Annotated in this window: 105 protein-coding genes and 1 pseudogene (2 of these 106 cut by a window edge); 59 read left to right on the forward strand and 47 right to left on the reverse strand. The window is 71.3% G+C overall.

The window, feature by feature from the left end:
• Window positions 1–640 carry the 3' portion of a glycerophosphodiester phosphodiesterase gene (locus ACZ5CR_RS24650; RefSeq protein WP_389905678.1) on the forward strand. The gene continues 44 nt to the left of window position 1, outside the view, so 640 of the gene's 684 nt are visible here — the last part of the coding sequence; its start codon lies off the left edge, out of view; it ends in the stop codon at window positions 638–640.
• Window positions 641–699: 59 nt separating this feature from the next.
• Here the strand turns inward: ACZ5CR_RS24650 and ACZ5CR_RS24655 are convergent, their stop codons facing one another.
• On the reverse strand, window positions 700–1,251 hold the full coding sequence (locus ACZ5CR_RS24655) for a GNAT family N-acetyltransferase (RefSeq protein WP_468860893.1): 552 nt from the start codon (window positions 1,249–1,251) through the stop codon (window positions 700–702).
• 93 nt (window positions 1,252–1,344) lie between these two features.
• Between ACZ5CR_RS24655 and ACZ5CR_RS24660 the strand changes: the two genes are divergently transcribed.
• The 3 genes from ACZ5CR_RS24660 to ACZ5CR_RS24670 all read left to right on the forward strand — a co-directional run bounded on the left by ACZ5CR_RS24660 (window position 1,345) and on the right by ACZ5CR_RS24670 (window position 4,003).
• Window positions 1,345–1,737, forward strand: a complete 393-nt coding sequence (locus tag ACZ5CR_RS24660) for a VOC family protein (protein WP_468860895.1) — start codon at window positions 1,345–1,347, stop codon at window positions 1,735–1,737.
• 128 nt (window positions 1,738–1,865) lie between these two features.
• Window positions 1,866–2,480, forward strand: a complete 615-nt coding sequence (locus ACZ5CR_RS24665; protein ID WP_468860897.1) for an LmrA/YxaF family transcription factor — start codon at window positions 1,866–1,868, stop codon at window positions 2,478–2,480.
• Window positions 2,481–2,614: 134 nt separating this feature from the next.
• On the forward strand, window positions 2,615–4,003 hold the full coding sequence (locus ACZ5CR_RS24670) for an NAD(P)/FAD-dependent oxidoreductase (protein WP_468860900.1): 1,389 nt from the start codon (window positions 2,615–2,617) through the stop codon (window positions 4,001–4,003).
• Window positions 4,004–4,255: 252 nt separating this feature from the next.
• Here the strand turns inward: ACZ5CR_RS24670 and ACZ5CR_RS24675 are convergent, their stop codons facing one another.
• From ACZ5CR_RS24675 to ACZ5CR_RS24700, 6 genes are all read right to left on the reverse strand, one after another.
• A complete protein-coding gene (locus ACZ5CR_RS24675) occupies window positions 4,256–6,610 on the reverse strand; it encodes a penicillin acylase family protein (protein WP_468860902.1) in 2,355 nt (784 codons plus the stop codon).
• A complete protein-coding gene (locus tag ACZ5CR_RS24680) occupies window positions 6,610–8,151 on the reverse strand; it encodes a sodium:solute symporter family protein (protein ID WP_468860905.1) in 1,542 nt (513 codons plus the stop codon). The genes ACZ5CR_RS24675 and ACZ5CR_RS24680 overlap by 1 nt, the downstream gene beginning before the upstream one ends.
• On the reverse strand, window positions 8,148–8,570 hold the full coding sequence (locus tag ACZ5CR_RS24685) for a DUF3311 domain-containing protein (RefSeq protein ID WP_468860908.1): 423 nt from the start codon (window positions 8,568–8,570) through the stop codon (window positions 8,148–8,150). Before ACZ5CR_RS24685 ends, ACZ5CR_RS24680 begins: the two co-directional genes overlap by 4 nt.
• 95 nt (window positions 8,571–8,665) lie before the next feature.
• Window positions 8,666–9,478, reverse strand: a complete 813-nt coding sequence (locus ACZ5CR_RS24690) for an SDR family NAD(P)-dependent oxidoreductase (RefSeq protein ID WP_468860911.1) — start codon at window positions 9,476–9,478, stop codon at window positions 8,666–8,668.
• Between the two features lie 130 nt (window positions 9,479–9,608).
• Entirely contained in the window at window positions 9,609–11,054 is a 1,446-nt protein-coding gene (locus tag ACZ5CR_RS24695) for an aldehyde dehydrogenase family protein (RefSeq protein ID WP_468860913.1), read from the reverse strand.
• A complete protein-coding gene (locus ACZ5CR_RS24700; RefSeq protein ID WP_468860915.1) occupies window positions 11,051–12,283 on the reverse strand; it encodes a M20 family metallopeptidase in 1,233 nt (410 codons plus the stop codon). The genes ACZ5CR_RS24695 and ACZ5CR_RS24700 overlap by 4 nt, the downstream gene beginning before the upstream one ends.
• 182 nt (window positions 12,284–12,465) lie before the next feature.
• Between ACZ5CR_RS24700 and ACZ5CR_RS24705 the strand changes: the two genes are divergently transcribed.
• The gene (locus tag ACZ5CR_RS24705; RefSeq protein ID WP_468860917.1) at window positions 12,466–13,254 is read left to right on the forward strand and encodes a FadR/GntR family transcriptional regulator; all 789 of its coding nucleotides are present in this window, start codon (window positions 12,466–12,468) and stop codon (window positions 13,252–13,254) included.
• 26 nt (window positions 13,255–13,280) lie between these two features.
• Here ACZ5CR_RS24705 and ACZ5CR_RS24710 read toward each other — a convergent pair whose 3' ends face one another.
• Both ACZ5CR_RS24710 and ACZ5CR_RS24715 read right to left on the reverse strand, forming a co-directional pair.
• Window positions 13,281–13,919 (reverse strand): MarR family winged helix-turn-helix transcriptional regulator, encoded by a 639-nt coding sequence (locus tag ACZ5CR_RS24710; RefSeq protein ID WP_468860919.1) that lies wholly within the window; start codon window positions 13,917–13,919, stop codon window positions 13,281–13,283.
• 37 nt (window positions 13,920–13,956) lie between these two features.
• A pseudogene (locus tag ACZ5CR_RS24715) lies at window positions 13,957–15,691 on the reverse strand (FUSC family protein).
• A 191-nt stretch (window positions 15,692–15,882) separates the two neighbouring features.
• On the opposite strand from ACZ5CR_RS24715, the gene ACZ5CR_RS24720 reads away from it, so the two are divergent.
• The 4 genes from ACZ5CR_RS24720 to ACZ5CR_RS24735 all read left to right on the forward strand — a co-directional run bounded on the left by ACZ5CR_RS24720 (window position 15,883) and on the right by ACZ5CR_RS24735 (window position 19,153).
• Window positions 15,883–16,458: a DUF5134 domain-containing protein gene (locus ACZ5CR_RS24720; RefSeq protein WP_468860922.1), complete on the forward strand. Its 576-nt coding sequence runs from the start codon at window positions 15,883–15,885 to the stop codon at window positions 16,456–16,458.
• Window positions 16,459–16,623: 165 nt separating this feature from the next.
• Window positions 16,624–17,559: a M56 family metallopeptidase gene (locus ACZ5CR_RS24725; RefSeq protein WP_468860925.1), complete on the forward strand. Its 936-nt coding sequence runs from the start codon at window positions 16,624–16,626 to the stop codon at window positions 17,557–17,559.
• A 135-nt stretch (window positions 17,560–17,694) separates the two neighbouring features.
• On the forward strand, window positions 17,695–18,393 hold the full coding sequence (locus ACZ5CR_RS24730; RefSeq protein WP_468860927.1) for a phosphatase PAP2 family protein: 699 nt from the start codon (window positions 17,695–17,697) through the stop codon (window positions 18,391–18,393).
• 58 nt (window positions 18,394–18,451) lie between these two features.
• The gene (locus ACZ5CR_RS24735; RefSeq protein WP_468860930.1) at window positions 18,452–19,153 is read left to right on the forward strand and encodes an HAD family hydrolase; all 702 of its coding nucleotides are present in this window, start codon (window positions 18,452–18,454) and stop codon (window positions 19,151–19,153) included.
• A 30-nt stretch (window positions 19,154–19,183) separates the two neighbouring features.
• Here the strand turns inward: ACZ5CR_RS24735 and ACZ5CR_RS24740 are convergent, their stop codons facing one another.
• Entirely contained in the window at window positions 19,184–19,429 is a 246-nt protein-coding gene (locus ACZ5CR_RS24740; RefSeq protein WP_453541419.1) for a DUF2630 family protein, read from the reverse strand.
• Between the two features lie 191 nt (window positions 19,430–19,620).
• Here ACZ5CR_RS24740 and ACZ5CR_RS24745 point away from each other — a divergent pair, with 191 nt between their 5' ends.
• On the forward strand, window positions 19,621–20,301 hold the full coding sequence (locus ACZ5CR_RS24745; protein ID WP_468860932.1) for a TetR/AcrR family transcriptional regulator: 681 nt from the start codon (window positions 19,621–19,623) through the stop codon (window positions 20,299–20,301).
• A 23-nt stretch (window positions 20,302–20,324) separates the two neighbouring features.
• Here ACZ5CR_RS24745 and ACZ5CR_RS24750 read toward each other — a convergent pair whose 3' ends face one another.
• A complete protein-coding gene (locus ACZ5CR_RS24750) occupies window positions 20,325–21,827 on the reverse strand; it encodes an LVIVD repeat-containing protein (RefSeq protein ID WP_468860935.1) in 1,503 nt (500 codons plus the stop codon).
• 185 nt (window positions 21,828–22,012) lie between these two features.
• Here ACZ5CR_RS24750 and ACZ5CR_RS24755 point away from each other — a divergent pair, with 185 nt between their 5' ends.
• Window positions 22,013–22,675 (forward strand): DUF305 domain-containing protein, encoded by a 663-nt coding sequence (locus ACZ5CR_RS24755; RefSeq protein WP_468860937.1) that lies wholly within the window; start codon window positions 22,013–22,015, stop codon window positions 22,673–22,675.
• Window positions 22,676–22,706: 31 nt separating this feature from the next.
• On the opposite strand, the gene ACZ5CR_RS24760 is transcribed toward ACZ5CR_RS24755, so the two are convergent.
• Window positions 22,707–23,939 (reverse strand): MFS transporter, encoded by a 1,233-nt coding sequence (locus ACZ5CR_RS24760; protein WP_468860939.1) that lies wholly within the window; start codon window positions 23,937–23,939, stop codon window positions 22,707–22,709.
• Window positions 23,940–24,201: 262 nt separating this feature from the next.
• On the opposite strand from ACZ5CR_RS24760, the gene ACZ5CR_RS24765 reads away from it, so the two are divergent.
• The 3 genes from ACZ5CR_RS24765 (at window position 24,202) to ACZ5CR_RS24775 (ending at window position 26,080) form a co-directional block, all read left to right on the forward strand.
• The gene (locus ACZ5CR_RS24765) at window positions 24,202–24,633 is read left to right on the forward strand and encodes an Rrf2 family transcriptional regulator (RefSeq protein WP_468860941.1); all 432 of its coding nucleotides are present in this window, start codon (window positions 24,202–24,204) and stop codon (window positions 24,631–24,633) included.
• A 105-nt stretch (window positions 24,634–24,738) separates the two neighbouring features.
• Window positions 24,739–25,518, forward strand: a complete 780-nt coding sequence (locus ACZ5CR_RS24770; protein WP_468860943.1) for an SDR family NAD(P)-dependent oxidoreductase — start codon at window positions 24,739–24,741, stop codon at window positions 25,516–25,518.
• Between the two features lie 133 nt (window positions 25,519–25,651).
• Window positions 25,652–26,080, forward strand: a complete 429-nt coding sequence (locus ACZ5CR_RS24775) for a nuclear transport factor 2 family protein (protein ID WP_468860946.1) — start codon at window positions 25,652–25,654, stop codon at window positions 26,078–26,080.
• Between the two features lie 72 nt (window positions 26,081–26,152).
• On the opposite strand, the gene ACZ5CR_RS24780 is transcribed toward ACZ5CR_RS24775, so the two are convergent.
• Window positions 26,153–26,692 carry a DUF6214 family protein gene (locus ACZ5CR_RS24780; protein WP_468860948.1) on the reverse strand — a complete coding sequence of 180 codons (540 nt, stop codon included), beginning with the start codon at window positions 26,690–26,692 and terminating at the stop codon, window positions 26,153–26,155.
• A 201-nt stretch (window positions 26,693–26,893) separates the two neighbouring features.
• Between ACZ5CR_RS24780 and ACZ5CR_RS24785 the strand changes: the two genes are divergently transcribed.
• A complete protein-coding gene (locus ACZ5CR_RS24785) occupies window positions 26,894–28,240 on the forward strand; it encodes an FAD-dependent oxidoreductase (protein WP_468860951.1) in 1,347 nt (448 codons plus the stop codon).
• Between the two features lie 514 nt (window positions 28,241–28,754).
• Here ACZ5CR_RS24785 and ACZ5CR_RS24790 read toward each other — a convergent pair.
• On the reverse strand, window positions 28,755–29,120 hold the full coding sequence (locus tag ACZ5CR_RS24790; RefSeq protein ID WP_468860954.1) for an ArsR/SmtB family transcription factor: 366 nt from the start codon (window positions 29,118–29,120) through the stop codon (window positions 28,755–28,757).
• A gap of 147 nt (window positions 29,121–29,267) precedes the next feature.
• Between ACZ5CR_RS24790 and ACZ5CR_RS24795 the strand changes: the two genes are divergently transcribed.
• Window positions 29,268–30,365, forward strand: a complete 1,098-nt coding sequence (locus tag ACZ5CR_RS24795; RefSeq protein WP_468860956.1) for an NADH:flavin oxidoreductase/NADH oxidase — start codon at window positions 29,268–29,270, stop codon at window positions 30,363–30,365.
• A gap of 55 nt (window positions 30,366–30,420) precedes the next feature.
• Here the strand turns inward: ACZ5CR_RS24795 and ACZ5CR_RS24800 are convergent, their stop codons facing one another.
• On the reverse strand, window positions 30,421–31,413 hold the full coding sequence (locus tag ACZ5CR_RS24800) for a transporter substrate-binding domain-containing protein (protein WP_468860959.1): 993 nt from the start codon (window positions 31,411–31,413) through the stop codon (window positions 30,421–30,423).
• 21 nt (window positions 31,414–31,434) lie between these two features.
• Entirely contained in the window at window positions 31,435–32,124 is a 690-nt protein-coding gene (locus ACZ5CR_RS24805; RefSeq protein WP_468860961.1) for a hypothetical protein, read from the reverse strand.
• 244 nt (window positions 32,125–32,368) lie between these two features.
• On the opposite strand from ACZ5CR_RS24805, the gene ACZ5CR_RS24810 reads away from it, so the two are divergent.
• From ACZ5CR_RS24810 to ACZ5CR_RS24820, 3 genes are all read left to right on the forward strand, one after another.
• On the forward strand, window positions 32,369–32,578 hold the full coding sequence (locus ACZ5CR_RS24810) for a hypothetical protein (RefSeq protein ID WP_468860963.1): 210 nt from the start codon (window positions 32,369–32,371) through the stop codon (window positions 32,576–32,578).
• A 155-nt stretch (window positions 32,579–32,733) separates the two neighbouring features.
• Window positions 32,734–35,565 (forward strand): helix-turn-helix transcriptional regulator, encoded by a 2,832-nt coding sequence (locus ACZ5CR_RS24815; RefSeq protein WP_468860965.1) that lies wholly within the window; start codon window positions 32,734–32,736, stop codon window positions 35,563–35,565.
• A 127-nt stretch (window positions 35,566–35,692) separates the two neighbouring features.
• Window positions 35,693–36,439, forward strand: coding sequence for an AfsR/SARP family transcriptional regulator (locus ACZ5CR_RS24820; RefSeq protein WP_468860967.1), 747 nt, complete (start codon window positions 35,693–35,695; stop codon window positions 36,437–36,439).
• Window positions 36,440–36,725: 286 nt separating this feature from the next.
• Here ACZ5CR_RS24820 and ACZ5CR_RS24825 read toward each other — a convergent pair whose 3' ends face one another.
• From ACZ5CR_RS24825 to ACZ5CR_RS24850, 6 genes are all read right to left on the reverse strand, one after another.
• Window positions 36,726–38,102: a hypothetical protein gene (locus ACZ5CR_RS24825; protein ID WP_468860970.1), complete on the reverse strand. Its 1,377-nt coding sequence runs from the start codon at window positions 38,100–38,102 to the stop codon at window positions 36,726–36,728.
• Window positions 38,086–39,156 carry a hypothetical protein gene (locus tag ACZ5CR_RS24830; RefSeq protein WP_468860972.1) on the reverse strand — a complete coding sequence of 357 codons (1,071 nt, stop codon included), beginning with the start codon at window positions 39,154–39,156 and terminating at the stop codon, window positions 38,086–38,088. The genes ACZ5CR_RS24825 and ACZ5CR_RS24830 overlap by 17 nt, the downstream gene beginning before the upstream one ends.
• A gap of 40 nt (window positions 39,157–39,196) precedes the next feature.
• Window positions 39,197–40,702, reverse strand: coding sequence for a hypothetical protein (locus tag ACZ5CR_RS24835; RefSeq protein WP_468860974.1), 1,506 nt, complete (start codon window positions 40,700–40,702; stop codon window positions 39,197–39,199).
• A gap of 75 nt (window positions 40,703–40,777) precedes the next feature.
• Window positions 40,778–41,608 carry a transporter substrate-binding domain-containing protein gene (locus ACZ5CR_RS24840; protein ID WP_468860977.1) on the reverse strand — a complete coding sequence of 277 codons (831 nt, stop codon included), beginning with the start codon at window positions 41,606–41,608 and terminating at the stop codon, window positions 40,778–40,780.
• A 78-nt stretch (window positions 41,609–41,686) separates the two neighbouring features.
• A complete protein-coding gene (locus ACZ5CR_RS24845; protein WP_468860979.1) occupies window positions 41,687–43,252 on the reverse strand; it encodes a M81 family metallopeptidase in 1,566 nt (521 codons plus the stop codon).
• Window positions 43,249–44,466: an ROK family protein gene (locus ACZ5CR_RS24850; protein ID WP_468860981.1), complete on the reverse strand. Its 1,218-nt coding sequence runs from the start codon at window positions 44,464–44,466 to the stop codon at window positions 43,249–43,251. Before ACZ5CR_RS24850 ends, ACZ5CR_RS24845 begins: the two co-directional genes overlap by 4 nt.
• Before the next feature lie 169 nt (window positions 44,467–44,635).
• Here ACZ5CR_RS24850 and ACZ5CR_RS24855 point away from each other — a divergent pair, with 169 nt between their 5' ends.
• The 9 genes from ACZ5CR_RS24855 to ACZ5CR_RS24895 all read left to right on the forward strand — a co-directional run bounded on the left by ACZ5CR_RS24855 (window position 44,636) and on the right by ACZ5CR_RS24895 (window position 55,367).
• Complete coding sequence (locus ACZ5CR_RS24855) at window positions 44,636–46,507, forward strand: peptide ABC transporter substrate-binding protein (protein WP_468860983.1); 1,872 nt, start codon at window positions 44,636–44,638, stop codon at window positions 46,505–46,507.
• The gene (locus tag ACZ5CR_RS24860; protein ID WP_468860985.1) at window positions 46,504–47,454 is read left to right on the forward strand and encodes an ABC transporter permease; all 951 of its coding nucleotides are present in this window, start codon (window positions 46,504–46,506) and stop codon (window positions 47,452–47,454) included. Before ACZ5CR_RS24855 ends, ACZ5CR_RS24860 begins: the two co-directional genes overlap by 4 nt.
• Entirely contained in the window at window positions 47,451–48,365 is a 915-nt protein-coding gene (locus tag ACZ5CR_RS24865; RefSeq protein WP_453541348.1) for an ABC transporter permease, read from the forward strand. The genes ACZ5CR_RS24860 and ACZ5CR_RS24865 overlap by 4 nt, the downstream gene beginning before the upstream one ends.
• A gap of 15 nt (window positions 48,366–48,380) precedes the next feature.
• A complete protein-coding gene (locus tag ACZ5CR_RS24870; RefSeq protein ID WP_468860987.1) occupies window positions 48,381–50,444 on the forward strand; it encodes an ABC transporter ATP-binding protein in 2,064 nt (687 codons plus the stop codon).
• A 29-nt stretch (window positions 50,445–50,473) separates the two neighbouring features.
• On the forward strand, window positions 50,474–51,361 hold the full coding sequence (mmuM, locus tag ACZ5CR_RS24875) for a homocysteine S-methyltransferase (RefSeq protein WP_468861268.1): 888 nt from the start codon (window positions 50,474–50,476) through the stop codon (window positions 51,359–51,361).
• A 132-nt stretch (window positions 51,362–51,493) separates the two neighbouring features.
• A complete protein-coding gene (locus ACZ5CR_RS24880) occupies window positions 51,494–52,585 on the forward strand; it encodes a WD40/YVTN/BNR-like repeat-containing protein (RefSeq protein ID WP_468860989.1) in 1,092 nt (363 codons plus the stop codon).
• Between the two features lie 33 nt (window positions 52,586–52,618).
• A complete protein-coding gene (locus ACZ5CR_RS24885; RefSeq protein ID WP_468860991.1) occupies window positions 52,619–53,296 on the forward strand; it encodes a uracil-DNA glycosylase in 678 nt (225 codons plus the stop codon).
• Entirely contained in the window at window positions 53,293–54,291 is a 999-nt protein-coding gene (locus ACZ5CR_RS24890) for an N-acetylglucosamine kinase (protein ID WP_468860993.1), read from the forward strand. Before ACZ5CR_RS24885 ends, ACZ5CR_RS24890 begins: the two co-directional genes overlap by 4 nt.
• A 131-nt stretch (window positions 54,292–54,422) precedes the next feature.
• Window positions 54,423–55,367, forward strand: coding sequence for a sirohydrochlorin chelatase (locus ACZ5CR_RS24895; protein ID WP_468860996.1), 945 nt, complete (start codon window positions 54,423–54,425; stop codon window positions 55,365–55,367).
• 103 nt (window positions 55,368–55,470) lie between these two features.
• On the opposite strand, the gene ACZ5CR_RS24900 is transcribed toward ACZ5CR_RS24895, so the two are convergent.
• From ACZ5CR_RS24900 to ACZ5CR_RS24915, 4 genes are all read right to left on the reverse strand, one after another.
• Window positions 55,471–56,526, reverse strand: coding sequence for a lactonase family protein (locus ACZ5CR_RS24900; RefSeq protein ID WP_468860999.1), 1,056 nt, complete (start codon window positions 56,524–56,526; stop codon window positions 55,471–55,473).
• Between the two features lie 73 nt (window positions 56,527–56,599).
• Window positions 56,600–57,952, reverse strand: coding sequence for a nitric oxide synthase oxygenase (locus ACZ5CR_RS24905; RefSeq protein ID WP_468861001.1), 1,353 nt, complete (start codon window positions 57,950–57,952; stop codon window positions 56,600–56,602).
• A gap of 219 nt (window positions 57,953–58,171) precedes the next feature.
• Complete coding sequence (locus ACZ5CR_RS24910; RefSeq protein WP_389905589.1) at window positions 58,172–58,405, reverse strand: XRE family transcriptional regulator; 234 nt, start codon at window positions 58,403–58,405, stop codon at window positions 58,172–58,174.
• Between the two features lie 114 nt (window positions 58,406–58,519).
• On the reverse strand, window positions 58,520–58,981 hold the full coding sequence (locus ACZ5CR_RS24915; RefSeq protein ID WP_468861004.1) for an ATP-binding protein: 462 nt from the start codon (window positions 58,979–58,981) through the stop codon (window positions 58,520–58,522).
• 212 nt (window positions 58,982–59,193) lie between these two features.
• On the opposite strand from ACZ5CR_RS24915, the gene ACZ5CR_RS24920 reads away from it, so the two are divergent.
• Both ACZ5CR_RS24920 and ACZ5CR_RS24925 read left to right on the forward strand, forming a co-directional pair.
• On the forward strand, window positions 59,194–60,042 hold the full coding sequence (locus tag ACZ5CR_RS24920; RefSeq protein ID WP_468861007.1) for an RNA polymerase sigma factor SigF: 849 nt from the start codon (window positions 59,194–59,196) through the stop codon (window positions 60,040–60,042).
• Between the two features lie 115 nt (window positions 60,043–60,157).
• Entirely contained in the window at window positions 60,158–60,580 is a 423-nt protein-coding gene (locus tag ACZ5CR_RS24925) for a DUF6003 family protein (protein WP_468861009.1), read from the forward strand.
• Window positions 60,581–60,605: 25 nt separating this feature from the next.
• Here the strand turns inward: ACZ5CR_RS24925 and ACZ5CR_RS24930 are convergent, their stop codons facing one another.
• From ACZ5CR_RS24930 to ACZ5CR_RS24945, 4 genes are all read right to left on the reverse strand, one after another.
• The gene (locus tag ACZ5CR_RS24930; protein ID WP_468861012.1) at window positions 60,606–61,166 is read right to left on the reverse strand and encodes a VanZ family protein; all 561 of its coding nucleotides are present in this window, start codon (window positions 61,164–61,166) and stop codon (window positions 60,606–60,608) included.
• Window positions 61,167–61,248: 82 nt separating this feature from the next.
• Window positions 61,249–61,587 (reverse strand): DUF2267 domain-containing protein, encoded by a 339-nt coding sequence (locus tag ACZ5CR_RS24935; RefSeq protein WP_468861014.1) that lies wholly within the window; start codon window positions 61,585–61,587, stop codon window positions 61,249–61,251.
• A 25-nt stretch (window positions 61,588–61,612) separates the two neighbouring features.
• Entirely contained in the window at window positions 61,613–62,365 is a 753-nt protein-coding gene (locus ACZ5CR_RS24940) for a GAF domain-containing protein (RefSeq protein WP_468861017.1), read from the reverse strand.
• A 168-nt stretch (window positions 62,366–62,533) separates the two neighbouring features.
• Window positions 62,534–64,042 carry an FUSC family protein gene (locus tag ACZ5CR_RS24945; RefSeq protein WP_468861019.1) on the reverse strand — a complete coding sequence of 503 codons (1,509 nt, stop codon included), beginning with the start codon at window positions 64,040–64,042 and terminating at the stop codon, window positions 62,534–62,536.
• 311 nt (window positions 64,043–64,353) lie between these two features.
• On the opposite strand from ACZ5CR_RS24945, the gene ACZ5CR_RS24950 reads away from it, so the two are divergent.
• On the forward strand, window positions 64,354–64,500 hold the full coding sequence (locus ACZ5CR_RS24950) for a hypothetical protein (protein ID WP_389905577.1): 147 nt from the start codon (window positions 64,354–64,356) through the stop codon (window positions 64,498–64,500).
• 59 nt (window positions 64,501–64,559) lie between these two features.
• On the opposite strand, the gene ACZ5CR_RS24955 is transcribed toward ACZ5CR_RS24950, so the two are convergent.
• Both ACZ5CR_RS24955 and ACZ5CR_RS24960 read right to left on the reverse strand, forming a co-directional pair.
• Window positions 64,560–64,955 carry an STAS domain-containing protein gene (locus ACZ5CR_RS24955; RefSeq protein WP_389905576.1) on the reverse strand — a complete coding sequence of 132 codons (396 nt, stop codon included), beginning with the start codon at window positions 64,953–64,955 and terminating at the stop codon, window positions 64,560–64,562.
• A 101-nt stretch (window positions 64,956–65,056) separates the two neighbouring features.
• Window positions 65,057–65,914: an RNA polymerase sigma factor SigF gene (locus ACZ5CR_RS24960; protein ID WP_468861270.1), complete on the reverse strand. Its 858-nt coding sequence runs from the start codon at window positions 65,912–65,914 to the stop codon at window positions 65,057–65,059.
• A 224-nt stretch (window positions 65,915–66,138) separates the two neighbouring features.
• On the opposite strand from ACZ5CR_RS24960, the gene ACZ5CR_RS24965 reads away from it, so the two are divergent.
• From ACZ5CR_RS24965 to ACZ5CR_RS24985, 5 genes are all read left to right on the forward strand, one after another.
• The gene (locus ACZ5CR_RS24965) at window positions 66,139–66,627 is read left to right on the forward strand and encodes a DUF3662 domain-containing protein (RefSeq protein WP_468861022.1); all 489 of its coding nucleotides are present in this window, start codon (window positions 66,139–66,141) and stop codon (window positions 66,625–66,627) included.
• A 236-nt stretch (window positions 66,628–66,863) separates the two neighbouring features.
• Window positions 66,864–67,067 carry a cold-shock protein gene (locus tag ACZ5CR_RS24970; protein WP_190084283.1) on the forward strand — a complete coding sequence of 68 codons (204 nt, stop codon included), beginning with the start codon at window positions 66,864–66,866 and terminating at the stop codon, window positions 67,065–67,067.
• Window positions 67,068–67,331: 264 nt separating this feature from the next.
• Window positions 67,332–68,849, forward strand: a complete 1,518-nt coding sequence (locus tag ACZ5CR_RS24975) for a DEAD/DEAH box helicase (protein ID WP_468861024.1) — start codon at window positions 67,332–67,334, stop codon at window positions 68,847–68,849.
• A gap of 64 nt (window positions 68,850–68,913) precedes the next feature.
• The gene (locus ACZ5CR_RS24980; protein ID WP_468861026.1) at window positions 68,914–69,222 is read left to right on the forward strand and encodes an SCO5918 family protein; all 309 of its coding nucleotides are present in this window, start codon (window positions 68,914–68,916) and stop codon (window positions 69,220–69,222) included.
• Window positions 69,223–69,695: 473 nt separating this feature from the next.
• On the forward strand, window positions 69,696–70,034 hold the full coding sequence (locus ACZ5CR_RS24985; RefSeq protein WP_468861029.1) for a helix-turn-helix domain-containing protein: 339 nt from the start codon (window positions 69,696–69,698) through the stop codon (window positions 70,032–70,034).
• 57 nt (window positions 70,035–70,091) lie between these two features.
• On the opposite strand, the gene ACZ5CR_RS24990 is transcribed toward ACZ5CR_RS24985, so the two are convergent.
• Window positions 70,092–70,673 (reverse strand): PAS domain-containing protein, encoded by a 582-nt coding sequence (locus ACZ5CR_RS24990; protein WP_468861273.1) that lies wholly within the window; start codon window positions 70,671–70,673, stop codon window positions 70,092–70,094.
• A 220-nt stretch (window positions 70,674–70,893) separates the two neighbouring features.
• Between ACZ5CR_RS24990 and ACZ5CR_RS24995 the strand changes: the two genes are divergently transcribed.
• The gene (locus ACZ5CR_RS24995) at window positions 70,894–74,124 is read left to right on the forward strand and encodes a cytochrome P450 (protein ID WP_468861032.1); all 3,231 of its coding nucleotides are present in this window, start codon (window positions 70,894–70,896) and stop codon (window positions 74,122–74,124) included.
• A 107-nt stretch (window positions 74,125–74,231) separates the two neighbouring features.
• Here the strand turns inward: ACZ5CR_RS24995 and ACZ5CR_RS25000 are convergent, their stop codons facing one another.
• Window positions 74,232–74,807, reverse strand: a complete 576-nt coding sequence (locus tag ACZ5CR_RS25000) for a PadR family transcriptional regulator (RefSeq protein ID WP_468861034.1) — start codon at window positions 74,805–74,807, stop codon at window positions 74,232–74,234.
• Between the two features lie 86 nt (window positions 74,808–74,893).
• On the opposite strand from ACZ5CR_RS25000, the gene ACZ5CR_RS25005 reads away from it, so the two are divergent.
• Window positions 74,894–75,286 carry a nuclear transport factor 2 family protein gene (locus tag ACZ5CR_RS25005; protein WP_468861037.1) on the forward strand — a complete coding sequence of 131 codons (393 nt, stop codon included), beginning with the start codon at window positions 74,894–74,896 and terminating at the stop codon, window positions 75,284–75,286.
• Window positions 75,287–75,313: 27 nt separating this feature from the next.
• Here ACZ5CR_RS25005 and ACZ5CR_RS25010 read toward each other — a convergent pair whose 3' ends face one another.
• Window positions 75,314–76,267 (reverse strand): LysR family transcriptional regulator, encoded by a 954-nt coding sequence (locus tag ACZ5CR_RS25010; protein ID WP_468861040.1) that lies wholly within the window; start codon window positions 76,265–76,267, stop codon window positions 75,314–75,316.
• Between the two features lie 130 nt (window positions 76,268–76,397).
• On the opposite strand from ACZ5CR_RS25010, the gene ACZ5CR_RS25015 reads away from it, so the two are divergent.
• The 3 genes from ACZ5CR_RS25015 to ACZ5CR_RS25025 are packed head-to-tail and all read left to right on the forward strand — an operon-like array spanning window position 76,398 to window position 79,066.
• Entirely contained in the window at window positions 76,398–77,093 is a 696-nt protein-coding gene (locus tag ACZ5CR_RS25015) for a type 1 glutamine amidotransferase domain-containing protein (RefSeq protein WP_468861042.1), read from the forward strand.
• Between the two features lie 5 nt (window positions 77,094–77,098).
• Window positions 77,099–77,668 (forward strand): TetR/AcrR family transcriptional regulator, encoded by a 570-nt coding sequence (locus tag ACZ5CR_RS25020; protein WP_468861045.1) that lies wholly within the window; start codon window positions 77,099–77,101, stop codon window positions 77,666–77,668.
• A gap of 54 nt (window positions 77,669–77,722) precedes the next feature.
• Window positions 77,723–79,066: an aldehyde dehydrogenase family protein gene (locus ACZ5CR_RS25025; protein ID WP_468861047.1), complete on the forward strand. Its 1,344-nt coding sequence runs from the start codon at window positions 77,723–77,725 to the stop codon at window positions 79,064–79,066.
• 111 nt (window positions 79,067–79,177) lie between these two features.
• Here ACZ5CR_RS25025 and ACZ5CR_RS25030 read toward each other — a convergent pair whose 3' ends face one another.
• The gene (locus ACZ5CR_RS25030) at window positions 79,178–79,768 is read right to left on the reverse strand and encodes a TetR/AcrR family transcriptional regulator (protein WP_468861050.1); all 591 of its coding nucleotides are present in this window, start codon (window positions 79,766–79,768) and stop codon (window positions 79,178–79,180) included.
• 89 nt (window positions 79,769–79,857) lie between these two features.
• Between ACZ5CR_RS25030 and ACZ5CR_RS25035 the strand changes: the two genes are divergently transcribed.
• Complete coding sequence (locus tag ACZ5CR_RS25035; RefSeq protein WP_468861052.1) at window positions 79,858–80,811, forward strand: alpha/beta fold hydrolase; 954 nt, start codon at window positions 79,858–79,860, stop codon at window positions 80,809–80,811.
• On the opposite strand, the gene ACZ5CR_RS25040 is transcribed toward ACZ5CR_RS25035, so the two are convergent.
• Window positions 80,786–81,487, reverse strand: a complete 702-nt coding sequence (locus tag ACZ5CR_RS25040; protein ID WP_468861054.1) for a response regulator — start codon at window positions 81,485–81,487, stop codon at window positions 80,786–80,788. The two genes, ACZ5CR_RS25035 and ACZ5CR_RS25040, sit on opposite strands and share 26 nt — an antisense overlap.
• Window positions 81,484–82,974, reverse strand: a complete 1,491-nt coding sequence (locus ACZ5CR_RS25045) for a sensor histidine kinase (RefSeq protein ID WP_468861057.1) — start codon at window positions 82,972–82,974, stop codon at window positions 81,484–81,486. Before ACZ5CR_RS25045 ends, ACZ5CR_RS25040 begins: the two co-directional genes overlap by 4 nt.
• A 111-nt stretch (window positions 82,975–83,085) precedes the next feature.
• Here ACZ5CR_RS25045 and ACZ5CR_RS25050 point away from each other — a divergent pair, with 111 nt between their 5' ends.
• The 7 genes from ACZ5CR_RS25050 to ACZ5CR_RS25080 all read left to right on the forward strand — a co-directional run bounded on the left by ACZ5CR_RS25050 (window position 83,086) and on the right by ACZ5CR_RS25080 (window position 90,789).
• Window positions 83,086–84,069, forward strand: a complete 984-nt coding sequence (locus tag ACZ5CR_RS25050; RefSeq protein ID WP_468861059.1) for an ABC transporter ATP-binding protein — start codon at window positions 83,086–83,088, stop codon at window positions 84,067–84,069.
• On the forward strand, window positions 84,066–85,583 hold the full coding sequence (locus ACZ5CR_RS25055; protein ID WP_468861061.1) for a DUF1349 domain-containing protein: 1,518 nt from the start codon (window positions 84,066–84,068) through the stop codon (window positions 85,581–85,583). The genes ACZ5CR_RS25050 and ACZ5CR_RS25055 overlap by 4 nt, the downstream gene beginning before the upstream one ends.
• Window positions 85,580–86,452: an ABC transporter permease gene (locus tag ACZ5CR_RS25060; protein WP_468861063.1), complete on the forward strand. Its 873-nt coding sequence runs from the start codon at window positions 85,580–85,582 to the stop codon at window positions 86,450–86,452. The genes ACZ5CR_RS25055 and ACZ5CR_RS25060 overlap by 4 nt, the downstream gene beginning before the upstream one ends.
• 245 nt (window positions 86,453–86,697) lie before the next feature.
• A complete protein-coding gene (malX, locus tag ACZ5CR_RS25065) occupies window positions 86,698–88,323 on the forward strand; it encodes a maltose/glucose-specific PTS transporter subunit IIBC (RefSeq protein ID WP_468861065.1) in 1,626 nt (541 codons plus the stop codon).
• Between the two features lie 3 nt (window positions 88,324–88,326).
• A complete protein-coding gene (locus ACZ5CR_RS25070) occupies window positions 88,327–89,523 on the forward strand; it encodes a MalY/PatB family protein (RefSeq protein ID WP_468861067.1) in 1,197 nt (398 codons plus the stop codon).
• 67 nt (window positions 89,524–89,590) lie between these two features.
• Window positions 89,591–90,073 carry an Lrp/AsnC family transcriptional regulator gene (locus tag ACZ5CR_RS25075; protein WP_468861070.1) on the forward strand — a complete coding sequence of 161 codons (483 nt, stop codon included), beginning with the start codon at window positions 89,591–89,593 and terminating at the stop codon, window positions 90,071–90,073.
• Between the two features lie 26 nt (window positions 90,074–90,099).
• Window positions 90,100–90,789 (forward strand): HAD family hydrolase, encoded by a 690-nt coding sequence (locus ACZ5CR_RS25080; RefSeq protein ID WP_468861073.1) that lies wholly within the window; start codon window positions 90,100–90,102, stop codon window positions 90,787–90,789.
• A 33-nt stretch (window positions 90,790–90,822) separates the two neighbouring features.
• On the opposite strand, the gene ACZ5CR_RS25085 is transcribed toward ACZ5CR_RS25080, so the two are convergent.
• Complete coding sequence (locus tag ACZ5CR_RS25085) at window positions 90,823–91,449, reverse strand: TetR/AcrR family transcriptional regulator (protein WP_468861075.1); 627 nt, start codon at window positions 91,447–91,449, stop codon at window positions 90,823–90,825.
• Window positions 91,450–91,519: 70 nt separating this feature from the next.
• Here ACZ5CR_RS25085 and ACZ5CR_RS25090 point away from each other — a divergent pair, with 70 nt between their 5' ends.
• Window positions 91,520–94,702: a carboxyl transferase domain-containing protein gene (locus ACZ5CR_RS25090; RefSeq protein ID WP_468861078.1), complete on the forward strand. Its 3,183-nt coding sequence runs from the start codon at window positions 91,520–91,522 to the stop codon at window positions 94,700–94,702.
• Window positions 94,703–94,720: 18 nt separating this feature from the next.
• Here the strand turns inward: ACZ5CR_RS25090 and ACZ5CR_RS25095 are convergent, their stop codons facing one another.
• A complete protein-coding gene (locus tag ACZ5CR_RS25095; RefSeq protein ID WP_468861080.1) occupies window positions 94,721–95,356 on the reverse strand; it encodes a hypothetical protein in 636 nt (211 codons plus the stop codon).
• Between the two features lie 204 nt (window positions 95,357–95,560).
• Window positions 95,561–96,574: a GlxA family transcriptional regulator gene (locus tag ACZ5CR_RS25100; RefSeq protein ID WP_468861083.1), complete on the reverse strand. Its 1,014-nt coding sequence runs from the start codon at window positions 96,572–96,574 to the stop codon at window positions 95,561–95,563.
• Between the two features lie 71 nt (window positions 96,575–96,645).
• Here ACZ5CR_RS25100 and ACZ5CR_RS25105 point away from each other — a divergent pair, with 71 nt between their 5' ends.
• Window positions 96,646–97,587 (forward strand): alpha/beta fold hydrolase, encoded by a 942-nt coding sequence (locus tag ACZ5CR_RS25105; RefSeq protein ID WP_468861085.1) that lies wholly within the window; start codon window positions 96,646–96,648, stop codon window positions 97,585–97,587.
• Here ACZ5CR_RS25105 and ACZ5CR_RS25110 read toward each other — a convergent pair.
• The gene (locus tag ACZ5CR_RS25110; RefSeq protein ID WP_468861087.1) at window positions 97,547–97,714 is read right to left on the reverse strand and encodes a hypothetical protein; all 168 of its coding nucleotides are present in this window, start codon (window positions 97,712–97,714) and stop codon (window positions 97,547–97,549) included. The two genes, ACZ5CR_RS25105 and ACZ5CR_RS25110, sit on opposite strands and share 41 nt — an antisense overlap.
• A gap of 72 nt (window positions 97,715–97,786) precedes the next feature.
• On the opposite strand from ACZ5CR_RS25110, the gene ACZ5CR_RS25115 reads away from it, so the two are divergent.
• On the forward strand, window positions 97,787–98,569 hold the full coding sequence (locus tag ACZ5CR_RS25115) for an SGNH/GDSL hydrolase family protein (RefSeq protein WP_468861090.1): 783 nt from the start codon (window positions 97,787–97,789) through the stop codon (window positions 98,567–98,569).
• Window positions 98,570–98,653: 84 nt separating this feature from the next.
• Here ACZ5CR_RS25115 and ACZ5CR_RS25120 read toward each other — a convergent pair whose 3' ends face one another.
• Complete coding sequence (locus ACZ5CR_RS25120) at window positions 98,654–99,004, reverse strand: hypothetical protein (protein ID WP_389905531.1); 351 nt, start codon at window positions 99,002–99,004, stop codon at window positions 98,654–98,656.
• Window positions 99,005–99,194: 190 nt separating this feature from the next.
• Between ACZ5CR_RS25120 and purB the strand changes: the two genes are divergently transcribed.
• Complete coding sequence (gene purB, locus ACZ5CR_RS25125) at window positions 99,195–100,637, forward strand: adenylosuccinate lyase (protein WP_468861093.1); 1,443 nt, start codon at window positions 99,195–99,197, stop codon at window positions 100,635–100,637.
• Window positions 100,638–100,689: 52 nt separating this feature from the next.
• Here the strand turns inward: purB and lysA are convergent, their stop codons facing one another.
• On the reverse strand, window positions 100,690–102,030 hold the full coding sequence (lysA, locus tag ACZ5CR_RS25130; protein WP_468861096.1) for a diaminopimelate decarboxylase: 1,341 nt from the start codon (window positions 102,028–102,030) through the stop codon (window positions 100,690–100,692).
• A 63-nt stretch (window positions 102,031–102,093) separates the two neighbouring features.
• Window positions 102,094–102,498, reverse strand: a complete 405-nt coding sequence (locus ACZ5CR_RS25135) for an SAV_915 family protein (RefSeq protein ID WP_468861098.1) — start codon at window positions 102,496–102,498, stop codon at window positions 102,094–102,096.
• A gap of 300 nt (window positions 102,499–102,798) precedes the next feature.
• On the opposite strand from ACZ5CR_RS25135, the gene ACZ5CR_RS25140 reads away from it, so the two are divergent.
• The 6 genes from ACZ5CR_RS25140 to ACZ5CR_RS25165 all read left to right on the forward strand — a co-directional run bounded on the left by ACZ5CR_RS25140 (window position 102,799) and on the right by ACZ5CR_RS25165 (window position 110,352).
• Window positions 102,799–103,371: a hypothetical protein gene (locus ACZ5CR_RS25140; protein WP_468861100.1), complete on the forward strand. Its 573-nt coding sequence runs from the start codon at window positions 102,799–102,801 to the stop codon at window positions 103,369–103,371.
• Window positions 103,372–103,512: 141 nt separating this feature from the next.
• A complete protein-coding gene (locus ACZ5CR_RS25145) occupies window positions 103,513–105,363 on the forward strand; it encodes a methylmalonyl-CoA mutase family protein (protein WP_468861102.1) in 1,851 nt (616 codons plus the stop codon).
• Window positions 105,363–107,582, forward strand: coding sequence for a methylmalonyl-CoA mutase (scpA, locus tag ACZ5CR_RS25150; protein WP_468861105.1), 2,220 nt, complete (start codon window positions 105,363–105,365; stop codon window positions 107,580–107,582). Before ACZ5CR_RS25145 ends, scpA begins: the two co-directional genes overlap by 1 nt.
• A 2-nt stretch (window positions 107,583–107,584) precedes the next feature.
• On the forward strand, window positions 107,585–108,616 hold the full coding sequence (gene meaB / locus ACZ5CR_RS25155) for a methylmalonyl Co-A mutase-associated GTPase MeaB (protein WP_468861107.1): 1,032 nt from the start codon (window positions 107,585–107,587) through the stop codon (window positions 108,614–108,616).
• Between the two features lie 84 nt (window positions 108,617–108,700).
• A complete protein-coding gene (locus ACZ5CR_RS25160) occupies window positions 108,701–109,798 on the forward strand; it encodes an enoyl-CoA hydratase/isomerase family protein (protein ID WP_468861108.1) in 1,098 nt (365 codons plus the stop codon).
• Window positions 109,789–110,352 carry a GNAT family N-acetyltransferase gene (locus tag ACZ5CR_RS25165; RefSeq protein WP_468861111.1) on the forward strand — a complete coding sequence of 188 codons (564 nt, stop codon included), beginning with the start codon at window positions 109,789–109,791 and terminating at the stop codon, window positions 110,350–110,352. The genes ACZ5CR_RS25160 and ACZ5CR_RS25165 overlap by 10 nt, the downstream gene beginning before the upstream one ends.
• Here the strand turns inward: ACZ5CR_RS25165 and ACZ5CR_RS25170 are convergent.
• On the reverse strand, window positions 110,330–110,818 hold the full coding sequence (locus ACZ5CR_RS25170; RefSeq protein ID WP_468861113.1) for a hypothetical protein: 489 nt from the start codon (window positions 110,816–110,818) through the stop codon (window positions 110,330–110,332). The two genes, ACZ5CR_RS25165 and ACZ5CR_RS25170, sit on opposite strands and share 23 nt — an antisense overlap.
• Before the next feature lie 75 nt (window positions 110,819–110,893).
• Window positions 110,894–110,936, reverse strand: partial view of an ABC transporter permease gene (locus tag ACZ5CR_RS25175; protein ID WP_468861115.1) — the final stretch only. 695 nt of this gene lie beyond the right edge of the window; 43 of the gene's 738 nt are visible here — the last part of the coding sequence; its start codon lies off the right edge, out of view; the stop codon is at window positions 110,894–110,896.

The raw sequence follows: 110,936 nt of genomic DNA on the forward strand, positions 1-110,936 counted from the left end.
ACCCGAGAACACCCTCCGGTCCTTCATCGCCGCGCAAGCCGCGGGCCTCGATCTCATCGAGCTCGATCTGCATCTGAGCAAGGACGGCGCCCTCGTCGTCATGCACGACGCCGACGTGGCCCGTACGACCGACGGGAAGGGACCGATCGCCGAGAAGACCCTGGCCGAGCTGCGGGAGCTCGACGCGGGGCGCGGTGAGCGCGTCCCCGTGTTCGAAGAGGTCCTGGACGCCGTGCAGGCGCCGTTGCAGGCCGAGATCAAGGATGTGGCCGCCGCCCGCGCCCTCGCCGAGGTGATGCACCGGCGCGACCTGGTCGGCCGCGTCGAGGTGATCTCCTTCCACGACGAGGCGATCGCCGAGATCGCACGCCTGGTCCCGGGCGTCCGCACCGCGCTCGTCGCGAGCCGCTACGGCACCGACGTGGTGGAGCGCGCGACGGCGGTCGGCGCCACCACCCTCGTGCTGAACATCAGGCGCCTGACCCTGGAGATCGCCGAGCGCGCGAGGAAGGCCGACCTGCGGATCATCGGCTGGGTCGTGAACACACAGGACGATCTGCGGCTCGTGCGCGCGTTGCAGTTGGACGGAGCGACCACGGACTATCCGGACATCAAGCGGACGGGCCGCTTCACGGCCTGACCTCTCCTCCCGGCCGCGCCCGGGTTCTCCGGGTCGCGCCCGGGCTCACCCGGCCGAGCTCAGGTGAGGGGCTTGACCAGCAGCTCGAACTGCAGGTCGTCCCGCTGCGGAATGCCGAACCGCTCGTCGCCGTACGGGAAGGGGGTCATCTTTCCCGTACGGCGGTAACCGCGCCGCTCGTACCAGGCGATGAGGTCGTCACGTACGGAGATCACGGTCATGTGCATCTCCTTCGCGTCCCACGCCTCGCGTACGGTCCGCTCGGCCTCCGCCATGATCACCTTGCCGAGACCCGCGCCCTGGAGCGCCGGACTCACCGCGAACATCCCGAAGTAGGCGTGCTCGCCGCGGTGTTCCAGCTGGCAGCAGGCGACGACCTCGCCGTCGCGCTCGACCGTGAGCAGCTTGCCTGCGGGCGACTTGATGACGTCGACGACTCCCTGGGAGTCGGTCCGCTGCCCCTGGAGGATGTCCGCCTCGGTGGTCCAGCCGGCCCGGCTGGAGTCGCCTCGGTACGCCGACTCGATGAGCGAGACGAGGACGTCGACGTCCTCGTCGGTGGCGTCCCGGAAGGTGAGGTCGCTCGTGCTGGGGCGCGGTGCGGTGTCCATGGGGCGGGTTCTCCGATCTCTCTGGCCCACCGCTGTCCGGCGCGGCGTGGGCGAGGCACCGCCGAGGGTATCCCCCCACTAAGGTGCGGCTGCATGGTGCATGTACTGAGCAGCAGGATCCTTCTCCGTCCCACCGACCCCGAGCGCTCACGCGCGTTCTACGGCGACGCGCTGGGCCTGGCCGTCTACCGCGAGTTCGGTACGGGCCCCGAGCGCGGCACGGTCTACTTCCTCGGCGGCGGCTTCCTCGAAGTCTCCGGCCGCTCACAGACTCCGCCCGCACCCGGCCTTCAGCTGTGGCTCCAGGTGGCGGACGCGCGGGCGGCGCACGCGGACTTCGTGGCACGGGGTGTGGAGGTCGCGCGGGAGCCGGTGAAGGAGCCCTGGGGGCTCGTGGAGATGTGGATCACAGATCCGGACGGCGTCAAGATCGTCATCGTCGAGGTGCCGGAGGACCACCCCATGCGCTACCGGCCCGGCATCTGATGTCGGCCAGGCAGCTGAGTCGCGCCGACCTCTCCCGCTCGCCCCTCTGCCCACCCCTGCTCACCCCTGCTCACCCCCGCTCGCCCTCCGCTTGTTCTCTCTAGACTGGTCGGTCTAATGTCTCCTTCGTGACCAAGACACGCGGCGAAACCCGCGCCCGCATCCTGCGTACGGCCGCCGAGCTGTTCCAGCGCCAGGGCTACGGCGCGACGGGCCTCAATCAGGTCCTCGCGGAGAGCGGCGCCCCCAAGGGGTCGCTGTACTTCCACTTTCCGCAGGGCAAGGAGCAGCTGGCCGCCGAGGCCGTGGCGCTCGCCGGGGGTGAGCTGGGAGAGCGCATGGCCTCGGTCGTGGGCTCTGCCGCCGGGCCGCGGGACGCCGTCGTCGGGGTCGGTGAACTGCTCGCCGACGAGTTGCGGGAGTCCGGTTTCCGGGACGGGTGTCCCGTCGCCACGGTCGCGCTGGAGCAGGCGGGCGGTGACGGGCCCATCAGCGATGTCTGCCAACTCACCTACGGCACTTGGCTGCTTGGGCTCTCCGAGTCGTTGCGGGGGTGGGGCGCCGCCGATGACGAGGCCGCCGAGCTCGCCGAGCTCGTGCTGTCCTCGTTGCAGGGTGCGCTCCTGCTCGCGCAGGTGCGGCGCGACACCGCGGTCATTTCGACGGTCGCCCGGCGCGTCGCCTCGGTCGTCGTGCAGAGCCTGGGGAAGCAGGGCTCAAAGACGCGGGACTCGGAGAAGTAGCGCTTGGGGAAGAGCGCGTGAAGGTCACGGTTGCGGGGTACTCGCATTACTCGCCCGGCGCACCCGACGTGCGCCGGGCAGCCCCTCGTCGGAGGATTGACCGGACCCCTCGCCCAACCCTGGAGCGATCTCTTATGCAACGTCCCCGGATTCTGATCATCGGCGGTGGCTTCGCCGGTATGGAGTGCGCGCACAAGCTGGAGCGGACGCTCAAGGCGCAGGACGCCGAACTGCGGCTGATCAGCCCGCAGGACCATCAGCTGTATCTCCCCCTTCTCCCCCATGTCGCGTCCGGCGTGCTCACCCCGCAGTCGGTCGCGGTGCCGCTGCGCCGCATGCTGCGCCGTACGGCGATCGTGCCGGGCGGGGCCATTGGGGTGGATCCGCACGCGAAGGCCGTGATCGTACGGAAGATCAACGGTGACGAGGTCACCGAGCGCTACGACTACCTCGTCCTGACCCCGGGCAGCGTGACCCGGCAGTTCGACATCCCCGGTGTCGACCTGCATGCCGTGGGCGTGAAGACGCTGGCCGAGGCCGCCTGGATCCGCGACCACGTGATCTCCCAGCTCGACCTGGCGGCCGCGAGCTCGGACCGGGCCGAGCGGGAGGCCCGGCTGCAGTTCGTGGTCGTCGGTGGCGGGTACGCCGGTACGGAGACGGCGGCGTATCTGCACCGCCTGACGAGTGCCGCCGTCAAGCGCTACCCCGGGCTCGATCCGTCGCAGATCAAGTGGCATCTGGTCGATGTGGCACCGAAGTTGATGCCCGAGCTGGGCGACCGGCTCGGCGAGAAGGCCCTCGCCATAGTGCAGCGGCGCGGGATTCATGTGTCACTCGGGGTGACGGTGGAGAAGGCGACCGAGGACACCGTCACGCTGACCGACGGGCGCACGCTGCCCTGCCACACGCTGATCTGGACCGCCGGTGTGGCGCCGAGCCCGCTCATCGCCACGCTGGGCGCCGAGACCAACCGGGGCCGCCTGGCCGTCGAGCCGAATCTGACGGTGCCAGGGCTTGACGGCGTGTTCGCGCTCGGCGACGCGGCGGCCGTGCCCGACCTCGTCAAGGGCGGCGACGCGATCTGCCCGCCGACCGCGCAGCACGCGATGCGGCAGGGATGGGCCGCAGCGAAGAACGTCACCGCGGCCCTGAAGGGGCAGCCGCTGACCGCCTACCGGCACAAGGACATGGGTCTGGTCGTCGACCTGGGCGGCATCCAGGCCGTATCGAAGCCGATGGGCGTGGAGTTGACGGGGCTGCCCGCTCAAGTCGTCGCGCGCGGCTATCACTTGGGAGCGCTGCGCACCTTCACCGCACGCTTCCGCACGGCCGCCAACTGGGGGCTCAACGCGTTCGCGGGCGACGACTTCGTGCGGACCGGGTTCCAGAGGCAACGTCCGGCCACGCTCAACGACTTCGAGATGACGGATGTCTATCTCTCGCCGGAGGAGATTCACGCGCGGGTGGCGTCAGAGGTGGCGGGGCGCTCGATGGCTCCGGAGAAGCCGCGGTTCCCGTAGCGGCGGCCTGAGAGGGCGAACCAGGTGATGACCGGGGTGGCTTCGGCCACCCCGGGACGGGGTCGATAGGCGCCACGGGGGATGCGCGCGCCCCGGAGGGACCGCTTCCGCCCTGTCGTGGGGCTCGGGGCGGCTGACAGTGGTGGAGTGGTCGCCGCTTCCATCTCCCGGAGTCCTCGCTGCGACCCCCCGCTGGATCACTCCGGGCGGGCTCCCGCTCACCGGTCCCCGCTGCTTCGGGTACGAGGTGGACTATCTGCCCTTCGGGTCGACCACCCCCTGAGCTTTCGCGGCGGCGGACGGTCGCAGTGTGATCGTCCGCCGCGTGTGCTTCTCCACCGCGTCGCGGGAGTAGAGGAGCGGGAAAGAACCGTCGGCGGCCCAGCTCGCGAACAGGTCGTCGTAGTGCGGGCTGCCCGGAACGCCGGACTGGCCCGGCGAGTTCATCGCCACGGAGTCGTCCCAGGAGCCGACGTCCACGACGATCCGGAAGGTGGCCCCCGCGGTCTGCCGGAATCCGGGCCCGTAGGCGGCGGCTCCCACAGTGTCGCCGCTGCCGCCGCGCGGTACGGGGCCCACGGAGGCCCAGTCCGGGGCGGGGCCGTCGAGCAGGGCGGCGATGGGGTGGTGTGGGTGGGCGTGGTGGAGGGCGCCCCAGGACCAGGCGGCCGGGTCGGCGCCCAGGAGCCCGCTGAGTTCGTCCATCGCCTCGGAGAGCGTACCGAGCAGCAACCCGGGATCCGGGTCGCCCTCCAGGAGCTCCAGATCGACGCGGGCGTCCGCCGCCGCGTCCTCGACGGGCAGGACCCGCGCCAGGGCCCGCTCACGCTGCTCCTCGCCCACGACCTCGTCGAGGGCACGCGCCAGCAGGGCGGGCCGCAGGTGCCGCCGGTACCAGACCTCGAAGAGGGCGGCGGCCGGGGAGCCGACGGTGAGACGGGCGTCCCAGTCGCCCAGGAGGACGAGGGCGGTGGTGAGGGGGTCGCCGGACGCGGCGGCCTCGGATGCCGGGCCCCCGCCGCGCAACCCCGCGAGCAGCGCCCGCACCCGCCGCCCCGGCAGGCTCACATGGTCCGTCTGCAGTCTTACGCAGTCCTCGACCGTCCAGGCCGCGTGCGCGCTCAGTCTCTCCGTGATGCGGTCGTGGCGCGTCGGTGCGTACCAGTCGTACGTCACCGTCTTCTCCGCGTTCGGATACGTGGGCGGCAGGTTCAGTTGGTTGGCCGTGGCGAACCAGCCCTGGGCCGGGTCGCGGACCGAGGGGAGTTCCTCCACGTCCAGGAAGCCGTCCCATTCGTAGCGGCCGTCGCCCGGCACGGGCAGGGTGCCGTCCCAGCCGGGGCGGATGGGGACACGGCCCGCGGGGCGCCAGCCGATCGTGCCGTCGGGGGACGCGTAGACCTGGTTCTCGCCGGGTGCTCCCCAGCGGCGCATCGCCGTGACGAACGCGTCGGGGTCGGCCGCCCGCATGTAGTCCATGCTGCCCAGGTAGGGGGCCATCCCGGGGCCGAGCCAGGCCGCGCGGACCGCGAACGCGGCGTTCTTCTCGGGGAGTTCACGGATGACCGGGCCGTGCCGGGTGAACCACAGGTCGGCCGGCACCGCGTCGCCGCCGCGCACCGGGATCGACTCCGTGACGCGCTTCATCGGCTCCCAGCGGCCTTGGTACCAGTACTCGTGCGGGTTCGCCGGGTTCGTGCGGTAGACGTACAGGTCCTCCTGGTCGATCGGGAAGATCGTCAGACCGAAGGCGACCTGGCCGTTGTGGCCGATGGAGATGCCGGGCAGGGCCGGTTCGCCCGCCCCGATGGCGTCGATGCCGGGCGCCGAGAGGTGCGCGAGGTAACGCAGGGCGGGCAGGGCGATCCCGCGGTGCGGGTCGTTGGCGAGGAGGGGGCGGCCGGTCGCGGTCCGGGACGGGGCGATGACCCAGTTGTTGGAGCCGTCCAGGCCCTGGCGGGGCGCCGCGCCCGCTGCCCACGGGGGCGTGGTGGCCATCTCGTACACGCGCAGGACGTCGGACGGGATGACGGACAGGTCGAGTCCTTCGGGGACCCGCAGCCGGTGCGGGGCGGGCTCGCGGCGGCGGCGCAGCTCCTCCGCTTCGGGGCCGTGGTCGCGCAGGGTGAGGGCGCGGGCGACCTCGTCGCGGAGGTTGTACTGCAGACCGTGGCTGCGGACGCGGGCCACGTCGGAGGGGTGCCAGTACGCCGGTTCGTACTTCAACAGGGCGAATTCGGGCGGGAGTTGGTTCGCATCCGCGCGGCACAGCGCCACGTACGCGTTGATGCCGTCGACGAACGCCGCCGTCACCCGTCGCGCGTCGTCCCCGTACGCACGCCACTCCTCGGCCATGTCACCGCGGTAGAGGAACAGCCGCGCCGCACGGTCGTGTTCGGCGTACCGCTCCCCCAACACCTCGGCGAGAAGACCGAGCCCGCGGCGCCGCCAGAGGTCCAGCTGGAAGAGGCGGTCGCGGGCGGCGTTGAAGCCCTGGGCCAGGAAGAGGTCGTCCTGCGACGCGGCGTACAGATGCGGGACGCCCCACTGGTCGATCCGGATCTCCACAGGCTCCTGGAGTCCGGGCACCTCGAAGACATCGCTCATCAGGTCTCCTTCAAGGCGGCTTTCGCCGCGCTCTCGTCCGGGACGGCCGGGGTCGCGGAGGAGACCGCGGCCGGTCCTGGCCCCGGCGCGAGCCAGACGACCGCGAGCAGCACGACGAGGTTGGCGGCGAGGGCGATGATGCCGCCGTTCACACCGTGGTACGGGTCGTTGTCGGTGGCCCACAGCAAGGTCATCACCGCGAGCCCGGTGAGCATCCCGGATACGGCGGCACGCGCGGTCAACCGCCGCCAGAACAAGGCGAGCAGCACGACGGGAACGAGCTGCGCCAGACCCTCGTACGACAGGACGGAGAGCTCCACGAGGGTGTTCGGATAGAAGAGGCTTCCCGCCAGGGCGATCAACCCGGCGATGACACACACCAGTTGGGAGAGCCGCTTGGCCCGCATGTCGTGGGCGTCGCCGGACGTGCCGAGCGCACGGCGGCGCGCCCGCGGATCGGCGCCGTTGCCGCCGCCGAGAATCGTGCGGCCCCACAGCGTGCCGATGGAGAGCATGAAGACGCTCATCGGCACGATCGCCGAGAGGGCGCCCGCGACGCCGATGAGCGCGACGACGGGTGAGGGCAGGGAGTCGGTGACGAGGCTGAAGAGGGCCAGGTCGGGGTTGCCCAGGGTCGGCATCACGAACAGCGCCGTGGCGCCGACCACCATCGGGACGAAGAGCAGCAGCTGGTACCAGGGCAGGAGCAGCGCGTTGCGACGCAGCGCGTTGGGGCTCTTGGCGCTGAGGTATCCGGCGACGGTGGTCGGGAAGATGGTGATCGTCACCGCGTTCAGGACGACGGTGCTCAGGAACCACATGGCGTTGCGCCCGCCGGACTCGTGCCCGGGGAAGGTCAGCCACTCGGGCTTCTCGGTCACCATGCGCTGCATGAAGTCGCTGAACCCGCCGAGGTAGTGCATCGGGATGTACACGGCGAGGAACACGACGGCGACGATCACCAGCATGTCCTTGAGCGCGCTCACCCACGCCGAGCCGCGCAGCCCTGACACGAGGATGAACACCTCGGCCACGACGAAGGAGATGACGGCCGCGACCTTGAGATCGACGCTGCCGTACGTCATCGCGTTCACGACCACGCCCATGCCCTGAATCTGGACCTGGATGTAGGGGACGATGAAGACCGTCGCGACGACGGCGACGAGAATCCCCACCGGGCGTGAGCGGAACCGGAATTCGGCGATGTCCGCGATGGAGATGAGGCCGTGCCGGGACGCGTACGTCCACAGGGCGGGGCCGACGACGTACGCGACGGCGAAGCCGACGGTCAGGTAGGCGACCAGGTAGAGGATCGGCGCGCCGAAGGAGTACGACCAGCCCGCGGTGCCGAGGAACGAGAAGCTCGTGTACGTCTCGCCGGCCATGAGCAGCCAGATGAACAGGACGCCGAGTCCGCGGCTGGAGACGGACCACTCGGCGAGGCCCTTGGACCGGCCGCGGGCGCTCCATACGCCGATCCCGATGGTGGCGACCATGGCGAGGCCGAAGATGGTGGTCGCGACGGCTGCGGAGCCGTTCATCGGCGGCCTCCTTCGGTGTCGGCGCCTGGGAGGTCGTCGGCGTGGTCGTCGGCGTGGCCGTCATCGTGGTCGTCGGCCGGGATGGGCTCGACGGCGTTCACGCGGTACGCCGGGTCGAGCCGGGCGGCGAGCCAGATGACCAGGGGACTGATCACCGTGGCGGCGATGACCCAGGCCAGGAGGAAGGGGACGCCCAGGACGCGCGGCTCGATGCGGTTGGCCACGAACGGGGCGGCGCCGTAGAGCAGGACGGGGACGAGGAGCAGCCAGAGGGAGGGCCGGGCCACGCCGCGGAGGGTGGGGAGGCCGTCCAGCGGCGAGGCCACGGGGTCCGGTGGGTCCGGTGGGGCCGGTGGGGCCGGTGGGGCCGGTGGGGCCGGTGGACGCTGCGAGCCGCTGTCTTCGGCTGTCGGGGGCATGAGGGGGCTCCTTGGGGGGGGCGGGGAGGCCGGGGAGGATCGATCGGGGCCGCAGGGGATCACACGCGATCACGATCACACGGGATCACGCGGGATCACACGGAGGGGTCGTACCGCCCGTCGACCGCCGTCCAGCCGCCGTCCACGCTCAGCACGGTGCCGGTGACGAAGGTGGACGCGTCCGACACGAGATAGGCGACGGCTCCGGCGAGCTCGTCGGCACGGGCCCACCGCTTGAGCGCGGAGGCTTGGGCGTAGGCATCGAACCATGCGGGGTCGGCGGCGATCTGATCGGTGAGCGGAGTACGGACGACGCCGGGCGCGACCGCGTTGAACCGCACGCCCTGCGGCCCCCATTCTGCGGCGGCGGTCCGCAACAACTGGACGAGGCCCGCCTTGGACGCTGCGTAGGGACCCTGACCCGGCTCCACCTGGAAGGCCCGCATCGAGGCGAACCCGACCACGCTCCCCCGGCCGCGCTCGGCCATGCCGGGGGCCACGGCCTGGATGAGCGTGAGGTAGGAACGCAGGTTCAGCGCGATGACGCGGTCGAACTCGTCGAGGCCGTAGTCGGCGATGCGCTTGCGCACGTTGGCCCCGACGGTGACGACGAGCCCGTCGAGCGCTCCCCATGCGGCGACGGCGGCTCGGACGGCGTCGGGGTCGAGGACGTCAAGGGGGTGCGTGACGGCGGTACCGGCGCTCCGGCCCGACGCCGTACCGCCCGCCCCGCTCTCCCCCACCGCGAGCGCCGCCGTCTCCGCCGCTCCCTCCGTGTCCCGGTCGGCGACGATGACCTGCGCGCCCTGGGCGACCAGCGCGCGGGCGGCCTCGCGGCCGATGCCGCTCGCGCCGCCCACGACCGCGACGCGGCGGCCGTCGAGCCGGAACAGATTGCCGTAATCCATGGTGGTGATGCCTCTCTTGCCGGGGACGTCGGCTGACCGACCGTTGTCTGCTGAAGGCCGAGGGTGAGGGCCGTGGGTGAAGGTCGAGAGTGGGAGCCGTGGGTGAAGGCCTGAGCTGAAGGCCTACGGCCTAGGGCCTGATGACCGCCATCCGCGTCACCGTCAGTTCCTCGATCGCGAACCTGGGGCCCTCGCGGCCGATGCCCGAGTCCTTGACGCCGCCGTACGGGGCGATGTCGCTGCGGTAGCCGGGGACTTCGTTCACCACCACGCCGCCGACCTCCAGGCGGTCCACGGCATCGAGGGCGGCTTTCAGGCCGCTGGTGTAGACGGCCGCGTGCAGGCCGTAGCGGCTGGCGTTGACCACGTCGTACGCGGTGTCCAGATCCGGCACCGCGCGCAGGCAGACGACCGGGCCGAAGATCTCCTCGTCCCAGGCGGGTTCGCCGTCGGGTACCTCGGCGAGCAGGGTCGGGGCGATGCACCTGCCGCCCGCATCGCGGACTCCCCCGGCCACGAGGCGTGCGCCGGCCGCCCGTGCCCGTTCGACCCGGTCGAGCACCCGCTCCGTCGCCGCCTGGTCGATGAGCGCCGACACGCGGGTCTCAGGGGCTCGGGGATCGCCGACCACCACGTCCGGCAGCCGCTCCACGAGCCGCTTCTCGAACTCGTCCGCCACCGCGTCCACCACAATGACCCGCTGTACGGAGATGCAGGCCTGGCCCGATGCGTAGAACCCGCCCCGCACCACCGCGTCCGCCGCCGCGTCGAGATCGGCGTCCGCCGCCACGACGAGCGCCGCGTTGGAGCCGAGTTCGAGGACCACCTTGCGGGGTGCCGCGTCCCGCGCGATGTGGTGCCCGACGGCGGCGGACCCGGTGAAGGAGACCGCCGCGACCTGCGGATGCGTGGTGAGCGTACGGCCGACCTCCGCGTCCCCCGTGACGAGTTGCACCGCTCCGGCGGGCGCGCCGGCCGCCACGAGCTGCTCCCGTACGAGATGGACGAGCCGCAGGGTGGCCAGCGGTGTCGCCGGGGCGGGCTTGACGATCACCGGGCAGCCCGCGGCGAGCGCCGGTGCGATCTTGTGGGAGGCGAGAAGGACCGGGTAGTTGAAGCCCGCGATGCCGACCACGACGCCCACGGGCCGTCGCGTCCAGAAGCCGAAGAGGCCCTCCCCGGACGTCTCGAGGTCCAGCGGCACGGTCTCGCCGTGCAGATGGGCCACCTCGTCCGCGGCGGCCTGCCACGTGGCCACGGTCCGCCGCATCTCGACCCCGCAGTCGACCCGCGGCTTCCCGGTCTCCAGGACGAGCAGGTCCACCAGCTCGGCCGCCGCGTCGGCAAGCGCCACCGCGACCCCGGTGAGCACCTTCCGCCGCACGCCCGCGGTCAGCCTGCCGACCCGCACACGGATCGCCGCGGCATGCTCGACGGCCCGCCCCGCGAGGTCCTCGTCGCCGACCGGCGCCGCGGCGATCTCCGTGCCGTCGTACGGGAAGAGGACGGTCCTGCTCTCCGGCGCGGACACCCAGCCGTCCCCGATGGGCAGCCCTTCGGGACAGGTCGTCGTCATCGTGCACCTCCGGTGGTGCCGGTCAGGAACGAGCGCGCCGCGGCGGCGTACACCCGGGTGTACTCGCCGATCTCGCGCACCTCGACGAACTCGTCCTTCTGGTGCGCGATCCACTTCCCGCCGGGTCCGTAGACGACGGTCGGCAGACCGGCATCGCGGGTGAGGATGGTGCCGTCCGTGGTGCCGGGCACGGCACCGAACGGCGGTGCGGCGCCGTGCACTTGGCGGTGCCCGTCGACGAGGGCGGTGACCACCGGATGGTCCTCGGCGATCTCGATGGCGGGCCGGTCGTCGACGACGGTGAGCCCGACGCCCACCCCCACACTTCCTGCCGCGTCGAGCGCGCACTGCCGGACGCGCTCGATGAGTTCCGTGTGATCGGTCCCGGGAATCGTACGGACGTCGATGCCGACGACCCCGTGTGCGGGGATGACGTTGAGCTGGTCCGGGTCGCCGCCGTGCAGCACGGTCGGCGTGACCGTCACACTCCCGGCGTGCGGATGGGTGCCGTACCGCTTCTGGGCCCAGGTCTGCACGTCACCGAGGGCTTCCACGATGCGCGCCCCGGCGACGATCGGGCTCTTGGCCTCCTGGGGCATGGCACCGTGGGCCATCACCCCGTCGAGATCGAGCCGGAGCCGGATGCCGCCACGGGCGGAGGTGCAGACCTCGTACCCCTCCGGCTCGCAGACGATGACCCCGTCCACCTCACGCGCGAGCGGCGTCGCGGCGAACGCCTTCGCGCCGAGCATCAGCCCCTCCTCGTCGCACAGCACTCCGAGGACGACGCGGCCCGGGAAGGGCCCGGCGAGTTGCAGGGCCCGCACCCCGTAGATCATCGCCGCGACACCGGACTTCATGTCGGCGGAGCCGCGCCCCCACAGTCTGCCGTCCCGGATCTCGGCGCCGTAGGGATCGACGCTCCAGTCGTCCGGGTCCCCCTCCGTGACGACGTCGATGTGCCCCTCGAACATCAGGGTCGGCCCTTCGCCTCCCCCGCCCTCGATGACGGCGACGGTGTTGGGCCGCCCCGGCGCGACCTCGACCACGTCGTACGTCCAGCCGAACTCGGTGAAGAGCCGGGCGACGAGTTCGGCCGCGGGCCGCTCGACCTCGGTGGACCCGGCCGCGTTGACGGTACGCAGCCGGACCAGATCCTGGGTGAAGGCGACGACGGCCGAATCCGTCACGGGCGCGCTCGAGCTGCTGTGACGTGAGCTGGTGTGCATGGAACCTCCAAGTCGGTCGGCCACGAGGCCAGTCGACTGGTCAGACCAGTTGAGTTCCCGTACTCTGCCTCCACGTTCATGGCCGGGTCAACCATCAGATCTTGGTTTTCGCGCGCCGATGTCCGCATCGACGTTCGCGCCGATATCGCGTGTCAGCTACGTACCGTGGAGGGGGCGGGCCGATGGCCGCCGACGACACCGACCTGTTCCGGCCGGTCACACCGGTCCGGGCCTATCAGCGGGTGGCGGAGCAGATCGAGGAGCGCATCCTCAGCGGTGATCTGCCCCCCGGCGCACGGCTGCCCGCCGAGCGTGAGCTGGTCAACCGCTTCGGCGTGGGCCGCTCCACGGTCCGCGAGGCGCTGCGCGTCCTGCAGTCGGCGGGCCTGATCCGCTCCCGCCCCGGCGACCCGCTGGGCGCCGAGGTGCTCGGCGTCTCCCCCGACAATCTCAGCCAGGCCCTGGGCCGCCTCACCCGCTCCAGCGTGGCGACGCTCGGCGAACTGGTGCAGTTCCGCATGGTGTTGGACGCCGAGAGCAACCGTCTGGCGGCGCGCCTGCACGGCGATGACGACCTCGCCCGGATGCGCGAGCAGATCACCCGCATGGAATCGCTCAGCGACAAAAGCGGCGGCAGCGGCCCGGCGGCCCTGCACGCGTTCAGCGAGGCGGACGCGCTCTTCCACCGCGCGATCGCCGAGGCGAGCGGCAATTCCCTCCTCGGCCTGTGCGCACGCGCCGTGCACGAGGCGGTGGTCGATGTCATCGAGAAGAAGATCGCGGGCGTCGCGGACACCACGGCCTGGATGGAGCGCTCCATAGCCCACCACCGCGAGGTCCTTGCGGCGATCACCGCGGGCGACGGGCCGTCGGCCGCCCGTCTTGGCCGTTCAGCGCTGCACGAGTACTACGCGGATCATGTGGAGCCCGAGACGAGGGAGTTGCTGGCGGCCTCCGTCGAGGACCACTGACACCCCCGCGCCCCTCCGCGGGCCCCTCAGCCCCGGAACCCTGGCGAGAGCCCGAGCCGCCCCTCCAGCTGGCCCAGCAACTCACCCAACAGGGCGCTCAGTTGACCCTGACCCTCCCCGTCGAGACCGGCCAGGACAACCGTCTCGTAGGCGAGCTGGTCGGGCAGGATCGAGTCGACCAGGTCGCGGCCCGTTTCGGTCAGACCGACGTGCGACACGCGGCGGTCACGGGTGTCGGCGCGCCGGTCGACGAGATCGCGCTCCTGGAGCTGCTTGAGGCGCTTGGTGACGGCGGCGCCCGAGGAGAAGGTCTCGCGGGCCAGTTCGCCGGGGGTCAGTTCGTGGCCGGTGCGGCGCAGCGCGCCGAGGAGGTCGAACTCGGGGCGGGTCAGGCCGACGCGGCGCAGCGGCGCGTCCTCGGCCTGCTGCAGGAGGGCCGCGCAACGGTTGATGCGGCCGATGACCTCCATCGGGCCCGTGTCGATGTCCGGCCGCACCGTCTGCCACTGCCGCACGACGGCGGCCACGGTGTCGCGGGGCACGCCGACGCCGGGGGCACTGCCCGCCGCGCCCGCGGCGCCGACCGCGGCACCGCTCGCGCCGCCGTCTCCCGCACGGGTGCCCACGGCTTCCGCCGCCGCGTCCCGTTCGCTCCCGTTCCTCATGCGCCCCTGTCCTCGCCCTTCCGCCCAGCCCGGCCCGTCATGCCCGTACGCGCTGTACCCGTACCCGCTCGCCCTGCTCCATGCCTCGTACCGTCGCCGCGAGCGTACGGTGTCCTGCCTGCTCGGCGAGCATCACCCGCTGGTCCGGCAGGGCGCGCTGCCACCATTCGCCCGCCGCCGCGTCGTGGGCGGTGCGCAGGTCGACGAGGGCGGCGGTCAGGCCGCGGCGCGCCGGGCGCAGGGCGCAGGGCGCCGGGGGTGGGGAGCGGTCCCGCCAGGGCCTGTTCGGCGCGGGCGCGGGCGCGGTCGGTGGCGTCGATGGCCAGCTCGATGTGGTCGGCGGCGCGCCGGTTGGTGACGGCGATCGCCGCGAGGATGCCGAGCAACGCGCCCACGAGCGTGTCCACGATCCGGTCGAGGATGAGGCCTCCCGGCTGCTGGAACCGTGCGAACTCGGTGACGAGGAGGGCCATCGGCGTGACGCACACACTGCCGAGCCAGTAGTTGCGGCCCATCAGCGCCTCCGCTCCGAAGGCGAGGGCCAGGCAGCAGATGATGAGCGTGGCCTGACTGAGGTGGGCCAACGGGGCGATCGCGGCGAAGGCGAGCACTCCGACGAGGTTGCCGACCACGCGCTGCACTCCCCTGTTCCAGGTGAGCGTGACGTTGGCCTGGTAGAGCGAGGCCGCCGTGACAAGGGCCCAGTAGGGGCGGCCGACGCCGAGCGCCAGTGACGCGTACCCCGCGAGCGCGCAGCCGACGGCCGTGCGCAGCGCGATGGGCAGCAGCGGGGATCCGGGGCCCAGGCGCCGCCACAGGGCGCCCTTCGCGGCTGGGGCCGCCAACTCGGCTTCCACTCCGATGAGTTCGTCATCAGCTTCGGGGCGTACGACGCCGGGGCGCGGCACCGCACCCGTGCCGCGCAGCCCCGCCGCCCAGGAGCGCAGCTGGGCGGGGTCCGCCGCCGACGGCGCCGCCAGTGCCTCCTCGGCGCGGATCACCAGGCGCTCCAGGGCGCGGCGCGCCGCCGTGCGGGCGCCGGTGGCGAGCAGCGACTGCCAGGCGGCGTGCACGGCCGCCGCCGCGCCCGGCCGGGCCCGCTCGCGGCCCGGGCCCGACGCCTCGGCGTACGCGGCTGCCGCGTGCAGGGCCCGCGCGGTGGCCCGGCGCTCGGGGCCGTGCGGCCGCACCAGGGCGGGGGCCATGCCGACGAGCCAGGCCACGGCGCCCGCGCCGAGCGTCAGGGCGAGGTGTCCTGGGACCTGTCCGATGGCCTGCGGCGCGAACAGGGTGGCGGAGCTGATGAACGTGAAGATGAGGTGGCCGGGCGGGCCGATGCGCGTCGCGTCGCAGAGCGTCTTCTGCGCCGCGGCGAGCAGCGCGCCGACGGCCACGAGCACCGCCGCCGACGTGGTGAGCGAGGCGGCGACCATGGCGACGCCGACGCTTGCCAGCATCCCCAGAACGACCCCGGCGAGGGCGCGGGCCCGCGCCGCGTAGGGGAGGTTGTGGGCGTAGAGGGCACAGAACGATCCGGCCATCGTGTACATGACGAGGTCGAGGCGGCCGATCGCGAGGAGCGTCAGATTCGGTATCGCGGTGGCGACGACGACGCTCGACGCGGGCTTGAACCAGATGTCGGACGGCTTGCCAGGACGCAGCACACCGGCGAGCGGCAGTCGGCGGACACGGAGACGGGCACGGAAGCGGTCACGGAGGCGGACACGGGAGGGGCCGGACGGGCGGGGTGAGGGTGGCGGTGTACTGCTCATACCTAGAACATTAGCAAGTGTTTTACTCGGAAACGATTCACTCCGGGAGTCACCTCCGTCACGACCCGTCCGCCCCCTCCGCCACGGCCCGTCCGCTCCCTCCGCGCTCCCCGCGTACACCCGTGCGCTCGCATACGACGCCCCGTGCGAGGGCATCGACCCGACGACACCGTCGATCGGGGAGGTGTGCGGTGCACGGACCGGCGCAGGCCGGCTGGCTGCTCGTCGCGCTGTGCGCAGCGACCGGGTCCTACTGTCTGCTGCGGATGCGCAGCAGGATCGAGGAACAGCGCCGAGCGGCCGGCGGCGAGGCGCTCATGGGGTTCGGGATGGCTCTGATGGCCCTGCCCGCGGCCGTGCTGACCCCGCCGCGGTGGGCCTGGCTCGGGTACGCGGCCGTGTTCGGCGTGGCGGCGCTCCGGGCCCTGTGGGCGGCGCGACGCGCTCGGCACCACCTGCATCACCTGGTCGGCGCCTGCGCCATGGTCTACATGGCGGTGGCCATGACCACGACCCCCACCGCGCACACGGGCCACGGCGGCGGGGGCGCACCGGCGCTCACGGGCGTCATGCTGCTGTACTTCTCCGGATACGTGCTCTGGTCGGGGGTCCGCCTCCTGCCCGTACCGACACCCGTACCGACGCTCGCGGCGGCGGAGGGAGGTGGCGGAGGCACGGCCATCGGGTGGGGCGACCGTACGGAACTGGCGATGGCGTGCCGGCTGTCCATGGGCATCGCCATGATCGCGATGCTGCTGACCCTGTAGCCGCCGCAGCCATGGAAGCCGTGGAAGCCTTGGAAGCCACAGAGGGCCCCGCCCTGCGGAATCCGCGGGGCCGTATGGGGTGATATCCCGCGATCTGCCGTGGCGTGCGTCACCTTCGGCGACAGGTCGTACCCTCCGACAGCGCCACCCTCATAGTCTTGACGCATGTTGCTCCCCGTTGCGCTGTTGCTGCTGGGCGCCCTCACCGCCGTCGTCGCCCCGCGCCTCCTCGCACGCGCCGACTGGCCGGAGCGCGAACCGGTGGTCGCGCTGTGGGCGTGGCAGTGCGTCGTGGCGGGTGTGCTCATGTGCTGCGCCCTGTCGATGACCCTGAGCGCCGCCGCCGCATGGCAGGCCGTACGCGGCCATGTCTTCGCGCCCGCGCCGCACGACGTGGTCGAGGCGTACGCGCTGGGGGCCGGCGGCTCCTGGGCGCCCGCGACCGCCGTGGCGCTGGCCCTGGGCGCCGTGTGGACCGCCGCGATGCTGACCCGGGAGATCGCCCGGGCGCGCACCAGGCGCCGCAAGCGACGCAGTGAACTCCTCCTGCGCGCACCGCTGTTGCCCGGCGAGGAGCCCGGCGCCGACCGTCTCGTCGTCCTGGAGGGCGAGCGCCCTGACGCCTGGTGGCTGCCGGGCGCCGCACCCCAACTGGTCATCACCACCGCCGCGTTGCGCCGCCTGAAGGGCCGTCAGCTGGATGCGGTGCTCGCCCATGAGCAGGGGCACGCCCAGGCACGGCACGACTGGCTCCTGCACTGTTCGGGCGCGCTTGCCACAGGGTTCCCGCAGGTGCCGGTGTTCGCCGCGTTCCGGGGCGAGATGCACCGCCTGGTCGAGCTGGCCGCCGACGACGTGGCCTCACGGCGCTTCGGACGCCTGACGATCGCTCTCGCACTGGTCGAGCTCAACGAGGACCGGGGCGTGTTCGGCCCCTGCCCGACCCCGCACGCGCACGTGCCGCAGCGGGTGCACCGGCTGCTGTCCGCACGGCCGCGGCTCACCGCTGGGCGGCGGCTGCGGCTGACGGCGGCCGCGGCGCTGGTGCCGGTGATTCCGCTCCTTGTGACGTTCGTGCCGGGGCTGCGCGCGCTGGGATAGCGGCCTGCCGCCCAGCCGAGCCCCCCTGGAGCCCAAGCCCGAGTACCCCCTGGAGCCCAAGCCGAGGCCGCCTGGACGCACCGGGACCGCGCCCCGGGATGGCCCTCGCCGCCGCCCGTCGGCGAGGATCTATTCATGCACCCCGCCGCACCGCTCGACTCGCCGCCCGGTCCGACCCGCCCGCGAACATCCCGCGCCACGCTCACCGCCGCACTCCTGTGCGTGCCATCGGCCCTGCTGATCCTCCTGGTCGAGCTGGAGTGGGGCCCGCTGCGCACCCTCGACGGCGACATCGCGCGCACCACGCACCGCTGGGCCGTCGCGCACGACGGCCTCACCCACGCGAGCCGCGTCCTGACCGACTGGGTGTGGGACCCGTGGACGATGCGCGCGCTGATCACCGTGGCCGTGCTGTGGCTCGCCTTCCGCGGCGCGTACTGGCTCGCGCTGTGGCTCGCGGTCACCTGCGCGGTGGGCACCGTGGTGCAGCAGGGGCTCAAGGCGGCGGTCGACAAACCGCGCCCGGTATGGCCGGACCCGGTGGACTCCGCGCACTTCGCGGCCTTCCCTTCGGGGCACGCCCTGACGGCGACGGTCGTCTGCGGGCTGCTCCTGTGGCTGCTCCGTATGTACGGCGCGGGGCCCGCCCTGTGGCGCACGGGTGTGACGATCGCCGTGGTCTCCGTCGTCGGGGTCGGCGTGACCCGGATCTGGAACGGCGTGCACTGGCCGTCGGACGTCGTCGGCGGCTGGCTGCTCGGCGCCCTCATGGTGGCGCTCGCGATCGCCACGTACGCGTACCGGCCGGGAGCCCGCGCCGCAGGGCCCGCGTAACGGGCTTGCCTCCGGGCCCACTTGACCGCCCGCCGACCGGTCACGGAGGATCCTTGCCATGGTGATCAAGGGTGCGCTCTTCGACTTCTCCGGGACCCTGTTCCGCATCGAGTCCACCGGTGCCTGGCTGCGCGCGGTACTCCAGGAGGCCCGGCTTCCGCTCCCCGAAGCGGAGATCCAGCGCCTGACGGCCGACCTGGATCGGGCGGGCGCGCTGCCCGGCGGGCCACGTCCCACGGAGGTGCCCGACCATCTCGCCGAGCTGTGGGCCCAGCGCGACCGCAGCGCCGCAGAGCACCGTGCCGCGTTCACGGGCCTGTCGCGCGAGGTCCCGCTGCCCGCACCGCATCTGCACGACGCCCTGTACGACCGCCATATGACGCCGGAGGCCTGGCGTCCCTACGCGGACGCCGCCGAGGTGCTCGCCGGGCTCCGGGAGCGGGGCGTCCCTGTCGCGGTGGTCAGCAACATCGGCTGGGATCTGCGCCCCGTCTTCCGCGCCCACGGTCTCGACCCGTACGTCGACGCGTACGCCCTGTCGTACGAGCACGAGGTCCAGAAGCCGGACCCGCGCCTGTTCGCGCGCGCCTGTGAGGCCATCGGTGTGGATCCGGCGGACGCTCTGATGGTCGGCGACGACCGGCACGCGGACGCGGGCGCCGCCGCGCTCGGCTGCGCCGTGCACTTCGTGGACCATCTGCCCGTGGACCGGCGGCCGGACGGACTGCGTCCCGTCATCGGCCTCGTCGACAAGGGCTGAGGCGTCGCCAGTCGTCCCCGGACAGCGGGCCTACGACCAGTAGCCCTCGACCTCGGCGACGGGCCGCACCCGCGCCTCCTCCGGGTTCCCGCCGAACTCGGCCTTCGCGCGCCGCTGGCGCAGCAGGTCCCAGCAGCGGTCGAGTTCCCGTTCGATGGCGCCGAGTCTCGCGCGCTCCGTCGACTCGTCGATCGCGCCCGACGCAAGGGAGTCCCGCAGCGTCCGCTCGTCGTCGACCATCGACGAGATCCGGGACAGAATCTGCTCTTGATCCATCTCAGTACGCCTCCTCGGCCCCCCGGCCCACTGTAGGGAGGGTTCGGCCGATCGGCACCCGTGAGCAGGCAACACTCCCCCGCGGTGTTGCCTGCCCCAGGTCGCACCGGACCGTGAAAGACCCGCCTTGGCGTCTTGGTCCGAGACGCTGAGTATACTGGCTGAGAGCCAGTCAACGCAGGAGTTACAGGATGTCCCCGCGTAGCGCATCGGTCAATGAAGAGTTGCGAAGGCGTTCCAGGGAACGGCTCCTCCAAGCCACGGTCGAGCTGGTGAGCGAGCGTGGCTATGAGGCGACGACGCTCGGCGACATCGCCGACCGCGCGGGCTCGGCCCGCGGCCTCGTGTCGTACTACTTCCCCGGCAAGCGGCAGCTCCTTCAGTCGGCGGTGCACCGCCTGATGCACCGCACCCTTGAGGCCGCGCTCGAACGCGAGCCCCGGGCCACGGACGGGGACGAGCTCCTGGCCCGCGCCATCGACGCGATCCTGGGCCTGGCCAGGGACCAGCCCGTCCTCATGCGCACCCACATGGCGGGGATTTTGCAGGCCGACGGGTTCGTGCGCTGCCCGGAGCAGCAGCAACTCGCCGAACTGCTCCGCGACACCGTCGTACGCAATGGGTCGCTCGATGTGGACGCCGACTATCCGCTGCTGCGCGCGCTGCTGATGGGCGCGGTCTTCGCGGTGCTGCTTCCGGGGGCGCCGATGCCGGCGGGCGCGCTGCGCTCGGAGCTGTTCCAGCGGTACGGGCTCGCGTGGGACATGGGCGTCCCGCCGGGCGATGAACCGCCCGGCGGGACGCATGCACGAGTCGACGATCAGTCCGCGCAGGAGACGCGGTCCGCTCGGCGTCCCGCTCAGTCGAAGTAGCCGACCGAGGAGAATCGGTCCGGTCAGTCGAAGTAATCCGGCTGGGTCTGGACGTTGAGCTCACGGACGCGGACCCGCTCGGCGGGATCCGTCCGCTTGTCGTCGATCTTCAGGACGTCGAAGCCCTTGGCGATGTCGTTCGAGTAGATGTAGCCGTTGTAGTAGTACGCCGACCACGAGCCGCCCAGCTGGATCGCGTCGGTGGAGAGGGGACCGCGCTCGAAGTAGCCGATCTCCTTCGGCTTCGAGGAGTTCGTGAAGTCCCAGACGGAGACGCCGCCCTGGTACCACGCCTGGACCATCAGGTCCTTGCCCTTGACCGGGATCAGCGAGCCGTTGTGGGCGACGCAGTTCTCGGTCGCGGCCTGGTGGCGCGGGATCTTGTAGTAGCTCTTGAAGACGAGCTTGCGGTGATCGCCCTTGCCCTTGATGTCGTAGATGCCGTTGGCACCACGCTCCGGACCCGTCGCCTCGTCGCAGGTGGCGCCGCCACCGCCGCCGAGCTCATCGGTGAAGACGACCTTGTTCGCCTTCTGGTTGAAGGTCGCCGAGTGCCAGAACGCGAAGTTCTTGTTGTCCTGGACCTGGTCGATGACCTTCGGCTTCTCGGGGTTCTTGATGGAGAAGAGGATTCCGTCGCCCATGCAGGCACCGGCGGCGAGGTCCTCGGAGGGCAGCACGGTGATGTCGTGGCAGCCGGTGGTCTTGGAGACGCCCGGGTTGGTGGGCCCGCCGGGGTTGCCACCGCCGTCGGGGCCTTCACCCGGGAAGAGCACGGGGAAGTCGACGACCGCCGCCTTCTGCGGGGCCTTGCGGGGCACCTTGATGATGGAAATGCCGTCGTGCGGCGGCTGGCAGTCCGGGAACGTCGCGCTCGGGGAGTACGAAGAGACGTACACGTAGACGTTCTTCTTCTCCGGCACCAGGGTGTGCGTGTGCGAGCCGCAGGCGGTCTCGACGGCCGAGACGTACTTCGGGTTCGACTTGTCGCTGATGTCGAAGACCTTCATGCCCTCCCACGAGGACTTCTCGGTCGCGGGCTGCGTGGTGCTGTTGCAGGAGTTGTCGCTGCGCGAGGAGTCGGTGGAGAGGAAGAGCAGGTTGCCCGAGACCGAGATGTCGTTCTGCGAGCCGGGGCACAGGACCTGGGACACGGTCCGCGGCTTCTTCGGGTTGCTGATGTCGTAGATGCGGAAGCCGTCGTAATTGCCCGCGAAGGCGTACTTCCCCTGGAAGGCGAGGTCGGTGTTGTACCCCGGCAGCGCGTCCTTGGGGATGTTCGCGAGATGTTTGATGTTGTCCGAATGCACGATCTCGTCGGGCGCGGGTATCTCACCGCCCTTGATGGCCGCCTTCGCGTCGGCGGCGTCACTCTTCGACACGCTCTTGGGCGCGGCGGGCGAGTCACCCGGGTCGGGCGTCGCTCCGGCGGGCGCCGCGCTGAAGAGCGCGGCCATCAGACCGAGCGCGGCCGCACCGACGCCCAAGCGTCTGCGCCGTGTTCGGGAATTGTTCAACAGGGTCACTGCGTCCTCCCTAGTCGCCCTGGTCGCCGTTCGCAGTCGAACGGTTCACGGACACCCGCAGTATCGTGCTCATCATGCACAGATCAACAGATGGCAACGCACCTGTAATGAAAGTTTTTGATCACTCACGCGCGTAAGCGTGCTAGGACGGTCCTCAACTCCCCAGCGCGCCACAGGAGGCAGCCGTGCCCAACCGTCGTACGCCCGCCGCAGCCGTGTTCCTCACGGCCGCCCTTCTGACGCTCGGCGCCTGCGATTCAGGAGGTTCCGAGGGTTCCGGCGCCGGTTCGACGCCGAGCGGGAAAGCCGCACCAGGCCCCTCGGTCATCGCTCCGGGCAAGCCGGGCGAGACGGCCGCGACCATGTCCGCGGAGGACGCGGCCAAGAAGAGAACCGACGACGACACCCCCAACTCGGCGGACTTCACCTACGTACAGATGATGATCACGCACCACGGCCAGGCCCTGACGATGACCGAACTCGCCCCGAAGCGCGCCGATTCCACGAAGGTCGAGCGCCTCGCCGACCGCATCGCGGCCGCGCAACGTCCGGAGATCGGCGCCATGAAGGGCTGGCTGAAGAGTCACGGCGGCGCGAAGAAGCACGCGGGACACGACCACGGGACGATGCCGGGCATGGCCACGGAGGGGCAGCTGAAGCAGTTGCGTGCCGCGAAGGGCAAGGCGTTCGACGAGCTCTTCCTGAAGCTCATGATCACTCACCACAATGGCGCGGTCACGATGGCTACGGATCTTCTCTCCGACGGAAACAACATCCAGGCCGAGGAGATGGCGAACGACGTGATCGCGCAGCAGACGGCGGAGATCGGCCGGATGCGCAAGATGTGATGCCGCGGGCGCGGCACGGGTGCCGCGCCTCTCATGTGCGACTCTCCTCGGTCAACTCCCGCTCGTGCGGCGGCACGTGGTCGCGTCGCGGGAGGAGCAGCGGAGTGGCCAGGATGAGGATCCCGGCGATCCCGATCGCGGTGCGCGGTCCTGTGGCGCCCGCGAGGAGGCCCCACAGCCCGGTCAGGGCCGCGATGCTGAGCTTGCTGGTGACCGACCAGGCGGACAGGGTGCGGGCGACGCGGTCCGGCGGTGTGTGGTCGAGCCGGTAGGTGGCGAACACCGGGTTGAACAGGCCCGAGCACGTGATCAGGCCGAGCTCGACGACGATGACGATGACGAGTCCTGCGACACCGGGGCCGATGAAAGCAAGGCCGAGCAGCCAGCACGCCCGCAGTGTCCCCGCGGTGAGCAGGACCCGGTGCCGCCCGAACCGTTGGACGAGCGGCTGGGCGAGCCGCGAGCCGATCAGACCGCCGACGCAGGGCACGGCGAAGGCCAGGCCGTACTGCCAGGGCGCGAAGCCGAGTTCGCCGACCATGAGGACGACGAGAAGGGGCGACGTCGCCATGATCAGGCCGTTGTTGAGGATCATGTTGAAGAACAGCGGGCGCAGCATCGGGCCCGCGAGGATGTACCGCCATCCGTCGAGCAGATCGCCCGCCCGGAACCGGGACGGCTGCCCGCTGCGATCAGGGTGCGGCTCCTTGCCGCCGATCGCGCGGATCCCCAGGGCCGAGAGCAGAAAGCTGACCGCGTCGGCCACCACGGTCATCACCGGCCCGAAGAGCCCGATCGCGGCTCCGCCCAGCGGCGGCCCGAGCATCAGGGCGGTCCAACTCGTGGACTCCAGACGGCCGTTCGCGACGAGCAGGTCCTGCGGCCGCACGAGCGCCTTGAGGCTCGCACCGCTCGCCGCGCTGAAGGCGATGTCGGCCGCGCCGACGACGACCGCCACGAACAGGAGCTGACCGAAGCCGAGCAGACCGAGCGCGAACGCGGCGGGGACGCTGAGCAGGGCCGCGCACCGGACCAGGTCCATCGCGATCATCACCGCCCGCTTGCGGCGGAACTCCACCCACGGTCCGAGCGGCACCGCGACCACCGCGCCCACCGCGAAGCCCGCCGCCGCGAGGACCGACACCTGCGTCGGACCGGCGTCCAGGGCGAGGATCGCGATCAAGGGGAAGGCGTCGAACGCGAGCCGCGTGCCGAACGCACTGACCGCGTAGGCCGCCCACAGCCATCCGAACTGCCGCCCCAAGGACCGTCTGGACTGCCTCGTCCCCCTCGTCCGCCTGGGCCGCCTGGGCCGTTCGCCTTCCCCGCTCGCTGCCGCCCCTGCCATTCCCGCCATCCCTGCCCCTTGGACAACCGCTGCTTGACCTGCGGTATCCAATCCGGCGGCGTACCCACAGGGCAAACAACCGCATCGGCGGTCATCCACAACCATGGGTTGTGTGAGGACGTCGCGGCTTGCCCGCGGTTGTCGTAACGTTTACTGTTACGACAAGTGAGGGGGTGCCGTGAGCGCCAACAGCAGGTTGACCGTCGCCGTCCACGCTCTGGCGTGGGTGGGTCTCTATCAGAGCCGAGGCTTCGAGGTAGCCACCTCGGAGCAGATCGCGGGCAGCGCGAACACCAATCCCGTGGTGATCCGGCGCTTGCTCGGCGAGCTCCGGACAGCGGGCCTGGTGCACGCCCAGCGCGGCTCCGGAGCGGGATGGATGCTCAGCCGCGAACTCGCCACGATCACCTTGCTGGACGTGTACGAGGCCATCGGGTCGGGCCCGCTGTTCGGCATGCACCGCGCGGAGCCCAACAAGGAGTGCGTCGTGGGCGCGGGCATCCAGCCCGCACTGGGCGGCGTCTACGACCGGCTCGACCAGACCGTTCGGGCGGAGTTGGCCCGGACGACGGTGGCCGACGTCCTGAACGACACACTTTCCCCTCACTGACCTTTACGCACCACGCGTCACGCACCACGCGTTACGCATTACGCATTACGCGGCCGACATGGCCGCTTCTTTCAGATCCTCAATGTAACTGCAATGGTTACGTCAATGAGTCAGGTGGAATCCATGGAGAACAAGGGACAGATGACCGGCAAGACCGCCTTGGTGACCGGAGCCTCCAGCGGCATCGGGCGGGCCGTGGCCCGACGCTTCGCCGCCGACGGAGCCACTGTGTATCTGGCCGGACGGCGGGCCGCGGAGCTTGAGGCCGCCGCGGCGGAAGCCGGGCCCACCGCGGTGGCCGTGCAGTGCGACGTGGCGCAGGCCGACGACCTCGACCGGCTCTTCGCCGCCATCCAGCGGGACGGCCGCCGCCTTGACGTCGTGGTGGCCAACGCCGGAATCGGGGAGTACGCCCGCCTGGAGGACGCCACCGAGGATCATTTCGCCCGGACCTTCGACGTCAACGTCAAGGGGACCCTGCTGACCGTGCAGAAGTCACTGCCTCTGCTGGCGCCGGGGGCATCCGTCATTCTGCTGTCGTCCACCAACGCGGGACAGGGCGGCGAGGGGCTCGGGGTCTACGCGGCGTCCAAGGCCGCCATCCGGAGCCTGGCCCGCACATGGGCCTCCGAGCTGGCACCAAGGGGGGTGCGGGTGAACGTGATGACGCCCGGCCCCATCGCCACGCCGGGCATCGACGGCCTCGCGGCAGGGGTGGGGCAGGGCGCCGAACAGTTCCACGCGGCACTTGCCGCCCAACTCCCCATGGGCCGCATGGGACGGCCCGAGGAAGCGGCCGCTCTGGCGGCCTTCCTGGCGAGCGAGCAGAGCTCTTTCAGCACCGGAGCCGAGTTCTTCGTCGACGGAGGACTGGCCCAGGTCTGACCTGCCCGGCCCAGCTGCCCGACAGGCGGCACGGCCCAGCCGACCATCAGGCGGCACGCCACCGCCACCAAGTCGGCCCGCCCCGGAGCGCGGCCGTCTCACCACCACGTACGTCACTGCGCGAGGAGTCACCATGCCCGCACCCCAGCAGCCCGTCAGCGTTCAGGACACGATCAGCCGCTTCCTCCACCTGCTGGCGGCGGCGGACGCGGACGGTCTGGCCGATCTGTTCGCCGACGACATCGACTGGTTCGTCCCCGGCGACAGCAGCCTGCCGTGGACCGGCCGACGCACCCGCCGCGAGCAGGTGTCCGCGTACTTCCGCACGATGTGGCCCGTCTTCGTCGAAGGCGAGAGCGAGTCACAGATCGACCAGGTCCTGGTGGACGGCGACGAGGCGGCCCTGTTCGGCCGGTTCACACACACCGTCAAGTCCACCGGCCGCCGATTCACCACCCCCGTGGCCTTCCGTCTCACGGTCCGCGGCGGGCGCATCGAACGCCTCCACCTGTTCGAGGACACCCTGGCCGTCGCCCGGGCCATGCCCCGGACGGACAGCTGACCGGGGCGGACGCGGAACCGATCAGCGGCTGCTCACGGAGGCGGGGGCGCACCGCTCGTGTGCTCGCGTGCGTCAACGGCGGTTGTGGCGCGGGGGCAGGGCGCCCGCGTCCCGCGCCGAGGCGATGAGCTTGAGGGACCTGCGGCGGCTGCGGCCCGTCGCGTGCATCACCGCGAGCACGGGGTCACGCCCCTCGGCCTGCGCCGTGCGGTACTCCTGAGCAACCATCAGCCGCCCCTCGCGCCCGCGCGGCCACGACGGGCGGGCGCGGTGTGCGGCGGGCGGCTCCGGATACAGGTGCGGGAGCGGATGCGGATGCGGGTGCGGATGCGGGTGCGGGTGCGGGTGCGACGGGTCGTCGGCCGGATGCGGTGGCTGAGCGTGCAGGCCCTCCAGAGTGATCCGCCCTTCCGAGACCACGGCCCGTGCGTCGATGGCGACTCCGTCACCGAAGGTCAGCCGTACGTGGAACGAGGGCTGGGACGGGTGCTGGGACGAGGGCTGGGCTGAGGGCGGGTATGAGGGCGAGCCAGCAGCATTCGGCCGATAGTGATCAGAAACGCCAAGAAAGGGGCTCTCAAGCACAATCAAAAGGTAGCCGTGCGATCGCATTAGGTCACGAACGGCACGCCCTGGAGCGAGCGCCCGGCTCGGATCCCGAGCGGTGCCCGGACCGGGTCCCGGAGCGATGCCCGGATCGGATCCCGGATCGGTGCCCGGATCAACGCGCCCCTCACCACATCTCCCCCTCGACGCACCGGGGTGCGATGCTGAGTTCACCCCCCGAGGCCACCTCGCGGAAGGAGCACCGCCGTGCTGCAGGTCGCCGTCGTCGGATCAGGCCCGAGCGGGGTCTACACCGCACAGTCCCTTGTCCAGCAGGACCGCGTGCCGGGGGTGCGCGTCGACGTCATCGACCGGCTCCCCTGCCCCTATGGGCTCGTCCGTTACGGCGTCGCGCCGGACCACGAGAAGATCAAGTCCCTCCAGGGCAACCTGCGTACGGTCCTCGAACACGACCGTGTCCGCTTCCTCGGCGGCATCGAGATCGGCCCCGGCGGATTCCCGACCGCGCGGCTGCTCGACCACTACCACGCGGTCGTCTACTGCGTGGGTGCGGCGGCGGACCGCAGACTGGGGGTGCCGGGCGAGGATCTGCCGGGGAGCCACTCGGCCACGGAGTTCGTGTCCTGGTACAGCGCGCACCCGGACGCGGCGGCCGACGGCTTCGTACGAGGTGTGGAGTCCGCCGTGGTCATCGGCGTCGGGAACGTCGCGGTGGACGTCGCGCGGATGCTGGCGCGTGACGCGGCCGAGCTGCGGCCCACCGACATTCCGCAGGCGGCGCTCGGGGTCCTTGCCGAGAGCCGGGTGCGCGAGGTCCACATGGTGGGGCGGCGCGGCCCTTCGCAGGCGCGCTTCACCACCAAGGAACTGCGCGAGCTCGGCTCGCTCCCGGACACCGACGTGATCGTGGATCCCGCGGAGTTGGCGCTCGATCCCGCGTACGCCGACCCCTCCGGCCTGACCGCGGCGGGCCGCCGCAACGTCGAGGTGATGCGCGGCTGGGCCGAGCGCCCGACGCGGCACCTGCCCCGCCGCATCCGGCTCCGGTTCTTCCTGCGCCCCGTGGCCGTGACGGAGGCGGCGGGGCGGGTCGGCGGGGTGCGGTTCGAGCGGACGCTGCCCGACGGGCTCGGCGGGGTGAGGGGTTCCGGGCGGTACGAGGACATCGCGGGGCAGTTGGTCCTGCGCTCGGTCGGCTACCGCGGGGTGCCCATCGACGGGCTGCCGTTCGATGACGGGCTCGGCACTGTGCCGCATACGGCGGGGCGGGTGCTGCGGGGTGGCGTCACGTCCCCCGGGGAGTATGTGGCGGGCTGGATCAAGAGGGGGCCGACGGGCGTCATCGGGACCAACCGCCCGTGCGCCAAGGAGACGGTGCTCTCCCTGCTCGACGACGCCCCCGCACTCGTACAGAGGGGGATACCGGAGGACCCTCTGCCCGCTCTCCGTGACGCGGGCCTTCACCTCGTCGAGTGGCAGGGCTGGCTGGCGATCGAGCGCGCGGAGGCGGCACTTGGCGTCTCGCTGGGGCGCGGGCCCGTGAAGATCCCCGACTGGCCCGGGCTGCTGGGAGCGGCTGGCGCTGAGCGCTGAGCTGGGACCGTGCGGATCTGCGGGCCAGTGGGGGCTGATCGCGCAGTTCCCCGCGCCCCCTACGGGCGCCCGTGCACCGCGCTTGAACTGCCCCGACCATCCCTGCGGCGCACAACGCTGAACGCTGAGCCGGGACCGTGCGCATCTGCGGGCCAGCGGGGGCTGATCGCGCAGTTCCCCGCGCCCCCTACGGGCGCCCCTGCGCGGCGCTTGAACTGCCCCGACCATCCCTGCGGCGCACAACGCTGAACGCTGAGCCGGGACCGTGCGCATCTGCGGGCCAGCGGGGGCTGATCGCGCAGTTCCCCGCGCCCCCTACGGGCGCCCCTGCGCGGCGCTTGAACTGCCCCGACCACCCCTACGGCGCACAACGCTGAGCCCTGAACTGGGACCGTGCGCATCTGCGGGCCAGTGGGGGCTGATCGCGCAGTTCCCCGCGCCCCTGCGGGGCGCCCCTGCACGGCGCTTGGCCTGCGGGCCTGTGGGGGCCGGGCGCGCGGTTCCTCGCGCCCCCCTACGGGGCGCCCGTGCGTTCTGCCTGTGTTCTCGCCGCCTCTAGGACGCTGTCCAGGAGTCCGGGGAAGAGTGCGTCCAGGTCGTCGCGGCGCAAGCCGTTGAGCTTGGCCGTGCCTCGGTAGATCTGTTGGATCACGCCGCTCTCGCGCAGCACCCTGAAGTGGTGGGTGCTCGTGGACTTCGTGACGGGGAGGTCGATCTGCGAACAGGAGAGCCCGTCGAGTCCCGCCTCGTCCCTGGCCAGCTGCCGTACGACTCGCAGGCGCATGGGGTCCGACAGTGCGTGGAGCACGCCCTCGAGCCGGATCTCCGCGCGCGCCGGATGGTCGAGCGCACGGCTGCTGATCGGTGCGGCGGTCGTCATGACGGCTCCACTTCGTCGGGGCTTCACGTCCGGGCTTCGCGTCTTCTCAAGGCTCCATAGTACGAGACTCATCGTAGTTTGACATCTGCCGTACTACGAGGTCTATCGTACGACGAGTACCGACGTCCGTGACGAATGGAGTCCGCCGTGAGCGCGCTGTTCGAGCCCTACACCCTGCGATCGCTGACCATCCCCAACCGCGTGTGGATGGCACCGATGTGCCAGTACTCGACCGAGGTGTTCGGGCCGAACGCGGGCGTCGCCAACGACTGGCACTTCGCCCACTACGCGGCGCGTGCCGCCGGCGGCACCGGCCTGATCCTCGTCGAGGCGTCGGCCGTGAGCCCCGAGGGCCGCATCAGCCCCGCCGACCTCGGGATATGGAACGACACGCAGGTCGAGGCGTTCCGCCGCATCACCGGCTTCCTGAAGACCCACGGCACCACTCCGGGCATCCAGATCGCCCACGCGGGCCGCAAGGCATCGACCGACCGCCCCTGGAAGGGCGGCGGCCCCCTCGGCCAGGAGGAGCAAGGCTGGCAGCCGGTGGCGCCAAGCCCGCTCCCCTTCGACGAGGGCCACCTCCTGCCGCACGAACTCACCGCGCAGGAGATCCGCGACGTCGTCGGGCAGTTCGCGGACGCGGCCCGGCGCGCGCTCGACGCGGGCTTCGAGGTCGTCGAGATCCACGGCGCCCACGGCTACCTCATCGGCGAATTCCTCTCGCCGTTCAGCAATCACCGTACGGACGAGTACGGCGGCTCCTTCGAGAACCGCTCCCGGCTCGCCCTCGAAGTCGTCGACGCCGTCCGCGCGGTCTGGCCCGAGGAGTTGCCCCTCTTCTTCCGGATCTCCGCGACCGACTGGCTGACGGAGAACCCCGAGGACGGGCGCGAGGGCTGGACGGCCGACGACACGGTCCGCCTCGCGAAGGAACTGCACGCCCACGGCGTGGACCTCCTGGACGTCTCCAGCGGAGGCAACGCCCCGAAGGCCCGCATCAAGACGGGCCCCGGCTATCAGGTGCCCTTCGCGGCACGGGTGAAGGCGGAGACGTCGCTCCCCGTGGCGGCCGTCGGCCTGATCACCGACGCCGAGCAGGCGGAGAAGATCCTCGCCAACGGCGAGGCGGACGCCGTGCTCCTGGGCCGCGAGCTCCTGCGCAACCCCTCGTGGGCCCGGCACGCCGCGCACGAGCTCGGCGGCGAGGTCGCCACCCCCCAGCAGTACCACCGGATGGTGTGAGCCCCGCCGCACACAGCCGCTTGCCGCCGCGCAGGGCACTTGCCGCCGCGCAGGGCTACTTGCCGCCGCACGACGTCTTCCTGAGTTTCCTGAACTCGACGTCGGTGGGCTTGTAGTCCTGCTCGAAGGCGCTCGCCCGCGCGGTGACCTTCGGGAAGTACGTCTGGAAGGCCAGGGACCAGTTGGTCTGGAGGAAGTCCTCCAGGACGTCGTTCAGCCGGTGGCAGTCCTCGGTCTGGCCCTCACGCAGGCCGATCCCGTAGAACTGCCGGTTCTTGACCGTGATGTTCCGCGCCACCTCGACCTTGTCGGCGTACCGCGGGTCCTGGGCGAAGCCCTCAAGGATGATCTTGTCCGTCCAGACGGCCTCGAAGTTGCCGTTGATGAGCTCCTTGACACAAGTCTTGTAGCTGTTGCGGAGCTCGGCCACCACCTCCTGGCCCAGGGCGGCGCGGATGGCCTTCTTCGCCTTGAGGTCCTGTTCGCTGTCCGGGTCGCCGGTGGATCCGCGCACGCTGCACACCCGCTTGCCGTCGACGTCCGCCAGCCTCGCGATGCCGGTGTAGTCCTTGCGGACAAGCACCCCTTGGTAGGTCTTGAAGTACGGAGCCGTGAAGTCGACCGCCTTGTCCCGCTGATCGGTGATGGAGTAGGTGGCCACCACCATGTCCATGCTCTTGTCGCTCAGCACGTTCTCGCGGTCGCGTGACTGGACGTCCCAGTCCGCGGCCTTGAAGTGGAGCTTCGAGCTGAGGAACTCCACCAACTGCGCCTCGAATCCGGCGAAGTCGTCCTCCTCCTCGCTGCGGGTACTGAAGCCGGGCTGCCCCTTCTTCACCGCGATGTTCACCGTCCCGGTGAATATCGAGGGCGGCGCATCGCTCTTCTTGGTGGTGCCGCCCGGAGGCCGGGACTCGTCGGAGCCCTTGCCCGACCCGCCGTCGCTGCACGCCGCGGTCAGACTGAGGGCGAGAAGGCATACGGCGGTGGCGAGCCGCGGGCGTCGCGCTCTGAAGGACACCGAGGACACCGAGGACACGGAGGACATGGACTCTCCCTTGGGCTTGGGCTAGCGGCGGTACTCCGCCTTCTCGAGCGTGAGGCTGACCCGGCAGTCGTTGCTTTCGGCACTGTCGGCCAGTTGTATGTCGACCGAGACCTCCGGCCCCGTGTCGTCCACCAGGTCGAGCGTGGTGGTGAGGGTGCGTTCCAGGTCGACGGGGCCCTTCGCGTCGATGTCCGCACCCTGGAACCGCAGGCTGCTCAGGGCCAGGCAGGGAGAGCCCCCCGCCACCCCGTCCCGCGCCGCGAGGGCCACCCTCAGTTCGGAACTGCCGCCCGGATCGGTCTTCACGGTGAGCCTCGCCGTTCCGTCCGTGTCGAGAGTGGCGTCCGTCAGCTCTGCCTGGGGCGTCACGTCGACCGGCTTCGCGGCGAGCACCCACGAGCGGATGCCCCAGACGACGGCCCCGACGAGCAGCGCGACCAGCATCGCGCCGAGGAAGGCCCGCAGGTGCTGCGCCGCCTCGGGCCGTTCGCTCCTCGCCGCACGCCCCGTCATGGTCGAGGCGTACGCGATGAAGAGGGTGGCCGAGGTCACCGCGCCGGCCGTGCCACCCCAGACCGCGACGGCCACGAGGACGAGCATCGCCACGAGATGAAGGGAGAACTGCTGCCCGAGGAAGCGATCGTCCCCGGGGTCCGGTGCCGGTGTACGTGTTTCGCCGCCCTCCGGGGCGCGCTCCGTCGGCGCAGTCATGTGACACCCCCGCGTGCAACTGATGCGTGTGGAGGGCAAGGATGGCACAGAGAGTTACCTGAAACACCCACAACCAGCGTTATTTCAGGAGGCGTTCGGGGTGTCACATCCTTGGCCAAGGGTCGGTGACTGGGGACATCCCTAGGTGACTCCCTGACGCGACGGGCGAACCGGGATTCGTACCGTGGATCTCCGTCGCGATGTGTCACGGTTCGGGGCCTTCACCGGCCCTCGGGAGGGCGTTGTGCGTTACGTCATCGAGGTGTTCCGCTCGCCTGGGGGCGTGCACGGGAACGTGGTGGACGAGGGAGACCAGCAAGGAGACACGGGCCACCGCACTCAGTTCCACGGCTGGCTCGAACTGCTCTCGCTGCTCGAACCACCCCCGGACGCCGCCTCCAACGAGAACGGAGAACCGGCCTCCGCGGCGGATGGTGACTCCTGTGACGCCTGATCCCACGGCACGGCAATCAGCTCTCCGGGAGCCGGTAATCTGCTTGTACCGACACCGGTTTCGGCATCATCGTGGACGTTCAGGGCCATGCGCCCGGCACGGGTCGCCGTCACATTCCCGGCGTCCGTACCGGGTGCCGACATGTGGGGGCGGTGATGACGTCCGGCAACATTCTGAACGGCTTTGTCCACGCACCGGCGCCGCATGAGGCGTTCTCCGGGCGCAGGCGCGAACTGGCCGCGCTCCAGGAGGAGTTCCGCAGCGCGTGCGAAGGTGTGCCGCGCCTCGTCCTGGTCGACGGGCCCGGCGGCATCGGCAAGACCGCACTGGTGCGCAGGTTCCTGGACACGGTGGGCGAGGCGTGCGTACTGCAGGCCAGCGGCGAGGAGAACGAGAGCGCGCTGCCCTGTGGGGTGCTCGCCCAGTTCGTCGGGCAGAGCCCGATCCCACTGCCGGACTGCCTGGGCTCGCTGGTCCGCACGCCCCGCTCGGCACCCGGTACCCTGCCGCCGCTCTCGGCCGGCTTCGGGCTGCTCGACCTGCTGAGCGAGTTGCAGGACAAGGGCCCTGTCATCCTGGTGCTCGACGACGCCCACTGGGCCGACTCCGCGTCCCTGAACGCGCTGACCTTCGCGCTGCGGCGGCTGCGCGTCGACAAGGTCCTGGCGATCGTGACGGCGCGGGACCCACAGGCACCCCAGCTGCCGGACGGCATTCGCAGGCTGCTCGCCGACGTCCGCACCCGGCGGATCCCGCTGCACGGACTCAGCCCGGACGAACTGGGCTCCCTCAGCGCACAGTTGTGGGCGGACCGGCTGCCGCACTCCGCCTCCGTACGTCTCCACGACCACACGCACGGCAATCCGCTGCACGCCCGCGCGCTCCTCGACCAGGTGCCCTCGCACGTCCTGCGGGACGTCACCACACCACTGCCCGCGCCCCGTTCGTACGCCATGCTGGTGCTCGCCAACCTCGCGGAGTGCGGGTCCCAGGCGCTGCGGCTCGTCCAGGCGGTCAGCGTGCTCGGGCTCTCCTGCCCGCTGAGCGTGGCCGCTTCGCTCGCCCGCGTCACCGCACCCCTGCCCGCGCTGGAACGGGCGGTCAAAGCAGGGCTGTTGAAGGAGACGCAACCGGGGGTCACGCCCGAGATCTCCTTCCCGCATCCACTCGTGCACGCCGCCGTCTACCAGGACATCGGCCCCGCGCACCGGGCCGACCTGCACACGCGGGCCGCGGCCCTGGTCGGCGACGACTACGCGAGTCTGCGGCACCGCGTGCTCGCCTCCACGGGACCCGATGAGCATCTCGCCGCCGCGCTCGCCGCCTGCGCGCGGCGCGAGGCGGCCACCGGGCAGTGGGCGGTCGCGGGCACCCACCTGCGCCACGCGTCACGCGTGGCGACGACCGACCCGGAACGCGACCGGCTCGCCGTCGAGGCGGTCGAGGCGCTGCTGCTCGACGGCCGGGTGCACGAGTCGGCCGAGCTCGCGGCCGGTCTTTCGGCAAGCGCGGATCCGGCGCTGCGCGGCTACGTACGCGGATATGTGGCGCGCGTCCAAGGGCGTATGGAGCAGGCGCAGACACTGCTCGTCGACGCCTGGAACCAGTGCGACCAGGAGAGCGACCCCTCGCTGGCCGCGCGGGCGGCCGAGCAGCTCAGCTACGCCGCCGTGATGCGGGGGCGCTCCGCCGACGCCGCCCAGTGGGCGGAGCGCGCACAGCGGCTCTCCACCCTTCAGGGGCCGAGCCGGATGCTGCGCTTCAACCACCTTCTCGCGCTGGGTCTCAGCGGGTTCGCCAAGAAGGGCATCGAACTCGCCGGCGACCTTCCCGATCCCCTCCTCGTCCCGCCCGCGAAGATCGACCTGCTGCTCGCCCGGGGCCAGTTGAGGCTCTGGTCGGACGATCTGCCGGGCGCACGAGCGGACTTGCTCGGTGCGGTGGCCAACTGCCGCAAAGGCTCGGTGCCGTTGCGGCTGCTCTCGGCCTCGGCGCTCGCACAGACCCTGCACCGGCTCGGCGACTGGGACGAGGCGCTGATCCACGCCGAGGCCTCCGCGTCGATCGCCGACGACACCGAGCAGTCGTGGCTCAAGCCCGTCACGCACGCCATCGCCAGCTGGATCCTCTCGGCACGCGGCAGCTGGGACCGCGCGTCGGTGCACCTGCGGCTCGCCCTGGACGCGCCGGGCTGCGACGAGAGCGCCCTGGCGTACGCCTACGCGGCCTCGGCGCACGGGGCCTTCGCCGAGGCGCGCGCGGAGCCCGAGCGGGTCGTCGAGGCCCTTCGGCCGCTGCTCGACTTCGCCACGCACGACGGGGTGAACGAACCGGGCGTGGTGTCCTGGCGTGAACTGCTGATCGACGCGCACATCCAGCTCGGCGAGTTCGACGAGGCGGAGGCGGTGCTTCTCCCCTACGAGGAGCGGGCGTCGGCGCGCGGGCAGCACGCGGCGCTCTCCGCGGCGGCACGGGTGCGCGGCAATCTGCACGCGGCACGCCGGGAGACGGACCGCGCCCAGGCGTCGTTCCTGCGCGCGCACGACCAGGCGGCGCAGGTCCCCTCGCCCTTCGGCCGCGCCCGCGTCGAGCTCGACCACGGGGCGTTCCTGCGCAGGATCGGCCGCCGCTCGGTCGCCGTGACCCAGCTGCAGGCGGCGTACACGACGATGAGCGAACTGGGCGCCGCGCCCTACCTGGCGCGGTGCGAGCGGGAGCTCGACGCCTGTGGGCGTGCGGCGCCCCCGCGGCCCGCGCACGACCCGGGGGACGTCGACTCCGCCGCCGAAGGGCTCACCCCGCAGGAGCTGGCCGTCGCGCGTCTCGCCTCGCAGGGCTTCACCAACCGGCAGATCGCCACCGCCCTCGCACTGAGCGTCAAGACCATCGAGTACCACTTGGGCCACACCTATACGAAGCTCGGGATCGCCTCGCGTATCGGGCTCGTGCACCACTTCGCCCCCCAGGGCCGGCGCAAGACCTCCTAGCCGATCCCCTGGCCGGAGCCCCGGCCCACCGGGGTTATCCCTGGGCGATTCCCTGAGGCACCCTGCCGCCGCCCGGCGTAGGTTCTTGGCTGATCAGGGGACGGGACGCACAATCGGGGGTGCACAGATGACTGTCACGGAATGTCCGGCGGTACGCGAAGACGCGCCACCGGCCCTGCGTCTGCGGCTGCTCGGGGGATTCCACCTCAGCCACGGCGAGGGCGACGGCGACGGGCAGGTCGACGTGTCCTCCAGCGGGCAGCAGTTGCTCGCCCTGCTCGGTCTTCACGGTCCCGCGACGCGTTCGGTGCTCGCGGGGACACTGTGGCCCGATGTCACCGAGGAGCGTGCGCGTGCCTGCCTCCGCACCGCCATCTGGCGTCTCAACGCGGTGAGTTCGGCCGTCATCGATCCCCGGCCCGGGGTGCTCGCGCTCAGTCGGCGCGTGCGGATGGACGTCCAGGACTTCACCGTCACGGCCCACCACATGCTCGCGGCCTCGGCAGAGGGGACCGGGGCCGCGTGCGCCTCGCTGATGGGCATGGGCGAACTGCTGCCCGGCTGGTACCAGGACTGGGTGGTGTTCGAGCGCGAGCGGCTGCACCAGCTGCGGCTGCACGCGCTCGAGGCCCTTTCGGCACGGCTCGTGGCGCGGGAGCAGTACGCCCCCGCGCTTGAGGCCGCGTTGGAGTGCACCCGGATCGATCCCCTGCGCGAGAGCGCGCACCGGGCGGTCGTGACGGTGCACCTCGCCGAGAACAACCTCGCGGAGGCGGTACGCCACTTCAAGGCGTTCCGCGGGCTGCTCCGTACGGAGCTCGGCATCGAACCCTCGGAGCAGTTCCGCACGATGGTGCGCCACGCACTGACCTGACGGAGGCAGCCATGGTGGCCGTGAACGCGGCGGGGGTTCCCCAAGAACGGGTGACGCGCCACCACGTCACCGCAGGCCTGTCTGTCCGTGCGCGCTCGGGGGTGCACGGGCCGCAGGTCGACCCACCTACCCCTGCCGGCCGTGTCGAGGGACGCGGCCGGCAGGCCACCGACGCTCCGCCACGCACGGACACGGGGGTGCCGCGCGCGGCAAAGGAGGCGTCGGGAGCGGCGACGGCCGGGGGCACAGGCTCCCGGCCGTCGCGGCCGCACTGCCGCTACGGGCCTCACTGAGGCCCTCGCGGGCGCCTGAGCTCCTCGATGGCCGAGTCGACCGTCCTGTGGGGCAGGCCGGTCCTGCGGCACAGTTCCTCCCGGTCCAGGCTGCTGAGGACTTCGTCGACGGTCTTGCCCTCGACACTCACGATCTCCCGTACGTAGCGCTGGACACGGTCGACCGGATCAGCCGCCGGGGGGCACGTCGTGCCTCCGGTGTCACGCGGCGCGACAGCACGCGCACCGGCGGCCGGTCGTTGCTCCTGCTCCAGCCAGGTGGTCCAGACGCCGCGCCCCACGAGATGCTCCGCCACGCTCTCCACCACCGAGCCGTCCGGGAGGATCCCCGGGGCGGTCGCGTCCGCACGGACGAGCAGACGGCAGGACGCGGCGAGCATCGGCGGCGACACGACGGGCTCCACCGGCTCACCGAGCAGGGTGCACAGGGCGGCGATGTCCGGCTGGACGGGCGCGTAGTGGACGAGCCTCTCCACGACCGTGCCGATCTGCCCCAGGTCGGGACGGGGGTGCAACAGCAGGGCGTGGGCGCCGACGATGCCCAGGAAGGGGTTGACGTCCTCGGACCTGGCCAGCTGCATGAGCTGCCGGTTCGACACGAGGTCGATGCCCTGCCGCAGTCCGGAGAGCGCGGCTTCCAGGGCGAGCCCGAGGGTGCGGTCCGCGGGCTGCCAGCCGGCGCCCCGGCGCACCATCTGGATCGAGGCGAACTGCGGCTGCGGGCCCCGCGGTCCGTTGCTCACGAACACCAGGGTGGTCCATCCGTCGAGCACGTGCAGCGCCTGCGCGAGGGGCGGGCCGTCGGCGGGCACCCTGCGGGGGCGCAACCGGTAGCCGCCCGGCGGCAGTTCGCCGCTCCAGGCCGACCATTCCTCGCCGCCCGAAGGCTCCCATCCGCGGGCTCCGCCGTCGACGGGGCGGCCGTCAAGGCCTGCGACCTCCAGTGCGAAGGGGTCCAGTTGCCAGCCCCGGCGCAGATTGCGGATCAGCACCATCAGGGTCGGCGAGCCTTCGCCGTACGTCGTGCGTGTGCTCCAGCGTGCCGCCGCCGCCCGGTGGTCCTCACGGGTCGTGGGGGTGCCCTCGACGGGTGTGGGCGTGGGCATGTCGGGCAGTGCGAGCCGCTCGGTGAACGGCTCGGGGCCGACCTCGACGAATCGGCTCTCGACCGCACCGCCGAACCGCTGCTCGATGCGGTAGATACCGGGCCGCAGCGTGGTGTCGACGGTGCCCATCGCGTGCGCCACCTCACGGAACGCGGAGTCCGTGACGGTGACGAGCACCGATGGGGTGTCCGGTATGACGACGAACGGCACCCGGTCCTTCGCGTCCCCTCCTGAACGCCGCCGGTCCTCAGAGCTGGACACCATTGCCACCACCTGTCAGTACCTCGAAGAATCCACCGTTGCGGAAGTCGGGCGCGGTCCAGCTCTCCGGAGTGGCGCGGTAGTAACCGGGGGCGAGCTTCTCGACGCTCTCCTCCGCTTCGACGTGCAGCCGCAGCGGCGACTCGTCGAGGTCGCCTCCGCGCAGCTGCACCCAGCCGCGGAATCCCGCGGGGAACCGCAGTGTCACCGGGTCCGGAGAGCGCTCGAGCCCCTCCGCGAAGATCATCGGCGTGTTGGTGCCCTTGATGAACTTGGCCTTCTGCGGGATCAGAGCCTCTTTCGTACGGGCCCGCACACACGGTCCGACGAAGTCGGCGAGACTGTCCGAGGTGACCGTGCCCTCGGGCGTGGGCTTCGCGCCGCGCAGCCCTTCGAGGACCGCGGTCGTGAAGTGCCCACGGGCCCGGTCCCGGTCGGGATTCTGCTCCTCGTAGGCGGGGTCTCCGAGCGAGGTCGCGAACCCGACGAAGTAGTCGACATCCTCCGGCGCCTCGGTGCTCCCGGTGAAGGGCGGGGCGAAGACCTCGACGCCGCCGAAGCGGGTGCGGCAGCAGTCGGCAAGGAAGACCACCTCGTGGAACGGCGACGCCGACTCGTACCAGTTCAGGTACTGCCGTACCGCGACATGGCTGCCCATGTAGTCCCTGGCTGCGTTGGCCATGAGCAGCGCCGCGTCGCTGTTGTTGGACGGCGAGAACCCGTGCCCCGCCAGGAAGACGTAGAGCCGTGTCGCCCGCCAGGCGTCGGACCGCTCCTCCTCGGGCCTCGCTCTGACGGCCTCCCCCGCCGCCGTGTGCGCCCGGTAGAGCGCCCGGTCGACGTACTCCTTGGTCGGCACGGCGTTCAGGAAGTCGTCGGTGAGCTCGTCCTCCTTGGTGGCGGTGACCAGGTGGACGTTGGCCTCGGGCAGGGCCCCTCCCCCGGGTTCGACGAGCCAGTCGCGGAACCGGCACGCGTCACCCCGCGCCCCCTGTAGGTCACCGATGGCCGGGTATCGGTTGATGCCGACGACCACGGCGTAGTGCAGGTCGTTCATCGGTCTCTCTCCCCCCGTCGCTCGCGATCGGTCGGTCGCGTCAGTCGGCGAGCATGGTGACCACGCTCGCGAGCACGTCCGGGTCGTGGTCGAAGGCCACGTGGCTGCGCGCCCCCGAGCGCAGGCCCGGGCCGCCGTCACCGGGCGACCACACGGTGCGTGCGGAATCGGCGCGCAGGAAACCGCGCAGGTCGTCCGAGTCGGGCCCCACGGCGGCGGCGTCCAGGTACCAGTGCTGCATCCCCGCGATCGGCATGACGGCGGACTGCTGGGAAGGCCCCCGCTCAAGGACTCCGGAGATGAAGTACAGCAGCGACCTCGGGTACAGGAACGGCACGAGGTGGTCGGCCCGCTCCGCCGGGTCGGTCATGGTGAACATCCGGAACCGGTCGAAGAGTTCGGCCTGGCGGCGGATCACGGGCGCGATCTGCGCCACCGTACAGGCGGGCGCGAGGAGCACCACGTCCCGCAGCCGGAAGTCGGCGGGCACGGGGTCGTCGACCGCGGCGCGCCTGCGCGCGAGGTCGTCGAGCAGGTTGCCGATGAACACGGCGCCCGCGCTGTGGCCGACCACGGTCACCTGGGGTCGGGTGCCGGTGGCGAGCAGCTCGGCGAACCGGTCGAGGAAGTACCGGCCCGCGCGGACCTCGTCGCCCACGACGGCGAAGGTGTCCACGGTCTGCCGCTTCATCGCGTCCCAGATCGCGGCGCCCACACTGGCGAGGTAGAACTCGCGGAGGATCTCCTCGACGACCGTCGGATAGAGTCCGTGGTCGTTGCGCTGCCGGAAGCGGCCGATGACGGCGGCCACGACCCGCACGGTCTTGCGCACCATCAACGCGGTGCTCACCAGGGCACGTTCCCCCGTGCCCGCCCTGGCCACAAGGTCGGCCACGACATCCGGTGACATCAGGGTGACCGCCGCGGCACGCCCCCCGATGACTTCTCGCGCCGCGGCGGCCGGCTCGTTGGCCTGCGCGGTGTCCGGGGACATCACCGATTTCACGATCTCCCGGGTGCGCTCGGCCAGTTCGGTGTCCGCCGAGAGCTCGGCGGCGATCTGCGTCTGCTCGGACTCGCTCAGCGGCGGCACGTCCTGCGGCGCGGTCATCCGCGCATAGGGCTCCTGCCCCGTCCGCACCTGGGCGAGCTCGGCCGCTACCGACCTCGAGGTGGAGGCGGCCACGAGACCTCGCTGTCCCGGATCCTTGAACACGGTGCCGGTGGCGTACCGGGTGACCCTGTTGAGCAGCGTACGGAAGACGCTCTCGTTCAGGATCTGCGGCAGGTTGCCCCGCAGGGTCTCGAGCAGCCCGCTGCTCCACACGAAGAAGACGGGATCGACGCCCGCCGCCTCGTACACGGGCGTGAGCCGCTCGGCGGTGGCGAACCCCAGCGTGTCGTCGATGAGCCCACCGTGGAAGTGCAGCACGACGCGCGGCCGGTCCTTGAGCCCGGCGACGAGCCCGTCGATGTCGGCGGTGGTGGTCGAGGCGAGCCGACCACCCTGCCTGCTGTGGATGCACCGATCACGGAAGGAAGCCATGCCCAGGAAGGTAGGGCGGCCCGGGCGTCCCGACATCGGGGACCAGCTCAGGGATGACCCCTGGCCGGGAAGGCCCTAGGAACCCGAGGGGGCGCCCATCCACTCGGCCTCGTATCCCGCGTACGTCCCGTCGTGCGTGGCCAGATGCGTGAACTGGTCGACGTACTCCTTGAACTCCTCGTCCCCGCGCGGCAGGGCGTACGCCTTCTCGGAGAAGGTGAAGGGCTTGTCGGGGTGCAGCGAGCAGAGTTCGGGGTGGATCTTGGCCTGGTAGCGGGTCTCGCTCGCGTCCGTCATCATCACGTCCGCGCGGCCCTCGACGATCTCCTGGAAGATCGTGGTGTTCTCCGGGTGCAGCTTGATCGTGGCCTGCTTGATGCTCGCGCGCGCGAACTGCTCGTTCGTGCCACCGGGGTTCACGATGACGGTGGTGCCCGCCTTGTCGATGTCCTTGAGCGTGCCCTCGCCGAACTTCTCCTTGTCGGCGCAGCGCACGATCGGCGTCTTGCCGTCCTCGCGGGTCGGCTCGCTGAAGGCGACCTGGCGGGCGCGCGGCAGGGTGATGGAGACGCCGCCGACCGCGATGTCGCAGCGGCCCGCCGCGACGTCCTTGGTCAGGTTCGCCCAGGTCGTGGCCACGTACGAGGGCTTGGCATCGAGGCTTTCGGCCAGGTCGTCGGCCATCTTGATGTCCACGCCGCTGTACGTTCCCTCGGCGGGGTCGAGGTGGGTGAAGGGGCGGTAGTCGCCCGTCGTGCACACCTTCAGGACGCCCGACTTCGGCACGGAGTCAAGGAGGCTGCCGTGGTGGCGGTCCTTGCCGCGCCCGGCGTCGGGCGACGCGGGCGCGGCAGCCGTGAGGGCGAGCAGACAGACCAGGGCGGACAGGGTGGCGGCGCGCTTCACGGGGGCTCCTGAGGACGGGTTCGCGGCTCGAAGGGATCACCTTCGCAGAACCGTTCCGGCCGGTGAAGCCCCTTCTCATCAGGCGAGCGGCACCAGCTGCGTCGCGGTCAGATCGGGGCCCGCACCGGCGTCGTACGCGTCCTCGTCGAACGGGTACAGCGGGCGCTCCACGCGGTGGTGGCCGAGCCGCCGCAGGTCCTGGTCGACGCCGCCGGGGGTGAGGGCGAGGAGCCAGTCGGCGGCCATGTCGTAGAGCTCGGGCTCCAGGTAGCCGATCTTGACGACCACCAGGTCGAAGGTGCGCGGGTCGATGCCGAGGCCGCCGACCGCCGGGCCCATGAAGTCCGCGAGGGTGTGGAAGGGCTTGCGGCGCTCGACCAGGATCACGGTCACACCGCCGGTCCGCACCGCCGCCATGTCGACACCACGGTCGTACGCGCCGCCCTCCGCCCGGTCCTTCTGCTCGGCCGCGCGCTGCAACGCCACGACGGTGCCGGTGAGTTCGCAGGGGCCGCCGTGGTTCGCGTCGACCTTGCCGCCGACGCTCAGGGCGACATCGGCGCCCACTCCGGCCTCGAAGCAGCGAGCGACGGCGACCGGGTCGGTGATGCCGGGGTGGACCGCGGTGACCTGCCCGGAGCGGATCGCGTCGTTCTCCAGGAGCTTGCCGAGCATGTACGCCAGGTCGCCGGCGCCGCCCGCCGTGGGGTTGTCCCCGGAGTCGCTGATCAGGAAGGGCCGCGCGTCCGATGCGACCGCCTTCTCGATGCACTCCCGCGCGCCGCCCGTGGGGCCCACGAAGACGAAGTCGCGGCGCGCGTCCCAGTAGCGGCGCGCCAGCTTCTGCGCCTCGGCGGCGGCCAGTTCGGCATCGTCGCCGGTGACGACGATCGCGGCCTTGCAGCGCGGCTCGTCCGCCCACGCGTAGCCGACCCACATCGCGGCGTCCAGGATGCCGGGCAGCTTCTCGATGTCGGCGAGCGAGGCGTAGAGCGACTTGGCGGGCTCCAGGCGGGTGCTGGTCTTCTCGCCGGGCAGGAGCACCGGCACCTGCACCCAGGCGCGGTGCGGCCGGACGCCGTCGCGCAGGCAGCGTACGAGATTGCGCGCGGCGCGCTCGCGGGTCTCCCAGGCGTCCTCGTGCGGGGCGAGGCGGTGGGCGGTGAGCAGGTCGATGGGCTCGGCGAACCGGCGCGAGACGTTGCCGTGCAGGTCCATGGCGGTCGACATCATCGGTCGGCCGCCGTCGGGTGTGCCGACGGCGTCGAGGGCGGCCCGGACCGCTTCGGTCAGGTCGGCTTCGGCGTCGGTCAGGCCGATGACGCTCATCGCGCCGTGGATGTCGTAGACGAGGCCGTCCAGGGGGCCCGCCTCCCGTATGCGCGTGACCAGTTCGTCCTTGAGGACCAGATACGACTCCGCCTCCACCGGGCCGCCGGGCAGCGAGGTCGCGTGCAGGAGCGGCACCCACTCGACCGTGTACGCGAGGTCCGATTCCGGGCGGGTCCAGGTGTAGCGGTCCAGGAGGTCCTGGCCCCGGGTCTGGCGGAAGTCGTCCGTGGTGGAGCGGTGCGGGCAGAAGGTGGAGGACTCGATGCCGATGCCGCCGATGCCGATGCGGAGGCGACGCTGGTTCGTGGTCATGCGGGGGCGCTCTCTTCCTGGGGAGCCGGTGTGGTCGGGAGGTTCTGGCGCAGGGCGGTGAGCCCGGCGCCGAGGAGGCCCGCGTCGCGGCCTGTCACGGTGGTGGTGATCTCCAGGTCCGCGGTGGCCAGGGGCAGGCAGCGCTCGTAGAGGACGCCGCGCACGGCGGCGACGAGTGGTTCGGCGGTGGCGAGGACGCCGCCGAGGGCGACGGCCTGGGGGTTGAAGAAGTTCACGACGACGGACAGGACCGTGCCGATGTGCCGCCCCGCGGTGCGGACCAGGGTGGTGGCCTGCGGGTCGCCGTCGGAGACGAGCCGCAGGAGTGCGGTGGTGTCCGCCACCTCCATGCCCTGCGCGGCGAGTTCACGGATGAGGGCGGCGCCGCTGGCCACGGTCTCCAGGCAGCCGATGTTGCCGCAGCTGCACGGGCGGTCGCCCGCCGCCTCGATGCGTACGTGACTGATGTCGCCCGCGGAGCCGTTGGCGCCGTCGTGCGGTCGGCCCGCCACGATGACGCCGCTGCCGATGCCTCGGCCCGCCTTGACGACGACCATGTGGTCGAGTCCGGGGCGCGCGGTGCGGTGCTCGCCGACGGCCATCATCGTGGCGTCGTTGTCGACGGTGACGGGGATGCCGAGGCGCTCCGCGAGGACGTCCCGCAGCGGGTAGCGGTGCCAGCCGGGCATGCGGGACGGGCTCAGGACGCGGCCCTGGGCGGGCTGCACGGGGCCGGGGAAGGCGACGCCGAGGGCGCGGACGGTGCGGCCCGCCTCGCGCTGGCGGGCGCCGAGTTCGGCGACCTGGCCGCAGAGCCAGTCGACGGCGGACTCGGGCCCCGCGGTGATGTCGTGCGGCAGGTCGACGGCGTCCAGGACCGTGCCGCCGAGGTCGACGACGCCGATGCGGGCGTGGTGGCTGCCGAGGTCGGCGGCGAGGGCGACGCCCCCCTGCGCGCGGACCCGGAGCAGCCGGGGGCGGCGGCCACCGCGGGATGCTCCCTCGCCGGATTCGGTGAGTACGCCGGCGGTGACGAGTTCCTGCACGCGCAGGGAGACGGTGGAGGGGGCGAGCCCCAGTTCCCGTACGAGATCGGCACGGGAGGAGGCGGCGCCCGAGGAGACCAGCTGCAGTATGTGCTGCGCCGATCCCGGTTCGCCGTGCGGTGTTCCTGCCATGCCGCCCCCAGTTGCTTCGATCAGTTCGTTCGACATCAGGAGGAACACTAAGTCTCATCAAAGGAAGTTGGCCAGACCCTCCCGATTTTAAGACTTCTTGCCGAACGAAGCTCTTGACTTGATTTTGTCGCCAGCTCTAGCGTTCAGGCGCCGCCCGTCGATCTCCGGCACGGTCCGGCTCTCGCATCCTTGGAGGCCCTTCGCCATGCGCTCAAGGCGATCACGTCCCCGCGCGCGGCGCCGCGCTCTCATAGCCGCGGCGGCATCCGTCGCCGCGCTCGCCCTCACGGCAGTCACCGGCTGCACGCAGGAGGGCGGCCGCGTCGACATGGGACCCACCGGCGGCACTCCGGTCGAGGGCGGCACCGCCACGATGGCGCTGCCGCCCGCCGCGACACCGAACTGGATCTTCCCGATCGGCGCCCCCGGCTACGGCGCCTCGTACAACTACGGGATCCAGTCGCTGCTCTTCATGCCGGTGTACGACGCCGTGCAGGAGAAGGGCGAGCTGACCACGCACGGCCCGAGCACGCTCGGCCGGGAGCCGAGGTTCAGCGACGGCAACAAGACCGTGACGGTGCCGCTGCGCGAGGGCGTGAAGTGGTCCGACGGAAAGCCGGTCACCGCACGCGACATCGAGTTCTGGTTCAACCTCGTCAAGGCCAACAAGGCGAGCTGGGGCAACTACTCGGTCGGCACGATGCCCGACAACGTCAAGCGCTTCGAGACCGTCGACGACCACACCGTGCGCCTGCACCTGAGCCGCGCGTACAACCCCGACTGGTTCACCGCCAACCAGCTCACCCTGATGCGGGCCCTTCCCCAGCACGCCTGGGACGCCAGGACCGAGGGTGGCGAGGTCGGCGACTGGGACCGTACGAAGGAAGGCGCCAAGACCGTCTTCGCCCGGCTCACCCGGCATGCCAAGAGCCTGGGCTCGTACGGCTCCGATCCGCTCTGGAAGACGGTCAACGGCCCGTGGAAGCTGGCGGGCTGGCGTGACAGCGGCCAGGTGACCATCGTGCCCAACGAGAAGTACACCGGCCCGAAGTCGCAGCGCCCGCACCTGGACAAGGTCGTCTTCAAGCCCTTCACCACGGCTGACTCCGAGTACAACGTGCTGCGTTCGGGAGGCGTCGACTACGGCTACATCCCGCCGTCGGTGATGGCGCAGAAGGAGAAGTTCCAGGAGAAGGGCTACCGCGTCGATCCGTGGGAGGGCTGGGCGGCGACGTACATCGTCTACAACTTCAACTCCACGCACGCGGGCCCGATGATGGACCAGCTCTACATCCGCCAGGCGATGCAGCACCTCGTCGACCAGAAGGCGATGAGCGACGTCATCTGGCAGGGCAGCGCGACATCGACGCTCGGCCCGGTGCCGGTGACGCCGAAGAGCCAGTACCTGTCCGACGCGATGGAGAAGAACCGGTACCCCTTCGACGTGAAGAAGGCTCAGCGCCTCCTGACCGCGCACGGCTGGAAGACGGTGGACGGCACGGCACGCTGCGTGCGCCCGGGGACGGGCGCCGACGCGTGCGGCAAGGGGATCGCGAAGAACACCCCGCTCGAACTCACCCTGCTCTCCCAGTCAGGATCCACCGAGACGACGAACATGATGCAGGAGCTCAAGTCCTCGCTCTCCAAGGCCGGGATCGACCTCACCGTGCGCCAGCAGCCGCTGAACTCGGTGCTCGGCAACTCCGTTCCGTGCAAGGCGAAGGACCCCGGCTGCGACTGGGACATGTCGTTCTTCGGGACGGCGGGCAGCTGGTACTACCCGCTCAACCCCAGCGGTGAGCAGCTCTTCTCCACCGGCGCCTCCGCCAACTTCGGCAATTACAGCGACAAGAAGGCCGACCGGATCATTCGCGCCGTGCAGTACTCGCCCGACATGAAGGCGATGCACGCCTACGGCGAGTACCTCGCCGAGCAGCTGCCGGTGATGTGGATGCCCAACCCGGCCTACCAGGTCTCGGTGATCCGCAACGACTTGCGGGGCGTCGGCCAGAACCCGACCGTCACCTTCGCACCGCAGGACTGGTACTACGTCAAGAAGAAGGGAGCCGACAAGTGACCGGCTTTCTGGTCAAGCGCTTCCTTCAGGCGCTCGTCGTGCTGTTCCTGGTCTCGATCATCGTCTTCACGCTGCTCCACCTGCTGCCCGGCGGCCCCGCGCGCGCCATCCTCGGCCCCAAGGGCACACCTCAGCAGATCGAGCACTTCAACCACGAGCAGGGATACGACCGTTCACTGCCCGCGCAGTACGTGATGTATCTGAAGCGGCTCCTCACCGGCGACCTCGGCGAGTCCTTCAAGCTCAACTCGCCGGTCTTCGATCTGCTCAAGCAGCGGCTGCCGAAGACGCTGCTCCTGACGGTGCTCTCCACCGCGCTCGCGGTCGTCATCGCCGTACCGCTCGGCCTGCTGCAGGCCGTGCGGCGCGGCAAGGCATCGGACTACGCGCTGACGGGCCTCGCCTTCCTGCTCTACGCGACGCCGGTGTTCTTCCTAGGCCTCATCATGATCATCCTGTTCGCGCAGGTGATGCCGATCCTCCCGGCGGAGGCACCGCAGGGTGAGAGCGTCCGTGAACTCCTCGGCGACTTCACGGGGTTGGTGCTTCCGGTGGTCACCATGGCCTTCGGTATCGTGGCGATGTTCAGCCGCTACATGCGCTCGGCGGTCCTTGACAACCTCACCGAGGAATACGTCCGAACGGCGATGGCCAAGGGCCAGTCGAGCCGCCGGATCATGGTCCGGCACGTCCTGCGCAACGCGCTGATCCCCTTGGCGACCTTGCTCGGCCTGTATCTGCCGACGCTCTTCAGCGGCGCGCTCGTCGTCGAGTCGATGTTCAACTACCCCGGTATGGGGCTGCTGTTCTGGAACGCGGCGCAGGGCTCCGACTTCCCGGTCCTTCTCGGCGTGACGCTCGTCGTCGGCGTCGCCACCGTCATCGGCTCGCTGCTGACCGACATCCTGTACGCCGTCCTCGACCCCCGGATCCGGAGCGTGGCATGAGTACCGCGACCGCAGACGTCACCCCTGAGGCCGCTCCGGGGAACGAGGCGGCCGCGCAGGCCACGCCCTCGCTCGCCCGGCGCACGCTCCAGGTCTTCACCGGCAACAAGCTCGCCCTGACGGGCGTGGTGGTCCTGGTCCTGCTCCTCGCCTTCAGCTATCTCGGGCCGCTGCTCCACTCGACCGAACAGGAGCACACCGACCTGTCGCAGGCCAACCTGGCCCCTGGCAGCTCCGGCCACCTGCTCGGCACCACCGACCTCGGCTACGACATGGTCGGCCGGCTGATGGTCGCCGGGCAGACGTCGCTGGAGATCGGCCTGGCCGCGGGGCTCCTCGCCACGCTCTTCGGGACCGTGTACGGCGCGGTGGCGGGGTACTTCGGCGGCTGGGTGGACGCGGCCATGATGCGGATCACGGACGCGGCGCTCGCGATCCCGGCGATGTTCCTGCTCGTCGTGGTCGCCGCGATCATCACGCCGAGCAAGGGCGTCCTCATCGTCATCATCGCGTCGGTCGCCTGGCTCTCCCCCGCCCGCCTGGTGCGCGGCGAGGCACTCTCGCTGCGCGACCGCGAGTACGTACAGGCGATGCGGATGATGGGCGGCGGTGGCGCACGGGCCGTGTTCAAGCACATCGTGCCGAACGCGATCGGCACGGTCATCGTCAACTGCACCTTCCAGATCGCCGACGCCATCCTCTACGTCAGCTATCTGGCCTTCCTTGGCCTGAGCATCCCGCCCCCGTCGGCCGACTGGGGTTCGATGCTCTCGGCCGGCATCACCTACACCCAGAACGGCTACTGGTGGCTGATCTTCCCGCCGGGCATCGCGATCGTCCTTGTCGTCGCCGCGTTCAACTTCATCGGTGACGGGCTGCGGGACGCGTTCGAAGTACGGCTGCGGAAGTAAGGGAGAACCGACGAGATGACCGAGCCACTGCCCAAGACCACTGAGCCACTGCTCAAGATCGAAGACCTGCGCGTCGACATCGCCTCGCGCGAGCGCACCGTCCACGCCCTCGACGGCGTCTGTCTCGAACTCGCCCCGGGTGAGGCCCTGGGCATCGTGGGCGAGTCGGGCTGCGGCAAGACGATGACCGCGCTCAGCATCCTCGGCCTGCTTCCGCCGGGCGGTGACATCACCGGCGGACGCGTCCTGTTCGACGGCCGCGATCTGGCCGCGGCGCCCGCGCCGGTCCTTCAGGACGTACGGGGCAACACCATCGGCATGGTCTTCCAGGACCCGCTGACCTCCCTGAACCCGACGATGACGATCGGGGCGCAGGTCGCCGAACCGCTCGTCCTGCACCGCCCCGAGCTGAGCAGGAAAGAGGCGTGGGCGCGGGCCGAGGAAATGCTGCGCCTGGTCGGCATGCCGCAGCCCGCGGAGCGCATGAAGGCCTACCCGCACCAGCTGTCGGGCGGCATGCGCCAGCGCGTGGCGATCGCCATGGCCCTGGTCTGCGAACCGAAGCTGCTCATCGCCGACGAGCCGACCACCGCCCTCGACGTGACGACGCAGCACCAGATCCTGGAGCTGATCGACGGCCTGCGCGAGCGCCTGGGCATGGCGATGATCCTGGTCACGCACGACCTGGGCGTCATCGCCAACCGGGTCGACCGGGTCGCGGTGATGTACGCGGGCAGAGTCGCCGAACAGTCGGACGTACGCGGCCTGTTCGCGAGGCCCCGGCACCGCTACACCGAGGCGCTGTTCGCCTCACTTCCCGAGCGGGCCGTGGACAGCGGCTCCGCGCTCCACACCATCCCGGGCCTTCCGCCGAACCTGGCGGTGCGCCCGACGGGGTGCCGGTTCGCACCGCGCTGCACCTTCGCGACGGACGAGTGCCGTGCGCGGGAGCCGCAGCTCGCGGACGACGAACTGAGGGGCAGTGAGCACCGGTTCGCCTGTTTCCATCCGGTTCCGGACAACGCCACGGAGGCGGAGGTCGTGACTCCGGCGACCGTGCCCGCGCCGCGCGCACCCGGCGACGTACTCGTCGAACTCGACACCCTGGTGAAGGACTTCCCCCTCAAGGGCGGGGCCTTCTCGCGCAGCCGGGGCACGGTGAGCGCGGTCGGCGGCGTCTCCCTGGAGATCCGCAAGGGCGAGACGTTCGGCATGGTCGGCGAGTCCGGGTGCGGCAAGACGACGCTGGGCCGGATCGTCGCGGGCCTGGAGGAGCCGACGGCCGGTCATGTGCGCTTCGACGGGCACGACCCGGCACGGATGTCGCGGGCCGAACGGCGGGCGCACCGGCGGCGCGTGCAGCTGATGTTCCAGGACTCCACGGCCGCCATGGACCCCCGGATGCGGGTCGGCGAGATCCTGCGTGAGCCGCTGGTCATCCAGGGCGTGGGCAGCCGCGCCGACCAGGAGAAGCTGATCGCCGAACTCCTGGACGCGGTCGGCCTGCCGCGCGGGGCCGTGCACCGCTATCCGCACGAGTTCTCCGGTGGCCAGCGCCAACGCCTGGGCCTGGCGAGGGCATTGGCGCTCTCCCCCGATCTGGTGGTCGCGGACGAGCCGGTCTCCGCGCTCGACGTCTCCGTCCAGGCGCAGATCCTCAACCTGATGCGGGAGCTCCAGCGGGAGCGCGGTCTGACGTATCTGTTCATCTCGCACGACCTGGCCGTGGTGCGTCATCTCGCGGACACGGTCGGCGTGATGTACCTGGGCAAGCTGGTCGAGTCGGGCCCCGCCGAGCAGGTGTACGCGCATCCGCTGCACCCCTACACGCGGGGGCTCCTCGACACGGTCAACCTGCCGGACCCGGAGGCCGCGGTCGGATTGGACCGCACTCCCCTGGAGGGCGAGACCCCGTCGGCCGCGAAGCCCCCGTCGGGCTGCCGCTTCCGCACGCGGTGCCCCATGGCCCAGGAGGTGTGCGCCACCACGGAGCCGCCGGTGTCCACACCGAACGGCGCGGGACACCAGGTCGCGTGCCACTTCCCCCTGTCCGCGCCTCGGCTGGCGTCGGCCGTGTGAAAGTCGACAGTGTGAAACTCACGGATGCCATGACCCACCGCCCGCTCGTGCTCGACGGCGGCCTCTCCAACCAGCTGGAGGCCGCCGGGCACGACCTGAGCGACGCCCTGTGGTCGGCGAGGCTGCTCGCCGACGAACCGGGCGCCATCACGACGGCGCACCGCGCGTACTACGAAGCGGGCGCGGACATCGCCATCACGGCGAGCTATCAGGCGACGTTCGAGGGCCTCGCCCAGCACGGCATCGACGCGCTGAGCACCGCCGAACTGCTGCGCCTGAGCGTCGAGCTGGCGCGCGAGGCGGGAGCGGACGCGGGCCGCGACGTATGGGTGGCCGCGTCCGCGGGCCCGTACGGGGCGATGCTCGCGGACGGCTCCGAGTACCGGGGACGGTACGGCCTGACGGTGGCCGAGCTCGAACGCTTCCACCGCCCGCGCCTGGAGGTACTCGCCGACGCGGAACCGGACGTCTTCGCCCTGGAGACGGTCCCGGACACGGACGAGGCGCGGGCCCTGCTGCGGGCGGTGCGGGGCCTCGGGGTCCCCGCCTGGCTCTCGTACACCGTCTCCGGCGGCTATACGCGGGCGGGCCAGCCCCTGGCGGAGGCCTTCGCCCTGGCGGCCGACGCCGAGGAGGTCATCGCGGTCGGCGTCAACTGCTGCGACCCCAAGGACGCGGACGCGGCGGTGCGTCTCGCCGCGCGGATCACGGGGAAGCCGGTGGTGGTCTACCCCAACAGCGGCGAGACGTGGGACGCGGCCGCCAGGGGGTGGCGGGGTCCGGCCCACTTCAGCGCGGGCCGGGTCGTGGGGTGGCGTGACGCGGGGGCACGGCTGATCGGCGGGTGCTGCCGGGTGGGGCCGGAAACGATCACACGGGTGGCCGCGGAGCTGTCCGGGAGCGACCGGCCCGAGTGAGGCCATGAGGACCCGCACCATCTCCGCCACACCCGTTCCGACCTGCGGATACGTCCTGCCCAGGGGTGACTGTCAGTGCCGAGGTGCAGACTGAGCCATACCTGAGACAACGACGTCCCGAAGGTGGCCACGATGGCTGAGATCATTCTGACCGTAGGCACGCGCAAGGGCCTGTTCATCGGCCGCAGGCGCGGCGACGCGAGCACCTGGCGGTTCGACGAAAGTCCGTATTTCAACGCCCAGGCCATCTACTCCGTGGCCATCGACACCCGCGGCAGTACGCCCCGGCTCCTGGTGGGCGGTGACAGCTCGCACTACGGCCCGTCCGTCTTCCACTCCGACGACCTCGGCAGGACCTGGACGGAACCCGCCAAGGCGGCCGTCAAGTTCCCCAAGGACACCGGCGCGTCCCTGGAGCGGGTCTGGCAGCTGCATCCATCGGCCGCCGAGCCCGATGTCGTCTACGCGGGCACGGAGCCCGCCGCGCTCTACCGCTCACAGGACCGCGGCGAGACCTTCGACCTCGTGCGCCCCCTCTGGGAGCACCCCACACGCGACAAGTGGGTGCCGGGCGGCGGCGGCGAGGGACTGCACACCGTCCTGACCGACCCGCGCGACCCGGACGCGGTGACCGTCGCCGTCTCCACCGCCGGAGTCTTCCGCACCCTGGACGGCGGCAAGAACTGGGCCCCGTCGAACAGCGGCGTCTCGGCGGTCTTCCTTCCGGACCCGGACCCGGAGTTCGGCCAGTGCGTCCACAAGGTCGCCAGGGACGCCGTCGACCCGGACCGGCTGTATCTGCAGAACCACTGGGGCGTGTTCCGCAGCGACGACGCGGGCGCGCACTGGACGGACATCGGCGAGGGACTCCCCTCCGACTTCGGCTTCTCCGTCGTCGCCCACCCGCACCGCGCGGACACGGCCTACGTCTTCCCGATCAACGCCGACATGGACCGCGTCCCCGCCGACCACCGATGTCGCGTCTACCGCACGAGCGACGCGGGCAAGAGCTGGGAGCCGCTCAGCGCGGGCCTGCCGACCGGCGACCACTACGGCACGGTGCTGCGCGACGCGATGTGCAGCGACGACCAGGACCCGGCGGGCATCTACTTCGGCAATCGCAACGGCGAGGTGTACGCGTCGGCGGACGACGGGGACAGCTGGCGGGAGTTGGCGTCGCACCTGCCCGACGTACTGTGCGTCAGGGCGGCGGCCGTCGGTTGATCGGCGCCCCCGTTACGGCAGTAGGGTGACGCCGTGGCATCACGACCCTTGCATGAAATCGTCGAAGCGGGCTGGGCGAAGGCCCTCGAACCCGTCGCCGGGAAGATCACCGAGATGGGCGACTTCCTGCGCGCGGAGATCGCCGCGGGACGCACCTACCTCCCGTCCGGACCGAACGTCCTGCGGGCGTTCCAGCAGCCGTTCGACGAGGTGCGGGTGCTGATCGTCGGTCAGGATCCCTATCCGACCCCCGGGCACGCGGTGGGGCTGTCGTTCTCGGTCGCGCCCGAGGTGCGCCCGCTGCCCGGCAGCCTCATCAACATCTACCGCGAGATGGGCTCCGACCTGGGCTTCCCGCAGCCGTCGAACGGCGACCTCACGCCGTGGACCCAGCAGGGCGTCCTGCTGCTCAACAAAGCGCTCACCACGGCTCCGGGGCGTCCCGCCGCGCACCGGGGCAAGGGCTGGGAGGAGGTCACCGAGCAGGCCATCAAGGCGCTCGCCGCACGCGGGCGGCCCCTCGTGTCCATCCTGTGGGGGCGCGACGCCCGCAACCTGCGTCCGCTGCTCGGCCCGCTGCCGTCGGTCGAGTCGTCGCACCCCTCGCCCATGTCGGCGGACCGCGGCTTCTTCGGCTCGCGCCCGTTCAGTCGGGCCAACGACCTCCTTGTCCAGCAGGGCGGTCAGCCGGTGGACTGGCGGCTTCCGTGACGGACACCGCGTGTGTCCTCGGGGTCGACTCCGGCGGCTCCGGGATGCGGGTCGCCCTGGACCGTCTTGACGGCCTCGCCCGCCCCGCCCCGGTGAGCTCGAAGGAGCCGGTGCGGACCGGCGCGTTCGGCATCGACGCCGAGCACTTCATGGAGCAACTGGTTCCGCTGGCAAGGGAGTTGCTCGAACAGGCGGGCGGCGGCCGGGTCACCGCCGTCGCCGTCGGGGCCTCGGGCATGGCGACCCTCGGCGACGACCTGCGCACGGAGCTGCCGTCCGCACTCCAACAGGCGCTGGGGGTAAGGCGCTTGGTGCTCGCCGCGGACGCCGTCACCGCGTACGCGGGCGCGCTCGGCGACCGCCCCGGCGCGGTCGTCGCCGCCGGTACGGGCATGATCGCGATCGGCACGGATCTCACCGCCTGGCACCGCGCCGACGGCTGGGGGCATCTGCTCGGCGACTGCGGCGGCGGCTCCTGGATCGGCCGCGCGGGCCTGGAGGCGGCGATGCGGGCTTTCGACGGCCGGCGCCACGGTTCGAAGGCACTGCTCGCGAGGGCCGAGGACCTCTTCGGCCCCGTGCCGGGACTGCCGGGCCTGCTCTATCCCCGTACGGACCGGCCCGCGATGCTCGCCTCGTTCGCACCCGAAGTGGCGCGCTGCGCCCCTGACGACCCCGTGGCCGGTGCGATCCTGCGGGACGCCGCCCGGCACATCGCCGATGCCGCGGCCGCCGTCTGCCCGGCGTCCGACGCGGTGAGCCCGGGCGAGCGGCCCGAGATCGCCCTGACCGGAGGTCTGTTCAAGATGGGCGACGCGCTGCTCCACCCGGTGCGGGCGGAGCTGGAGGACCGCCTGCGGCACGTACGGCTGGTCCCGGCCGCGGGTGACCCACTGGACGGCGCCGTGCGCATAGCCGCCGATGTCGCCATGAACCGGCTGCGCCTGCCGCTCGACCCGCGCATGCTCACGGTGCACACCGATGAGGACAATTGACCACCCCGGATGACCACTCCGTCATGTGACAGGTGACCTCCACGTAACTCATAAGACAAAAGTGGACTTATACCGCCCACCTGTACCCTCCCCGAACAGTGAAGCCCCGGAGACCAGTAGCATGCGGGGCCATGAGCTCCCCCACCGGGCCCGCATCAGGCCTGCCCGTACGAATGCCGCGACCCCGCCAGCCCGGTCGGCACCGCCGCCCGGAGCCCGTGGCGGCTCCCGAGAACGCGCCCGCGCTCGTTCTCGCCGTACCGGGCGTACCCAGCACCGCCACGCGCAGTCTCGCCGAAGAGGTCGTGAGCATCGCCCGCTCCGAGCTGCCCGGCCTCGACGCCCGTATCGGATACCTCGACGGGACCGAGGACGCGACGGTCACCTCGTTCCCGGAGTTCCCCTCGCTGCAGTCCGTGCTCGCGCACGCCGCCACCGAGCGCACCGCGCGCTATGAGCAGGCGCGTGCGGCGGGATCGGACGTCACCGAGCCCGACGGCCCCGTCGCCGTCGTGGTGCCCCTCCTCGCGGGCCCCGACAGCGCGCTGATGCGGCGCCTGCGTCAGGCCGTGATGGACAGCCGCGCCCCGGCCGAGCTGACGGACGTCCTCGGCCCGCACCCGCTGCTCGCCGAGGGGCTGCACGTACGCCTGTCGGAGGCCGGGCTCGCCCGCGCGGACCGCGCCCGCCTGTTCACGGTGGCCACCGCGGCGGACGGCATCGTCCTGGCCACGGTCGGTGGCGAGGAGGCCGTGCAGGCCGCCGGGATCACCGGCATGCTGCTCGCGGCCCGCCTCGCGGTGCCGGTGATGGCCGCCGCGCTCGACCAGGAAGGTGCCATCGCGGACATGGCCGAGCAGCTGCGCGGCTCCGGCTCCACGCAGCTGGCGCTCGCCCCGTACCTGATCGGTCCCGAGATCGACGACAGCCTTCTCGAGGCCGCCGCCAAGGAGGCAGGCTGCTCGGTCGCCGAGTCGCTCGGCGCCTACCCGGCGATCGGCAAGCTCGCCCTTGCCAAGTACACGACGGCGCTCGGGATCGCCCCGCAGCAGCCGTCGGGCGCGCCGGTCCACTGACCGCACCGCGCCAGGCAGACCTGATGCCGTTACGCCGATGGGCCCGCCCCCTGATGCAGGGAGCGGGCCCATCGGCGTACGCGGGTGCGATGGCCAGGGCGCCTCAGCCGAAGATCACGCAGGAGGCGGCCGGAGCCTCGATCGAGCCCTCGCGGCGCGGGATGCCCGTCGCCGGGTCGACGGAGAACCAGGTCACGTCGCCGGAGCGCTCATTGGCCGCGTACAGGAACCGGCCCGACGGGTCGATGGCCAGGTCACGCGGCCAGTGGCCGCCACAGGGGACGGTGGCGGTGAGCCTGGGACGCGCGCCCGCCTCCTCGAGGGCGAGCACCGAGATGACGTCCTGGCCCCGGGTCGCGGTCCACAGGAAGCGGCCGTCGGGCGCGACGACGACCTCGGAGGGGTAGGCCTCGCCGTCGCCGCCCGTGGGCCCCGGCAGGACGGCCGCCTCGCCGAGCGGCTTGAGAGCCCCTTCGGCGGCGTCCCAGGCGCAGATCGTGATGGTGGGCGCCAGCTCGTTCAGGACGTACGCGAGATCGCCGCGCGGGTGGAACGCGAGGTGCCTGGGCCCCGAGCCCGGCCGCAGCGCGACCTCGCGGTGCAGCGTCGGCTCGCCCGCCGCCGTGAGCTCGCAGACGCGTACGGAGTCGGTGCCGAGGTCGACGCTCACCACCCAGCGGCCGCTCGGGTCGGGCAGGACCTGGTGGGCGTGCGGACCCTGCTGGCGCTGCGGGTGGGGACCCGCGCCGGTGTGCGCCAGAACGCCGGAGGGGGTGGTGGCGAGGCTGCCGTCGGGGCGCACGGGCACGGCGCTGACGCTGCCGGAGCCGTAGTTGGCCGTGAGGACGTGCCCGGCGTGCAGGGCGAGATGGGTGGGAGCGGCCCCGCCGACCGCCACCGGCTTCCCTGCCCGCTCGGGCCTGTCGCCGACGAGGCGGTACGCCGCGACGGTGCCGTCCGAGGTCTCGCTGACGGCGTAGAGCGTGTCACCGGCGGCCGAGAGCGCGAGGTACGAGGGGTCGGCGATCGTGTCCGTGGCGCTGAGGACGGTCAGCGCGCCGCTGTCCGCGTCGACGGCGGCGGTGAGGATCCCGGCCCCGCCCGCCGCGGTGAAGGACCCGATGTACGCCCGTTGACTGATCCCGTACCTGCCGACCACTGCGTTCCCCTCTCGACTCTCGACCGAGCGCCGTGTCCAGGGGGCACTCGTGCGCCAGACGCTAGCAGCCGGTCTAGACCAAGGGGCTCCGGGCCGGGGCGTCCGGGACCAGCGCGGCGCCGCTCTCGCCGCGCGTCCTGGCGAGGGCCTCGGGGTGGTGGACGTAGGCGGGGTGGCGCTCCACGGTGTCGTACGTGCGGTGGAAGACGGGCGTCGCGCTGCCGGAGAGCGGGGGCACGATCCAGGACCAGTCGGCGCCCACGGTGCGGCCCCTGCTCTCCTCGCGGCCCAGGTGGGTCAGGAAGCGCCGGGACTCGGTGTGGTGGTCGGTCATGGTGACACCGGCCCGGTCGAAGGAGTGGAGCACCGCCCGGTTGAGCTCGACGAGGGCGCGGTCCTTCCAGAGCGAACGGTCGCTCGCCGTATCGAGCCCGAGCCGTTCGGCTACGCGCGGCAGCAGGTCGTAGCGGTCGCTGTCGGCGAGGTTGCGGGCACCGATCTCGGTGCCCATGTACCAGCCGTTGAAGGGCGCCGCCGGGTAGCAGACGCCTCCGATCTCCAGGCACATGCAGGCCAGCGCGGGTACCGCGTGCCACCGCAGCTCAAGCCCCGCCCACCAGGGGTGATCGGGGTGTTCGATCGGGACTTCGATGACGGCGTCGGGCGGCAGCCGGAACCAGCGGGGCCTTTCGCCCGGGCCCTGGACCACCAGGGGCAGTACGTCGAAGGGGGTGCCGGGGCCGCCCGGCCAGCCGAGACGGCGCGCGAACTCGGTGATCCCGACGTTGCGCGGGTCGCCGACGACTCGTCCGCCGGGGCGCCGGTACCCGGCGTACCGGATGAGCTGCTCGTTCCAGATGCGGGGCCCCGGGCGGCCGGGCGCGTCGGGCGCGAAGACGGTGATGAGGGGCCTGATCCGCCGCCCGCCGCTGACGGCGGCGCGCAGATGATCCGCCGACGCGGCGGCGATGTCCCCGGCGGCGGTCAGCTCCCTGCGGTCCAGGACGTGCAGGGAACGCCAGTAGAGACGTCCGATGCAGCGGGCGGCGTTGCGCCAGGCGAGCCGGGCGCCGAAGACGAGCTCGTCGTGGGTGTGGCGGTACGTCCCCGTCCCCGCGATCTCGGCGAACACCTGGGCGATCCGTGGCGCGGGGTCGCCGCGGTGGGTCTCGTCGTGGTGCAGGCGGACGAACTCGGCGGCGGCCCTGCGCAGGGCGGGCCCTGTCGGCGCACCGTCCGCGGGGCGCGGCACCGGCGGGGTGACGTCGTCCTGGTGGCCCGCGGCGCGCTCCGGGCAGGCCGTGTCGGTGGCATGCCGGTGCGCTGCCGCCGGGCCTGCGACCGGACAGTGGACCGGTCCGCCTCCCCGCGCATCGCTGTCCGCAGGAGCTCCGTACCCGGCCCTGCGCAGGAAATAGTTCCGCATGGTGCACCCCCAGGAGGCGGCTCCGGGGCACGAACCGCTCGACCGCTCCCGCACGGTCCGCACGTCTGTTAGCCGCGGGGTTACCCCTCCGACGGGGTGATCCACCCTGTATGTGCCCGGTGAACATGGATCAGACGCGGGCGAATTGTCCACACCGCGACCGGAGACGGCAGTTCGGCGTGGGGTTCGCGGTCAGGAAGGTCGTCGCGGTCAAGGAGGTCAGGGAGAGGTCGCCGCGGCCGTGGGCCGTGCGGCGTCCTTGATGGCGGGCAGTGCGAGGGCACCTGCCAGTTCCCTCAGTTCCTCGTCGGTCGGGCGGACGGGCCCCTCGGCGCCGTCCTCGGCGAAGGCCCGGATGCGTGGGGTGCGGATCCCGGTCTTGTCGGCGATCGCCTGCGGCGTCAGATGCCGGCGGCGCATGGTCTTCTGGAGTAGCTGAGACAGGTCATCCATTGACCTCTCCTGCCCCACTCGCGTGCGCTCATGCCGTACGTCTCGACGAACGGTGTCCGGCGCACGGCGCCGCGGACCCGCCACCCGGGCATGACGACTACCCGGGCGCGACGGCTACCTGGGCATGACGGCCCGGATGGTCTTGCCCGTGGGGCCACTGGTCACGGTGACCGCCTTGGCCATGTGCCGCACCATGGGCCAGCCGAACCCGCCGGTGCCACCGGCCAGATCGGGCGCCCGCTCCCGCGGCGGTCGCGGATCGGCGTCGCCGACCACCACCGCTATGGCGTCCGGCTGCGCCTCCAGGCGCAGGGAGCACGACGCCCCGCGTGCGTGCCGTACGACATTGGTGACGAGTTCGGAGACCGCGAGCTCGACGCTCGCGGCGTCCTGGGAATCCACGGCCGGGTGGAGCCCGCCCAGGAAGGAGCGGGCGAAGTCCCGCGCGTGGGCGACCGCTTCCGGCCTCTTGTCGAAGACCGCCTTGACCGACGGTCCGGCGTCCAGCTGCTCCGGCGGTCCGGTGTTCAGCTTGTCAGACGGTCCGGTTGCCAGTCGCGTCCCTTGCGTCCTCATGAGCCCTCCTCGTATGGGGGTGGCCTCTGTCCGAATATGGGGTGGCCGCTGTCCGAGATGCACACTTGCCCGGCAATACGGAACCTGTAACCCGTCGACGCATAACGGATCTTGTTGCCTCATGGGGCGCATGAAGCACGCGCGCGGGGGTACGTGCGCCTCATCGGCCGGTCGGGGGACGACGGAGGGCCGGGTGACAGGGGAGGGAATTCATGACAGCGGCAACTGGGACATCCACGGACACCGGCATCGCGGAACTGCCGGACATCGCTTCCCCCCAGGGGGTCGGGCCGAAGGACGCCCGCGACCTGTCGAAGCTGTTCTTCAGCAGGCTCGCCGTACTCGAAGAGGGCACGCCGGAGCACCAGTACGCCCGCAACACCCTCGTCGAGATGAACATGTCGCTCGTGCGGTACGCCGCCGGACGGTTCCGTCACCGCAGCGACGACATGGAGGACATCGTCCAGGTCGGCACGATCGGCCTGATCAAGGCAATCGACCGCTTCGAGCTCTCCCGCGAGGTCCAGTTCGCGACGTTCGCCGTGCCGTACATCGTCGGTGAGATCAAGCGGTTCTTCCGCGACACATCCTGGGCCGTCCACGTTCCGCGCCGTCTCCAGGAGGCCCGCGTCGAACTGGCCAAGGCCACCGACGAGCTCAGCTCCCGCCTCGGCCGCGCCCCCAAGGTCGGCGAACTCGCCGAACTGATGGACCTCACCGAGGAAGAGGTCATCGAGGCCCGGCAGGCCGCCAACGGCTACAACTCCACCTCCCTCGACGCCACCCTGCACGGCGACCGTGATGACGACAGCGAGGCCGCTCTCGCCGACTTCATCGGCGCGGAGGACCCGGCCATGGAGCTGGTGGAGGACTTCCACGCCCTCGCTCCGCTGCTCGCCCAACTCGACGAGCGTGACCGGCAGATCCTGCGGCTGCGGTTCGTGGACGAACTCACCCAGTCGCAGATCGGCGAACGCCTCGGCGTCTCCCAGATGCACGTCTCACGCCTGCTGACCCGCACCCTGGCCCGTCTGCGCGCCGGAATGCTCACCACCCGCTGACCCACCCGGCCGGGGGACGGCGGGGAAAACGGGGAACGGCGCGGGATTTCGGCCGCTCGCGGAGCGCTAGCATCAGTGCGCCGCTGATGTCCGATCGAGAAGGCGATTCCCCGCGATGGCCGATGACGCTTACCTCTTCCTCCTTCCCGACCGGCACCCCCGGCTGGGGACGGCGCTGGCCGCGGTCGGCAGCCTGGAATGCGCGGAGACCCCCGCCGTCCACGGCTGGCTGCAGGCGCATGACGCGTCGGCCTCTTCGGAACTGGTCCGGATCCTGCCCTCCGAAGCGGAGGCGTTGATCCCCCAGGACGCCGAGCGTCTGCTCGTTCCGTTGAGCGAGGAAGAGGCGCTGCGGGTCCAGCAGGAGTGTGCGCCCCAGTCCGTCACGGACGTGGAGGGCGAACTGCTGGAGTTCCGGGAGACGACCCAGGACTGGGAGGCTCTGGTGCACAGAGCGCTCGCCGCGGGCGTCCCCGCGCAGCGCATCGCCCAGTTGACCGGCCTCGACCCGCGGGCGGTCGGTCGTCTGACCGTGTGACGGCCGGCCGCGCGGGCCCCGGCCGCTAGTCGGCGGCGGTAGGCCGCTTGGTGAAGCGGTGCCACCAGTGCCGGCGGCGAGGGTGCACGGCGCGGCCGAGCCTGCGGCCTATCAGCAGGTAACCGAGGACGGCGCCCGTCGTGTTGAGCATGACGTCGTCGATGTCGAAGGCCCGCCCGGTGACCAGGAAGCCCTGCGCCAGCTCGACAAGGAGCATCACCAGTGCCGTGACGGCTATGACGCGTACGAGGCCCCGGGCGCGAGGCACGAGCACCGGCAGCAGCATGCCGAACGGCAGTCCCAGGACGATGTTGCCACCGAGCTGTTTGACGGTGTCGCGGAACGCGGGCTGTGCCAGATAGTCGCGGATGGAGTCGCCGGGGCGCAGGTTGCTGTGCGTCAAGGGCACGGAGGCGGCCGAGGGTTCGAGCGTCAGGCGGGCCAGCACGACGGCGAAGGCCACGGTCCCGGCGAACGCGAGGAGCATGGCTGCCGCACGCGCCCACCTGGAGAGCGGGGGTGCGCCGGGGGTGCTCCGGGCCTCTGGATCCTTCATGGCCTTGCCGTGCGGGACCGTCCGTGCCATCACGAGCCTCCCCTTGTCAGGTTGTGTTCTGCTTGCGCCTTCCGTTACCCGCTCGATGGCTCCGTACGCGGTCCAGGACAGTTCACAACGGATCCGTGCGGCCGAACAGACCGGCGTGGCCCGGCGGGAGCTGCGTGAGTATGCGGCGCAGCAGCGCGTCGTCGGCGACCTCGGCGACCGTGGCGAGCACCGCCGTGACGGCGCGGCGGGCCTGCCCCGCGTCGACGCCGACGCGTGCGCCCACCGCCGCGACGAAAGCCTCGGGCGTCAGGGGTTCGCTGGCCGGTGAGCCTTCGGTGAGCAGCGGGCCGCACTGCTGCGGCAGCAGACGGGCGAGGTCCGTGCGGTCGTCGCCGACCAGGTGTTCTCCCAGGACCTCCAGCACGCTCTGCACCGCCCCGGCAGCCTCCTGCCGGATCACGTAGGATCCGCGTTCTTGGACCCGGTCAAGCAAAGACTCCACCGACTCGTTCACGATTCATCTCCTCGCTCTCGTCGAAGTGACAGGCGTGGGACGGCTGCAGGACGGTGTCCGCCACATCGAGCAGCGAGAGGCCGTCACGCGAGCTCACCCGTTGCAGCCACGCGAGACCATCGGCGACGGCGCAGTCGTCGCGGGCCGCGACGTAGTCGGCCGCCTGGTGGATGCGCTCCCAGCGTGCCGCGCGCGTGCTGGTGGTCCACACCGGGCGCCGACAGCCGATGCCCGTGTGCACGGGCCGCCAGCGCATCAGTGCCTCGAGGGCGAGAGCGGCGGCGCGCTGCGCGTAGCTGATGTGGGTCGAGGTCACCTCGGTGTGCTCGGTGTAGTAGAGACACAGGACAGCGACCGGGGTGCGACGGGCGTGCAGCGGGAGCGCGAGCACGCGCCGGGTGTCGGGCAGTTCCGCCGACAGGGGCGGTCCGGTGCGGCACGGGTAGTCGCGCAGGTCCGGTACGAATACGGGCTGCATTCCCAGTGCGGCGCTGACCGAGGGGCCGTCGGCGCGGGTGAATTGTGCGGCCTCGGCCTGCAGCGCGGGTTCGTCGGTGGCGTGCAGGAGTTGCCAGTGCTCGAGCCGGGGCAGCCAGGACAGCGCTGCCCGCTGTGCGCCGAGCGATTCCATGAACGCGGTGCAGAGGCGGTTCGGCAGCGCGCTGCGGCCTACAGCTGCCGCGATCGACACGTCATGCACGATCGTCGGTGATTCCTCCGGCATGGTGATGTCCCTTCCAGTCGCATGCCTCACGGTTCGACTGCACCCTCCGGGCGCCGGACGGGTCAGGCGCCCGGAGGGGCGGAAGTTCACCTACCACTCGACGGCCACGTCATGTGTCATCGACCGGGTGACATCGATCGCCTCGGCCAGATCGCGCCGGACGGGGACTCAGGCCCCGATCAGAGGCGTACGAGTCGAAGTGCGCAGCGGCACGGCCAGTTCGACGAGCGCCTTCTCCAGGCCGTGCAGATGGGCCAACACCGGCTCGGCGGTGGAGGGATGCGGCAGAGCGACCGTGTCGGCGGCCGGTCCGCGAGCCGCCTCCGGCGCGGTGAGTGCCTCCACCGCGGCTTCCACGCGCCAGCAGGCGGCGGCGAGCCGGTCGTCGTGCGAGGCCTCGGGGTCCGCGGCGATCGAGGCGAGCCCGCGCACCTCGCGGGCGCAGGCGTCGAGCAGCGCGAGCACTTGGCGGGCGCGCTCCTTGCGGGCCCGCAGCGGGCTGAACGGGTGCACCAGCGGAGCGAGCGAGAACCGCACCTTCCCGAGGAGCTGCTCCAACTCGGCGACGCGTGGCGCGGGATCGGCGTGCCGGGACCCGGCGAGCCGGGCCGCGGCCTCCTCCGTGCAGGCGTGCACACAGCGCAGGGCGCGCTCGATCCAGGCGTTCGTCGTGGCGTGCGTGGTGACGGGCAGCACGAGGAGCACGGCGAGTACGGCACCGAGCGCCCCCACGCCGGTCTCCGCGACCCGCAGGGCGAGCAGCCCCGGGTTCAACACCCCGAGCAGCCCGTAGAGCACGCCCGCCATCACGGTGACCGCGAGCATCATCCACGTGTACGAGACGGCGGCCGTGTAGAAGATCCCGAAGACGCTGACGGCGACGATGATCGCCGAAGGCGCCGGCGCACCGTGCAGCGGGACCGCGAGGACGAAACCGGCCCCGATGCCGATGACCGTGCCGAGCACCCGCCTGAAGCTCCGCACCAGCGTCTCCCCGCTCGACGCGGTGTTCACGAACACCCACCAGGTGGCGCCCACGGCCCAGTACCAGCGCTGGTCGGAGAGCACCTGGCCCGCGGCGAGCGCGAAGGCGCCGCCGAGCGCCGCCTGGACCGCCTGCCGGGTGGTCGTCCTGGCAAGGCCCCTGCCACCCGGCGCTGCGGGCACGGCAGCGGGCGGCAGGCGGCGCTCGTAGCACCACAGCCCGAACCGTACGGACGACGAGGCGCACAGGGACAGCAGGATGGCGGCGAACAGCTCGGGCAGCTGCTCGGGCCCCGTGTGCAGGAACTGCGTCGCGAAGAACATCATGAACGCGAACACCCCGAGCGAGTGCCCGCGCGGCCCCCACCGCCGCGCGTACACGCCCAGGCCCATCACACCGAGGAAGGCGATGTCCCGGGCCACGGGTACGTCGTGCAGCATCGCCGCGAGGGCGAGCACGGGGAACCCGACCGCGGGCAGCAGAGCCGTGGTGACGGCCTGCCCCTTCACCGTCGCGTCGCCCACGGTGAACAGAGCGAGCAGCGCCGCGAGCCCGCCGGTGATCGCCGCGGCGAGCGAGTGCCCGGCCAGACCGCACACGGTCACCGCGAGCGCGATGCCGATGACGGCCCGCGCGGCGAACCGCAACCGCACCCGTCCCGGATCCGGCGCCACGAACACGCTCCTCAGCACAGCTTCCCCGCCCCTTTCGCGTCCAGCTCGACCTGTTCGCACGCAACCTGCCCGCATGCAAAAGGCGCCGCGGGAATCCGCAGCGCCATCGACAGCCACATCACACCATCAAGAGCCTCACTGGCTCAACAGGCATCAGTTTCACTGAGCCATTGGCCCACTCATATGCCCTCACGTCGCGCCACGGGAGGGCCAACGGACCATGCACCGGCGAGCACCCTGGGCCGCGGCGGTGGCGTAAGCGCCGCTGACCTGGGTAGCTCCCGAGCACCCCGCCGTAGGGCGGTGGTTCTCATGTCTCAGGAGTCGCCATGCCCGGAGTGATCGACCGCATCAAGCAGTTCGTCCGCAGCCCTCAGGGGCAGCGCACGATCCGTCAGGTCCGCCAGGCCTCGGCCGACCCGAGGAAGCGGGCCCAGGCCAAGCGCATGCTCGGCAAGATCCGAGGACGCCACTGAGCTTTGCCGAGACGCTGAGGAGGCGAGGAGGCGAGGAGCCGCAGTACGCGATCCGCGGGCTACGGCGCCCTCGGCGGCCACTGCGGGCGCTCGTCCTCCGGCAGGGTGAGGAGGGCCTGGCCGACCGTGCGGTGGGCGGGGAGAAGTTCCGTGCTGCCGGTCAGCGCCAGCATTTCCGAGAGGCGCCGCCCCGCCCCGGCCAGGAGCAGCCTGCCCTCACGGCGGGCGAGCAGCCAGCGCACGGCGAGCAGGCAGTTCAGGCCGCGCGAGTCGCAGAACATCAGCGCCGTCACGTCCAGGACCAGATGCCGGTGCCCGGCCTCGACACTGGCGCCGAGGGTACGCAGGAAGAACTCCTCGCAAGACTGGTCGAGCTCGCCGCTGACCCGCAGCACCGCGGAGTCGGAGCAACTCGCGAGCTCGGTGATGGTCAGGCGATGGGTCTCTGTGGACATCGCACCCCCATGAGCCATCGTACCGAGATCGGCGCAGAAGCCTCTCCCGGCACAGCTCGGCGTGGTTCGCGCCCCTCGCTACCTCTTGTCGCGCCCCGTCACTACCTCTTGTCGAGGAGCTTGACCCGCAGCCGCCCGAGGATCCGGGTGAGGATGCGCGAGACGTGCATCTGGGAGATGCCCAGCTCCGCACCGATCTCGCTCTGCGTCATGTCGGCGGCGAAGCGCATCGCGAGGATCTTGCGCTCGCGCTCCGGGAGCGCGGCGATGAGCGGCTTCAGGGTGTGCAGGTCCTCGACCTTGTCCAGCTCCGGATCGCGGTAGCCCACGTGGTCGGCCAGCGTGTCGTCGGAGTCGACGCCGTCGGCCGGGAAGTCCAGGGAGGCCGTGGTGTAGCCGTTGGCGGCGGTTAGACCTTCGCTGATCTCGGCCTCGTCCAGGTCCAGATGCTCGGCGAGTTCCGCCGTGGTCGGGGTGTGCCCGTTGGTCTGTTCCAGATCGGTGGTGGCCTTCACCAGGTCCAGGCGGAGTTCCTGAAGCCGGCGGGGAACGCGCACGGCCCAGGTGGTGTCGCGGAAGAACCGTTTGATCTCGCCCATGATGGTCGGCAGCGCGAAGGTGGGGAACTCCACGCCCCGCTGGAGGTCGAAGCGGTTGATCGCCTTGATCAGGCCGATCGTGCCCACCTGGACGACGTCCTCGAACGATTCGTCGCGCGGGCGCATCCGATGCGCCGCGTACTGCACGAGGTTGAGGTTCAGCTCCACCAGCGAGTTGCGCACGTAGGAGTGCTCGGGCGTGCCTTCCTCCACCGCGTCGAGGCGGGCGAAGAGCGTCTTGGAGAGGGCCCGCAGATCGGCCGTGCGCTTTCCGACGACGGGGGGCAGGGGGTGTTCGGATGCCGTCGGGTCGGCTGCGGCGATGTCGGGGCCGGCGGTATGTCGTTCGGCGAACGACATCGTGGGTCCTTGGCTGCTCGTCGTCGAGGCCACCATCGTCACTCCCGAAACACAAGGCGCCCCCGGGCTGAGAGCGCGCCGTGCACGGGCTCTTACCCACCATCTGCCGTTACATTCCCGTGACTTGACTCTCCGTATAAGAACCCTGGAAGTCAGCCCCGGATCCGGTCCTGCCACCCCATCGGGTGAGTGTGCGCCCTGGGGCGCCGGGCAGCGGAAGCGGCATGCAACTCATCAACCGGATCGAACACACCATGGAGCGATGGACGACCAACCTGTGGACTCTGCTGCTTCCGCCCAGGCACAAGCGCGGGGAAGTGGTCGCCATACTGCGCCGTCAGTGCGATGACAGCGCGCTGATCCTCGGGCGCGAGCGTGTCCTCGTGCCCAACGCGTTCGTCATCGAGCTGCCGCCGGAGAGCCACCGCCGGCTGAGCACCACCAGCACCGAGTTGAGTCGCTACCTCGCGGCGCAGGTGCACCGCCACGCCGCCGAGCAGGGCTACACGTTCGCCGGACCCGTCGCGGTCAGCCTGCGGTCGGCCGGTGGCGACGCGGTCGGCAGGTTCCAGGTTCACGGCCGCATCACCCCCGCGGAACACGAGGTGGCCCTCGGGATCATCCCCGGGCAGACCCCTGCGGCAGAAACGCTGTGTTTCGAGCCGACCAATATGTGTGCCGGCCGTGAGAGAAATCAGCGCGACGCGCTCTGAGAGTTTCTTGCGCGACGCCCGGAGCGCATTTTTTAACCACACAGAGCCGATCGCACCGTGCTACTGTCGATCTCAGTTGCAGTTGTGGTTCCCAAAAACTTCAAGTGCCCTCACCAGTCGTTTTCGGCCGGTGGGAGCACTTTTGTATTTCCGGTCATTTCCGGCGGGGCAATCATCGCGGCGACGCGGAGTCCGCACAGTGCGGGCTCCGGGCACTGCCCCGAAGGAGATTTAATATGGCTAACGGCACCGTGAAGTGGTTCAACTCGGAAAAGGGCTTCGGCTTCATCGAGCAGGACGGCGGCGGCCCCGACGTCTTCGCCCACTACTCGAACATCGCCGCCCAGGGCTTCCGTGAGCTCCAGGAAGGCCAGAAGGTGAACTTCGACATCGCCCAGGGCCAGAAGGGCCCGACGGCCGAGAACATCGTTCCCGCCTGACGCTCACGCGCACTTCGTAGCTGGGGCCCGCACCTTGGGTGCGGGCCCCAGCTCGTGCATTTGACACATCATCCCGGCCACGGATTTCCCGCGCATCCACGCGCACAGCAATTACCGTCGCCCGGATCAGATTGACGAATTCGCTATACGCATTCGCTCTGCGCATTCGCTTTACGCATTCCCCCGGCCCGTTCTCGCGATTCTCCGCGCTGTGCTCTCGCTGCGGAAATTCCTTGGTACGTGCCGCATCAAGGAAGGTTCCGCATGAACCGCACTCGTACGAACGACCGCTCCTACCGCTCGAACTCCGGCTCTGGCTCCGGCAGGAGCGGGAACCGTTACGGAGCTCCGTCCGGCGGCCGCTCCGGCGGTCCGAACCGTTCGGGCGGCTACGGGCGCCGACCGTCCGCGCCCCAGGGCGAGTTCGCCCTGCCGGTCACGATCACCCCCGCGCTCCCCGCCGTCGAGGCGTTCGCCGACCTCGCGATGCCGGCGCCGCTGCTCACCGCGCTCGGCCGCGAAGGCGTGACCAAGCCGTTCCCGATCCAGGGTGCGACCCTGCCCAACTCCCTCGCGGGCCGCGACGTACTCGGCCGTGGCCGCACCGGCTCGGGCAAGACCCTCGCCTTCGGACTCGCGATGCTCGCCCGCACGGAAGGTCAGCGCGCCGAGCCGCGCCAGCCCCTTGCCCTGGTCCTCGTCCCCACCCGCGAACTGGCCCAGCAGGTCACCGACGCGCTCACTCCCTACGCCCGTGCCCTGCGGCTGAAGCTCGCCACGGTGGTCGGCGGCATGTCGATCGGCAGGCAGGCCGGTGCGCTGCGCGGCGGCGCGGAAGTCGTCGTCGCCACGCCGGGCAGGCTCAAGGACCTCATCGACCGGGGCGACTGCCGGCTGAACCAGGTCGGCATCACCGTCCTGGACGAGGCCGACCAGATGGCCGACATGGGCTTCATGCCCCAGGTCACCGCGCTGCTCGACCAGGTGCGCCCCGAGGGCCAGCGGATGCTGTTCTCGGCCACGCTCGACCGCAACGTCGACCTCCTGGTCCGCCGCTACCTCTCCGACCCGGTCGTCCACTCCGTCGACCCCTCGCAGGGCGCGGTCACCACGATGGAACACCACGTGCTGCACGTCCACGGCGCCGACAAGCACCGGACGACGACCGAGATCGCGGCGCGCGAGGGCCGGGTGCTCATGTTCCTGGACACCAAGCACGCCGTCGACCGGCTCACCGAGCACCTGCTGAGCAGCGGCGTCCGCGCTGCCGCCCTGCACGGCGGGAAGTCCCAGCCGCAGCGCACCCGCACCCTGACCCAGTTCAAGAGCGGTCATGTGACGGTGCTCGTGGCGACCAACGTGGCCGCACGCGGCATCCACGTCGACAACCTCGACCTGGTCGTGAACGTGGACCCGCCGACCGACCACAAGGACTACCTCCACCGCGGCGGCCGCACCGCACGGGCCGGTGAGTCCGGCAGCGTCGTCACCCTGGTCACCCCGGGCCAGCGTCGCGACATGACCCGCCTGATGGCCGCCGCGGGCATCACCCCGCAGACCGCCCAGGTGCGTTCCGGAGACGAGGAGTTGAGCCGCATCACCGGCGCCCAGGCTCCTTCAGGCATCCCGGTCACCATCACCGTGCCGGCCTCGGAGCGCCCCCGTCGCGGCGGCTCCCCCTCTTCCCGTGGCCGTCGCAGCCGCAGCGCCCAGGACCGGCGTACCGACCGCGGTCCGCGCCGCGCCGCTCAGGGCCCTTCCGTCTCCAGCCCGGCCGCCTGAGGCCCTTCTGGCGTCGATCGCCTCAACCCTGTCAGCCGTCCCCCTCCTCACCTGTGAGGCACCCATGCGCTGCGTCATCGCCCGTTTCCCGTTCGACCTCACCAAGAGCGGCGTCCTTGAGACGATGAAGGGCATCAAGCCCGAGCCGATCACGGGTGACTCCGTCATCATCGGCCGCCGCCACTACCCCATCAAGCAGGTGGGCGCGGTCATCACCCGGCAGGACCGGCGTGACTTCAGCGCCGGGGAAGTCACCCGCGCCATGACGCTCCTTGGCTTCACCTGCCGCACCCCTTCCGAGGACCCGGCCCCGCGCGACCTCACCCCGCTCCAGACAGCGTCGGCGCTGCTCGGCGCCTCCACTCCCGTGTAGCGGGAGACGCAGGACGCGACAGCAGTGCAGCAAGGAGGGCCCCACCGGTACGCCGGTGGGGCCCTCCTTGCGTACGTGTCCCGCACGCACGTACGTGTCCCGCACGCACGTACGTGTCCCGCACGCGCCCGGGTGGCAGCACACAAAATCTATGCTTGTCAGCGTAGACATTGCGCTGTCGCATGATTAGGCTTTCTCTCATAGTTGTAGATCAAGAGGGAGGACGGAGGAGCAGACGCCATCAGGATCGCCCGGCCCGAGATCGATTCGGCCCGGGTGCCGCAAGACCCCGGATTGGAAGGTGGTCCTCGGTCACGCATCAGCGATCCCCGTATTCCCGCCTGTTCACGGGCCGGAGAGCGGAAAGAAGAGGTCGGCGCAGCAACGAGCCCGACCGATGGTGTTGAATTTCCTTCGGGGCCTTGGTGCCGTACGGCATCAGGGCCCCTCGACGCGTGCCATAACGAGGTGACATGACTGCAGATACCCCGCTCAGCGGTCGTCTGGACGACGACGACTACCCCGCCTACACCATGGGGCGGGCCGCCGAGATGCTCGGCACCACACCCGGTTTCCTGCGGGCCATCGGTGAGGCCCGGCTGATCACACCGCTCCGCTCAGAGGGCGGACACCGGCGGTACTCCCGCTACCAACTGCGGATCGCCGCGCGCGCCCGCGAACTGGTGGACCAGGGCACCCCGGTCGAGGCGGCCTGCCGCATCGTCATCCTCGAGGACCAGCTCGAGGAGGCCCAGCGCATCAACATGGAGTACCGCCGCGACGCCGACGAATCGAGCGGCGCCCCGCACTGATATCGCCCGCGCGCCGAGCCCACTCCCGGGCGGGTCCACTCCCCCGGCAGGCCCGGTTCAGGCCGTCGGAGGCCACACCCCCGGAGCGAGAACACCCAGCGCGTACGCCCGCGCCACCAGCTCCGTCCGGTTCGCCGCGCCCCAGCGCTCCGTCAGACGGCGCAGATGGTAGGTGACGCCGTCCGGGGTGAGGCCCGTCTCGCGGGCCGCCCGTGCCGTCGTGGCGCCGCCGGCGAGCAGGGCCAGGATGCGCGCCTCGGCCGGGGTCGCGGCTTCAGCGGGGGCCGGATCGGGGGCGCGGTCCTCGCCCAGGACGCGGAGCAGCACAAGGAGGCCGGGAACCTCGTCGACCGTGTCGCTCACCGGCTCCGCCGTCAGCTCACCGTGGCGCCGCACACCGTCGGCCGCCGTCCAGAGCACCGCGACCGGATAGCGCGAGCGGTGCCGCAGCCGCAGCGCCTCGGCGATCCGCAGGACCTGTGTCTCCTCCTCGGGGCGGAACAGTTCCAGTACGTTGCGGCCCCGCAGGGTGCCGGAGGTCTCACCCCACTCCGCCGCCATCGCCGTATTGGCGATGATGATCGCCCCGCTCGCCTCGCAGACCGCGACCGGCATCGGGATGCGGTTGAAGAGGAGCATGGCGCGGTTGCGCCACAGCACGGAGTCCACGGAATTCGCGGGGTCCACAAAGCCCTCGGAGTCCACAGGGCGACTCCTTTCAGCTTCGGCGCGGAGCAGTCAAGAGCGGGGTGCCGTTCACCACTACACAATCATGTAGTGGAGCGGCGTGAACCCACGGGGGCGGCGGTCAAGCTGGGTGTGCAGTGACTTCCGTACGGCGAAAGGCAGTTGTCACGCCATGCCCCCCACCACCATCGCACCGTTCCCTCAGGACGCCGGTCCCGATCTCGACGGCGTACCGCTGATCGACATCTCCGCCACCGGGCAGGGGCCTGCCCCGCTGCAGCAGATCATGGAGATGCTGCGCCGGCACGGGCCCGTGGTGCGACGCCGTCTGCACGGCCGCGAAGCGCTGTTCGTGAGCGATCTCGATCTCGTCACCGAACTCGCCGACGAGACCCGCTTCGCCAAGCACGTCGGCCCCGCCCTGCAGAACGTGCGCGAGTTCACCGCCGACGGACTGTTCACCGCGTACAACGACGAGCCCAACTGGGCCCGCGCGCACGACATCCTGATGCCCGCGTTCGCGCTGGGTTCGATGCGTACGTACCACCCGGTGATGCTGCGCGTCGCCCACCGCCTCATCGAGTCGTGGGACCGCGGCGCGCGGGACGGGCTCCCCGTGGACGTACCGGGTGACATGACGCGGATGACGCTGGACACGATCGGACTCGCCGGGTTCGGCTACGACTTCGGGTCGTTCGAGCGGGCCGAGCCGCATCCCTTCATCGACTCCATGGTCCGCTGCCTGGAGTGGAGCATGACGCGCCTGAGCCGTACGCCGGGCACCGACCACTCGGCGGCGGACGCGGCCTTCCGCGCGGACGCCGACTATCTGGCGCAAGTGGTCGACGAGGTCATCTCCGCGCGGGCCGGTGGCGCCCCCGGCGCCGGACCCGCCGATGACCTGCTCGGTCTCATGCTCAGCGCCGCGCACCCGGGCGACGGCACGAAGCTGGACACCGCCAACATCCGCAACCAGGTCATCACCTTCCTGATCGCGGGCCATGAGACGACGTCCGGCGCGATGTCGTTCGCGATGTACTACCTCGCCAAGCATCCCGCCGTCCTCGACCTCGTACGGCGCGAGGTGGACGCCGTGTGGGGCGACACGGCCGACCCCGAGCCGACGTTCGACGACATCGGGCGGCTCACGTACACGCGCCAGGTGCTCAACGAGGCGCTGCGGCTGTGGCCGACGGCCGCCGCGTTCGGACGGCACGCCCGCGAGGACACGCTCCTCGGCGGCCGCATCCCGCTCCGTGCCGGACAGAACGTCACCGTCCTGGCGCCGATGCTGCACCGGCAGCCCGTGTGGGGCGACAACCCGGAGCTGTTCGACCCGGCGCGGTTCACCCCGGAGGCGGAGGCCGCGCGCTCCCCGCACGCGTTCAAGCCGTTCGGAACCGGTGAACGGGCCTGCATCGGGCGGCAGTTCGCTCTCCACGAGGCGACCATGCTCCTCGGGATGCTGGTGCACCGCTACCGCCTTCACGACCACGCCGACTACCGGCTCACCGTCAAGGAGACGCTCACCCTCAAGCCCGACGGCTTCACGCTCACGCTGACACCGCGCACCGGTGCCGACCGCGTGCACGGCCCGCTGCCCGGCGCGGCGTCCGGCCCGAAAGCGGCGGAGCCCGACGCCACCGTGCTTCCCGCACGCGTCGTTCCCGGCACCCGCGCGCTCTTCCTGCACGGCAGCAACTACGGAACCTGCCGGGACTTCGCGGCCCGGCTCGCCGACGAGGCCGCGTCGGTGGGCTGCGAGACCGAGGTCGCGCCGCTGGACGAGTACGCCGGGGCGCTGCCCGCCGACCGCCCGGTCGTCATCACCGCAGCCTCGTACAACGGCCGGCCCACCGACGACGCCACGGTGTTCGCCTCCTGGCTCGACGGCGCCCCGGCCGGCACCGCCGAGAACGTCACGTACGCGGTCCTCGGCGTGGGTGACCGCAACTGGGCCGCCACCTATCAGCACGTCCCGACACGCTTCGACGAACGCCTTGCGGAGCTGGGCGGCACCCGGCTCCTTGAGCGCACGGCGGCCGACGCGTCGGGCGATCTCGGCGGCACCGTACGCGAGTTCACGTCGCGGCTGCGTACAGCGCTTCTTGCGCGGTACGGCGATCCCACCGCGCTGGAGGCTCCCGACGCCGCCGCCTCCTCGGACGCCTACGAGGTCCGCGAGCTGACCGGCGGTCCGCTGGACGCGCTCGCCGCGCGGCACGGCCTTGTTCCGATGACGGTCAGTGAGGCCTACGACCTCACCGCGCCCGGACATCCCCGTACGAAGCGCTTCGTACGGCTCGCCCTGCCCGACGGCGTGACCTACCGCACCGGCGACCATCTCAGCGTGCTGCCGGTCAACGACCCGGCGCTCGTCGACCGGGCCGCCGCCGCGCTCGGCGTGGACCTGGACGCGGTCCTCGACATCCGCGCTAGCCGCCCGCGCCGCGACGGTCTCGCCGTCGACCGCCCGCTGACGGTGCGCCAACTCCTCACGCACCACGTCGAGTTGCAGGACCGGCCCACCGAGGTCCAGCTGGCCGTGCTCGCCGCCGCCAACCCCTGCCCGCCCGAGCGAGCCGCTCTCAGCACCCTGGCCGACGACGCCTCGGCCCGCGCGTCCGACGGGCGGACACTGCTCGAACTGATCGAGGACTGCCCGGCCCTGCGCGGGGCCCTGGAGTGGCCGCGTCTCCTCGACGTGCTCACGCCCCTGCGGCCCCGCCACTACTCGGTGTCCTCATCGCCGGGGGTGAGCCCCGGCCACGCCGACCTGATGGTGTCCCTCCTCCAGGCCCCGGCCCGCTCGGGCAGCGGGCTGCTGTACCGCGGCACGGGCTCCGGCCATCTCAACGGGGTGCGTACGGGCGACACCGTCCTCGCCCGCGTCCAGCCGTGCCGTGAGGCCTTCCGCATCGACCACGCGGACGCGGCGCCCGTCATCATGGTCGCCGCGGGTACCGGCCTCGCCCCGTTCCGCGGCACGATCGCGGACCGCGCGGAACTGACGGCAAAGGGTGCTCAACTCCCCCGCGCACTGTGCTACTTCGGCTGCGACGACCCGGATGCGGACTTCCTGCACGCCGAGGAGCTGCATGCCGCGGAAGCCGCCGGTGCGGTCTCGCTGCGCCCCGCCTTCAGCGCCTCCCCCGTCGACGGAGCGGCCTTCGTCCAGCACCGCATCGCGGCGGAGGCCGACGAGGTGTGGGACCTGCTGACCGCCGGAGCACGGGTGTACGTCTGCGGCGACGGCTCACGGATGGCGCCGGGCGTGCGTGACGCCCTGCGCACGCTTCATCAGGGCCGTACGCCGGGGGCCACGGCTGCGGACTCCGAGCGGTGGCTCGGCGAGCTGACCGCGCAAGGGCGTTATGTGGAGGATGTGTACGCGGCTGGATAGGGGGGGCAGAACGAGTGGCTCACGCCGGGTCCGGGGTGCCGGGGCCGGCGTGCGGCTCACTGCCGCTACCGATGCCTATGCCGCTCGCCGCTTCCCCTTCTGCCGCCTCAAGCCCCACCCTCGGCGGCGTAGGCGAATCGCCGGTCGATGATCTCAAGGACCTGCTCGCCCCAGCGCAGGTTCGACTCCTCCAGGGAACGGCCCGCCATCAGTGTGAGGTAGGGGCCGATGCGCTCGGCGTCGCGCAGGTACTCCGCCTCTTCGCGGCCGCCGAGGAGGTGGAGGCGCAGCCGTTCGTACCGGGCGAGCTTGCCGCGTGACCACTCCATGCGCTCCTCGATCAGCGCGCGGGTGGCGGCCGGATCGCCGCCGTCCATGGCCTGCACCTTGACCATGAGCTCGTCCCGGATGGCGATGGGCCGGGGCGGCTGCGCGGAGAAGGCGTGCAGATCCCGCAGACCGGCATCGGTGAGCGTGAACATCCGCTTGTTCGGCCTGCGTTCCTGTTGCACCACACGGGCGTCGATCAGGCCGTCGCCCGCGAGTCGCTCCAGTTCGCGGTAGAGCTGCTGGGGAGTCGCGGACCAGAAGTTCGACACGGACACGTCGAAGATCTTGGCCAGGTCGTAGCCGGACGACTCGCCCTCCAGGAGCGCCGCGAGCACCGCGTACTTGAGAGACATCTGGACACCGTATACCGATGTGATTACTCTCCTTCACACCTATTCAACAAGTTGACTATCAACGCATGAGGGTGAGGTGCGCGGGCATGCAGGCTTTCCGCAAGGCCGTCGAGGCCGACGATCACGCGGCGATCGAGGCCCTTCTGGCCGAGGACGTCGTCTTCTCCAGCCCGGTGGTGTTCCGGCCCTACCCGGGCAGGGCGACGACCGCCGCGATCCTGCGCGGCGTCACACGGGTCTTCGAGGACTTCCGGTACGTACGCGAGATCAACGACGCCGGAGGGCGCGATTCCGCGCTGGTCTTCGAGGCCCGGGTCGGCGACCGGCAGATCACCGGGTGCGACTTCCTCCACCTCGACGAGGACGGGCTGATCGACGAGCTGATGGTGATGGTCCGCCCCCTGTCGGCCGCCCAGGCGCTCGCCGCGGCCATGGGTGCCCAGTGGGACCAGATCATGGGGGAGGCGGCGGACGCGTAGGCGGCGCCCATCGGGAGGCACCCGCCGCTACCAGGCGCGGGCCGACTCGACGAGACGGTCCCGCACGAGGGCGACATGCGGGTTGTCCGCGGATCCGGGGCGCTGCACCAGAAAGCCTGTGTTGATCGGGGCGTCCTGCGGGTCGTGGAGGAGCACCAGGGTTCCGGCGGCCAGCGCGTCACGGCAGAGGTAGCGGGGCAGCACGGAGAATCCCGCGCCCGCGGTGACGGCCGAGAGCACACCGCGCAGGTCGGGGACGGTGACGGAGGCCTCGCAGGTCAGCCGCTTGCCGAAGACGTGCCGCCAGTAGCGGCGGGCGATCGGCAGGTCCTCGGCGTAGGTCACCAGCGGGACGCCGAGCAGCACCCCCGGCCCTTCGGCGGCGATGCGCCCGTCGCCGCCGATGCGCTCGGCCCACGAGGGCGCCGCGACCAGCACGAACTCCTCGTCCGCAAGCGGCACGGAGCTCAGGGAGCGCCCACGGGGGCGGTCCGTGGCGATCACCAGGTCATGCCGTCCCGCGCGCAGCTCGTCCAGGAGCCGGTCGGTCAGTCCGGTGGTCACGCGCAGCCGGACCCCCTTCTCGACCAGCGGTGCGAGCGCGGGCAGCGCGCAGTGGCAGAGCATCTCCGCCGGGCCCGCCAGATGGACGGGCTCCGCCGGGGCGCCGTCGAGGGGGCCGCCGTGCCCGGTGACCGCGGCGAGGGCGTCGAGGGGATCGACGACACGGGCGGCGAGCGCGTCCGCGTACGGCGCGGGGGCGACACCGCGCGGCAGGCGCTCGAACAGCTCCCGGTCGACCTGCCGCTCCAGGGCCCGGATCTGCGTGGTGACGGTGGGCTGCGAGAGGCCGAGCAGGCGGGCGGCGGCGGTGAAGGAACCCGACCGGTACACGGCGAGGAACGTACGCAGGAGGTTCAGGTCCAGCGGGCCCCCGGCCGGGGCCGTTCCCGCCGATCCATCGGAATTTCTATCTCCCATATGGGTCAGCCTATTGGATTTCGTTGGGCATCCCGCTCTACGTTCGAGGACAGCACCGCCTGACGTTCTGCGCACAGAACGTCAGAGGTCGCAGACAGAGCCCAGCAAGATCTCAGCCCCGGAGAGAGACATGTCCAAGATTCTGTTCGTCGTGACCGGCGCCGACCACTGGACGCTGGCCGACGGCACCCAGCACCCCACCGGCTTCTGGGCCGAGGAGGCCGTCGCGCCGTACGAGGCGTTCAAGGCGGCCGGGCACGAGATCGTCGCCGCGACACCGGGTGGCGTCGTGCCGACCGTCGACCAGGCGAGCCTGGCGCCCGAGGTCAACGGCGGCCAGGAAGGCGCCGACAAGGTCGCCGTGACCCTCGCGGAGATCAGCGAGTTCCTCACGCCGCTCAAGCTGGAGGAGGTCGACCTCGCCGACTACGCCGCCGTCTTCTACCCCGGCGGCCACGGCCCCATGGAGGACCTCGCCGTCGACGCCGAGTCCGGCAGGCTCCTCACCGCCGCCCTGGAGTCGGGCAAGCCGCTGGGCGTCGTCTGCCACGGCCCGGCCGCGCTGCTCGCGGCCACCAAGGAGGACGGCTCCAACGCGTTCGCCGGGTACGAGCTGACCGGCTTCACCAATGCCGAGGAGACGCAGGCCGGCTTCGCCGAGAAGGCCAAGTGGCTGCTCCAGGACCGGCTCGTCGCGGCGGGCGTCGACTTCCAGGAGGGCGCCCCGTGGGCCCCCAAGGTGGTCGTCGACCGTAACCTGATCACCGGTCAGAACCCGGCGTCCGCAGCCCCGTTGGCGGACGAGCTCGTCAAGAAGCTGGCCTGACCCTCATGGGTGCCGACCGGCTCGACGAGGTCCTCGACGCCACCTACGACTCCCTCACACGGTATGGCGTACGGCGCACGACGATGGACGACATCGCCTCCACGATGGGCGTGTCCCGGTCAGCGGTCTACCAGTACGTACGCAACAAGGACGACGCCTTCCGCAAGCTCGCCGAACGCCTGCACGCGCAGGCGCTCGCGCGGGCCCGGAAGGCGGCGGCCGATGACACGTCGAGCGCCGAGCGCATCCGGGGCGTCCTGGACGCCAAGCTCGACCTGGTCCTGCGCCTTGTCGGGGACTCTCCGCACTCCGCCGAACTCCTCGACGCGAAGGCGCGCCTCTTCGGCGACATCTGCCACGGCTTCACCGGTTCGCTGCGGGGGCTGCTCATCGAGCTGTTCACCGAGGCGGGGACCCCGGCCGCGGTGGAGCCGGCCGAGGCCGCCGACGCCTGCATAGCCCTGGTCATCGGCCTGGAGTCCATGTCCGACGGCCGCCGCCTCTTCGCCCCCGCCACGGACGCGCTCCTGACCGGCCTTCTCGGCTCGCCGGTGACCACGACGACGACCGGCTGACCGACCTCCCCTTCCCCCCACTCCCCACGTACAGCTCTCCCGAGGAGACCCCTCATGCACCACCCCGAAGCGTCCGCGTCCGAAGCGCTCGACCCCGAGGCGCTCGTCGCCAAGCTCCGTGCCTCCTTCGCCACCGGCCGCACCCGGCCCCTGGCCTGGCGCGAGCAGCAGCTCACCCAGCTGCGCTCCCTGTTCACGGAGCACCGTGAGGACATCGCGGACGCCCTGTACACCGACCTGCGCAAGCCGCACTCCGAGGCGTACACCGCCGAAGTCGACTTCCCCGTACGGGAGATCGACCACACGCTGGCCCATCTGGAGGAGTGGCTGAGCCCCCAGCCGCTCGCGCCCGGCGCACTTGCGGGGCTGCCCGAGGGGTCGACCGCCGGTACGCAAGTCGAACCGCTCGGCACCGTCCTGATCATCGCGCCGTGGAACTACCCCGTGCAGCTGCTGCTCGTCCCCCTCGTGGGCGCGCTCGCCGCGGGCAACACCGTGGTCCTCAAGCCCAGCGAGATCACCCCGGCCACCTCGGCGCTGATCGCCCGGCTCATCCCTGAGTACCTGGACACGGACGCCGTCGCCGTCGTCGAGGGCGGCGTGCCGGAGACCACCGCGCTGCTCGCCCAGCGGTACGACCACATCTTCTACACCGGCAACGGCGCCGTCGGCCGCATCGTGATGCGCGCCGCCGCCGAGCACCTCACCCCGGTCACCCTCGAACTCGGCGGAAAGTCCCCGGTGTTCGTGGACCGGGACGTCGATGTGGCCGCCGTGGCCACGCGCCTGGCCGAGGCCAAGTTCCGCAACGCGGGCCAGACGTGCGTCGCCCCCGACTACGTACTCACCGACCCGGAGACCGCCCCCGCGCTCGCCAAGGAGCTGCGCACGGCCGTTGAGCGGGTGTTCGGCGCGGACCCCAGGTCCTCGGAGACGTACGGACGCATCGTCAATGAAAGGCACTTCGACCGGGTGTCCGCCCTCCTCGGCTCCGGGACGACGGCGTTCGGCGGGCAGAGCGACCGGGACGACGTGTACATCGCGCCGACCGTGCTCACCGACGTGAAGCCCGACGAGCCGGTGATGCGGGAGGAGATCTTCGGTCCCGTACTGCCGATCGTGAACGTCGAAGGACTCGACGAGGCCATCGCCTTCATCAACGACCGCGACAAGCCGCTCGCCCTCTACGGCTTCACCGAGAACGAGACGACGCGGCAGCGCCTGGCCGCGGAGACGTCCTCGGGCGGCCTCGGTTTCGGCCTTCCGATGGCTCATCTCCGCGTCCCGGAGCTGCCGTTCGGCGGAGTCGGCGAGAGCGGCGTCGGCAACTACCACGGGCCGCACTCCATCGCCACGTTCAGCCACCGCAAGGCCCGGCTCGACGTGCCGCTGGGCTGACGGTCAAGGGCGGGGGCGGCGCGCCCACATTTCCGCAGACCGCTGTCGGCGACGCCGGTCCGCCCCGTCGCGGCGCCCCCACCGCCGCCGTGCCCGGGCGAGACGGCGAGGCTAGCTCCGGGCACGCAAGGCGTGCGAGAGCGCGCTCATGCTGATGTCGATGACCGTGCGGAGCTGCTTCTGGCTCGCCCGGGACCTGCTCATCACGGCCAGCGACTGGTTGACCGCCGTCAGGTGAACCGCGAAGTCGTCGGCATCGCCTTCGGCCAACCGCGCGGCGTTCAAGGCGGTCAGCAGCCGCGCACGCTGAAAGCCCAGAGCTTCGGTCGCGCGTGCGGCGATGGCGGGGCTGAGTGCCGGTGCCGCCATCGCGGTCTGGGCGATCAGGCATCCATCAGGTACGCCAGGGTCGGCGATGCGCTGCAGGGTGACCTCGAAGAACGCCCGTACCGCCTGGAGCGGTTCCTCGGACGCACGTGAAAGCGCCTGGTCGTACCTGTCTCCGTACCGCGCGGCGTAGCGGTCGAGACAGCGCAGGAAGAGCGAGTCCTTGTCGCCGAACGAGGAGTAGATGGAGCTGCGGTTCAATCCGGTCGCCCTGGAGAGGTCGTCGAGAGACGTGTCGGCGTATCCGGCCCGCCAGAACTGGACCATCGCCGCGTCGAGCGCGATGCCCATGTCGAACTGCTTCTTCCCGGCCATCACACATGCACCTCGTTCTTGGACCAACCGTTGCGGCCCTGCCCATCCTATCTTGAACTGATCAGTCCAAGATGCAGTAGGCTCAAGACATGACCGACGACGCCATAGCCCCCATAGCCCCGAACCGCTCCTGCGACCAGAACCCGGTCCCCGGGTTGCCGCTGTACGACCTCGCGGGTTTCACTCACCGCTGGGTCGACGCGGAAGGAATCCGCCTTCACGCCGTGGAAGGCGGTCGGCCGACCGGACCCACCGTCGTCCTGCTCGCCGGATTCCCGCAGACCTGGTGGGCTTGGCGAAAGGTGATGCCGGGCCTTGCCGAGCGATTCCGCGTGATCGCGATCGACCTGCCGGGGCAGGGCCACTCCGACCGCCCTCAAGGGGGCTACGACACGCACACCGTCGCTTCGCGTGTCCAGGCGGCGCTGACCGCGCTCAACGTGCCGAAGTACTGGCTCGTCGCCCACGACATCGGGGCCTGGGTCGCCTTCTCGCTGGCCCTGAAGTACGAAGAGCGCCTGCACGGTGTCGCTCTGCTCGACGCCGGCATTCCCGGAATCACTCTCCCGGACTCCGTCCCGACGGATCCCGACCGGGCCTGGAAGACCTGGCACTTCGCCTTCCATCTGGTGCCCGAACTGCCCGAGACTCTGCTCACCGGCCGCGAGCGTGACTACGTCGGCTGGTTCTTGAAGGTCAAAGCTCTCTCCCCGAACACCTTCGACGGCGCCGAGATCGACCATTACGCCGCCGCCATCGCGGCCGAGGGAGGTCTTTCGGCGTCTCTCGCCTACTACCGCGACGCCGCGGAATCAGCGCGTAAGAATCATGAAGCTCTCGAACGGGGGCACCTGACCGTCCCGGTCCTGGGAATCTCCAGCTCCCATGGCTCGATCCCCGACATGGCCGCCTCCCTCAGCCCGTGGGCAGAGAACGCGACCGGCGTCCGCATCCCACAGGCCGGACACTTCATTCCCGACGAGCAGCCCGACGCAACGGTGGACGTGTTGACCGCGTTCATCGATCACGAGCGTGCCGAGTAGGCACCACGAGCCCCGACTCGTACGCCGCCACCACCGCCTGGGTGCGGTCCCGCAGCCCGAGTTTGCCGAGCACCCGGCTCACGTGGGTCTTCACGGTCTCCTCGCTGACGTGCAGCCGTCCGGCGATCTCAGGGTTGGAAAGGCCCTCCGCCATCAGCCGGAGCACCTCGGTCTCGCGGGGTGTGAGCGCGTCGAGGCGGGCCGCGGGTCCCGCGGGCGGTCCGGGCCTGAGACGGGCGAACTCCGCGATGAGACGGCGGGTCACGGTAGGAGCGAGCAGCCCCTCCCCCGCGGCCACCACACGCACCGCGTCGAAGAGGCGCTCCGCCGTGACGTCCTTGAGCAGGAACCCGGCGGCGCCCGCGCTCAGCGCGTCGTACACGTGCTCGTCCAGGTCGAAGGTGGTGAGGATGAGCACGCGCGTGCCGGTCCCCGCGAGGTGTCCCGTCGCCTCGATGCCGTCCATCACCGGCATGCGTACGTCCATCAGGACCAGGTCGGGCAGCAGTTCCCGGCAGAGTTCGACCGCCTGTGCCCCGTCGGCGGCCGTGCCGACGACCGTGAAGTCGGGCTGGGTGGCGAGGAGTCCGGCGTATCCGACGCGTACGACTTCGTGGTCGTCGGCGATGACGAGGCGCAGCGGAGAGGATGTGGGAGGGCCACTGGGGGTGCTCATGCGGCATGCTCCCTCACCGGTGCCGGAAAACTCGCCTCGATGAGGAATCCGCCGCGCCGCGCGGGGCCCGCGCGCAACTCGCCTCCGACCATGGCGGCACGCTCCCGCATGCCGACAAGGCCGTGCCCTTCGTCAAGGTCCGCCGGGGTGTGCGGACTTGGGCCGTTGTCACGCACCCGGAGGCGCAACGTCTCGTGGGTGTAGTGGAGTTCCACGTCCACGGCGGCGCCCGGCGCGTGACGCCGGGTGTTGGTCAGGGCCTCCTGCACGATGCGGTACGCGGTGAGTTCGAGGCCCGGATCCAGCGGTCGTACCGGACCCTCGACGATGAGGCGGACGGTGGCGGCCGACGCGTCGCGGGCCTCGTCGACGAGCTCGCCGAGCTGTTCGAGCCCCGGTTGGGGGCGGCGGTCCGGCGCGGCGTCGCCCGCGTCCTCGCGCAGCACGCCGAGCAGTCTGCGCATCTCGGTGAGTGCCGTGCGGGCGGTGTCGCCGATGGCCAGGAAGCGTTCGGCGCCGACTGAGGGCAGACCGGGAGTGGTGAGACGGGCGGTCTCCGCCTGCACCGCGATCATGGATATGTGGTGGGCGACTACGTCGTGCAACTCCCGTGCGATCCTGGCCCGTTCACCGCGGGCGGCGTGCTCCAGGAGAGTGTCCGCGATGGCCTGCTCGGCCGCGCTGTTCACGCGGGCGGTGTCCCGCGCGCTGCGCGCGAGACCGGTACCGGCCGCGACGGCGGCACCCACCGCGGTGAGGACGGTGAGGGAGCGGTCCCCCGCCCCGGCACCCGTGGACGCGGTGGCCGCGTACGCGATGAACGGCAAGGGAAGAATGGCCGCCAGCTGTTTCAGGCCCCGGCGCCCCGCCTGATGGAGCGAGACGAGCAGCGCGCAAAGGCCGGCGCCCGTCAGCACGTGGAACGGCGCGAGGGAGAGCATGCCCGCCACCCCCGCGAGTAGGGCCGCAGCGGCGAGAACGCCGCGGGAGGGGCCCGGGGAGGCGGAGGCGCAGGAGTGCGTCCGGTCAGCCGGGTTCGGGAGCCAGGACGCCTGCCCGACGGAACGGCTCCGGCGCGAGGCGCTCCACCGCTCGCTGCTCCACCGCGCGCTGCTCAATCGCACGCGGCCCCGATGCACACCGCCCCACCGCGCCCCGCCCCACCGCACGCCACTCGGCCGCAGGCTGCTCGGCCGCACGCCGACCGGCCGCACGCTGACCGGCCCCACGGACGATACCGATGCAGATGCCGGCGTCGACGCCGACGCGAAGTCGCCGCCCGCGAGCACCGCGACCGGCAGCGTCGTTCCCAGCGCGAGTGACAGGGCGAGCGGCAGCGGAACATCGCCGTCCGTGCGCAGCACCACCTCGCTCACCGCGCCGAGCGCCAGGAGCGCCGCGGCCACCACCGGGGTCTCCGGGCGGCGCGCGAGGCGACCGCGCACCGCACCCCGCGCAACACCCGCTCTTGAAGTCTTCGCCCTCACACGTGTCATTGTCACCGCCCCTGAGCCTGCCGGAGTCCCTCACGTGAGGGATACGAAGACGGCTCCACCGCGTGACGACCCGCGGGCACGGCGTCTCTAACCTCACTTCCCATGGATGGCATCACAGCAACAACCGACGGCGGCGAAGCGACCATCGAAGTGCGCGGACTGCGCAAGCGGTTCGGGTCGGTCACCGCGGTGGACGGCCTCTCCTTCACCGTCGCGCCGGGACAGGTCACGGGGTTCGTCGGCCCCAACGGCGCGGGCAAGTCGACCACCATGCGCATCGTCCTCGGCCTGGACTCCGCGGACGAGGGCACCGCCCTCATCGGCGGCCGTCCCTACCGGGCGTTGCGTACGCCCCTGCTCGAAGTGGGGTCGCTGCTCGACGCGGCCGCCGTGCATCCCAGTCGCCGAGGGCGCGACCACCTCCTGTGGATGGCGCACTCGCACCGGCTTCCGGTGCGGCGCGTCGACGAAGTCCTCGACCTCGTCGGACTCGGGCAGGCCGCGCGGCGCAGGGCGGGCGGGTACTCGCTCGGCATGCGCCAGCGCCTCGGCATCGCGGCGGCGCTGCTCGGTGATCCGCCGGTGCTGCTCTTCGACGAGCCCGTCAACGGGCTCGACCCCGAAGGGATCCGGTGGATCCGCGGCTTCCTGAAGTCCCTGGCGGCCGAGGGCCGCGCCGTGCTCGTCTCCAGCCATCTGATGAGTGAACTGGAGGACACCGCCGACCACTTGGTGGTGGTCGGCCGCGGACGCGTCATCGCCGACACGAGCGTACGAGAGCTCCTCGCCGCCGCGTCCGGCGACCGCGTCGAGGTGCGGACAGCCGAACGGACGACGGCGATGACCGTCCTCTCGGGCGCCGGTGCGAGTGTCGCGGCCACCGGACGCGACACGCTCACCGTCTCCCGTCTCGCGGCGGAACAAGTCGTGCGACTGCTCGGTGGCGCCGACGTCGCCTTCTCCGGGGTCGCCGCGCACCGGGCCACGCTCGAAGAGGCGTACATGGAACTGACGAGGAACGACGTGGAGTTCGCCGCAGAGCACCCGGTCGAACCGGTCGACCCGGTCGAGGAGGGCACGCGATGACCGCCACCGAGACGCCTCCTCGCCGCCCGGGCACGCTCGTGGTCGGCCGCGACGGCTTCCCGCAGCTCCTTCGTGCCGAGTGGACCAAGCTGCGCACCGTACGCCGCTGGGGCCTCACCCTGCTTGCCGCGGTCCTGGTCACCGTGCTCATCTCCCTTTTCTCCGCGTCGAGTTCGGGAGTCGACATCGAGGGCGGCGGCGGCTCGTCCGCGTCCGACGGCCCCGGCAGACACGTCCGCGACGACTTCACCTTCGTACACCGCACGCTCCCCGCCGACGGCAGCATCACGGCACGGGTGACGGGACCCACCGGCGTGAGCCCAGGTCGGGCGCCCGAGTGGGCCAAGGCCGGAGTGCTCGTCAAAGAGAACACCGAGAGCGGCTCCGACTACGCGGCCCTGATGGTCACCCCCGGGCACGGGGTGCGGTTCCAGAACGACTTCACCCACGACGTCGCGGGCGGCGCGGCGTCCGCGGACAAGCCGCACTGGCTGCGGCTGACCCGGGCGGGTGCCACGATCACGGCGTACACGTCGACCGACGGCCGCGACTGGCGGAAGATCGGCGCCGCCGAACTCGACAAATCGACGGGCGCGGTTCCGGCCGGGCTCTTCGTGGCGTCGCCCAACGCCCAGTCCATGAAGCGGGAGTTCGGCAATGTGTCGGTCAGCGACGATCCGTCGCGCTCGACCGCGCGCTTCGACGAGGTGACGGTCGAGGGCGCGGCGAGCGGAGGCGACTGGCAGCGCACCGACATCGGTCAGGCCAACGGTGACCAGGGTGAACTCAGCCGTTCCAGCGGCACGTTCACGCTCACCGGCTCCGGCGACATCGCGCCGGGCGCCCCCATGCAGCCCGATCTCGTCGCGACCGCCCTGAACGGCTCGCAGCTCGGACTCGTCCTGATCGCCGCGCTCGGCGTCCTGTTCATCACCGCCGAGTACCGGCGCGGCATGATCCGCACCACGTTCGCGGCCAGTCCGCGGCGCGGCCGGGTCCTGGTCGCCAAGGCAGTGGTGGTCGGCGCGGCCGCCTTCGCCGCCGGGCTCGTCGCGTCCCTCGCCTCGTTCCTGCTCAGCATGCCCGTACTGCGGGACAACGGTCACAAGCCGCCTCGATTCCCCGAGATCAGCTTGACCGACGGTCCCGCTCTGCGTGCGGTCCTCGGCACGGCGGCTCTGCTCGCCCTGATCGCCGTACTCGCCATGGCGCTCGGGTCGCTGCTGCGCAACACCGCGGCGGCGATCACCACCGTCGTCGTCGTGATCGTCCTGCCCCTGATCCTGGTCGGCGTGCTGCCGCTCGGTCTCTCGCAGTGGCTGCAACGCCTCACGCCCGTCGCGGGTTTCGCGATCCAGGAGACGACGCCACGCTACGACCAGGTGGCGAGCCTGTGCCTCCCCGAGGACGGCTGCTATCCGCAGGGCCCATGGACCGGCTTGGCGACACTGGCCGCCTACGCCGTCGTGGTGCTCGGCGTCGCGGTGTGGCGCATCCGTAAGAAGGACGCGTGAAGAGCCTCGTGCGCGACATCCTCCGTGTCCGTGCGCGGGACGGCCTCGATGTCCGTGCGCGGAACGGCGGCCTCGATGTCCGTGCGCGCGACGGCCGCGCGCTCGGCACGGTGCATGCCGAGTGGACCAAACTCCGTACGCTGCACAGCACTTGGTGGCTCCTGTTCGCCGTGGTGGCCCTGACCGTGCTCGCGGGCGCGGCCACCGCCGCGTCGCTGACCGCCGGGGACTGCCCGGTGCCTGCCGACTGCCATGAGGACACCGTGAAGCTCAGCCTCACGGGGGTCTGGCTCGGTCAGGGCGCGGTCGTCGTCCTCGCGGTGCTCACGATGAGCGGCGAGTACGGCACGGGCACCATCCGTGCGACGCTGACGACGGAGCCGGGCCGGATGCGGCTGCTCGCCGCCAAGGCCCTGGTGCTGTGCACGCTGACGGCGGCGGCCAGTGCCGTCGGGGTGCTCGGCTCGCTCCTCGCGGGGCGCGTGCTGCTCTCCGCCGACGGCTTCGTGACGCCGGGGCTCACCGAGGGGCCGACCCTGCGCGCGGCCGTCGGCACGGTCCTCTACCTCACGCTGGCCGCCCTGATCGGCCTCGGCGCCGCCGCGGCGCTGCGCGACACGGCGACCGCCGTCACCTCGGTCCTCGGCCTGTTCTACGCCTTCCCGCTGCTCGCGGGTCTGCTCGCCGACCCCGACTGGCAGGAGTACGCCCTGCGGGCGGCCCCCGCGACGGCCGGGCTCGCGATTCAGGCGACCGTCGATCTGGATCAGCTGCCGATCGGGCCGTGGGCGGGGATCGGGGTGCTCGCGATGTACGCGGGCGCGGCGCTCGTCGCGGGTGGATCGGTGCTGCGGATGCGGGACGCCTGAGACGGCGGCGCACCCGGGGGCGGTGGCCCCGGTCTCTCGTACCCCATGGACAGCGCCCGAGCTGCTGTGATCTCATCCGTCCGGGCGGATCGATCGACCTTCGGCGTGGATCGGTGGGCCTTCCACGCTGATCAGCAGGCGATCCTCGCGTGCAGCATGTGACCGGCCACCGTCCAGGCCCGCGCGCCTGTGGGGCCGGTCATCGCACCTGCACATCTCCGCACAGGCCCGAAAGACCCGCACACATGAAGAAGACCAAGTCCGCGCTCTGGGAATTCCTCCAGGGCCTCGGCAAGACGTTCATGCTCCCGGTGGCTCTGCTCGCGTTCTGCGGCATCATGCTGGGCATCGGCTCGTCGCTCTCCAGCGACGCCGTCACCGACAACCTGACCTTCCTCCAAGGCCAGGGCTTCCACCTCGTCTTCACGTGGATGGCGAGCACCGGCCTCGTCGCCTTCAAGTTCCTCCCCGTGATGTTCGCGATAGCCATCCCGCTGGGTCTGGCCCGCGAGGACAAGGGCGTCGCGGCGTTCTCCGGTTTCGTCGGCTTCGCCGCGATGAACCTCGCGGTGAACTTCTACCTCACCGCCAAGGGCGTGGACCTCGAGGACGAGAAGGTCATCGCCCACTACGGCATCGCCGACGTCATCGGCATCCAGTCCATCGATACGGGACTGCTCGGCGCCGTCGCTGTTGGCATCGTTGTCAGCGTGCTCCACCAGCGCTTTCGTGCTCAGCGGATGCCGGACGCACTCGCCTTCTTCGGCGGTCTGCGGTTCGTTCCGATCATCTCCACGCTCACGCTCAGCCTGCTCGGTCTGCTGATTCCGCTGGTGTGGCCGACGTTCAACGGCTGGATCACGGACCTCGGGCGCGCGATCGGTCACGCGGGTGTCTTCGGCCCGTTCTTCTTCGGCATGGGCGAGGTGCTCCTGCGCCCGATCGGCCTGCACCACATCCTCGTGGCCATGTTCCGTTTCACCGACGTCGGCGGCTCGGGCGCGGTGTGCGGCGACCACCTCTCCGGCGCCCTCAACCTGTTCTACGCGCAGCTCAACTGCTCGAACCCGCCCGGCGACGCGGTCACCAACGCCACCCACTTCCTGTCCCAGGGCAAGATGGCGGTCTACCTCGGCGGCCTGCCGGGCGCGGCCCTGGCGATGTACCACTGCGCGAACAAGAAGATGCGCCCCGAGATCAAGGCGCTCCTGGTCTCCGGCGTCGTCGCGTGCGTCGTCGGCGGCATCACCGAACCGCTCGAGTTCCTGTTCCTGTTCATCGCACCGTGGCTGTACCTGATCCACGCCGTCCTGGTCGGCCTCGGATTCCTCACGGCGGCCGTCCTCGGGGTGTTCATCGGCAACACCGACGGCAACGTCATCGACTGGCTGGTCTTCGGCGTCCTCCAGGGCACGACCACGAAGTGGTATCTGATCCCCGTCATCGCGGCGGTGTGGTTCGCGGCCTACTACTTCCTCTTCCGCTGGGCCATCGTCCGCTTCGACCTCAAGACGCCGGGACGCGACGAGCCCGCGGAGGACGAGGAGGACGCTGAGGACGACGCTGAGAAGACCGGGAAGACCGGCCCGGACGGCACGGACGAGGCTCCGCGTGAGCTGATCGCCGGGAAGTACGACGCCGTGGCGATCCTGGCCGCGATCGGCGGCGCCGAGAACATCCAGAGTCTGGACAACTGCATCACCCGCCTGCGTATGACGGTCGAGGACGCCGAGAAGGTCGACGAGCCCCGCCTGAAGAAGCTCGGCGCGGTCGGCGTCATCAAGCTCGACGCGCACAACGTTCAGGTCATCATCGGCCCGCAGGTTCAGTCGGTGAAGGACGCGATCGCGTCGCTGGTCGGGGTGGGCTGAGCGGTGCACACTCCCTCCTACGGGTCCGACGAGCACCACGTCTCCTACGACTTCGACACACCCGTCGACCGGCACGGCACCTGGTGCACGCAGTGGGACTACGTGGAGGACCGCTTCGGCGTCCCGGACCTGCTGCCCTTCACCATCTCGGACATGGACTTCGAGACGGCGCCCGAGGTCCTTTCCGCGCTGCGCGGCCGCCTGGACCACGGCGTGCTCGGCTACTCCCGCTGGCGCCAGGACGACTTCCTCTCCGCGATCGTCGACTGGTACGGCACTCGCCACGCGACGGAGGTGGCCCCGGAGTCGATCGTCTACGGCCCGTCCGTGATCTACCAGATCGCCCAGCTCCTGCGCCTCTGGTCGCGACCCGGCGACGGCGTCGTCGTCCACACACCGGCGTACGACGCCTTCCCCAAGACCGTCGCCGCTCAAGGCCGACGGCTGCTCGGCTGCCCGCTCGGCGACTGGGCCGAACTGGAACGGCTGCTCGCGCTGCCGGACACGTCGGTCCTGCTCCTGTGCTCACCCCACAACCCCACGGGCCACGTGTGGACGGAGGCCGATCTTGACCGCGTCGCGGAGCTGTGCGGGCGGTACGGCGTCGCGGTGATCAGCGACGAGATCCACTCGGACCTGGCGCACCCGCCGTACGTGCACCGTCCATGGGCCCTGCACGGCGCCCGCGGCGAGCGCTGGGCGATCGTCACATCGGCGTCGAAGTCCTTCAACATCCCTGCCCTCACCGGCAGTTACGGCATCATCGGCGACCCCGGGACACGCGACGCGTACCTGCGTCACCTCAAGGAGGCCGACGGCCTCTCGTCCCCGGCGGTGCTCTCACTGGTCGGCCACATCGCGGCCTACCGGGAGGGAGCCCCATGGCTGGAGTCCCTGGGCACCTACCTGCGCGGCAACCTCCAACTCGTCGCCGACCGCCTGAACACGGCCTTCCCGACCCTGCGCTGGACCCCACCGCAGGCGGGCTACCTCGCCTGGATCGACGTACGCCCCCTGGGAGTGGACGACGAGGCGCTGCAGCGCGAGCTGATCGAGACGCGAAAGGTGGCCATCATGCCCGGCACGGCATACGGCTCCCCCGGCCACCTGCGCCTGAACGTGGGCTGCCCACGCACCAAGGCCGAACAGGGAGTCACGGCACTGATCGAGGCCGTACGGGCGATCCACCGGTCCACCTGAAGCTTCCCGGACTGTTCCGTTGGTACAGTCGCGAGGTTCACCCCTCGTCCCCGGGAGCCCCCGCACCATGGCCGTCGACGAACTCGACACCCGTATCCTGCGTCTCCTCCTTGAGCAGCCCCGCACCAGCGTCCGTGAGTACGCGCGTGTGCTCGGTGTCGCCCGTGGCACCCTCCAGGCCCGGCTCGACCGTCTGGAGCGGGACGGGGTGATCACCGGGACGGGGCCGTCCCTCTCGGCTGCCGCGCTCGGGCACCCGGTGCTCGCCTTCGTGCACATCGAGGTCACTCAGGGGCATCTGGACGAGGTGGGCGACGCGCTCGCCGCCGTACCGGAGATCATCGAGGCCTTCTCGATCACCGGTGGCGGCGACCTCCTGACCCGCGTCGTCGCCCGGGACAACGGCCATCTGGAAGACGTGGTCCAGCAGCTGATCCAGATGCCGGGCGTGGTCCGCACCCGGACGGAGATGGCTCTGCGCGAGCGCGTCCCGCACCGGCTCCTGCCGCTCGTCGAGTCGATCGGCCGGGCCTCCGCCGCGCAGCGGTGATCTGCGGCTTTGGCATGCTGGAGTGCATGAGCACCTTCGGCAGGACCTCGGTCATCTTCGACCTCGACGGCACACTCGTGGACAGCGAGCCGAATTACTACGAGGCTTCGCGCGAGCTGCTCGCCGAGCACGGCGTCGAGTACACCTGGGCCGACAACGAGCAGTACGTCGGCATCGGAACCCAGGAGACCCTCGCCACGTGGCGGGACCGGTACGGCATCGGCGTACCGGTGGCCGAACTGCTCGCCGAACTCGACCGGCGCTATCTCGTGCTCGCCCGCGCCGACACCCACGTCTTCCCCGAGATGCGCAAGCTCGTGGAGCAGCTGCACGGGGCAGGGGTGCCGATGGCGGTGGCCTCCGGGTCCTCGCGCGCGGCCATCGACGCGATCCTCTCGGGCACCGGCCTCGACACGCTCCTGACCACGGTCGTCTCGGCCGACGAGGTCGCGCGGGGCAAGCCCGCGCCCGACATCTTCCTCGCCGCGGCCGCGCTCATCGGCGCGGACCCGGCCGACTGCGTGGTCCTTGAGGACGCCGCCCCGGGCGCGACGGCGGCGCACGCGGCCGGCATGCGCTGCGTCGCGATCCCGTACGTCACCGCCCACGCGGACGCACCCGCGTTCGCGTCCGCCGATCTGCTGCTGCGGGGCGGGCAGGCCGAGTTCACGGCGCGGGCGGCGTGGGACTACCTGGCGTCGGTGTCGCGACCGTGAGCAGCCGTCCGACGCGGCCACGCTCTTCAGCCCTCAGCAGGCGGGGTCGACCCCGAGCAGGTGCAGGAACATCGCGGTCACATCGCGCACAGCCGCGTCGTACGTCTGGGGGTCGGCCGCGGTGAGCTTGGCGAACTGGATGCTCATGCCGCCGACCGCGCGGGCCACGGCCAGCGGATCGGCGACCGGCCGCGCCCTGCCCTCGGCCGCGAGCCGCCGGATGTAGCGGGCCGACCGGTGGACCGGGCGCACCTGGGTCTCCTCCCACAGGGCACGCACGTCGTCGTCGGTCTGCGCCTGCTGCTCCAACAGCCTCAGCAGCGGCAGGTGTCGGGCGTACGCGGCGATGAACGCGGCGGTCGACGCCGCCACGACCTCGCGGGCGTCGTCCCGGTCGACGCCCGGCACGTCCTGTGCCGCGAGGAACGCGTCCCGTACGCGCGCCGCGAGGACGCGGAAGATCTCCTCCTTGGCCGCGAAGTACACATAGAAGCCCGCCCGCGAGACCTCCGCCTCCGCCGTGATGTCGGCGATGGTCGTCGCGCCGTAGCCGCGCCGCGCGAACACGGCCTCGGCGGCGTCCAGGAGCCGCCCACGGGCCGGTGCGTCGCTCCGGTCGCGGGCCGTGCGGGTCGCCCAGGCCCTTTGATGTCGTGCCACGCGGCGAGCTTATTGACGTTGACGCCAATGTCAATGAGCATGGCGGCGCCAGACACCTCAGGAGGGCTTCATGGGTTCTGCCGCCGTGCTCGTCGCCAACCGCGGGGAGATCGCCGTCCGCGTGATGCAGGCCGCCGCGGAGGCCGGACTGCGCACCGTCGCCGTGTACGCGCGGGACGATGCCGCCGCGCGGCACGTTCAACTGGCCGATGAGGCGCAGGCATTGGGAGGCACCGGACCGGCCGCCTACCTTGACGCGGACGCGGTGCTCGCCGCGGCCAAGCGCTCCGGGTGCGAACTGGTGCACCCCGGTTACGGGTTCCTGAGCGAGGACGCTGATTTCGCGGCGCGGTGTGCGGAGGCCGGTCTTCGGTTCGTGGGGCCCTCCCCCGAGGTACTCGGCCTGTTCGGCGACAAGGCACGCGCGCGGGCGCTCGCCGTGCGCTCGGGCGTGCCCGTCCTTGCGGGCACACAGGGGCCCACCAGTCTGGCCGGAGCGGCCGAGTTCCTGGCCGGGCTCGGCCCCTCGGGTGCGGTGATGGTGAAGGCCATCGGTGGTGGCGGCGGACGCGGCATACGGGCCGTACGGCACCCGGACGATCTCGCGGACGCCTGGGAGCGCTGCCGCTCGGAGGCTCTGCAGGGTTTCGGGCGCGCGGAGTTGTACGTGGAGGAGCTGCTGACCGGCGCCCGCCACATCGAGGTCCAGATCCTGGGCGACTCGACCGGCGAGATCACCCACCTCTGGGAGCGCGACTGCAGCGCCCAGCGGCGTCACCAGAAGCTCGTCGAGATCGCCCCGGCACCCGGACTCCCGTCGGCGGTACGGGAGAAGCTCGTGTCCGCGGCTCTCGGACTGGCCCGCGAGTGCGGCTACACCGGTCTCGGCACCTTCGAGTTCCTGCTTCTGGGCGAGGAGTTCCACTTCATCGAGGCCAACCCGCGCCTCCAGGTCGAGCACACGGTCACGGAGCAGGTGACGGGCGTCGATCTGGTCGTGACCCAACTCCGCCTGGCCTTGGGCGATTCGCTCGCCTCTCTCGGGCTCGCGGGCCCTCCGCCACAGCCACGCGGCTACGCACTCCAGGCGCGCGTCAACGCCGAGTCCCTGGCACCCGACGGCAGCGCGATCCCCTCCACGGGCACACTCACCCGCTTCGACGTGCCGACGGGCCCGGGTGTGCGCGTGGACACGGCGGCACGCAACGGCGCCGGGATCGGCGCGCGTTACGACTCGCTGCTCGCGAAAGTCATCACGCACGCCCCGAACGGGGACTTCGCCGCGGTCTGCGAACGGGCGTCGCGCGCGCTCGCGGACTTCGCCGTCGAGGGCGTACGCACCGGAATTCCGCTGCTCCGCGCCCTGCTCTCGCATCCGGGCTTCACGGCAGGCGGCGCGCACACGGGCTTCGTCGCCGAGCACATCGCCGAGCTGCTGCCCGATGAAGCTCAGCGGGTGCTCTCGGGCGCCATCGCGGCGGTCGCCGCCCCCATGGCGGGGACGGTCGTCAGTGTCGACGTGGCGGTGGGCGAACAGGTGGCGGCAGGGCAGCAGTTGCTGGTGCTCGAAGCGATGAAGATGGAGCACGTCCTGCGCGCGGACGCCTCCGGCACCGTGACCGCCCTGCACGCGCGCGTGGGCGACACCACGGCGGAGGGCCACCCCTTGGTGACGGTGGACGCGTCGGCCGCGGGCGAGGCGGCCACCGCACGCGCCGAGGAAGCCGCCGACCCGGACGCCGTCCGCCCCGACCTGGCCGAGGCTCTGGCCCGGCACGCGATCGGCCTGGACGCGCACCGCCCGGACGCCGTCGCCAAGCGCCATCGCATCGGACGCCGCACGGCACGCGAGAACATCCAGGACCTGTGCGACGACGGCACGTTCACGGAATTCGGCGCGCTCGCGATCGCCGCCCAGCGCCGCCGCCGCTCCCTCGACGACCTGATCGCATCGACACCCGCCGACGGCATGGTCACCGGCACGGGGCGGATCGACGGAGTGCGGTGCGTGGCGATGTCGTACGACTACACCGTGCTCGCCGGAACCCAGGGCCTGCAGAACCACCGCAAGACGGACCGGATGCTCCACCTCGCCGAGGAACGGCGCCTGCCCGTGGTGCTTTTCGCGGAGGGCGGCGGCGGACGCCCCGGGGACACCGACACGACGTCCGTCGCCGGGCTCGACGTGCCGACGTTCCATCAGATGGGGCGCCTGAGCGGCCAAGTACCGCTGGTGGGCGTCGCCTCGGGACGGTGCTTCGCGGGTAACGCCGCCCTGCTCGGCTGCTGCGACGTGGTGATCGCGACGCCGGAGGCGAGCATCGGGATGGGCGGCCCCGCGATGATCGAGGGCGGCGGTCTCGGCGTCCACCGCCCCGAAGAGGTCGGCCCCCTGTCCGTCCAGGTGCCGAACGGCGTCGTGGACATCACCGTGGCCGACGAGGCGGAGGCGGTGCGGGTGGCGAGGAAGTACCTCGCCTACTTCTCGTACGAGCAAGGGCCCGGAGGGAGTTGGGAGGCGCCGGACGCGCGGCTGCTGCGGCACGCGGTTCCGGAGAACCGGCGCCGCGCCTATGACGTGCGGGCCGCGATCGAGGGCGTCGCCGACACTGATTCGGTCCTGGAACTGCGCCGCGGCTTCGGCGTCGGGATCATCACGGCTCTCGTACGCGTCGAGGGCCGGCCGATGGGGCTGCTCGCCAACAACCCCGGGCACCTGGGCGGGGCGATCGACCGCGACGCGGCGGACAAGGCGGAGCGCTTCCTGCGGCTGTGTGACGCGTTCGGGCTTCCTGTCGTCTCGCTCTGCGACACACCGGGCTTCATGGTCGGCCCCGACGCCGAACGCACCGCGACCGTACGGCACTTCTCCCGGCTCTTCGTGACCGGCGCCCAGCTCCGCGTCCCTCTGGTGAGCCTGGTGCTGCGCAAGGCGTACGGGCTCGGCGCGATGGCCATGATGGGCGGCTCCACCCGGGCGCCCGTGGCCACGGCGGCGTGGCCGAGCGGCGAGTTCGGCGGGATGGGGCTCGAAGGCGCGGTCCGTCTGGGCTACCGCAAGGAGCTCGCCGCGCTCGCCGATCCCGAGGAGCGGCAGCGGGTCTTCGATGCCCGCGTCGCCGAGTTGTACGAGCACGGCAAGGCGGTGAACGCCGCGGCCGCGCTCGAGATCGACGCGGTCATCGACCCCGCCGAGTCCAGGAGCTGGATCCTTGCGGCGTTGGAGGGGGCGTGCGGGCCGAAGCAGCCGTAACCACCCTCGGGCAGCCCGTCAGTACATGATCCCCACGAGGCCGTCCCCCTGCTCGGCGCAGACGAGTCCGCCCGCGCAACAGGCGCCCCAGCTGCCGAATCCGGGCCCGAAGAGGGTCACCCGCTCCCAGTGCTCCACCGTGGGCCTTGCCCGCGAGAGGCGCAGGCCCAGCTCGTCGACCGCCATATCGGCCGGCGGCGGGCCGTCGGCGGCAGCGGCGAGTCCGGGCAGTACGGCCACGATCTCGGCAGCGGGGTAACCGAACAGATCGATGTCGTCCCAGGCCACCGGAGTCGACTCCGGACCGCCCTGGCCGCCCTTGCCGTCCTGGCCGTCCGCCTGGGCCCGCGCCTGGATCTCCACGCGGGCCAGCCGGTCCGTGGCCCCTGGGCCGCCACCGCCGAATCCCAGGACGACTCCGCCGAGCTCGACGCCGAAGCTCCAGTCCGGTTCGTAGAGGAGGCCGCCGAGCCAGGCGTCGTGCGCGTGCCGAAGCTCCGCGTACTGGCCCAGGGTCAGTCCCATGCACTGCCGGTGGTGCGTGACTTCGTCGGGCGGCAGCAGTTCCAGGATCTCGCCGGGTGTCATCCCGAACTTCAACAGTCCCGCGCCGCCCGGCAGCTCCACGCCGACTTCTCGCAACAACTCCAACATTGCACCATTGTTCACCCGTCAGCCCAGGTGGCAAGGCTGTTGACGAGATCACACAGAAACCGGTTGCGAGGGCGGCGACGGGTCGGCCGTCAGGACTGGGGTCGGCTCCCGTGGTTGGCCGGGTGCTTGCGGCGTGCCTTCTTCTTGCGGCGTCGCTTCGATGACATGCGCTTCCCCTCTCGCCAGGTTCGCCACGAGTGGCTTTTAGTACGTTTTCCACCGTTCCACACCATGGCCCGACCGGCTACTGGATCTCTGCGCCGTCTCGCCGAAGGCCCGTCGGTAGGCGCCGGGTGTGGTGCCCAGATGCGCCCGGAAACGGCGGCGCAGGTTGACCGCCGAGGCGAGTCCGACCCGGGTGGCGACGGCTTCGACCGGCAGGTCGGTCTGCTCGAGCAAGGCCCGCGCCGCGTCGAGGCGCCGACCGAGAAGCCACTGCCCCGGGCTGGTGCCGAGCTGTTCGGTGAACCGCCGGGCGAGGGTCCGCCCGGAGAGTCCCACGTGTTCGGCCAGGTCCCCGAGGGTGAGCGGGGCGTCGAGGCGGGCGGTGGCCCACTCCAGCAGTGGCGCCAATGACTCGTCCGCCCTGACCGGTGCGGCCTCTGCCTGCCGTGCGGCGTACTGGAGCTGGCTGCCCTCCCGGTGCGGCGGCAGCACCATGTTCCGGGCGATCCGGGCCGCGTATGCCGCGCCGTGGTCGGAACGTACGAGGTGCAGGCACAGGTCGATGCCCGCGCCGGTTCCGGCGCTGGTCGCCACGTCGCCGTGGTCCACGAAGAGCACGTCCTGGTCCACCCGCACCTCGGGAAAGGCGGCGGCGAATCGGGCGATGCTGCGCCAGTGGGTAGTGGCGCGGCGGCCGTCGAGCAGTCCGGCCTGAGCCAGGACGAACGCCCCCGTGCAGAGGGCGACGATCCTCGCCCCGCGCCGGTGGGCGGCCCGCAGTGCCGCGGTGACATCGGGTGACACGGGCGCGCCGATCGGCTGCCAGCCGGGGACGACCACGGTGTCCGCCTCCCGCAGAGCCGCAAGACCCGCGCCGACGAGCATCTCGTACCCGATGGTGGTCCGCAGGGGTCCGGGGTGCTCGGCGCAGATACGGAAGCTGTAGTGGGCAGGCACGTCCGGCGGGACGGTGCCGAAGACCTCGGCGGCGCAGGCGAGCTCGAAGGGCGACTGGGGCTGATTGAGCAGGGCCACCACCCGATGGAGGTTCATGGCAGAAAAGTACCCCTCCATGTCTTTCTGGACTCTCGGCCGGGGAGGCCGACCCCGGCGACAGTGGTCCTATGAGTGAGACCACCGAGAGGGAAGTGCTGAGGACCACGGTCCAGGTCGACGGCGAGACGGCCAGCTATCTGACCGTGGAGGCCGCCGAGGCCGCTGCGACCGCCGAGAGCACCGAGACCGCAGAGACCGTTGAGACCGCTGAGACCGCCGAGCAGGACCGCCCGACCGTCCTGTTGCTGCACGGAACGTACTGGAGCCGGGTCTGGCTCCCGGTCCTCGGCCGCATCGCCGAAGCGGGCCTTCGGCCCATCGCGGTCGATCTCCCCGGCCTCGGGCGCTCGGGAGGGGAGCTCACCCCTCAGACGGCCACGGTTCCGGCCCTCGCGGACTGGGTGGCGCGGTTCGCGTCCGCCCTGAAGATCTCCGGGCCCCTTTCCGTGGCGGGCCATGACATCGGCGGCGCCGTCGCCCAGCACCTCCTCGTCCACGAGGGCCTTGATGTGTCCCGCCTCGCCTTGGTCAACTCGGTCACCTACGACTCCTGGCCCGCGCCCCACGTGGCCCGGTTCCGGGGTACGGGGGCCGTCGCGGGGACCACCGTCGACGACGTTCTCGACGCGCGCCGTCAGGCGGTGACGGCGGCGCTGTGCGGTGCCGCGACCGAGCAGCGGATCGCGGAGTATCTGGATCCGTGGACCGATGCGCGGGTCCGGCGCTCCTGGATGGCCATGGCGGGCGCGGCCGACAGCCGCTACACCCTTGATCTCGTTCCCGCGCTGCGGCGGTCCACGGCGCCCAAGCTGCTGATCTGGGGCGAGGAGGACGACTTCGAGAAGGTGGAGTACGCCGAGCGGTTCGCCTCTCAGATGCCGCGGACCACGCTCCTGCGCATCCCGGACGCGGGGCACATCCCCACGGAGAACGCGCCCGGCCGGATCGCCCGCGCGCTCATCGACTTCTTCACGGCGACTTCTTCACGGCGTAGGGCCCCGGTCCGATGATCCGGGCGAGTAGTTCCGCCTCGGCCTCCTCCTCGCCGCACCACACCTCCCCGTAGGCGCGCAGCCACTCCCCCTCGACCAGCACCTGCCCCCGCACACCCCCGTCCCGCTGCCACGCGGCGACCACCCGCGCGGGCCGCGACCGTGGTCGTATCCGCCACGGCGAAGGGCCGAAGCTCCATGTACGATCGCTCCCGCCATGCAGATGAATGCCAACTACACCAGTCTCGTCGCCGTCGGCGACTCCTTCACCGAGGGCATGTCGGACCTGCTGCCCGACGGCAGCTACCGCGGCTGGGCCGATCTGCTGGCCGCCCGAATGGCTGCCGTGTCCCCCGGTTTCCGGTACGCGAACCTCGCGGTGCGCGGGAAACTCATCGCGCAGATCGTGGCCGAGCAGGTGGACGTCGCCGCCGCCATGCAGCCCGATGTGATCACCCTGGTGGGCGGCCTCAACGACACGCTGCGCCCCAAGTGCGACATGGTCCGCGTACGCGACCTCCTCGAGGAAGCGGTGGAACGGCTCGCCCCCGCGTGCAAGCAGCTGGTCCTGATGCACAGCCCTGGCCGGAACGGCCCCGTGTTCCAGCGGTTCCGCCCCCGCATGGAAGAACTCTTCGTCCACATCGACGAGTTGGCGGCACGGCACGGCGCCACGGTCGTGGACCTGTACGGATCAGCCGTGCTCGGCGACCAGCGCATGTGGGACGTGGACCGGCTGCACCTGACGCCCGAGGGTCATCGCAGGGTCGCGGAAGCGGTGTGGCAATCGCTCGGTTACGCCCCCGAGGACGACTGGAACTCCCTGCTCCCGGCCGCCGCCCCGCCGAACTGGACGGCGCGCCGCGTCGGCGACGTCCGCTTCGCGCGCCAGCATCTCGTCCCGTGGATCGGCCGCCGCCTCACGGGCCGCTCCTCCGGGGACGGTCTCCCGGCCAAGCGGCCCGATCTGCTGCCGTACGAGGACGACCCGCGCATGTAGACGCGTCCCGCGCACGTGAGCGCGTCGCAGCGCTCCGCGTACCCGCCCTGCTCCTCCGCCCTCGCCCTGCCCCTCCGCCTCGTCCTACTCCTCCACCTCGTCCTCGAAGTGCAGCGCGATGGACTGCAGCACGTCCGCCGACGTCACATCGGTGCGCCCCTCGTCGTGGGCTTCGGCGAGTTGCGCGAAGGAAAAGGCGAAGGCCGAGGTGATCTGTTCGATGACGGGGCTCAGTTCCCGGCCCACCACCTCGGCGACCTCGATGGGGGTGGCATCGGCGGGGATCTCGATGCGCGGCAGCATCTCCTCGAGCATCGTGCCCACCGCGCCGCTGGGTTCGACCTCGCCTTCCGGGTTCTCCCGTACCTGTCGGCGCATCTCGATCGCCTCGGTCAGGATGCCGACGACTCTTTGGATGATCTCGCGCTGCTCCATGCCGTGAAGCCTAGACGTACGCGGATCACGACCAGTTGTGGCGCCCTGGGCTGCTCGTGTCGCGACCGGCTCCCGCCCGGTGCGGGGAGCGGCCGCGGACAGCGGTCTGGAGGATGCTCCAACGGCCCGGACTTCCCGGACTGTACGGACGGTCAAAGGCCAGGTCGGACGGCAGGTAAACTCAGGACACGTGACTGCCGCGCCTGCAAAGCCCCGTATCCCGAACGTCCTCGCCGGGCGTTATGCCTCCGCCGAGCTCGCCACCCTCTGGTCGCCCGAACAGAAGGTGAAGCTGGAGCGTCAGCTCTGGCTCGCCGTCCTGCGGGCGCAGAAGGACCTGGGGATCGAGGTGCCGGACGCCGCCCTCGCCGACTACGAGCGGGTCGTCGACGACGTCGACCTCGCCTCGATCGCCGAGCGCGAGAAGGTCACCCGCCATGACGTGAAGGCCCGCATCGAGGAGTTCAACGCGCTCGCCGGGCACGAGCAGGTCCACAAGGGCATGACGTCGCGCGACCTGACCGAGAACGTGGAGCAGCTCCAGGTCCGGCTCTCCCTGGAGCTGGTGCGCGATCGCACCGTCGCGGTGCTCGCGCGGCTCGGGAAGCTGTCGGGCGAGTACGCCGAGCTGGTCATGGCGGGCCGTTCGCACAACGTCGCCGCGCAGGCGACGACCCTGGGCAAGCGTTTCGCGACGACCGCCGACGAGCTGCTCGTCGCGTACCGCCGCGTCGACGACCTCCTGCGCCGCTACCCGCTGCGCGGCATCAAGGGCCCCGTCGGCACCGCCCAGGACATGCTCGACCTGCTCGGCGGAGACGCCGAGAAGCTCACCGACCTCGAACAGCGGATCGCCGGTCACCTCGGCTTCGACCGTGCCTTCACCTCGGTCGGCCAGGTCTACCCGCGCTCCCTCGACTACGAGGTCGTCACCGCCCTGGTGCAGCTCGCCTCAGGACCTTCCTCGCTGGCCAAGACGATCCGTCTGATGGCCGGGCACGAGCTCGTCACCGAGGGCTTCAAGCCGGGTCAGGTCGGCTCGTCCGCGATGCCGCACAAGATGAACACCCGCTCCTGCGAGCGCGTCAACGGCCTCACCGTCATCCTGCGCGGCTACGCCTCGATGACCGGCGAGCTGGCGGGCGACCAGTGGAACGAGGGCGACGTCTCCTGCTCGGTCGTACGCCGTGTCGCCCTGCCCGACGCGTTCTTCGCGCTGGACGGGCTCCTGGAGACCTTCCTGACCGTGCTCGACGAGTTCGGCGCCTTCCCGGCCGTCGTCGCGCGTGAGCTGGACCGCTACCTCCCCTTCCTCGCCACGACCAAGGTCCTGATGGCCTCGGTGCGAGCGGGCGTCGGCCGCGAGGAGGCCCACGAGGCCATCAAGGAGAACGCCGTCGCGTCGGCGCTCGCCATGCGCGAGCAGGGCGCCGAGCGCAACGAACTCCTCGACAAGCTCGCCTCCGACTCGCGGATTCCGCTGGACCGCGCCGAGCTCGACGCGCTCATGGCCGACAAGCTGTCGTTCACGGGTGCGGCCGGTGACCAGGTCGCCGCCGTCGTCGCCCAGATCGAGGTGCTGCTCAAGGAGCACCCCGAGGCCGCGGCCTACGCCCCCGGCGCGATCCTCTAGAACCCCCGGCAGCAGCCTCCCGGCGGGGACGTCGTCCTACAGGCCTACAGACCTACAGGCCGACGTCCCTGCTGCGGAAGTCCTCCAGGGACTCGCGCCGCACCAGGAGCCGCGCGTGCCCGTCGGCCACGGCGACCACGGGCGGACGCCCCACGAGGTTGTAGCCGGACGCCATCGAGAGGTGGTACGCCCCGGCCACCGGCACGCCCAGGATGTCTCCCGGCCGTACGTCGCCCGGCAGTTCGATGTCGGAGGCGAGCACGTCGCCCGCCTCGCAGTGCCGTCCGACGACGGTCGCGGGCGCGGACGCGACCGTGGAGTGCCTGCCGATGAGACGCGGCGCGTACCGCACGCCGTACAGCGCGGGCCGCGGGTTGTCGCTCATTCCGCCGTCCACGGCGACGAAGGTGCGTCCGCCGCTCCGTTTGACGGCGAGCACGCGGTAGAGGGCCACTCCGGCGGGGCCCACGACGGCCCTTCCCGGTTCGATGAGCAGCTTGGGCACGGTGAGCCCGGCCGCCGCGCAGCTCTCGGTCAGTTCGGCGCGCACCTTGCGGGCGAGCGTGGTGATGTCGAGGGCCTGCTCGCCGGGGCGGTAGGCGATGCCGTGGCCGCCGCCGAGGTCGAGTTCGGGGAGGGTGACGCCGTGCTGGTCCTTGGTGCGGGCCATCAGGCCGACCAGCCGGCGTACGGCGGCGAGGAACGGCTTGTCGGTGGTGATCTGCGATCCCAAGTGGCAGTGCAGGCCCGTGAGTTCCAGTCCTGGCTGGCCGATGACGCGGGCGATGGCGTGCTGCGCGGAGCCGTCGGTGATCGACAGGCCGAACTTCTGGTCGTCGGTCCCGGTGCGGATCTTGGCGTGCCCGCCCGCCGCGATGCCCGGCACCACCCGGACCATCACCTTCTGACGGCTGCCCGGCGGCACGGCCGCGGCGAGCCGCGCGATCTCGGATGCGCTGTCGATGACGATGCGCCCGACGCCGAGCCGCAGTGCGGCCTCCAGGTCGTGCGGGCTCTTCGCGTTGCCGTGCAGCACGATGCGCTCGGCGGGGAAGCCCGTGGTCACGGCGAGCTCAAGCTCCCCCGCCGAACAGACGTCGAGGCCGAGCCCCTCCTCGGCGACCCAGTGGGCCATCGCGCGGCACAGGAACGCCTTCGCGGCGTAGTGCACTTCGGCGTCCGGGAAGGCGTGCAGGTAGGTGCGGCAGCGTGTCCGTACGTCGCCTTCGTCGATGAGGTAGGCCGGGGTGCCGAAGCGCTCGGCGATGTCGGTGAGCGGTACGCCGCCGACGGCGAGGTCGCCATGGGCCAGACGCGCGGTGGACGCGGGCCAGACGGACAGGTCGTCGTCGGCGGTGGCGTCCGGGGTCAGGGGTTCGTGCAGGGTGGTCATGGGCAGGTTCTCTCTTCGCCTCGTCCTCGTCCTCTTACGGGTTCCGCCTGCGGTGCCGCGTCCTCAGCCGATCCAGGTGCTCAGGGCGCCGACCAGTGCGGCGGCGCCGGTGACACGCAGCGCGCCGACGGCCCGCGGGTCCCGTTCGCGCCAGGCGGCGGTGCGCCTCTTGGGCGCGCCGACGGGGTGCGCGGCGAGCCGCGGGTCGACGGTGACCTCGTGGACGCCGAGCGGCTCGGTGAGCGCACGGAGCGCCGGCTCCGAGAGCCTGATCCAGGCCTGGCGGGCGCCGAGGGCCGCACTGAGGCGCTGGGGGGTGGTGAAGGCGACGGCGGTTCGGACGCCGACGGGTGTGCGGAACAGGCGGGCGACGCTGCCCGCGGGTCCCGGCCGGACGGGGACGAAGAGCGGTCCGGCCGGGCCGGGTTCGAGGGGTTCGGGGTCCTCGCCGCACTGTTGCTCTGCCATGGGGTTCCTCCTTGAGGATCCTGTTCGGTGAACGGTGGCCCCCGGTCCGGACGGGAACCCGGGGGCGGCTCCTGACGCTATGCCCGGCGCCGGGTGCCACCTGCCCCTCCATGACGGGACGTTGACGGTGACGGGGCACGTGTTGACGAGGGCTTGACGAGGTCACGCCTCGTCCGGACGGCGGCCCTTCCGGACCTGCCCGTCAAGCCCCCGTAAAAGCGACGGCGCGCCGCGTCAGCACCGCATCAAGGTTCGACGCGGCTGTATTCCCGCCCCTGCGAGATACCTAGCGTCCTCCTCATGGCCCGACGCATGACGCGCCCCGCACGGCGCACCTTCGGCACCCCCGGCATCCCCGGAGTCCGTACGACGCCTCTGTGGACGCACGACCGCACCTGGGCCGGGGACGCACGCTCCGCCGCGGCCTGCGGCGCACTGTTGTTCGGACTGCTGCTCGCGCTCGACACGGCCACCGGCAGGCTCATCCCCTGGCGGGCGCTGCTCTGGCTGGGACTCGGTGTGCTGCTGTTCGCCGCGCTCACGCCGCCGCGTGTGGCGGCGCACGACACGACCCTGGTCTCACGTGGTCCGATCCGTGTCCGGTCGGTGCGTCTCGATCGTCTCGTGGCGGTGCGCCGGTCCGACGGCATCGCACCGCGGCTCGTCCTGCGGGACGCGTCCGGCGGAGAGGTCGTACTCGACCCCGAGGTACTCGTCGTCAATCCGCCGCTCTGGCGCCTCGTGGCCCAGGGAGCCCGCACATCGTCCGCCGACGGCTCGCTCCTGTCCGGGGCGACCGCGCTGCGCCGACTGTCGGAACGTATCGACCGCGACACGGCCGAAGGGGTCTTCAAGGCCTCTGGCCTGGAGTGATTCCGGGGTGGGCACGGCGAGGCCCGGACCCCGCCCCGCCGTAGCCGTGCACTCGTTCGAGATCAAGAGCGTACGGAAGAGGTCAAGGTCACAGCCCTACCCGGCACCGAGTGCCAGGGGTTCCGCCCTAGCATCATGCCCATGACGGTCCTGCCTGACGACGGGCTTTCCCTGGCCGCCGAGTTCCCTGATGCGACCCATGAGCAGTGGCAGCGCCTGGTGGAAGGCGTGCTGCGCAAATCGGGTAAGGACGCATCGGGGCCGGCCGCAGAGGAAGCGCTGTCCACCGCGCTCGATGACGGGCTCATCACCCGCCCCCTGTACACCTCCCGAGACACCGCGCCTGACGCCGGTTACCCGGGTTTCGCCCCCTATGTCAGGGGCGGCACCGCCGCAGGCAGTGCCGCGGCGGGCTGGGACGTACGGCAGCGGCACACGACCACCGACCCCGCGGCCACGAACGAGACCGTGCTCGCCGACCTGGAGAACGGCGTCACCTCGCTGTGGCTCGGCGTCGGCCCCGGCGCGCTCCCGGTCTCCGGCATCGAGCGCGCCCTTGACGGCGTCTTCCTCGACCTGGCGCCCCTCGCCCTGGACGCGGGCGGCGACGTCGGGCCCGCGGCAAGGGAGTTGTTCCGGCTCTACGAGGAGCGGGGCATCCCGAAGGACGCACCTGGCGGCACCCTCGGCGCCGACCACCTCGGCCACGAGGCCCGCACCGGCGAGCGGCTCGACCCCGCCACCGCGATCGAACTGGCCCGGCTGTGCGGGCAGGAGTACCCGAACCTGCGCGCGCTGGCCGTCGACGCCCTGCCGTACCACGAGGCGGGCGGCTCGGCCGCGCAGGAGCTCGGCGCGTCGCTCGCCACGGCGGTCGCCTACCTCCGCGAGCTGACCGAGGCCGGACTCACGGTCGAAGCCGCCTGCGCCCAGCTGGAGTTCCGGTACGCGGCCACCGCCGACCAGTTCCTGACCATCGCCAAGCTGCGGGCGGCTCGGCGGCTCTGGGCCCGCGTGGCCCAGGCCTGCGGCGCCCCGGACGCGGGGGCGCAGCGCCAGCACGCCGTGACCTCGCCGGTGATGATGTCGCGCCGTGATCCGTGGGTGAACATGCTGCGGACGACGGTGGCCTGCCTCGGTGCGGGTGTCGGTGGCGCCGACTCCGTCACCGTCCTGCCCTTCGACCACTCGCTCGGCCTGCCGGACGCGTTCGCGCGCCGCATCGCCCGCAACACCTCGACGATCCTCCTCGAAGAGTCGCACCTCGCCCGCGTGATCGACCCGGCGGGCGGCTCCTGGTACGTGGAGCGGCTCACGGACGAACTCGCCCACGCGGGCTGGGAGTTCTTCCAGGAGATCGAGCGCGCGGGCGGCCAGGCGGCGGCTCTGCGCTCCGGCCTGATCGGTGAACGCCTCGCCGCCACCTGGGCGAAGCGCAGCGAGAAGCTGGCCAAGCGGCGCGAACCGATCACCGGTGTCAGCGAGTTCCCGAACCTGACGGAGCGTCCGGTCGAGCGCGTGGCCCCGCCCGCCGAACCGTCGGGCGGCCTGCCGCGCGTCCGCCGCGACGAGGCGTACGAGATCCTGCGCTCACGCTCGGACGCCCACCTCGCATCGGCGGGGACCCGCCCCCGGGTGTTCCTCGCCGCGCTCGGCCCCGCCGCCGCGCACACCGCGCGGGCCTCCTTCGCCTCGAACCTCTTCCAGGCGGGCGGCATCGAGGCCGTCCACGACCCGGTGTCGGTGGACGCGACGACCGCCGCCGACGCGTTCAAGGCGAGCGGCGCCACGGTGGCGTGCCTCTGCTCCAGCGACGCGCTCTACGAGGAGCAGGCCGCGGAGGTCGCCGATGCGCTCAAGTCGGCAGGTGCACAAAGGGTGTTCCTCGCGGGACGGCCGGCGGAGCACGCCGGCGTCGACGCGTACGTCTTCGCGGGCTGCGACGCCGTGGCCGTGCTCTCCTCCACCCTCGACCACATGGGAGTGGCGTAATGGCGATCCCCGACTTCTCCGACGTCGACCTGACGCCGGACGCCTCCTCCGAGGTCTCCGAGTCTCCCGCCGTCTCCAAGGACCAGTGGCGCAGCGCCGTCAAGGAGTCCACGGGCAAGGCCGACGACGACCTCCTGTGGGAGACCCCGGAGGGCATCGCGGTCAAGCCGCTGTACACCGGCGCCGACCTCGAAGGCCTCGACTTCCTCTCGACGTACCCGGGCGTGGCGCCGTATCTGCGCGGCCCCTACCCCACGATGTACGTCAACCAGCCCTGGACGATCCGGCAGTACGCGGGGTTCTCGACCGCCGAGGAGTCCAACGCCTTCTACCGCCGCAACCTCGCGGCAGGGCAGAAGGGCCTCTCGGTCGCCTTCGACCTGCCGACCCACCGCGGCTACGACAGTGACCACCCGCGGGTGACCGGCGACGTCGGCATGGCGGGCGTCGCGATCGACTCGATCTACGACATGCGTCAGCTCTTCGACGGCATTCCGCTGGACAAGATGACGGTGTCGATGACGATGAACGGCGCCGTGCTCCCCGTACTCGCGCTGTACATCGTGGCCGCCGAGGAACAGGGCGTGGCGCCCGAGAAGCTGGCCGGGACCATCCAGAACGACATTCTCAAAGAGTTCATGGTCCGCAACACCTACATCTATCCGCCCAAGCCCTCGATGCGGATCATCTCCGACATCTTCGCGTACACCTCGCAGAAGATGCCGCGCTACAACTCCATCTCGATCTCCGGCTATCACATCCAAGAGGCGGGCGCGACAGCGGACTTGGAGCTGGCGTACACCCTTGCGGACGGCGTGGAGTATCTGCGGGCCGGTCAGGAAGCGGGCCTGGACGTGGACGCGTTCGCGCCGCGGCTCTCCTTCTTCTGGGCGATCGGCATGAACTTCTTCATGGAGGTCGCCAAGCTCCGCGCGGCGCGCCTCCTCTGGGCGAAGCTGGTCAAGCAGTTCGACCCGAAGAACGCCAAGTCGCTCTCCCTGCGCACCCATTCACAGACCTCCGGCTGGTCGCTCACCGCGCAGGACGTGTTCAACAACGTCACGCGTACGTGCGTCGAGGCGATGGCGGCGACACAGGGCCACACCCAGTCGCTGCACACGAACGCCCTCGACGAGGCGCTCGCCCTGCCGACCGACTTCTCCGCGCGCATCGCCCGCAACACCCAGCTGCTCATCCAGCAGGAGTCGGGCACGACGCGGTCGATCGACCCGTGGGGCGGCAGCGCGTACGTCGAGAAGCTGACGCACGACCTGGCTCGGCGCGCATGGCAGCACATCGAGGAGGTCGAGGCGGCGGGCGGCATGGCGCAGGCCATCGACGCGGGCATCCCGAAGCTGCGCGTCGAGGAGGCGGCGGCCCGTACGCAGGCGCGGATCGACTCGGGGCGCCAGCCCGTCATCGGCGTCAACAAGTACCGCGTGGAGACCGACGAGCGGATCGACGTCCGGGCGGTCGACAACTCCTCCGTGCGCACCCAGCAGATCGCCAAGCTGAAGCGCCTTCGCGAGGAGCGCGACGAGGCGGCCTGCCAGGACGCGCTGCGGGCGCTGACGGCGGCGGCCGGGAGGGACCCCGGTCCGGGCCTCGAAGGCAATCTCCTGGCGCTCGCGGTCGACGCGGCCCGCGCGAAGGCGACGGTCGGCGAGATCTCCGACGCCCTGGAGTCCTCCTACGGGCGGCACGCGGGGCAGATCCGTACGATCTCCGGTGTGTACCGCACCGAAGCAGGCTCGTCCCCGTCCGTGGAACGCACCCGCACGCTCGTCGGGTCCTTCGAGGAGGCCGAGGGGCGCCGTCCGCGCATCCTCGTCGCCAAGATGGGCCAGGACGGCCACGACCGCGGCCAGAAGGTCATCGCCACCGCCTTCGCCGACCTCGGCTTCGACGTGGACGTCGGCCCGCTCTTCCAGACCCCGGCGGAGGTCGCACGCCAGGCGGTCGAGGCGGACGTCCACATCGTCGGTGTCTCGTCGCTCGCCGCCGGGCACCTCACCCTGGTACCGGCGCTGCGTGCGGAGCTCGCCGCCGAGGGCCGCGAGGACATCATGATCGTCGTGGGCGGTGTGATCCCGCCGCAGGACGTGCCGACCTTGCTGGAGATGGGCGCCGCTGCCGTCTTCCCGCCCGGCACGGTGATCCCGGACGCCGCGTACGACCTGGTGAAGCGGCTGGCGGCCGACCTCGGCCACGAGCTGTGAGCATGGCGGCGCCGAGGATCGACATCGACGCGTACGTCAAGGGCGTACTCGACGGGAAGCGTGCGCAGATCGCGCGCGCCATCACGCTCGTCGAGTCGACCCGGCCCCAACACCGTGCGCTGGCGCAGGAGTTGCTGACCCAGCTGCTTCCGCACAGCGGGCGGGCGCGGCGGATCGGCATCAGCGGGGTGCCCGGCGTGGGCAAGTCCACGTTCATCGACGCGCTCGGCACGATGCTGACCGGGCTCGGGCACCGGGTCGCGGTGCTCGCCGTCGACCCGTCGTCGTCCCGGACGGGCGGCTCGATCCTCGGTGACAAGACGCGGATGGAACGCCTGGCGGTGGATCCGGCGGCGTTCGTGCGTCCGTCGCCCACCGCGGGGACGCTCGGCGGGGTCGCGAAGGCGACGCGTGAGTCGATCGTGGTGATGGAGGCGGCGGGCTACGACGTCGTGCTCGTGGAGACCGTGGGCGTGGGCCAGTCGGAGACGGCGGTCGCGAACATGGTCGACTCGTTCCTGCTGCTCAGTCTGGCCCGCACGGGCGACCAGCTTCAGGGCATCAAGAAGGGCGTCCTGGAACTGGCGGACGTCCTCGCCATCAACAAGGCGGACGGCCCGCACGAGCGGGACGCGCGCTCGGCGGCACGTGAACTGGCGGGCGCACTGCGCCTGATGCATCCCCCATCTCTCGGCTCCGCTCGATCAGGGGAGACCCCACTGGCGGACGCGGCCTGGACTCCCCCGGTGCTCACTTGCAGCGCGCGGGAGTCCAGCGGCCTCGACGAGGTCTGGGACCGCCTGGAACAGCACCGCTCACTCCTCGACTCAACGGGCCGCCTCGCCGCCAAGCGACGCGATCAGCAGGTCGACTGGACGTGGACGATGGTGCGCGACGAACTCCTCGACCGGCTGCGCGGGCACGAGGCGGTACGGGGTCTGGCACCTGATCTTGAGCAGCGGGTGCGGGAGGGCACGTTGACGGCGACGATGGCGGCGGAGCGGATTCTGGGGGCGTTTCAGGGGGGTGACTAGCTCCTACGGTGCGGAGGCACTGCGGGGTAATCGGCTGGGTGGGCGGGATACATCCGCCGCGAAGCGGCGGTCTAGGTTTGCCCCATGAGCACAGCAGCCAACGATGAAGCCCCCGTCCTCCTGCGCACCGAGGGCCGCGCGGGCCACATCATTCTCAACCGCCCCCGCGCCATCAACGCCCTCAACCACGCCATGGTCCGCTTGATTGACGACGCCCTCTCCACGTACGAGCGGGACGACGCCGTCGCCGCGGTCGTCCTCACCGGCAAAGGTGCCCGCGGGCTGTGCGCCGGGGGCGACATCCGGTCGATCCATGACGATGTGCGGGCGGGCGGCGGCCCGGCGTCCGTAGCCTTCTGGCGTGACGAATACCGGCTCAACGCCCGCATCGCCCGTTTCCCGAAGCCGTACGTCGCCGTCATGGACGGCATCGTGATGGGCGGCGGGGTCGGCGTCTCGGCGCACGGCAGCGTGCGGATCGTCACCGAGCGCTCCCGCGTCGCCATGCCGGAGACCGGGATCGGCTTCGTGCCGGACGTCGGCGGTACGTATCTGCTGACGCGGACGCCCGGCGAACTGGGCACCCACCTCGCGCTGACCGGCTCGGCGGTCGGCGCGGGCGACGCGCTGCTGTGCGGCCTCGCCGACCACTACGTACCCTCGGAACGACTGCCGGAGTTCACCGCCGCCCTTGCCGACACCGCGGTGGGCGACGCGGTCGCGGAGTACGCCACCACCGCCCCGGAGGGTGAACTCGCCGCCCACCGCGAGTGGATCGACGCCTGCTACGCCGCCGACACCGTGGAGGAGATCGTCGACCGGCTGTACGCCTTCGGCGACCGGACCGCGAAGGAGACGGCCGAGACCATCAGCGGCAAGTCGCCGACCTCCCTGAAGGTCACCCTCGCCGCCCTGCGCCGGGCCCGCGCCCTCGCCTCGCTCGAGCAGGTGCTCGACCAGGAGTACCGCGTATCGGCCACCGCGATCGGCGCGCCGGACCTGGTCGAGGGCATTCGCGCCCAGGTGGTCGACAAGGACCGCGATCCGCACTGGTCCCCCGCCGAGCTCACGCGGGTGACCGATGCGGACGTGGCCCGCCACTTCGCGCCGCGCGACGGCGACGAACTCGGACTCGGACTCGAACTCGGACTCGCCCCCGAGGCGGACCCGCGATGCCCCTGATCCAGACGCCCCGCCTCGTCCTGCGGCGCTGGCGAGAAGCGGACGTCGCCCCCATGACCCTCATCAACTCCGACCCCGAGGTGATGCGGTGGATCGGCGACGGCTCCGTCCATGACGGGCAGAAGCAGACCCGGTCCACCATGGAGATGTGGGAGAAGGGGTGGGAGACGGAGGGCTTCGGCCTCTTCGCGGTGGAGGTGCGCGCCACCGGTGAACTCGCCGGGTTCACCGGGCTCTCCGTGCCGCGCTATCTCCCCGAGGTGATGCCCGCGGTGGAGATCGGCTGGCGCCTGGGTCGCTCCTTCTGGGGGCAGGGCCTGGCCACCGAGGCGGCGCGTGCCGCCCTCGACTTCGGCCTCACCGAACGGGGTCTCGAGCGGATCGTCAGCATCGTCCAGGTGGGCAACGACGCTTCGGAACGCATCATGAACAAGCTCGGCATGCGCGTGGAGCGAGGCACGTTCGACCCCCACTGCGGGCGCGCCATCCGCGTCCACGCTTTCAACGCCGTCAACGCCGTCAACGCGCCCGCTACGGCGGATCTGTCTCCGTGACGACGGCGAGCAGCTGGAAGGGCAGCTCCCTGTCCGACTGGGAGACCCCGAGAGCGATCCACCGCCCGTCGGCCCGCCACAGATGCAGGTCCGGCACGGAGGCGCTCAGCGAGCCCCACGGCTCCGGTATGTCCTCGCCCGAATCGCCCTTGTCCTCGCCTTCACCTTCGGTCTCGCCGTCGTACCCGTCGCTCATGGACCGTTCGAAGAGGCTCGCCAGGCTGAATATCCGGGGCGGCCCCCAGCGCTCGGCGAGGAGGACCGTCAGGCCGTCGCGCTCGGCCTCGTACTGCTCCTCGGTCGCCTCCCACTCCGTGCCGTCGTCCTCCCAGAAGTCGTCACTCGTCAGCAACTCGGCGATGTGATAGCCCGGACCGCCGATGCCGCCGTGCGACCTGCCGTGCTCGGCGGGGAACTCCCGTGAGCGCAGCAGGTCGATCGCGGCGAGATGCTGTGCGGTACTCATGACATCCAGTAAAGCGGTCGGCACTGACAACTGCCCCGCCGTCAGGCCCCTGGCGTCACCATCCGGACACGCGCCTCACGCGTCGCGCCGCCGCACCGCCCACCAGCCCGCGAGCAGC

Source organism: Streptomyces sp. NPDC031274 (genome assembly GCF_055570235.1).

Coding starts and splice junctions, on each gene's coding strand:
- ACZ5CR_RS25020 (WP_468861045.1), top strand. CDS start 77,099: ATGGGTGCCGACCGGCTCGACGAGGTCCTCGACGCCACCTACGACTCC.
- ACZ5CR_RS24910 (WP_389905589.1), bottom strand. CDS start 58,405: ATGGATGACCTGTCTCAGCTACTCCAGAAGACCATGCGCCGCCGGCAT.
- ACZ5CR_RS24845 (WP_468860979.1), bottom strand. CDS start 43,252: ATGACCACGAACCAGCGTCGCCTCCGCATCGGCATCGGCGGCATCGGC.
- ACZ5CR_RS25000 (WP_468861034.1), bottom strand. CDS start 74,807: ATGTCTCTCAAGTACGCGGTGCTCGCGGCGCTCCTGGAGGGCGAGTCG.
- ACZ5CR_RS24685 (WP_468860908.1), bottom strand. CDS start 8,570: ATGCCCCCGACAGCCGAAGACAGCGGCTCGCAGCGTCCACCGGCCCCA.
- ACZ5CR_RS25120 (WP_389905531.1), bottom strand. CDS start 99,004: ATGGAGCAGCGCGAGATCATCCAAAGAGTCGTCGGCATCCTGACCGAG.
- meaB (WP_468861107.1), top strand. CDS start 107,585: ATGGCGGCGCCGAGGATCGACATCGACGCGTACGTCAAGGGCGTACTC.
- ACZ5CR_RS24705 (WP_468860917.1), top strand. CDS start 12,466: ATGGCCGCCGACGACACCGACCTGTTCCGGCCGGTCACACCGGTCCGG.
- ACZ5CR_RS24905 (WP_468861001.1), bottom strand. CDS start 57,952: ATGCGGAACTATTTCCTGCGCAGGGCCGGGTACGGAGCTCCTGCGGAC.
- ACZ5CR_RS24675 (WP_468860902.1), bottom strand. CDS start 6,610: ATGAGCGATGTCTTCGAGGTGCCCGGACTCCAGGAGCCTGTGGAGATC.
- ACZ5CR_RS24695 (WP_468860913.1), bottom strand. CDS start 11,054: ATGACGACGACCTGTCCCGAAGGGCTGCCCATCGGGGACGGCTGGGTG.
- ACZ5CR_RS24865 (WP_453541348.1), top strand. CDS start 47,451: ATGAGTACCGCGACCGCAGACGTCACCCCTGAGGCCGCTCCGGGGAAC.
- ACZ5CR_RS24815 (WP_468860965.1), top strand. CDS start 32,734: ATGACGTCCGGCAACATTCTGAACGGCTTTGTCCACGCACCGGCGCCG.
- mmuM (WP_468861268.1), top strand. CDS start 50,474: ATGACCCACCGCCCGCTCGTGCTCGACGGCGGCCTCTCCAACCAGCTG.
- ACZ5CR_RS24690 (WP_468860911.1), bottom strand. CDS start 9,478: ATGGATTACGGCAATCTGTTCCGGCTCGACGGCCGCCGCGTCGCGGTC.
- ACZ5CR_RS24830 (WP_468860972.1), bottom strand. CDS start 39,156: ATGAACGACCTGCACTACGCCGTGGTCGTCGGCATCAACCGATACCCG.
- scpA (WP_468861105.1), top strand. CDS start 105,363: ATGGCGATCCCCGACTTCTCCGACGTCGACCTGACGCCGGACGCCTCC.
- ACZ5CR_RS25015 (WP_468861042.1), top strand. CDS start 76,398: ATGTCCAAGATTCTGTTCGTCGTGACCGGCGCCGACCACTGGACGCTG.
- ACZ5CR_RS25055 (WP_468861061.1), top strand. CDS start 84,066: ATGACCGCCACCGAGACGCCTCCTCGCCGCCCGGGCACGCTCGTGGTC.
- ACZ5CR_RS24950 (WP_389905577.1), top strand. CDS start 64,354: ATGCCCGGAGTGATCGACCGCATCAAGCAGTTCGTCCGCAGCCCTCAG.
- ACZ5CR_RS25025 (WP_468861047.1), top strand. CDS start 77,723: ATGCACCACCCCGAAGCGTCCGCGTCCGAAGCGCTCGACCCCGAGGCG.
- ACZ5CR_RS24655 (WP_468860893.1), bottom strand. CDS start 1,251: ATGGACACCGCACCGCGCCCCAGCACGAGCGACCTCACCTTCCGGGAC.
- ACZ5CR_RS24975 (WP_468861024.1), top strand. CDS start 67,332: ATGAACCGCACTCGTACGAACGACCGCTCCTACCGCTCGAACTCCGGC.
- ACZ5CR_RS24920 (WP_468861007.1), top strand. CDS start 59,194: ATGACAGCGGCAACTGGGACATCCACGGACACCGGCATCGCGGAACTG.
- ACZ5CR_RS24660 (WP_468860895.1), top strand. CDS start 1,345: ATGGTGCATGTACTGAGCAGCAGGATCCTTCTCCGTCCCACCGACCCC.
- ACZ5CR_RS25140 (WP_468861100.1), top strand. CDS start 102,799: ATGGCCCGACGCATGACGCGCCCCGCACGGCGCACCTTCGGCACCCCC.
- ACZ5CR_RS25100 (WP_468861083.1), bottom strand. CDS start 96,574: ATGAACCTCCATCGGGTGGTGGCCCTGCTCAATCAGCCCCAGTCGCCC.
- ACZ5CR_RS25105 (WP_468861085.1), top strand. CDS start 96,646: ATGAGTGAGACCACCGAGAGGGAAGTGCTGAGGACCACGGTCCAGGTC.
- ACZ5CR_RS24730 (WP_468860927.1), top strand. CDS start 17,695: ATGCACCCCGCCGCACCGCTCGACTCGCCGCCCGGTCCGACCCGCCCG.
- ACZ5CR_RS24780 (WP_468860948.1), bottom strand. CDS start 26,692: ATGCGATCGCACGGCTACCTTTTGATTGTGCTTGAGAGCCCCTTTCTT.
- ACZ5CR_RS24995 (WP_468861032.1), top strand. CDS start 70,894: ATGCCCCCCACCACCATCGCACCGTTCCCTCAGGACGCCGGTCCCGAT.
- ACZ5CR_RS24970 (WP_190084283.1), top strand. CDS start 66,864: ATGGCTAACGGCACCGTGAAGTGGTTCAACTCGGAAAAGGGCTTCGGC.
- ACZ5CR_RS24990 (WP_468861273.1), bottom strand. CDS start 70,673: ATGCTCCTCTTCAACCGCATCCCGATGCCGGTCGCGGTCTGCGAGGCG.
- ACZ5CR_RS25145 (WP_468861102.1), top strand. CDS start 103,513: ATGACGGTCCTGCCTGACGACGGGCTTTCCCTGGCCGCCGAGTTCCCT.
- ACZ5CR_RS24800 (WP_468860959.1), bottom strand. CDS start 31,413: ATGTCCTCCGTGTCCTCGGTGTCCTCGGTGTCCTTCAGAGCGCGACGC.
- malX (WP_468861065.1), top strand. CDS start 86,698: ATGAAGAAGACCAAGTCCGCGCTCTGGGAATTCCTCCAGGGCCTCGGC.
- ACZ5CR_RS25075 (WP_468861070.1), top strand. CDS start 89,591: ATGGCCGTCGACGAACTCGACACCCGTATCCTGCGTCTCCTCCTTGAG.
- ACZ5CR_RS25080 (WP_468861073.1), top strand. CDS start 90,100: ATGAGCACCTTCGGCAGGACCTCGGTCATCTTCGACCTCGACGGCACA.
- ACZ5CR_RS24820 (WP_468860967.1), top strand. CDS start 35,693: ATGACTGTCACGGAATGTCCGGCGGTACGCGAAGACGCGCCACCGGCC.
- ACZ5CR_RS25040 (WP_468861054.1), bottom strand. CDS start 81,487: ATGAGCACCCCCAGTGGCCCTCCCACATCCTCTCCGCTGCGCCTCGTC.
- ACZ5CR_RS24930 (WP_468861012.1), bottom strand. CDS start 61,166: ATGGCACGGACGGTCCCGCACGGCAAGGCCATGAAGGATCCAGAGGCC.
- ACZ5CR_RS24925 (WP_468861009.1), top strand. CDS start 60,158: ATGGCCGATGACGCTTACCTCTTCCTCCTTCCCGACCGGCACCCCCGG.
- ACZ5CR_RS25165 (WP_468861111.1), top strand. CDS start 109,789: ATGCCCCTGATCCAGACGCCCCGCCTCGTCCTGCGGCGCTGGCGAGAA.
- ACZ5CR_RS24895 (WP_468860996.1), top strand. CDS start 54,423: ATGAGCTCCCCCACCGGGCCCGCATCAGGCCTGCCCGTACGAATGCCG.
- lysA (WP_468861096.1), bottom strand. CDS start 102,030: ATGACCACCCTGCACGAACCCCTGACCCCGGACGCCACCGCCGACGAC.
- ACZ5CR_RS24775 (WP_468860946.1), top strand. CDS start 25,652: ATGCCCGCACCCCAGCAGCCCGTCAGCGTTCAGGACACGATCAGCCGC.
- ACZ5CR_RS24825 (WP_468860970.1), bottom strand. CDS start 38,102: ATGGTGTCCAGCTCTGAGGACCGGCGGCGTTCAGGAGGGGACGCGAAG.
- ACZ5CR_RS24725 (WP_468860925.1), top strand. CDS start 16,624: ATGTTGCTCCCCGTTGCGCTGTTGCTGCTGGGCGCCCTCACCGCCGTC.
- ACZ5CR_RS24770 (WP_468860943.1), top strand. CDS start 24,739: ATGAGTCAGGTGGAATCCATGGAGAACAAGGGACAGATGACCGGCAAG.
- ACZ5CR_RS24745 (WP_468860932.1), top strand. CDS start 19,621: ATGTCCCCGCGTAGCGCATCGGTCAATGAAGAGTTGCGAAGGCGTTCC.
- ACZ5CR_RS25135 (WP_468861098.1), bottom strand. CDS start 102,498: ATGGCAGAGCAACAGTGCGGCGAGGACCCCGAACCCCTCGAACCCGGC.
- ACZ5CR_RS25030 (WP_468861050.1), bottom strand. CDS start 79,768: ATGGCCGGGAAGAAGCAGTTCGACATGGGCATCGCGCTCGACGCGGCG.
- ACZ5CR_RS24965 (WP_468861022.1), top strand. CDS start 66,139: ATGCAACTCATCAACCGGATCGAACACACCATGGAGCGATGGACGACC.
- ACZ5CR_RS25170 (WP_468861113.1), bottom strand. CDS start 110,818: ATGAGTACCGCACAGCATCTCGCCGCGATCGACCTGCTGCGCTCACGG.
- ACZ5CR_RS24955 (WP_389905576.1), bottom strand. CDS start 64,955: ATGTCCACAGAGACCCATCGCCTGACCATCACCGAGCTCGCGAGTTGC.
- ACZ5CR_RS24805 (WP_468860961.1), bottom strand. CDS start 32,124: ATGACTGCGCCGACGGAGCGCGCCCCGGAGGGCGGCGAAACACGTACA.
- ACZ5CR_RS25090 (WP_468861078.1), top strand. CDS start 91,520: ATGGGTTCTGCCGCCGTGCTCGTCGCCAACCGCGGGGAGATCGCCGTC.
- ACZ5CR_RS25095 (WP_468861080.1), bottom strand. CDS start 95,356: ATGTTGGAGTTGTTGCGAGAAGTCGGCGTGGAGCTGCCGGGCGGCGCG.
- ACZ5CR_RS24880 (WP_468860989.1), top strand. CDS start 51,494: ATGGCTGAGATCATTCTGACCGTAGGCACGCGCAAGGGCCTGTTCATC.
- ACZ5CR_RS24985 (WP_468861029.1), top strand. CDS start 69,696: ATGACTGCAGATACCCCGCTCAGCGGTCGTCTGGACGACGACGACTAC.
- ACZ5CR_RS24835 (WP_468860974.1), bottom strand. CDS start 40,702: ATGGCTTCCTTCCGTGATCGGTGCATCCACAGCAGGCAGGGTGGTCGG.
- ACZ5CR_RS24700 (WP_468860915.1), bottom strand. CDS start 12,283: ATGCACACCAGCTCACGTCACAGCAGCTCGAGCGCGCCCGTGACGGAT.
- ACZ5CR_RS24790 (WP_468860954.1), bottom strand. CDS start 29,120: ATGACGACCGCCGCACCGATCAGCAGCCGTGCGCTCGACCATCCGGCG.
- ACZ5CR_RS24735 (WP_468860930.1), top strand. CDS start 18,452: ATGGTGATCAAGGGTGCGCTCTTCGACTTCTCCGGGACCCTGTTCCGC.
- ACZ5CR_RS24855 (WP_468860983.1), top strand. CDS start 44,636: ATGCGCTCAAGGCGATCACGTCCCCGCGCGCGGCGCCGCGCTCTCATA.
- ACZ5CR_RS25050 (WP_468861059.1), top strand. CDS start 83,086: ATGGATGGCATCACAGCAACAACCGACGGCGGCGAAGCGACCATCGAA.
- ACZ5CR_RS25115 (WP_468861090.1), top strand. CDS start 97,787: ATGCAGATGAATGCCAACTACACCAGTCTCGTCGCCGTCGGCGACTCC.
- ACZ5CR_RS24940 (WP_468861017.1), bottom strand. CDS start 62,365: ATGCCGGAGGAATCACCGACGATCGTGCATGACGTGTCGATCGCGGCA.
- ACZ5CR_RS25035 (WP_468861052.1), top strand. CDS start 79,858: ATGACCGACGACGCCATAGCCCCCATAGCCCCGAACCGCTCCTGCGAC.
- ACZ5CR_RS24670 (WP_468860900.1), top strand. CDS start 2,615: ATGCAACGTCCCCGGATTCTGATCATCGGCGGTGGCTTCGCCGGTATG.
- ACZ5CR_RS24915 (WP_468861004.1), bottom strand. CDS start 58,981: ATGAGGACGCAAGGGACGCGACTGGCAACCGGACCGTCTGACAAGCTG.
- ACZ5CR_RS25010 (WP_468861040.1), bottom strand. CDS start 76,267: ATGGGAGATAGAAATTCCGATGGATCGGCGGGAACGGCCCCGGCCGGG.
- ACZ5CR_RS25005 (WP_468861037.1), top strand. CDS start 74,894: ATGCAGGCTTTCCGCAAGGCCGTCGAGGCCGACGATCACGCGGCGATC.
- ACZ5CR_RS24870 (WP_468860987.1), top strand. CDS start 48,381: ATGACCGAGCCACTGCCCAAGACCACTGAGCCACTGCTCAAGATCGAA.
- ACZ5CR_RS24850 (WP_468860981.1), bottom strand. CDS start 44,466: ATGTCGAACGAACTGATCGAAGCAACTGGGGGCGGCATGGCAGGAACA.
- ACZ5CR_RS24710 (WP_468860919.1), bottom strand. CDS start 13,919: ATGAGGAACGGGAGCGAACGGGACGCGGCGGCGGAAGCCGTGGGCACC.
- ACZ5CR_RS24740 (WP_453541419.1), bottom strand. CDS start 19,429: ATGGATCAAGAGCAGATTCTGTCCCGGATCTCGTCGATGGTCGACGAC.
- ACZ5CR_RS24960 (WP_468861270.1), bottom strand. CDS start 65,914: ATGTCGTTCGCCGAACGACATACCGCCGGCCCCGACATCGCCGCAGCC.
- ACZ5CR_RS24680 (WP_468860905.1), bottom strand. CDS start 8,151: ATGAACGGCTCCGCAGCCGTCGCGACCACCATCTTCGGCCTCGCCATG.
- ACZ5CR_RS24980 (WP_468861026.1), top strand. CDS start 68,914: ATGCGCTGCGTCATCGCCCGTTTCCCGTTCGACCTCACCAAGAGCGGC.
- ACZ5CR_RS25160 (WP_468861108.1), top strand. CDS start 108,701: ATGAGCACAGCAGCCAACGATGAAGCCCCCGTCCTCCTGCGCACCGAG.